Origin of the sequence: Aminipila terrae (genome assembly GCF_010120715.1) — a bacterium.
In the GTDB taxonomy this organism is placed as follows: domain Bacteria; phylum Bacillota; class Clostridia; order Peptostreptococcales; family Anaerovoracaceae; genus Aminipila; species Aminipila terrae.
On sequence record NZ_CP047591.1, the window covers coordinates 2,363,247 to 2,478,589 of the forward strand.

Consider the following 115,343-nt stretch of genomic DNA (forward strand, 5'->3'; position numbering starts at 1 on the left):
TAAATATACTATTTATGAATATTGGAATGATACAGTTTGCCAGGCATTCCGCAAAAAAACTTCTGATACGGTAGATGAAGGGCTACAGGCCTATTCAATGTTTTATCAGTTCGTGGAAGATACCCAGACGGGTGAAATGGTCAACACATACCAGCATGGCCTTGGTAGAGTACCATTTATTCCATTCTTCAATAACAATGTTGGCACCAGTGATCTGGATAACATCAAGAGCCTGATAGACACATATGACAAAGTATACAGCGGATTTGTAAATGATCTCGAAGACATACAGGAGATTATTTTTATTTTAAGCGGATATGGCGGCACAGACTTGAAAGAATTTATTCAGGACCTAAAAAAGTATAAGGCTATAAAAGTAGATGGAGATGACGGCTCTGGAGTTTCTTCACTAACCATTAATATTCCGGTGGAAGCCAGAGAAAAGCTACTTACAATAACCAGAAAGGCAATTTTTGAACAAGGGCAGGGGGTTGACCCACAGCCGGAGAGTTTTGGTAATGCTTCTGGAGTTGCATTGAAATACTTGTATTCTCTTCTGTCATTAAAAGCTGGGTTAATGGAGACAGAATTTCGGCTTGCATTTGGTGAGTTTGTTAGAGCTATCTGTCAATATATCGGAGTTGAGTGTAAATCTATCATTCAAACATGGACAAGGACAGCAATTACAAATGATACGGAACTTGCGGATATTGCACAAAAGAGCCAGAGTGTTATATCTAAGAAAACCATTGTTAAAAATCATCCTTGGGTTAAAGATCCGGAAAAAGAGATACAACAGATTGAGGAAGAAGATAAGATTCCTGAGAGTGATATGATTAATCAGAATAAAAAGGATATTGAGACAAACCACAATGATAAAAAGCAGGTGATGGATGGTGCAGCAAACAAGTGATTACTGGCAAAAACGCCAGGAGCAAACTTTTCTATCAGGAGAAAAAACTGTTAATGATTACTATCAGAGCCTTAAGAAGTCTTTTGAACAGGCGAATAAGGAAATACAACAGGTGATTTATCTCTTTTATGCCAAGTATGCAGATAACAATGGAGTTTCTTTTACAAAAGCACAAACGCTGCTTGATAAACAGGAAATAGGGGAATTAAAGGACTTTATAGAGCGTGTTAATGAGACTATGGGAGAATATGATCAGGAACTTACAAACATGTCCATAAAAGCCAGAATAACACGTTATGAAGCTCTTAAAAAACAGATTGATGCAACGCTACAAAAACTCTATGCAGTAGATTATGAGCATAATGGGAAAAGTATGCTAAAAGAGCTATATACCAATACCTATTACCAGAATTGGTATAGTACAGATGTGTATACTGGGTTTCATTTTCAGTTCGCACAGGTTGAACCCATATCTGTAGAAACATTAATAAATTACCCATTTAATGGTGCAAACTATTCTGACAGGCTCTGGAAACAGAAAGATTTTTTACAACAGCAGCTTAACGAATCAATAACTACTATGCTTGTACAGGGCAAGAACCCCGCTACATTAAAGGGAGAGTTTGCCAAGAAGTTTCAATCCAGAGAATATGATGCATATAGATTGCTGCACACGGATGGCAGTTTTATAATAGAACAGGGTACCCTAGCAGCATATAAAGAAAGTGGTGTAGAAAAGTATCAAAATCTTGCTACCCTGGACATGAAAACGTCAGACATGTGCAGAGAGATAGACGGCAGTATATATCTGGTAGCTGAAGCAGTAACCGGGATTAACTATCCGCCTTTTCATGCATTTTGTAGAACTACAACAACGCCACGCTATGAGGATGTTGATTATTCAAAAAGTACAAGGGTAGCACGAGACGAAGAAGGAAAGGTTTATAAAGTCCCTGCAGATATGACCTATAAAGAATGGCACGATAAATACATTGGTAGTAATCCGGAAATGCTATCGGCAGAGAAGAAAACCAAAAACTATACCAGCGATAAAAAATTACACTCTAAGTATAAAAGTATTCTTGGCTCAGACGTTCCAAAATCACTTGATGAGTTCCAGAACCTGAAGTATAATAATACTGCGCAATGGGAAGTATTGAAAGACAATTTTGCTAAAACGAACAGATTTAATAAACTGGTTGAAAAATCGGCAAATTTGAAAATTAAAGGTCAAGTTATTAAGGAACTGAACAGAATTGACTTATCCGATTTTGAGTTTTCTGACTTACATATCAATACCGATAGAAAGCATAATGTGACAAAGAAAATGGCGCAATCATATATTGACAATGCGATTGCGGCTTATAGTAGATGGAATGGAAAGGTCCGCGTTTACGTTTCTGAAAATGGCTGCAGCGTAATCAATTTAGAGGATAAAAAAGTAAGTACTGCGTATAAGAGTATTGAATATGATGAAAAGTTTAAAAAGTTATTAGAGGTGATGAGTAATGATAAAATGTCCAATAATTAATAAGGATATAGATATGGGAGAATGTGTTACTATTGTTGACGTGTGTGAAAACGTCATTAAGGATACGGTCCTGCCGAATACTATTAAAAGGGTTGAGAATTGGCAAAAGGTTTGTAGGAATTGTAAATATCACGATAATTAAGTACCGCATAAGCTAAATGCTTAGCGGTATTTTTATATGTAAAATTGAGGAGGGGAGTAATTTGAACATACCAGAAATTGTGCGCATAGGAGGAGTTAAATATGAAGTAAGATACGAAGAAGGTCTAAATAATGGTACTTCATTGGCTTATGGGCATATTGATTACGATAAGACTATGATTAGGCTTGCGCCTGGCTTGCAAAGTAAGCAGGGAGAATGTAAAACACTATTACATGAAATACTTCACGGGGTATCTAAACATTTTGATTTAGAAATTGAAAATGATGAAAATACTATAGATGCACTTGCAAGAGGCTTGTATATGGTAATTGTTGATAATCCTGAAATGTTTGGTGTAGTTCCCCAATTATAGGTTATAATTGGGGAACAATCAAGTTATTTACCGGACTTATTTTTAGTAGGATCTACTAGATTATAAGATTGTCCCGGTTTTTGTGTAGGAGGCGCTGTATGGCCTTTAGGTATAGTTACTTCCTTACCTGTATGACCGCCTCTTGGGCCAACGACTTCGTATTGACCGGATTTAGGTGCTGTTTGGCCTGGCTTTATAGGGACATAAAATCAACTCCTTTCTTACTAAATTTCAACTTAAGTTAATACTAATATAATAGCACTTTTATTAAAGAGAGTAAGAAAGAATTGGTATTTTTTAACATGATAATTTTAAGATCAGTATTCTGGTCTTATTTTATGTCCGAAATGACGTTTAAACTATTAATTCCCTCTTGCAGATAGAGGCTTAAACTCTGCACCACAGCGGAGACACCGCAAATAAAAACAAAGTGGTAGAAAGGATTATATGGAATTTTTAAAAGAAATTTTAGGCGAGAAGTATGCTGAATTTGAAAAGCTTATAAACGACTATAACGTTAAACCAGAGAATAAGGAGAAACAGATTAAGCTTGCAGATCTAGGAACCGGTGAATATGTCGGTAAAGGTAAATATTCTACCATGGAAACAGACAATAACAATCTTAAGGAACAGCTTAAGACAGCCAATGGTACAATTGAAACCTTGAAGAAGAGTAACGGGGATAACGAGACTTTACAGAAAACCATTAAGGAGCATGAAGAAACAATCAAGAACCTTAGAGTAGATTCTGAAAAGAGTAGAAAAGAATATTCCTTGAAAGATAAACTCAGGAGCATAGATGTCACTGATCCGGATTACCTCATTTATAAGCATGGTGGAGTTGATAAGTTTAATTTCGATAAGGACGGAAATCCAATAGGCCTTGAGGAAACCGTCAAGTCGTATAAAGAGTCAATTCCACAGATTTTTAAAACCGGCAAGGCTGACACAAATTATAATCCTGCAGGTGGTGATGGGTATCAGGGTAAAAATCCTTTTGCAAAAGATACCTTTAATCTTACAGAGCAGGGGAAGCTATTAAAATCTAATCCGGCACAGGCCAAGGAATTGGCTGCAGCTGCCGGTATAACAATTTAAAGAAAGGTAAAAGGTGAAATTATATGGCACAAACAAAAATTGCGGACGTGATAGTCCCCGAATTATTTAATCCGTATGTAATTAATCGAACAATGGAACTCTCCGCTTTATTTCAGAGTGGAATCATCACAAACAATGAGGAATTTGATAAGCTGGCAAGCGAGGCAGCAAGAACACATAATATGCCATTCTTCGAGGACCTGAACGGAGAATCAGAGCCAACATTAGAAGATGTTAAGATGACACCGTCTAAGATAGGTTCAAATAAGGATGTGTCCACTACTATCTTAAGACAGAAAATGTGGGGATCATCTAATCTGGCTGCAGCCTTGGCCGGTGCAGATCCAATGAAGGCAATTGGTGATTTAGTTGCAGGATTCTGGGCAAGAGATATGCAAAAAGAATTAATTGCAATTTTAAAAGGTGTATTCGGTACATATACACCAAGTGGTGGCTCCGCCACGACACCTATGTTAAATCATATTTTGGATTTGACAGCTTCTGGCACAGCAGCAGCTAAAATTATAAGTGCGAGTGCGTTTATTGATGGGTGTCAGCTCTTGGGAGATGCACAGTCCCAGTTGACGGGGTTGCAATGCATAGTGCTACTAAAACCTATCTGAAGAAAAAGAACTTAATTGCAACAGAAAGAGATTCTACTGGTGTTGAATTTGAATCATATCAGGACCGTAAAGTTACTGTTGATGATGGATGCCCTGTAGACAGTGACGGAAATTATATTACATATCTCTTTGGAAACGGAGCTGTTGCGCTTGGCAATGGTAGCCCGGTAGGACATGTTGCAACTGAATTTGACCGGGATAAACAGACCGGTGGCGGTATTGATTATTTGATTAACAGAAAGGCGTTTATACTGCATCCAAGAGGAATCGCGTATACCGGCAAGACAAGAACTAAGGTGGAAACTCCTCTTAGAACAGAGCTGGCAATGGCTGAAAACTGGAATCCAGTATATGAGCCAAAGCAGCTTAGAATTGTTGCCATTAAGCATAAGTTGGGATAAATATTTAAGGGTACTGAGTAATCAGCACCCTTTTTTAAGGAGTTGATTAAGTGCATATTGATAAACTTATTTCAAAAGTAAAAACCAATTTAAACATTACGGATGCAAGCAGGGATCTAGCAATAAAAGATATACTACAAAATGTGATGGATTATTGTAATCTTCCTAAAATACCAGTTGAGATTACTGCTGAAAGACAGGGAATAACAGCTGAGGAAGCGTATGCATTAATTGATTTGCCGGTTGAGTTGGAGCCTTTCGTAAGAAAAAAGCTGCAGGGTATTATTAATTATGAGGCTGAGAATGGTACGGATACCGTATTTGATGTAAAGTCCATAAAGGAAGGTGATACAAACATCACCTATAATGTGGACCAGAACTTTTCAAAAGATGCAGTTTACGGCTTATCTGACGTGGATAAAAAAGCACTCCATCGTTTTAGGAGGGTTCAATCATGAGTGTACTTGAAAGGCTATGGAAAGATAAGATGGCTGTTTATCGGTGGGAAGAACAAACAATAAATAATATTACCTCAAGTGATGAAATACTCGTGGCTACTGACGTAAAATGCCAGTACAGCAAAGGTTCATTAAATGACGTTGGAGAAGATGGTGCACCTAATTTGGTTAATTCCTATACTTTATTTTGCGGCATTAATACTGACATAAAAGAAGGCGACAAGGTTATCGTAACGCAAAGAAACGGTAAAAAAATTACTTTGATAGTTGGCGAAGGGTTCCCCTATACAAACCATCAAGAATTTAACGTAAAGCGAAGTGAAAAGGCGTGAGCAGCAACCAAGGGCGAAACCAGGCAGCTATTAATAAGTTCAGATCAGAACTTCAAAGCATGTTTGGGGACATAAGGGAAATTGATGTCAAGGTGCTTGATAAATCAGTTAACGTGGGTGCACGAAACGCCAAGGAAAACACACCTGTTGCAACGAGTTTTATGCAAAAGAGTTGGCGAGCTGTACCGGCAAGGAAGTCCAAACAAGGAGCAGAGAAAGAATTAATTAATACTGCAGATTACTCATCTTATGTAAATGATGGACACCGAATAGTAAATAAGCTTGGGGAAACTATTGGGTTTATTAAAGGTAAATTTATACTTGAAGGGGCAATAAGATTGGTGGAAAAAACTTTAAAAAATGAATTTGAAAAAGAAGTGGAAAGGGTGAATAAGAAGCATGGTAAATAGTATAAAACAGGCCATAGCAGATAAACTGGTGGAACTGTATCCGTTAAGCACGGTTTATGATGAAAATGTACCGCAAAACTTTAAAATGCCTTCCTTTCTAATTTCACTTATCAACCAGGATTATGAAAAGAGAATCAATCAGAAGTATAAAAGCTGCGTATCTTTTAATATTGACTATTTTAGTGGACAGTCTACTGCAAAAATAAACTTAGATTGCCTAAACGTACAATTAGACCTGTTTAGAGCGTTTGATTTAATAGGCAGTTATAGAGTGCTTAATAAGCAGGCCAAAATTACAGACAAGGTATTACATTTTACTTTTGATATTAATTATTCAGAAATGATTCCTGAGACTGGTATAGTAATGAAGTCTCAAACAACAAATACAAAACTATAGAAAGAAGGTTGAAAAATGGCAGGAACATGGACAACGCAAAATAAAATATTACCTGGTGCCTATGTCAACTTCTTAACTAATACGGCTTTATCCATTACTCCGGGTGATCGGGGCGTAGTTGTATTGTTACAGGAAATGAGTGTAGGTGCTGCAGGTAAGATGTATACCATTACATCTGCAGACGCAAGTCAGTGGCCGGAAGGCGCTACGGCAGCGGATAAACTGCTTACGTCGGAAGCCTTAAAGGGTGCTAAGACTGTTATAGTTTATAATTTAGGCACCGCGCATACGGCAGAGGTACTTACTGCAGCGTTAGCTGCATTAAAGACCATTGAATTTAATGTTTTGTGCTATCCTTATGACACAGATGCGAACCAAGCAGCTATTGTTACATGGGTTAAATCCATGAGAGATGATGACGGCGTAAAATTACAGGCAGTGCTTACGGATCACACAGCAGACAGTGAGTCAGTAATTAATGTGGTACAAGGAGTTAAACTCTCCAATGGCATGGCGCTCACTGCAGCACAAGTAACAGCATGGGTGGCAGGTATTACAGCAGGGGCAAATATAAATAAATCGAACACAGGCCAGTCTTATCCCGGAGCAATCGACGCAGTACCGAGGATGACTAAAACAGAAATGGAAACAGCTATTACAGCAGGGAAGTTTATTTTAAAAGTAGATTCTGCTCAAAATGTTAGTGTGGTTTATGATATTAATTCACTTACCACATACTCTACGGGAAAAAGCAAATTATTCCGGAAGAACAGGCTGATTCGTACTATTGATAATATAAATAATGACATAGTGCAGATTTTTGAAAGCAGCTACATTGGAAAGATAAATAACAATGCTGACGGTAGATCATTATTAAGAGCAACTTTGATTGAATATTTCAATACCCTTCAAAGTTTGTCGGCAATTCAGAATTTTACTGCTGATGATGTAACTGTTTCCGCAGGTGCTGATTCTGATGCGGTATTGATTAATTGTCATATCCAGCCTGTTGACAGCGCAGAAAAAATTTATATTACAGTTAATTTGGCTTAAGAAGGGAGGTCTATAAATGTCTGATACTTATACAAAATTAGCTGATACTTTATCTTCCCATGAAGGTAAAGCGTATATCACAATTAACGGAAAAAACAGAGAACTCTTTGAGCTGTCATCCATTACTGCACAAATTGAATTGACAGTAACCTCAAAACGGATGTTGGGTACCAGGATGACTCAGCACAAAGTTACAGGTGCAGAAGGCACAGGAAGCATGACGATGTATTTTGCTAATAGCGAAATGCTAAAACAGACTTTAACGTATCTAAAAAATGGCACCTACCCACCTATAACCATTCAGACTTACAATGAAGATACGCAGTCTACTGTAGGCAGGCAAGAGGTTGTACTTGGGAATGTTATTCTTAATTCCATTCCTGCTGCATCGATTGATGATGGTTCAGATGATCCAATTACCTTTGATACAGATATTACGTTTGATACAATTGAATGTTTGCGGACTTTCGATTTACCAGAAAATTTTAGATAATTTACAGAGGGAGCTGAAAGGCTCCCTTTTAAGATGAAAGAGAGGTATATATGAGTTCTTTAAACGCATTTTTAAATCCTATACAGGTAGAAAATAAAGAGGTTGTTGTTTCTGAAAGGTTCAGAGAAGATGGAAAGGCCGTGCCTTTCATAATCAGACCTATAACTCAGGATGAAAACAATGCACTTATTAAAAAATTCTCTAAAAAAGACAGAAAGGGGAATGAAACTTTCGACAGAACAGAATACGTCCAGGCACTGACTGCTTCTGCTGTTATTTTTCCGGATCTGGCTAATGCAGAATTACAGAAAAGGTATGGGGTACTAGGGGAATCAAACTTACTAAAAAAATGTTATTAGTGGGAGAGTACGCCACCCTGGCACAGGAGGTCCAGGAATTGAGCGGACTGAATGAAGATATTAATGAGGATATTGAAGAAGTAAAAAACGAATAAAGCAAGGTGAGCAGGAATTTAACCTGGCCCACTTTGCTTTACAAAGATTACATATCCTGCCTTCTGTTCTGGCTAATATGAGTCAAAGAGAAAAGGCTTTTGTATACGGAAGTATTTGCACCAGGATGGAGAAAGAAAAAGAGGATGAGAAAAAAATAAAGCGGAAAAGAGGTAAGTGATAATGCCTACATTATCAGCTATGTTTAAGTTATACGATGGCTACTCAAACACCATTTCAAAAATCAGCCAAAAGACAGCTGACGCTACAAATAAAATACTAAGAGCGAGTGGGGCGACTGATCAGTTTAACCAAAAGTTAAAAAATACTAGCGCGAGTGCCAATTCAGCTACAGGTAGTATTGGTAATTATGTAAGGGCAGCTCTTTCAATCGCAAGTGCAGTAAAGGGTATGAGCATTGTTGATACTTATATAAATACTCAGTCCAGGCTTAAACTTATAAATGATGGACTTCAGACCCAATCAGAGCTGCAGGATAAAATCTTCGCTGCAGCAGATCAGTCAAGAGGCGCGTATGCCAGCATGGCCGGCTCTATTGCAAAACTTGGTATGCTTGCGGGGGATGCATTTAGTTCAAACGATGAAACAATAAAGTTTGCCGCGTTAATGCAAAAATCTTTTAAATTGAGTGGAGCTAGCACTGAAGAACAAACGGCGGGTATGTACCAGTTAACACAGGCCATGGCAGCAGGGAAGCTGCAAGGAGATGAATTTAGGTCTATTATGGAAAATGCTCCTATGCTTGCACAAGCCATAGCGACTTATACAGGAAAAACTAAAGGAGATTTAAAGCAAATGTCCGCGGATGGAACAATCACTGCTGACATTATTAAAAACGCCATGTTTGCGGCTGCTGATGAAATAAACGAAAAGTTTAAAAAAATGCCAATGACTTTTGGAGATGTTTGGAATAAATTTAAAAACAGTGCAACAAGGGCATTCAGCGATACATTTAAAACAATTAATAAGCTTATCAACTCCTCCGGATTCCAGTCCATGTTTAACAATGCTGTAGGCGCCGTATATACACTTGGCAGCGCTATAAATTGGATAATCCAGATTACAACAAAATACTGGAGCTTCATTGGTCCCATACTGATTGCACTATCGGCTTCAATATTAGCCGGCATAATAATGAAACTTGGCAGTATAGCTGCTTTATTTGCAAAGCTCAATTTTCCTGTATTTCTGATAGTTGCTGCCATAGGCTTATTAATTGAGGGACTTGATAAGGCTGGGATTTCCATGCAGGAGTTTTTCAATATAGCGAGTCCTCTTTTAATAGCCATAGGTGCTGTACTTCTGGCAAGTATTATTAAAAAACTATTCCTGATGATTCCAGTTTTATGGGCACAGGCTGCAGCCGTCTGGGCACAGGTCGCAGCATGGCTTATACTTCACTGGCAGGTACTCTTAGTTATTGTTGCCATTGCATTAATTGTTATAATTCTGCAGGCATTGGGTGTAAAAGCATCACAAGTGTTTGGCTTTATTGGTGGCTGTATTGGCGTAGTAATCGCTCTACTTCAAAATCTGGGAACTGCAGTTTACAATGCATTCATTTTCGTCCTAAAAAGTGTAGATGAAGTAGTTACAAGCTGCGTCAATGATGCAATAGCAGCAATCAATTTAATTATACGGGCTCTCAATAAAATTCCTGGGGTTAAGATAAATCTTATCGATGGCATAAATGAATCATATGGAGACCTTAAGTACCAGAAATTTGCAAACCTGTCTGAAGCTTACGATGCCGGCTCTAAGATTGGGAAAAAGTTTTATTCTTCGGCCAGTGATAAGCTGGGAAGTATAGGCAGTAAGCTCGGTGGATTTATGAAAGGACCTAATTTGAATGACCTTGCAAGCGGGCTCGGTACCACCGGCAACCCTATGAAGGTTGAAGGGACGGGAAACGACGGTAAAGTGGATGTGAATATGTCAGATGAGGATCTGCAATATTTAAGAGATATTGCAGAGCGTGATTTTGTTAATAAGTTTAGCACGGCCACACTGGCGCCAAACATTCAGGTTACTTTTGGTGACGTTCATGAGACGGCAGATGTGGATAAAATGTATAAGCGTATGGGCAAAATAATGCAACAGCAGCTTGCATCCGTAGGAGAGGGAGATTATTAAAAATGAGTAGTTATGCTATATTTTTCGATTATGAAAATCAAACATATAGGCTTCCTGTAAATCCGGAACAGATAGAAGTAAAAAGTACTATGTCAACGGAAAAATATAAGGTGCTTAAATTGGGTGAGGTAATTGTGCCCACCAGCATGGAGCTCAAAGAATATTCTTTTGAGTGTGAATTACCTCATACGGCCTTGCATTACGTACAGACATCAGAGAAGTTCCAAAATGCGGATTACTATATTAATCTGTTTGAAAAATGGAGAAAGGCTCTTACCCCTGTAAGATTTATCGCCAGCAATGGAATAGGCGATGATATTAATACCTTAGTCCTGATAACAGAGCTCACCATTATAGAAAAGGCAGGGGAAGAGGGAGACAAATATGTGTCTTTTGGTTTAACAGAATATAAGGAGTACGGGAAGAAATCCAATGTAGTTATGGTTTCAAATTTCTCAGCAACAATAGTGTCAAAATCAATAGTTGCCGCATCAGGGTTGAGCGCTAAAAGCAAAGGCACACACACAGTTGTAAAGGGAGAAAATCTCTGGAAGATTGCCAAGACTTATTATGGGAATGGAGCACTTTACACGAAAATATACAATGCCAATAAGGATAAAATTAAAAATCCGTCTCTTATTTATCCAGGGCAGGTTTTAACAATACCGGGTTAGGAGGAATTTGATGGAATTTTTAGTTAGAGTTGACGGTGAGTTCTACGAAATTAGCGAATTGATAACCAAAGTTACTTATACCGATAATTTGAATGACGGATGCAGCAAGTTAGAGTTTTCTTACGTTAATGATGATTTAATTATTACTAATGGGAGTGTTGTAAGGTTTAAATATGGCAATGCAAACATTTTTAATGGAATAGCGTTTAAGGTAACCAGAAGCGATGAAAAAGAGATCACGGTAACAGCGTATGATCAGTTAAGATATTGTAAAACAAAAGATTCAATCGTAATTAACGGCGAAACTGCTACAGATATAATTAAAAGGATGTGTAATTATCTTGGATTACACATAGGGTCATTAACAAATACTGGATACATTTTGCCAGTAAGCGTGCAGGACGACAAAACATGGCTAGATATAATTTACAACGCATTGAGTGATACGCTAGTTGGTACGGGTAAAAAATACGCCCTGAGAGACGAATTTGGTTTGATAACATTTCGGAACTTAGATAGCCTTAAAAGTAATCTTATTTTAGGTGATAAAAGTTTATGCTATGATTTTAATTATGAAAAATCAATAGACGATGACTTCTATAACCAAATTAAATTATACATAAAAGGGGATACCGCGAGTACAAGTCAATTTGTGGGGCCAAAGATGAAAAATCAATAAAGAAGTATGGTATGCTACAGTATTTTGAGACTTTAGATAAAAATTCAAATGCGTCACAAGCCAAATCTAAAGCAAATATGCTTTTAAGTTTATACAATAGAGAGCAGGAAACACTAACGTTAGATTGTATAGGTGATACAAGTATCAGAGCTGGGAGCAGCTTCTATGCTTATATATCTGATATAGGCTTAAATAAACGGCTGATTGTAAAAGAGGCTACTCATACTTTTTTACCTAATCACACTATGAGTCTGGAGGTGTCAATTTGATAAATGAGATTAAAACAATTGTACAAAATTATTTAAATAATGTAAAACTTTGCAGTTTGATTATTGGTACTGTTACAAACACCGGAATAAAAATAAACGATAAAATAACAGTGCCAAATGTTTTAATTAAAGGCAATTTGAAAGACTTTATTAGTGTAGGTGACAGAGTAAGGTTGATAAGAAATCACGGTGGACAGGAGTATTATATTGTGGAGATTATTGGTTTTGTACCAATCGCAAAGAATATGACTGTAAGTATAAATCCAATTACTATTTCAGACGGAATGACTTTATCAAGTATTCAAATTAAAGGGGTGACCAAATCATGACCCCGGAGATAATAAGCAGTGATTTTGAAGTCACAAAGGAAACTGAAACCTCAAAGACGTATAAACTATCAATCGATAAAATACAAGGCTCTGTTGACCAAATAGAGGCATTAGAACAAGCTATATATAAGGTACTTAATACTGAAAAATATGAGTATCCGATATATAGCTTTTCTTATGGGATTGATTTGGATAATTTAACGGGCAAGGATGTTGACTATGTAAAAATTGAACTTAAAAGAAGAATCCAGGAGTGCTTACTGCAGGATAGCAGAATTGAAACTGCAGACAATTTTAATTTTACTGTTAATGGGGATGAAATACTTTGTACTTTTGATGTATCCAGTATTTACGGAAAAACAACAATCACAAAGGGGGTGAATGTTTAATGTTCGAGAGTATGACTTATGAAGCAATCTTAAATGACATGTTAAGCAAGGTTAAAAACGATGTTGATAAAAAAGAGGGTTCCGTTATCTATGACGCTCTTGCTCCTTGTGCATACCAATTAGCACAGACCTATTTTAATTTAGATAATTTTATCAATTTAGTTTCCGGTGACACGGCAGTAGGGGAATACCTGGACCGGGTTGTGGCTGATTACGGCTTGACTAGAAAAGCGGCCACTTATGCTGTTAGAAAGGTTACTACTACGGGAGAGATAATGCTGGGTACCAGATGGGGACTGAATGATACAACCTACACTATTACCAGTTTAATTTCAGCAAATGTTTATAGCGCTGTGTGTCAACAAATAGGAACAATCGGTAATACGTATTCCGGAGAACTTGAAAATATTGATAATGTATCAGGCATAACTGCCACCTTAACCGATATAATAACTTCCGGAACTGATGAAGAAACAGACGATAATCTTAGGTCAAGGTTCTATGCAAAGGTTCAGGCCCCTTCAACTTCTGGAAACGCAGACAATTATAAGGAGTGGGCTCTAAAAGTATTGGGGGTAGGAAATGCTAAAGTGTTCCCATTGTGGAATGGTGCGGGGACTGTAAGAGTCTTAGTAGTGGATAGTAATATGTCTATTGACAATACTTTACCGGGTAAAGTATCGAGTTATATAGAAACTGTTAGACCAATAGGCGCTAATGTAACGGTAGCAAGCCCAACAAGTCAGACTATAAATATATCTGCTAAAATAATGTTAGATGGGTCAAAATTGCTTGCTGATGTGCAGAATGCTTTTATTTCTACAATTACAACTTACTTAAAAGATACGGTATTTGAAACGTATAGTATCAGTTATGCTCAAATAGGGAGTTTGCTTTTAGCTACTGATGGAGTTAAGGACTATAATACTTTACTTGTAAATAACGGAACTGCAAATATATCGCTTACAGATGAGCAAATGCCTATTACGGGTACTATTACCCTGACGGAGGTTTAGTATGGATAATTTAATGGAGCTGCTTCCCCCAATATATGAAAACAATACCACAATGGAGGAGTTACAAAGCATACTGGGTACCAAAATAAATAACCTGGCAGAATCCTTTAATGAAACCATAGACGAATGCTTTGTTAATACTGCATCAAGTCTTTTAGGCAGATATGAAAAGGTTTATGGATTAAAGGTAGATGTTTCAAAAAGTGATTCCTTCAGGAGAGAAAGAATCAAAGCTAAAATCGTTGGTGTGGGAACCGTAACCAAGCAAATGATTATAGACACGGCTGCATCATATTCAAATGGCCAAGTTGAGGTGATAGAGAATCCTGCTAATTATAGCTTTAAGATTAAGTTTGTCGGTACATTGGGAATGCCTCCAAATATGGCGGACCTTACGCTGACCATAGAAGAAATTAAGCCAGCACACCTATCATATACTTTTGAATATGTTTACAATACCAACAACGTATTGGCCAAACATACACACGCCCAATTATCGGCTTATACACACTATAAACTAAGAAATGAGGTGGTTAACTAATGGCTACAACGACAACTAACTATGGATTAACAAAACCAGCAGCTACAGAGTATTACGATATTGAAATCCAAAATTCAAACATGGATAAAATTGATACCCAAATGAAGCAGAATGCCGATAATATGCTAAAAAAAGACGGCAGCGTGCAGATGACAGGAGTATTAAAGACTGTTGGCGGTGGCACTGTAGGACTACCCGCTAATCAAATAGTAATGGGGCAAAATATTATTATGATTAGGGATGGCAATGTGATGTATTTTGCCGTAAATTGCTATCATGATGGAGTTAATTGGAAATACAAAGAGAATGGAAAAGCCAGTCTATTGATAATAAACGTAGACATGGAATATCCCATACTCAACACTGCAATTAGTGGTACGAAGGATGCAGTTATATCTTGGATTACTAATAATGTGCTTACCCACTTAACAGGCCTGCCGTTAACTGGTGGAACATTGAGTGGATATTTGGAAGTTAAGAGTCCTTCAAATACCAATGTTGTACTAACCAACACAACAAGACAAAGGGGCTCTTTAGTGCGTATGGCAGATGATGATACACTTTTATTTGCAAATTATAGTTTAATAGGTGTAGCAGGAAGATGCATGACATTAGGGAATGAAAATACTGAAATAAGTTCTTTACTAAAATTAAGTATCTATGGTTCAGGTACAGCTTGGAAGGTTTACGGCGAACATAACATCACATGCTCAACTTCCGCTCCAAGTTCTGCTCTTACTGAAGGTGCACAGCACCAAGTATATTGAGGTGATTAACTATGACAATATATAGAGGTGTAGGCGGTGTAAACCGTGAGATTAAACAGCAATTTAGAGGTGTTGGTGGTGTAAACAGAGAAATAAAGGAACAGTATAGGGGCGTTGGTGGATTAAATAGAAAAGTGTTTAGTAATTGGAATGGAATACTCTACAATGCAGGTAATGAGTATTCTTATATAACTGGTGGATGGATAAAATTTTACCCAGTCCCAGAGGGTAGTTCTGGTAATGTAAGTAATAATGGAACTCAATTAGTATGTACTGCAAATACTGTGTCTGATGTGGGAATGATAACAAATAATAAAATTGATTTATCAAAGTATAATTACTTATATGCACAGGTTGATTATTATTTAGGTGGTGAAAGAGCTTGGATACTAGCACAAAATTCAAATGTAAGTGGTAATGGTTTTAATTTTACAGCATCAATTTCTTTTACAGGAGCGGGTAAAATTGCATTGCCTATATCTAGCATTTCCACAAGTCATTATATTTATATCGGTGCGGCTAAGAATGGTGCAATCAAAGTAAGTAAAATATGGTTAGAATAGAAAGAGGTGTTTATATGAAGATTAAATTAAATGATAATACAGAGTTAAATGTTATATGTATAAATGGGAAGTCTACATATTTTCAAGGGGCAAACAGGGACAGCCTGGAGTTCGTTTTCAAGAAGGGTGATTATCCTTTTGATCAGTTAGATAAATTGTTCGCAGATGCAACTAAAACAAAGAAGATTTCGGTTATAGATACAGTAACCACTACAGATAAAGACGGCAAGACCGTAGAAACCCCAACAGAGCATGTCTATGACAACTACTCCCTGAGAGTTAGTATGAAAATGGAACCCGTGATAATTACTCCAGCAACTTCAACAGAGCCAGAAGTAACAGAAGAGAGAGTAATGGTTACAATGGGGCAGCTTACGTTGATTGAAAAGAAGCTGTCTGAATTAGGATTGTTATAAATAATATTTGTTTAAGACACGCAATAACGCGTGTTTTTTAATACATTTTTTAGCCAGGAATGGCAGAAAGAACAAAGATATGTTAAATAAAGAATTTGAAAAGAAGTATGATGGAGTAATCAGGAGTATCGCTATTGCAGAGGGTGGGAAGGATATGAGCGTCGGATCAGACATGCTTAAGTATGAAATCCGTGTCCATGCTGGAAGAGTAACAAGGCAGGATACATACCAGGGAATCCCAGAGGATTTTGACTGGCAGCAGGCCACGGAAGATTTAGACAGTATTACAGATTAACAACATAGGAGCCTTCGGGCTCCTTATTTCATTAAAAGGGATAAAGCAGTACCTTCTAACCACATTGAAATATCAATGTTTATTAAGTTAAATAATTGTGGCCAAGACGGTACCTTGAAAGAAGGGATATACTTGAAACCAATAAGTTATTTACAAACAGATCCTAAATGGGCAAATATAGATTACTCAGCTAAAGGAGAAAAAACCACAGTCGGCGCATCGGGATGTGGACCGTCTTGCATGGCCATGGTTATTGCAACACTTAAAAATAAAAACGTAACTCCAAAGGACACATGTGCATGGGCCTTGTCACATAGATTTAAGGCACCTAACCAGGGGACTTATTATAGTTATTTTGCTCCACAGGGTAAAGCTTATGATATATCAGTAGCACAGTTAAATGGCAGCAGCCTTTATGGTAAAGCAAACCAGTGGGCGAACGATTATCACGCAAAGGCCCTGGCGGAAGTTGAAAAAGGCAATATGGTTATATGTTGCATGGGTAAGGGCAACTGGACCAGAAGCGGACACTTTATTTTATGGTATGGTTTAGATGCAAAGAGCAGAGCACTTATAAATGATCCAAACAGCACAAAAGCAGAAAGAACATGCGCAGACTTGTCTTTGCTGCAGAGCCAGGTTAAATATTATTTTGTGGTAGATGTAGCCGGCTGCCAGAGCCATTCAGACAATTATAACAGCGTAAAAGAAAAATATGAATTTGATGATGCCACAATGGCGTATCTGGAAGCTTATAAATATGCTGACAGCCTATTTGCATTAATGCTGCAGGACAATAAAAATATGCAGAAATACCAGCTAAACACGATACTCTATATACTTGGGTATCAGTATGGCAAGCAGGTATTTGAAAAATTAAACAAGTAGGAGGGTACGGATGAACTGGATTGCACAATACTGGATTGAGGCAGGCTTTGGAGTACTCTTTACAACAATTATACTTGGGGCCAAAAGAATCTTTAATAAGTTTAAAACCATAAAAGCAGAGCAGGAGGCACAAAGCAGAGGTATACAAGCATTGCTCAGAGACCGCATTGTGCAAGCCTATTATCATTATTGCGAAGATAAAGTAATTACATTACACGGACTTGAAAATGTTAATGCAATGTATGCTGAGTATCATAGCCTTGGAGGCAACGGTACCATAACTAAATTAGTAGAAGAAATGAGAAAATATGAAGTTGTTGACAGGAGGGACAAATATGAAAATTAACTGGAAATTAAGATTTAAAAATCCGTATTTTTACATAGGCCTTTTAGGCGTAATTTTGACGGCCATGGGGGTATCTCCGGAAACTGTAACTAGCTGGGAAATTGTAAAGCAGCATGTAATTGAACTATTGAGCAATCCTTATATGCTTGGTAGCGTCATGATAGCAGTTATAGGAGTTATACATGACCCTACAACAAAAGGGCCAGCGATAGCGATAGGGCCCTTACATATAATAAGCCGAGATAAAATACACGCGAATTAGAAAAGCACGCGTAATGCGTGCTTTTTAAATTTATTCCGCTGGTACAAAAACAAAATCTGGTGGTATTAAATTAACTGGTGGAGCTTGATTATTAGCATTCCATTCATCTAATGCTTTTGATAATGACTGGACGAATGAAGGTGAAGCTAAATACTGGCCATTATAATAAACCACGTCACCGCTCATAATATTGGACCACAGTGTTTTTAAATTAGAAGTGCTGTATGGCACCCAATTCGAATAGTCCTTATTTTTTGTAGTAATAACTACAGTCTTTGTTTGATTATCCCATTCTACTTTAGCCCCAAGAGACTCCGCAATAAATCGCGGCGGAACGTAAGTGTTTCCATTAATGATTTCAGGACACGCGGATAGCTTTACATTAGAGCCACTTACTTGCGCTGTATTGGAACCAATCGTTAAAATGATTGTTGTACTATTAAGGTTAGCCTTTACCTGCTTAGATTCAGGAACCCACTCAACTTTTGCACCTAATGCCTCAAATATCTGCCTCATAGGAACAAGGGTTGTCCCATTCTTAATTATCGGATCTGATAAAAAATTCACTTTAGAGTTATCTACAAGAACGTTAATGTTTCCCGCAAAAGAGGTAATCGGGACTAAAACTAACAATAATACGAAAATTAATAAACGTTTTTTCATTAAATTCACACCCCCATAAATTTATTATATCAATACAACCAAATATTTACAATGGATAATTATTTCTAATTAAAATGTCGAAAAATGTAGAAAAACCACAGAACCTAGATATTGGAAAGATATTAGAGAAGGAATATACTAAAATATATGATTAACTTATAAACCAAAACGGGGCACTTGAAAAAGGTTCAAAATGAAGAAGATAATACTAATAATTTTATTAATAAATATATTTTCCTTATATGGATGCAATAGCCCGCCCAGTGAATCAGATTATTATGAAACCACTGAAGAGGTGAATGAAAATACTTATGAAGAAACGGGCGAATATACTTATGATGATATATATGAAGCTTATTGTGACGGATGGAATGAAGCTTGTGAAGAAGTATTTTGCGATTATGATGAGCTATACTATGATGACTATATGTACTGTTTAGAAGATTATTATGATTTTGCAGATGGTGAGCCTTGGTTAGATGAAAGTTATTCAGATACCGAATTTCCATATATTGAAGCTGACTATGAAGAAGCTTACTCACAAGGCAGAGAAAGTGCATTGGACACAATTTTTGTGATACTGATGTTTTGTGTTGGGGTGAAGATAGGTACTATCGAGATGAATTTTAAAATGATTTATTAAAGTATCTTAAGCATAATGGAGGACAAATAAATGAAAAGATTCTTAAAGTTAAATTTGACAATAATTGTAGTAATAGCCCTTTTGTTTTCATCGACGGCGTATGCAGATGTTTATGTTAAAGGCTATTTTAAATCTAACGGTACATATGTGGCCCCGTATTTTAGGACATCCCCAAATAACACTATTAATGACAATTACTCTACATACCCTAATATTAATCCGTACACAGGTAAGCAAGGTACAATAATGCCAAGCTATTATTCAAACCAGACTTATTCAAATTTTTATAATAGCTACTATGTAGATAATTCCATAATAAGATTTTCTAAAACAATTCTTGAAAGACCGTCATTTCCTGTATATATAAATGATTATAATGTAAACAATACTGCTTCAAAATATTATCCAACAATTTTAAATGGGGTAGTTTTTATTCCACTTACTGCAGAAATGATAAGCGTAATGAAGCTGAGTGGTGGATGGGATAGCACTAATGGTATGGTTTTAAAGACATCAGATATTTATCCTTCTTCTAATTTCAGCACCGCATCTACAAATATAACAACAGCAAAAAATATTGTTAAACCAACTTATCCTGTAATTGTTAATGATGTTAATTTAAATGTAGTTGACTCAGAATATTATCCAGTTGTAATAAATGATGTTGTTTACATTCCACTCTCTTCAGAATTTCATTCTAAAATAAGATTAAGTGGGGGATGGTATGAATCATTCATGGCGCTTTATTCGTATTAAGATTATGATATAACCAAATTATTACAGAAACTATACAATTTATTACATTACTAATAATAGTCCTTGTATAATGTGTGAAATTAAATTAATATGAAAGTACAAATGGTGCAATTCATCATGCACTAAACTTTCTTAATACCGAGTGTTATACTCGGTATTTTGTCGTAAAAGTTGTCGTAAAACTATAATATACGCGAATCTTATCTAGTATAATTTAATCTTAAAAGAACGGCTCAGAGTACTGAAATTAGTATAACTGAGCCGTTTTTAATATATTGTATCATTATTAATAATTCGAGTTCGACTCTCCTCATCTCCACCACAAAAAATAGAAAACAGGGTTTAACCCTGTTTTTTTTATTTTTTGTTAAATAAAGACAACTGAACTCAGGTAACCTGATGTTGCTTATGATTTACATTAATAACAGTTTTATCTAAATTAAGCAGGTCTATGGGATTCCAGAGTAATATCTAAGAAGACTGGTGAAAACAAAAGAATAGGCGTTGAGATATTGTTAGAAAAGTCAGAAAATTGTTGAAAAAAATCTCTTAAAGATATACAATTATGGTAATTATAGCATAAAACCCATCATTGTAGTGGTAACTATCAGTATTGGTAAATGAGCATTTATTTGACGGATATTAAACAGGCACGATTATTTTATATTATTTAGTGTAAAAGTTTTGAACAAATTTATTAGGAGGGAAGATAACAATGAGAATAAAAGCTAAGATAACGTCTTTTATGCTGACTTTAGTGTTGGCTATTTCGCTGTTTGTGCCAATGCCCATTTATGCGGCAGACTTTACGGATACCATAACCACAAGCAGTCAATGGACAAAAGCTGTAACCGAAATATTTGCTGATTGTGCAAGTAATATAAGTGGATATGACAATATTTATTGTTCAAATTTAGTGGCTACAAATGGAGGAAATGCCAGTAATGCACATGTGTATATAAGTGGTGGAGGCGCAAATTATAATAATATGCAAATGGGGTTTAATGGTAACGCCGATGCCACTGCCTATGACGGTAATGAAACAATTAAGTTCACTGCATCTACGCCAGGGATATATTCTTTTGACATATATGGTACTGATACAAATGTAACAAAACATATTACAATAACCGTTACAGGCGGTACTTGCAGTATGACTTTTGACTCGAAGGGAGGGAGCACTGTCTCTCCAGCAACTGTTAGCAGTGGAAGTACAGTAGCAGCCCCAACAGCCCCAAACCGAACGGGTTACACCTTTAGCGGCTGGTATGACGGGGATAATGGAACCGGTACTGAAGTCACGTTCCCATACACCCTGACAGCAGATAAAACCGTGTATGCAAAGTGGACAGCCCATCCATATACGGTAACCTATGACCCAGAGGGAGGAAGCGTAACCCCGACCAGTCAGACGAAACTGTTTGGTGCAGCTTACAATAAGGGTTCTGATGGAACAACAGATGAGGCTATGCCGACACCAACGCTTGCAGGATATACCTTTGGAGGCTGGTATGATGGAGATAATGGGACAGGAAATCAAATAACAAGCACCACAGCAGTGACAACAGCATCAAACCATACATTATATGCAAAATGGACGGTGGAGCAGCATAAGATGACCTTTGATTCAGAAGGTGGTACTACAGTCAGTGCCATAACGCAGAACTACAATACGCAGGTAGCAGCCCCAACAGCCCCAAACCGAACGGGTTACACCTTTAGTGGCTGGTATGACGGGGATAATGGAACCGGTACTGAAGTCACGTTCCCATACACCCTGACCGCAGATAAAACCGTGTATGCAAAGTGGACAGCCCATCCATATACGGTAACCTATGACCCAGAGGGAGGAAGCGTAACCCCGACCAGCCAGACAAAGCTATTTGGTGCAACTTACGGGAAGGGTTCTGATGGAACAACAGATGAGGCTATGCCGACACCAACGCTTGCAGGATATACCTTTGGAGGCTGGTATGATGGAGATAACGGAACAGGAAATCAAATAACAAGCGCCACAGCAGTGACAACAGCATCAAACCATAAGTTATATGCAAAATGGACGGTGGAGCAGCATAAGATGACCTTTGATTCAGAAGGTGGTACTACAGTCAGTGCCATAACGCAGAACTACAATACGCAGGTAGCAGTACCAACAGCCCCGACCCGAACGGGATACACCTTTGAGGGCTGGTATGACGGTGATAATGGAACCGGTACTGAAGTCACGTTCCCATACACCCTGACAGCAGATAAAACCGTGTATGCAAAGTGGACAGCCCATCCATATACGGTAACCTATGACCCAGAGGGAGGAAGCGTAACCCCGACCAGTCAGACGAAACTGTTTGGTGCAACTTACAATAAGGGTTCTGATGGAACAACAGATGAGGCTATGCCAACACCAACGCTTGCAGGATATACCTTTGGAGGCTGGTATGATGGAGATAACGGAACAGGAAATCAAATAACAAGCGCCACAGCGGTGACAACAGCATCAAACCATACGTTATATGCAAAATGGACGGTGGAGCAGCATAAGATGACCTTCGATTCAGAAGGCGGTACTACAGTCAGTGCCATAACACAGAACTACAATACCCAGGTAGCAGTACCAACAGCCCCGACCCGAACGGGATACACCTTTGAGGGCTGGTATGACGGTGATAATGGAACCGGTACTGAAGTCACGTTCCCATACACCCTGACCGCAGATAAAACCGTGTATGCAAAGTGGACAGCCCATCCATATACGGTAACCTATGACCCAGAGGGAGGAAGCGTAACCCCGACCAGTCAGACGAAACTGTTTGGTGCAACTTACAATAAGGGTTCTGATGGAACAACAGATGAGGCTATGCCAACACCAACGCTTGCAGGATATACCTTTGGAGGCTGGTATGATGGAGATAACGGAACAGGAAATCAAATAACAAGCGCCACAGCGGTGACAACAGCATCAAACCATACGTTATATGCAAAATGGACGGTGGAGCAGCATAAGATGACCTTCGATTCAGAAGGCGGTACTACAGTCAGTGCCATAACACAGAACTACAATACCCAGGTAGCAGTACCAACAGCTCCAACTCGAACGGGATACACCTTTGAGGGCTGGTATGACGGGGATAATGGAACCGGCACTGAAGTCACGTTCCCATACACCCTGACCGCAGATAAAACCGTGTATGCAAAGTGGACAGCCCATCCATATACGGTAACCTATGACCCAGAGGGAGGAAGCGTATCCCCGACCAGCCAGACAAAGCTATTTGGTGCAACTTACGGGAAGAGTTCTGATGGAACAACAGATGAGGCTATGCCGACACCAACGCTTGCAGGATATACCTTCGGAGGCTGGTATGATGGAGATAACGGAACAGGAAATCAAATAACAAGCGCCACAGCAGTGACAACAGCATCAAACCATACATTATATGCAAAATGGACGGTGGAGCAGCATAAGATGACCTTCGATTCAGAAGGTGGTACTACAGTCAGTGCCATAACGCAGAACTACAATACGCAGGTAGCAGCCCCAACAGTTCCAACCCGAACGGGTTATACCTTTGAGGGCTGGTATGACGGGGATAATGGAACCGGTAATGAAGTCACATTCCCATACACCCTGACAGCAGATAAAACCGTGTATGCAAAGTGGGGTATAAAGTCATATACCGTAACTTATAAAAACAATTACAGTAACACCGATGCAACAGATTATAATACGATGACAACGATATACGGCAGTAAAATATCAGTACCAGTACAGCCTGTAAGAAGTGGATACACCTTTGGAGGTTGGTATACTGAGAATAACTGCACTAATGCATGGAATTTCAAAAATGATGCAATAACAGCAAACACTATTCTTTATGCAAAGTGGACACAAAATCCGCAGCCAACGTATAGGGTAACATATAATGCTAACGGGGCAACTTCAGGAAGTGTACCTGTAGATAACAGTGCATATATTCCTGGCAGCAATGTAAAAGTGAAAGGTAATGTAGGAAGTCTTGCAAAAGCAGGATATAACTTTGGAGGTTGGAGCTTAAACGAAAACAATTATAGTGCAGGACAAAGCCTCAACTTGTCAGGTGATGTTAGTTTAAGCGCGGTTTGGATACCAGTACCCACAACTTACACGGTTAATTATCTGGATAATCATGATGGCGGCGGAAATTATATGACGCAAAGTAATATTACGGCAGGGGCAATTTTAATCAGGCCTACTGATCCTAATTGGGGTAGTCATCAGTTTATTGGGTGGTATAAAGAGTCTTCCTGTGTTAACTTATGGAAGTTTGATACGGACACTGTAACAGCTAACACAATGTTATATGCAAAGTGGGTGGAAAATACTTATAGTGTCAGTGGAAAAGTAGTGGACGATCAGACTTCTCCGGCAGCAATAGGAGGAGTGGTAGTAAAAGTTATACAGGGCAATATAGAATTTGGAAATGCTACAACGGACAGCAACGGAAACTTTAGCATTAGCGGCGTACCAAACGGTACATATAATTTAGTTGCCACCAAAGGAGATCAGGTAGTAATTGTTTGTATTACGGTAAGCGGAAGCAATATGACGTACAACGGAAATATTACATTACCAAGTGGAAGTAAAAACTCCAGACTGGATGTCATCGGAGCTGATACACCAAATGTAGTAGTGGACCATTTGAATACGGTGTTTACATCAACAGACAATCAAGCTGTTGCCAGCGGCAGTGCAGTCGAAATCAAGCTGACCGTACAAAAAAATGAGAATTCGTCAAACAAAGCCACGGTAGAAGCCGCCATGAGCTCTGGAGGATACTCTTCAGGAACAATTCTTGATGTAGACATAACTAAGACAACAACCTACAGTAATGGTGCAGTAACGGAGTCAGCAGTTACAGCAATCAATACACCGATTAAGCTCATTATTCCACTTCCAGCAGCCCTTCAAGGTAAAGCCACTTATGTACTTTATCGTGCTCATGATTATGGAAGTGGAGTAGTTGCAGATGCAATCACAGCCACAGCAAACGGAAACGGTGAGTATATTGAAATTAGCAGTGATAAAACTTATATAACCGCATATCTGAAATATTTCAGTACTTATGCAATAGCTTATGCAAGCAGCAGCAATAACTCTGGTTCCGGTTCGTCTTCCCATTCCAAATCCAGTTCCAGTTCACCTACTAGCACCCCTGGTACTGTAACAAATAAGGGGTTGCCATATTATGTAGATGCAAAGGGAAATAAAGTATTTATTGGATTTGCTAAAGATGTGAATGGGACGATGAAGTACATCGCACCAAATGGAAAGACGGTACTATTTGCAAACAATGAGAAAAGCTTTACCGATATTTCTTCACACTGGGCCAAGAGCTATATTGGTTTTGTCACAGAAAGAGAACTATTCATGGGTACTGCAAATAATGTATTCTCACCGAATAAAGGAATGACCAGAGCTATGTTTGCAACAGTGCTTGGAAGATTATATGAACGTTCATATGGGGTATAGATGATTCAGGCAAGAACAATTTTAGTGATGTGAATAGCACGTCTTACTATGCAGGTTATGTAGATTGGGCAGCAAAGAACAACATAATCAGTGGTGTTGGAAATGGAAAATTTGAACCAGACAGGAAAATAAGCCGTGAAGAAATGGCTGCAATGCTTTATCGCTTTGCAAGCTTTATGGATTCTTCTTTAAGTAAGACTACAAATTCACAGGTGAACTATAAGGATGCTTCTGATCTTTCAAAATGGGCAGTGGATGCGGCAGCATATTGTGAACAGACAGGTGTTATTACAGGGCGTGAAGGAGGAACGTTTGCACCAAAAGAAACGGCCACACGAGCAGAAGTCACCGCTATCTTAGAACGATTTATTGAAAATACGGTAAAATAATATATGAGCAAGAGCGCCAGTCCTATCAACATAAGACTGGCGCTCTTTTGGGCACGGTAGAGGTTTACTATAGCTAGATGTTGAAGTTGTCTCACCCCAAGAAAATCTATGTGTCTGGGCATAAGCCTCAATTTTGGGTTTTTGTATTCTTGGTTAGTATTTTTTATGATATACTTATGTCATATTATTTATTGAGCATGCAATTAAACGGAATTTTAAGGGGGTAACTGTTTGCAATGTAAATTCGGAAAAATTAAACCAACTATGCAATACCGTTCAATTCTTTTTACTGTAACAATTGGTATAATTTTAGGACTAGTTGCCAAGCTTGTGGACGTACCTCAAATAACAGGGACTCTGCCCATATTGGATGACATATTTGGACGATTTGGTGTATGGATTTTTATAGCAACACTATTATCTGTTTTTTCAAATACACCTGTATATGCAGCGATAAGAGTATTTAGCTTTTTTATCTCAATGCTCTTAACATATTATGCATATACAATTTTATTTCTTGGATTCTTTCCCAAATCACAAATAATTTTATGGAGCTTTATATCGATATTTTCACCTATATGCGCCGCAGCCATGTGGTATGCAAAGGGAAATAAAGGTATTGCAAATATCCTGGCAGCTGCACCGATCGTAGCATTGTGTACGGAATGGTATATAACAGGAAGGGAGAATATATTACTGCTCACATTCTATATATGTATGATAGTGTGCCTGTTAATTTGTGTTATTAAAAAGGCAAAGCGATGCCTGCCTGTTCTTCTAATTGCAGCAGTGATTACCCTATTATTGATAAGAGTAGGGTGGATGGATTTAATATATGGAGGATTATTAAATATATAAGAACTGCGCAAATATTGCACAAAAAAACAAGGGGTGCCCTTGCTTTTTTTATATTTACTAGAAAGGAAGATTTCTTCATTGGCAAACAAGGGCCGTACCTATTATATTAAATAAAAAGGAATGGAATAGGCTTCTTCTGCTTCCAGGACAAGGGCCCTCATTAAATCTTTTACTTTAACAATCTTATGGATTCGGTGTGCATTTGACCCGGAAAAAACCAGTCCTTCGTCGATGTTTCCGTTTACAGCATTAATCAGAGCTTGTGAAATACAATAAGCAGCCTGTTGAGCCTGACAAGCCTTCATACAGCCCGAACAGTTTTCTATGTTTAAAGGGGTGGACTCTAACTGCGCGATGAATTTGTTTTTTAATGCTCTTCCTGGCATTCCTACGGGACTTTTTATCAGCTTTATATCTCCATCCTTAGCATTTAGAATGGCATTTTTGAAGTTAATATGTGCATCACATTCCTCTGTTGCAATGAATCTTGTTGCAATTTGAACTGCTGAAGCTCCAAGTCTTAAGTATTTGGCTATATCTTGCCCGGTGAAAATACCTCCTGCCGCTACGACAGGAATTTTTTTGCCATATTTTTTTTCGTATGGTTGAATTACTTCGAAGACCTCTTTAATCATTTGCTCCAGGTTTGGCTTTACTTCTAATGTTAATTCTTCCATGCTATAACCTAAATGTCCTCCAGCATCAGGACCTTCTACAACAATAAAATCGGGAATCCGATTATATTTTCTATCCCACAATTTACAGATGACAGAGGCCGTTCTGCCAGAAGACGCCATAGGCGCAATTTTGGTTTTAGAGCCCTGTACGATTTCCGGAAGTCTGGTGGGAAGTCCAGCACCGGATATGATGATATCAATTCCTTCTTCCACTGCTGTTTTTGCAAGTTGCTCATAGTTATTCATGGCCACCAGAAAATTAACACCGAGTATCCCTTGAGGACTTAATTTCCTTGCAAGTCTTATTTCTCGTCTAAGTGCTCTGGTATTTGCTTCTAAAGTATTCGTTTCAAAATCTGGCTCTGAGAATCCAATTTGTACGCCGGAAATAATTCCGATACCTCCCTCATTTGCAACTGCTGCTGCTAAATTGGCCCGGGAAATTCCGATACCCATGCCACCTTGTATAATTGGAATACGAGCAGTTAAATCGCCTATCACTAAAGATGTTAATTTCATATGATCCTCCGTTCAATAGTCTGCTATAAGTTAGCGAAGATGATTTTATTTTTAAAACCACTTAATGTGGTTATTAATATTATATTATGAAATGATATAATTATATCATATGGTTCACATACGTCAATAAGCAGAGGGTAAAAAAATTAAATTTTTAATGCCAAAACACAATTCTTTTGCTGCTGGAAACACTTAAAAACCCTTTTGGATTGTCCAGGACGGTGTTTGTATTATTATGGGCTTATAAGCCTGTTGAGTACATATTTGGACTATGATTATTGCTCGTAAACTAGAGTTTGGACTACTTGAAATAGCAATTCTATTTTATTTTGGTACTTTTTATAAAAATGCATATGAAATATAATAAATAAAAATAATTAATGGAATAATGAGAGGTGAATTAAAATGGAATCTACTTCAAAACTTAGAAAGCACATATTTGTGCTAATAGTAATAACCATTGCAGGTGCAATGATATATGGACTTCCTTATTTTAGATCATATTTTTATGATTCTTATCTCAGCACGTATCATTTGACAAATACTCAAATGGGAGCTTTTGGATCAATGTTCGGCGTTTTTGGAATGATATCATACCTGTTTGGAGGCGTAGTTGCAGACATGGTATCTCCCAGAAAGTTGATGTCAGCTTCCCTGATACTGACTGGAGTTGGAGGTTTTCTACATCTGATGCATCCGAGTTATGTAATGCTGCTGGCCATATATGCCATGTGGGGATTTACTTCTTTATTTGCTTTCTGGCCATCACTGCTGAAAAGCCTGAGAGAAATTGCAAACGATGATGAACAAAGTAAAGCATATGGCTTTATGGATGGAGGAAGAGGCATAGTTTATGCCATAGATGGTGCCTGCATAGTAACCATATTTGGCTATTTCAGTAAAGTAAGCAATGACGCAGCAGGACTTAATGGAGTAATCACATACTATTCGATTATAGCCGTTGTTTTGGGAATTCTGGTATTTATTCTGCTAAAAGATTCAAAGCCTTCAAATTCAGCAGAAAAAGCAGGTAAGCCTGAGCAAAGCGATAAAATTTCAGTATCACAGGTTATTGAAGTAATCAAGATGCCAGCAGTATGGATACTTTCCGCAATCTTGTGCTGTACATATGTAATGAACATAGCTTTCTATTACTTCACTCCGTATGCAACCTCCAGATTTGGCATGGCGGCAACGGCAGGGGCTTTCATAACGATTGCTGCACAGTATGTAAGGCCAGTAGCTTCCTTCGGTGGAGGAATATTTGGGGACAAAATAGGAAGATCAAAAGTTATGTATGTAACATTCTCAATGATGGCAATCGGAACCTTGTTGATGGTAGTTATGGGCAATATGAGCTCTACTTTGTTTATTGTTTTATGTATCCTCATTTATGCAGGCATGTATGGTGGATATAGTCTGGTATTTTCCATGATGGAAGAAGGCGGGATTCCTATAAGAGTGGCAGGCACTGCCATTGGATTGGTATGTACATTGGGATACCTTCCGGAGGTAGTAGTACCGTTTGCTTCGGGTAAGCTTCTGGATACATTTGGAGAAAGTGCTTACCGTTATATGTTTATCGGTATCACAATTATCATGGTCATAGGCATTGTAATGTTGACTGTATGGGACAGATATGTAAAAAAAATCAAAAAGAACAGTGAATTGGCTGCAGCTGATGAAAATGCTATTAATGCATAAAAATATGATTGAATAATTAATTGCTTTCTAATACTATATTTATATTATGAATATTAAAATCAATAGAAACTGCGAAATGCCCTATTACATGCAGATAGTTGGGGCCATAAAAAGCATGATTGGACGTCAGGAACTGATTCACGGTTATAAAATGCCTTCTGAAAGAAGACTGGCAAAGGAACTTGACGTTCATAGAAATACAGTTATTAAGGCATACAGCGTATTGGTATCTGAGGGATTTATGACTGTATCACGAAGTGCGCCAAAGGGGTATTTCATTGATATACCTGCTGAAGATGATAACTTTACTAACAGGTTTTTCCCTTTAGAGAAGATGATATTGTACGATTATGATCGTCATACTAAAAAGTTTATGGACATATTTGCTGATACATTTAGTGACAAATATATTTCATTTGCGGGAATTAACATGAGCAAAGAATGTTTACCGGTTAATGGTATGGAGGATATCATCAAAAAACTGTTGGAGAAAGCTTCAGATGGAAACATTCTATTAGCAAAACTCAATGAAACAGAGCGTACCAAGCAAAACATTTGCAACATGCTGGTAGACGAGAATGTATATGTAAAACCACAAAATATACAGTTGATTTCTGAAACAACCAAGGCATTTAATCTCATTACTACCTTATATATGAGAGAAGGAGATTGTATCATTGTGGAAGAACCTGTCATGCCAGATGCTGTTTCCATTGTTCGGAACAAAGGCATAGAGGTTATAACTGTACCAATGGACAACGATGGAATGGACATGGACCTTCTGGAAAATAGGATTGTTCGGCATAAACCAAAATTTATTTACACTATGCCCACATTCCATAATCCAAGTGGTATAGTAATGTCTTTAGAAAAAAGGATAAAACTTCTTGAACTCACACATAAATATGGGGTTCCAATTATCGAAGAAGATTCGCAGCGTGACTTCCGATACACAGAAGAACGTATCCCAAGTTTATATTCATTAGACAGGTACAAATCGGTGGTATATATTGACTCTTTTACCATGTTGTTTCCTTATGGGATTAAAACTGGATACGTAATAGGGCCTACGGATCTTGTGAAAATGCTAGGTGTTCTTGTGTCTTTAGATGAAATTTTTATCGATAATATTGGTGATTTTTTGCTGAATGAATATATAGAACGTGGGCTCATGAAAGAGCATGCAATTGAGTTGGCCACCCATTATAAAAGGAAAAGAGACTTAATGTGCTGTTGTCTGGATGCCATATCGGACAAAGGAATCACATATGATAAACCTCGAGGTGGTGTGTTACTATGGTGTTCCCTTAGTAATGACATCAGCGAGAAAAGGGTATATGAGGAAGCAGAAAAAAGAGGAGTACTGGTAATGCCAGGATTTGTATTTTATCTTGATAAGTACAAAGGGAAAGGGCATTTGCGCCTTTGCTTCTCCAATGTCAGCGATGATGAAATAAAAAGGGGCATAGCATTATTGGGAGAAGCAATTGATGCAAGCAAAAGAAAGGTTTGAAAAATGAATAAGATAGTAGAGTACAGACGGGAATTTCACAAGTATCCCGAATATGGCTGGCATGAGTTCAGAACAAGTGCCAGAGTTGCCGAAATTCTTACTGAACTGGGATATGATGTACTAATGGGGCCTGACGTCGTTAATATTGACAGTATTGGTGAACCGGAACAATTGACACCTGAGCAGACCAATGAAGCTATGGAGAGAGCTGTTAAACAGGGAGCAAATCCATCTTTTGTAGAGAGAACAAAGGGATATCCAGGTGTTCTGGCTGTGTTTGATACGGAGAAACCTGGTCCGGTCACTGCATTTAGATTTGAGATGGATTGTCTTCCATATCAGGAGCCTGAAGAAAAAGGCTACAGACCTTTTGATGACGGATATGTATCAGTTAACAAGGGCAGGGTCCATGCATGTGGTCATGATGGGCACACAGCAATAGGCCTTGGAATTGCAGAAGAACTTATGGGTAAGAAAGAACAACTTTCAGGGAAGATTAAGCTGATATTTCAGCCTGCTGAAGAGACCTTCTATGGAGCGCAAGCGGTTGTAGATAAAGGACACCTAGACGATGTGGACTATTTCTTAGCAATGCATATCGCATTAAGCGGGGAAAACAAACCATTGCCATCAAATACGATTGCATGCGGCTGTAAGGATTTTCTCAGTGACAGACAGTTAGATGTCTATTTTGAGGGAAAAGCTGCACATCCATGCGGAGCTGCTCAGGAAGGAAAAAATGCACTGCTTGCAGCCTGTTCTGCGGCACTTAACATCCATGCTATAGCTCCTCATGAAGGGGGACTGTTCAGAGTAAATGTTGGGGAAATACATGCGGGTGTATGCGCAAATACAATAGCACCTAATGCGTTGATGCGTCTGGAATATAGAGGGCAGACACAAGAAATCAGCCAATATGCGGGCAAACGTGTATTTGACATACTAGATGGTGCCGCCAAATCTTATGATCTGTCATATAAGTATATTGATTACGGAGAGGTACCAGCCGGTGTCAGTGATGATGAAATCATGGAAGTGGTTAAGCGTGCAGCGGGCAAGGTTCCATGGTTTAAAAAAATTTATTTTGAAGGTAACGTAGGTGGTACTGATGATGCTGCAGTAATGATAAATAAGGTCCAGGAAAACGGTGGCAAGGGCACTTATATAGGAATTGGTACAGACACTACTTCACCTTTACATAATGCCAAGTTTGATTTTGACGAAGAGTGTCTGGGTGCAGCAGTAGACATGTGTATGTATGCTCTTAAAGAACTTCATGAGCAGGAATAAATAGTAAAAAGCTTTAAATAGCGAATGGGCTAGTGAATGCTATGGAAATACCAGTATTCATTAGCCCTATTTTAGTGCATGGATTTTTTGTATAACATTTATGTTTCAGTCGTATTACCATTTGGTTATGAAATAGATTTTTGTCGTTTTTTCTGCTATAATTTTCAATAGAAAAAAATGTTCTGTTTTATATAAGAGGAGTTTTCATGACTAAAGAAATAAAATTCATTAACATATTTATTAATATATTTATTTTTATAATATTTTTCTGCGTTATTACGGGAAAACCAGTTGCTGCAGCAACCCACGATGACATTAATCTTGTAATTAATAATAAGCAGGTAGCGGCAGATGTTATGCCCATTATCCAGGATAATCGAACTCTTGTTCCAGCAAGAGCAGTATTTGAGACCCTTGGAGGAAATGTTGAATGGGATCAGGGTAATTATAAGGTTACCGTTAAATATGACAGTGTTGTTGTCATTCTTAAAATTAATAATAAGGTTGCTACTGTAAACGGTGAAGGAAAAACGCTGGATGTTCCAGCCACAATAATAAACGGGAGGACCATGATTCCTGTCAGGTTTGTGGCAGAGGAACTGGGCTTTCAGGTTGGATGGATTGATTCCACAAGGACAGTAACAATCACTTCTCCTCAAAAGCCTGAAGAACCCCCTGTAATCATAGGACACTTGACAGAGGTTCAAGCAGAAAAAGGAACCTCAAATAATGCGAATACAATAGTAACCATTCAAATGTCAGAACCGCTCAAAGGGTTGGATAGCTATTCCACAAAGGTGTTGACCTCTCCCGACAGATTTGTTCTGGATGTGAAGGATTTTCTAGTAGATTCAAAGATATCAGATTTAACTTATAACCAGAAGGATTCACCCTTAGCGGCTGTAAGAATTTCTGATTATGATAAAAATACCGCTAGGATTGTATGTGATCTGAAGGAAGCCACAACTCCAATTGTGGATTTATCTAAAGATGGGAAAACCTTAACCATTTCCTTCAGAACTTTGACTACATATTTTAATCCTATGGAAGATGGAAAACTGGTGGTGGTATTAGATCCAGGTCATGGCGAAGCTACGGCAGGGAAACGAAGTCCGGACGGTTCGTTGAGAGAATATGAATTTAATCGGGCTGTGGCAAATAAAATGAAGAACGTTTTAGAGGCTCAGGGAATAGAAGTAATTCTTACAGTAAATAATGATTCTGATCCAAGCCTTTCGGAAAGATGTGAAAAGGCAAACAATTCCGATGCTGATATTTTTGTCAGTATACATGCAAATGCTTTTGGCAACGGAAGTGAATGGACAAGCCCGAGTGGTTGGGAAATCTATTATTTTGAGGGAAGTGTCCTAGGCAACCAGCTTGCAGAGGACATTGCAGAGTCCAATTTTCCACAAATAGCCATCAATAACCGGGGTATTAAAACAACGTCGAATTTATATGTAATTAAACATACATCTATTCCATCTGTACTGATAGAGCACGGCTTCTATACAAATCTTCAAGAAGTTCAACTATTGAAAAGCGATGAATGGAGAGATAAAGTGGCAAGTTATAATGCAGAAGGCATAATAAAATTTTTCAATTCTTATAAAAAATAACTGAACCTTTCATGGATATATCCGTAAAAATGGTAAATGTATTATATACTGATGATAATGTAATTGTTTGTAAAAGTACCCGTATGGGTACTTTTTTTATGGGTGTGTTTAGGGAAGCTTACCCTATCTAGTCATTTGAGAGGCTGTTCATTAGCTCATGAAGTGTACCCCAAAGCTGAATTGCTTTTTCCCGTTGAATATTTGTGGAGCAAATCATTTGCTCTGGTATACCAGCAGCAGCTTTTTTTAGTGCTCGACCCTGATTAGTGAGCCTTACATAAACATTCCGTTCATCATTACTGCTGCGAATTCTATCAATATAAGATAGACTTTCAAGTTTTTTCAGCAGCGGCGTCAATGTTCCAGAATCCAGAGTCAGGCGTTTTCCCAGTTCCTTGACTGTAACGTCATCTTTTTCCCAAAGGGCCAACATGGTAATATAGCTTGTATAAGTCAGATTAAGAGGTTCCAAAAGAGGTTTATATTTTCGGATGATTTCTTTAGAGCAGACATAAAGTGCAAAACATAACTGATTGTCAAGTTTTAGTGCTTCATCAGGGAGATTCCATCCAATTCGGAAATTTGATTTTGTTTTTTCGCCATATTAAAGCCTTCTTCCTGTTTGATTTATACAATTTAATTGTAATAAATTTATTTTCTAAAGTCAATCAAAAGGAATTGACAAACCAATGTAGATTGAGTACAATTGAATTGTAAACTATCAATATGGATTAGAAAGGATGATAATCATGGAAATCAAAGCGGTAAAACTATATGAAGGCGGATTTATGAGTGAATCTTTTGCACTTGGAGGTGAAGATAAAGGACAGACATTGGATGATACCAAGACCTATTCTTCCAGTTTGCAAAATTATTTAATCGATATGGGCAATGAGGTGATTCTAATTGATACGGGTCTTCCGAAAGAGACCCAGGATACGTTACCTAAGGCGGGACAAAAAATCTATCAGGGTAAACGAATCAGGGACTATGTTTCTGCCTTGGAAAATTTAGGATACAGTCCGGATAATGTGAGCAAGATTCTTCTCACTCATAAACATCCAGATCATTCTGGTGAACTGAGAAGCTTCCCAAACGCTAAAATTTATCTTTCAATGGCAGAAGCAGAAGCCATGAACCTGACTGGAGACAATATAATTCCCGTAGAGTATAATGACGGCCCTTATTACAATTTTGAGAAAAGCAAAAAAATAGCTGACGGCGTTTATTTTCTCCCTGCACCGGGGCATACAAAGGGCAATAGCGTTGTAGTGGTGGAAAAAGATGGCCTTTTTTATATGATTCACGGGGATATTACTTATACTGATGAAGCACTGCGTGCAAACAAACTTTCTATGGTATTCGAAGATCTGGATGCGGCCAAACAATCCCTGGAAAAAGTCCGTACATTTATTCAGAAAAATCCTACGGTATATATTTCCACCCATACACCGGAAGGTATTGAAAGTCTTGAGCAGAAAAAGGTTATGAAGCTTTAGGCCAAATCAGTTGCACCAGCCTTACATTTCTAAAAGGGTTATATAAAATGACTTGATTAACAAATTTCCATATGTTACCATATGTATGGAGGTGTGTGAATTAATGAAAAAATTTTTAATTATTTTCCTTTGTCTATTTATAGTATTAACTACTGTTGGATGTGGAGGGGAGAAACCTGAACAGGCGGTTAAAAGTATGTTAGATGCTGTTAAAGCTGCAAATCAAGAAGCTGCGGAAAAGTATATAGATTATGATAAACTGACAGATCAGGAAGAGGATGGAAGCTTCGCTTCAAAGAATGAGGAAATCTATAAATTAATTCTTAAAAATTTAAACTATAAGATATTATCTTCCAGTGAAGATGGAGATAAAGCTACAGTTAAAGCAGAAATAACAAATATTGACATGAAACCTATTATGGATAAAATGTTTTCAGATGCAATTGCACTGGCTTTTTCAGGGTTAAGTGATGAACAGCTGGAACAAAAGTTCAATAAAAATTTTGAAAAACTGATAAATAACAAAGATAACAAAACTATTACTAATACCGTAACAATAACATTGAATAAAAAAGATAACCACTGGAAAATTGATGTAAGCGATGAACTAGCAAATGCCATATCAGGAAATTTAATTACCGTACAGAAAGAAATGAAGGATTCTTTTGGTGGGAGTGATACATCTGATAAACTAGATGAAATTGATAGCTGGCTTACAGAGGACATTTGGAATAAAGGTTTTTGTGATATAAACTGGTATACCTATGATGGTACTGATTCTTCTGGTGATACTATAGATATAGAATTTACCTTACAACAATTGGATTCATCCATTAAGGTTAAGGCAGAGTATGACAAATATATGGGACAGCTAAAAGGGGAAGAATATAACGAATTGAAGGGTATTTGGGGAAAACTTTCAGCTGAAATTGATTCTTTATCTTCACAAATAAAAAATAATCCACCAAAAGCAAGTGATGAGAGTACGGGAGTTGATACTGGAAAGTTTGAACAATATAGTGATGCTTTTTCAGATGCAATAAATAAGTTAGAATAGTTATGACAACTGTGTTACTTAATTAAAAATAAGAAAATACTTAAACACCGTTTTGGATTGTCCGAGACGGTGTTTGTATTTTACGAACAAACTAACAGCTGTGGAATTTTACATAGTACTGATATGAGCCAGTTTAAGTTTCTCATTTATTTGATTTGCGGCTTCTCTGATACAGTTTTCTATGGAATCCATTCCCTTTATTTTCATTCGGCTTAAAGGTCCTGAAACACTAATTGCACCAATGATTTTGTCCTCACAACTGTATAAGGGTGCGGCGATACAGCCTAGACCATATTCATATTCTTCATTATCATAAGAAACTCCGCTACTTACAATTTTATCTTTTTCCTGAATGAATTCATTGTAAGTTGCTATTGTATATTGAGTTCTCTTCTGAAAGTGTTTTCTAAAATATTCTTTGATTTCTTCCTCAGTCTGGCTGCTGAGGAATATCTTCCCCATTGAAGAGCAATGGAGTGGACAAACAGGGATTAATCTTGAAACCAGAGCTGAACGTTCTCCATTAACATTTAAAATGGTAACAACAGTATCTTCACATAATATTCCAAGATTAATGAATTCACCAGTTCGTTCTGCTGCTTCTGTCATAAAAGGTTTAGCTATCGTATTTAAGGAAATCTCAGATTTTACTTTCTCGCTATATTCAATAAATAATAATCCTAAGCTATATTTATCATCATCATTTTTTCTATTACATTTCTATTATGAAGAGTCTTTAAAATGCGATAAACAGTGGCTTTAGGGAGACCTAAACCGTTAGAAAGCTCTGATACCCCTACGGGAACATCGGATTCGTATATTTCTTTTAGAATTCTGATGGCTCTGTCCACCATTGGAATACTATCAGTATCTTGTAGTACATCAACCAATTTACTAATCCTCCTTTTAATCTTATATAAACATAATAACCTTGTTTCAAATAAACGTCAATTTATAATGAACATCAATTGCAGACTATTTCAAATAATTTTTTAAATTATATTGCATTGGTATCTAAAGGTTGTTATAATAACTAAAGAAACAGCGTTTCAAAAATATGTAAGATTAAATATATTTAAGATAAGTTATGGAGGGATTTCCAATAAATTTCTCTGGAAACAGTTGTTTATTATTTTTTTTTTAATTCATATTGAAACGATGTTTCATATATCTATATTAAATAACAAAATTGATTAATAATCTAAAATTTAATCATATATACTTGATGCCAGATATTCTAGCTAAATTTTTTTAAGCAACAAATGAAACAGCGTTTCAATATACTGCTGAGTATTATTAGAGATGAACGTGTTTAAGTAATTCAATAAATAATCACAAAATAAGAGAAATCAAAGGCGGTTTTTCTAAGTGGTTAAAATATGAAAACAAAATTGAATTAAATGAATGAGGAGGTGTTAACTTTTAATTCGGAGTTCCTTTTTTTATTTTAAACTTTTACTATTTAAATTTGAAGGGAGACAGATATATGTTAAACACAATTGATTACACAATTATTATTCTCTATTTTATTGCTATGATAGCAATCGGTTTTTTCTCAGTAAAGTTTGCCAAGACAGAAGAGGATTTTCTGGTGGCTGGAAGACGACTAAATTTTCCTATGTTTTTTGGCTGTATGGCAGCAATGGCTGTAGGGGGAGGGTCTACCATAGGAAGTACAAAGCTTGCATATAAGTTTGGTGTATCTGGTATTTGGTATGATGGAAGCCTTGGAATTGGACTTATATTATTAGGCGTTCTAATATCGTCGAAACTTTCAAAGCTGAAGGCATTGAGTATAAATGAGGTAATTGGTGACAATTACGGTAAAGCAGCCAGAGCATATGGTGCTGTGTTAACGTTTATTTATACCATGATGCTGAGTGTTGTGCAGGTTATATCCATGGGAGTCATATTAAGTGGTGTTCTGGGATGGAGTACCAACTTCTCCATGTTGTTCGGCGGAGGGATTGTTATAATATATACCTTTGTTGGAGGTATGTGGTCAGTATCCCTCACTGACATCGTTCAGTTTGTTATTAAAACTCTGGGGGTTTTGCTGTTAGCACCTATATTTGCATTGCATTCAGTAGGAGGCTGGGGAAATGTTGTGGCAAAAATACCTTCAACCCATTTTAGTATAACGGGCATCGGATGGGACGGAATTATAATGTATTTACTTATGTTTATACCGGGGTTAGTAATAGGGCAGGATATCTGGCAGCGTGTATTTACAGCAAGGAGTGATAAAATCGCCAGAGTTGGATCGATTTCTGCAGGAGTTTACAGCATATTGTTTGGTGCAGCCACAATTGTGCTGGGACTGTGTGTACTGGTCATGTTCCCAGGATTAAAAGATCCTCAGGATGCATTTGTAACTGGAGTGACAAATTTCCTGCCAGTAGGTACCAGGGATTTGTTCTTGCAGCAGCCATGGCAGCAACCATGTCCGTGGCAAGTGGAACAATATTAGCCTGCTCAACTATAGTTTATAACGATTTGTATATTGGTTTTATGAAGAGGGAAAAAGACGACAAGTCTGTTTGGATTAACAGAGTAATTGCTTTGATTATAGGTATAGTAATCATGCTATTTGCATTCCTGATTAAAGATGTATTAAATGCATTGGATATTGCTTATGCGTATTTATCTGGCTGCGTATTTGTTCCTGTTTTTGCAGCTTTTGTGTTAAAGAGATTCAGTTACAAAGCGGGACTAATATCCCTTGCTTCAAGTTCAATCGTTCTTACTGGAATGTTCTTTGTTTACGGAATCTCATCCAATTATCCTATTATTTTTGGAATAATTGTGGGCTGGTATCTTATTTAGTAACAAATTTACTAGACAAAAATAAAGTTTGCTCAAGTGTGAACGTAAAAGACAACTCCAATCTGACTGCATAGTATGGAATGGCACATCTTTTATAAAAAGGAAAGGAGAGAGTAGGGATGAAACATCGATTTATATCAAAAAGATATTGGAATAATATTTCCACTGCAATGGGGATAGTGGGAGCCTGTTGCACAAATATGACGACATTATAAATTTCAGTTTGGGTGATCCAGATGTAACAACGGACATGACCATAATTGAAAAGACTTTTGAAGATGTGAAAAATGGTCATACACACTATACAGATTTTTATGGAGATAAGGAACTCAGACAAGAGATCTGTAAGTACTATGAGAAACAGTACAGTTACAGTGTAGCAGTGGATGAGTGTATGGTCACCACAAGCGGATGTCACGCTATGTGGCTGGTATTGGAAAGCATATTGGATGATGGGGATGAAGTAATAATCCATGAACCGTATTTTACACCCTACCCACAGCAAATTGAACTGACAAGAGGTGTGCCAGTTACTCTTGAAACATACGAGGAAGAGGAATTTCAAGTAAATACTGAAAGAATGGAGAAACTGATTACAAACAGAACCAAGGCAGTGATAATAAATACACCCAATAACCCTACAGGCACTTGCTTTAGTAAAAAAACACTTGAAGCCATTGCAACGTTAGCTAAAAAATACGATTTGCTGGTTATAGCGGATGATATATATACACTATTCAGTTATTCAGAGCCTTTCCTTCCTATTACAGTACTTGAAAATATGAGGGAACGAACCATAACCATAGGAAGCTTTTCCAAAGATTATGCTATGACTGGCTGGAGGATTGGATATGTAATTGCACCAGATTATATAATAAAGACAATGAAAGATGTAAATGAGAATAACGTTTTTACCGCTCCATCCATTTCACAGCGGGCAGCATTACATGCTCTTAGAAATAGAGAAAAAATACAGCCCAAAATATTGAAGGAATATAAGAAAAGGGTCATGTATGCTTATGAAAGAATTAATAAAATAAAAAATATGTCTGTTATGACTCCCAGAGGAAGTATATATTTATTTGTAAATATTAAGAATACCGGTATGACATGCCAGGAAGTGACAAATCTGATATTTGAAGAAGCTCATGTCCTTGTTTTACCGGGAAATGCTTTTGGTACTTGCGGAGAAGGATACATAAGACTGGCCATGACAGTTGGAATTGAAAAAATGGAAGAAGCATTTAACAGAATAGAACGGATGAATATATTCAGCTGATTTAATTATTTAGATTAACCGTTATAAAAAGGAAACTCTATTGAAAAGGAATACTATAGGTTTCCTTTTCTTTTTATTTCCCTTATGGTAAACTATTGTAAATTATTTTATATTTGTATCCGTGATTGTAAGGCGGAAAGGGAGCTTTATGCTAAAAACAAAAAAGTATAATACAAAAAGTCTATATTTCTCAGAACGGATAACTAAAGCTCTGGAAGGAATTCTGGAATATCCCCTTACTATAGTTGAAGCTCCAATGGGTTATGGGAAAACAACTGCAGTTAGAGAGTTTTTAAAGAATAGTGAAGTCAATACTCTTTGGCTGCGGATTGATGACAGCGATCAAACAGCTTATTGGAAAGGCTTATGTCATTTGATTGGCCAATTAAATCAGGATTGTGCTGAAAGCCTTTTTCAATTAGGGATTCCTACAGACAGTGTTTCTAAACAAGAGGCTCTCCGGCTGATGAAGGAAATTGACCTGTCTCAAAGAATGGTACTGGTGATGGACGATTATCATCTGGTACATCATTCAGAAATAGATACTTTCATTAAGTTCCTGGTAACAGAAGAAATAGAATATTTACATATTGTTTTAATTACACGTTTCATTAGCAATATGGAAGAACTAAGGATAAAAGGTCATTTGTACTACATATCAAAGGACAAATTTACCTTGAATTCAGGTGAAATCAAAAAATACTACAAGATGTGTGGAATCACTCTGAATGAGCTGGAAGTAAAAAAACTCAATGCTTACACAGAGGGCTGGATTGGAGCTTTATACCTGCTTATGATGAATTATCATAGGGAGGGCAGCTTTAAAACGGCTGAGAACATTTACAAACTTCTTGAAGAGGCTATATATAAGCCTTTCTCTGAGGAAATTAAACAATTCTTGTTAGGGATATCTATGTTTGACAGTTTTACCCTAGACCAAGCCAGATATATGTGGCCTAAAGACAATGTGAAAGAAATATTAGCGGAAATTGTTAATAAAAACGCTTTGGTGAAATATGATTTGCAGTCTAAAACTTATCAGTTTCACAACATATTTACTAAATTCCTAAGAGATGAATTTGAAAACAATAGCTATGAATATAAGCAGCAGGTTTTGGTGCAAACAGCAGATTGGTATTTAAAAGAAGGAGACTATCTGGCTGCAATGAATGGTTATTTTATTGCAAAGGATTTTCATGGTTTACTATTTACTATAGAGACAGATAAAGGGCACAGCATTCATAATGAACAGAAAGAGGACTTTATCAACTACTTTGAGAGTTGCCCCCAGACCATTAAAAACAGTCACCCAATTGCTCTTCTCGTTTATGGACTCTGCTTATTCTCCTTTAATGAAGTGGATAGGTTTGAAAAGGTTTGTGCTGAGTTTATAGCTGCTATGGCGAGCAATACAGAGCTTGAGCAGGAAAATATAAATGAACTCATGGGTGAGTTTGAACTACTTTTGAATTTTACTTGCTATAATAATATCTCTAAGATGAGTCAACATATTAAAAAGGCAGATACACTTTTGCAACATGCTGCAAAATTTATAGATACCCAGGGGGATTCACCTTTGGATCTCCATCAATATTGTATATGTTTTACAGAGAAGCAGGCACCTTGACAAAAGAAGTGGAAGTTCTAAAGGAAGCATTGCCTTTTTACGGCAGAATTACAAATGGCCACGGAACTGGCGGAGACTTTGTTATGGAGGCCGAATGGCATTATAATTACGGAGACATGGAAAGTGCAGAAATCATATCCCATAAGGCCTTATATCTGGCTAATAAATACAGACAGGGAGAAATCATGATTTGTGCGGCCTTTCTTCAATTAAGAATTGCTCTTTATAAAGGGGACTATTCTTATATTTTGTATACCCTTAACCGGCTAAGGCAAGAAATGAAACAGCAGAAATGGTATAATCTGATTCATACAATTGATTTGTGTGAAACGTTTATTTATTGCGCTTTAAGAAGACGGGACAGGGTTCCTGAATGGATTGGAAATGGGGATTTTGATTCCAGCAGACTATACTTTCCAGCAATGGCCTTTTTTAATATTGTTTATGGAAGAGCGATGCTGATTAATAAAGAGTATTACAAATTGCTGGGACTTGAAGAATATTTAATGGATATGGCTTGTGCCTTTCCAAATCTGCTGGCACAAATTTATTCCAATATTCATATTGCAGCTGCCAATCAGCGTGTATACAGAAAGGAAGATGCTGAAAGAGCCTTAAAAAAAGCGCTGAATCTTGCTATGGCAGACAAAGTTTATATGCCTTTTGTAGAAAACTGTGATTATATCGAACCTGTTTTGCAGGAACTGCAATTACAATATGACTATCGTGAACATGTTTTAAAGATATTGGAGTTAAACAGTACATATCAAAGTTCCTTAGAAAAAATTACAAAATCATATTTTACAGAAAAAAGGCCTGAGCTTGCTGAAAGGGAAATGGAGATAGCCAAGCTTGCTGCTGAGGGCTTTTCAAATAAAGAAATAGCAGAGCGGCTATATATTACTCAAAATACAGTAAAGACACTTCTTAAAAGGGTCTTTGAAAAACTAGAAATTAACTCTAGAACATTATTAAAGCAGTATTTAGAAGATAAAGTCTAAAATTTAATATAAAACGTCACTCTTCGGGTGACAGATATAAAATAAAACCCACAGTACAATAATGTATAGTGGGTTTTTTATGTTAAGGGGGAATATAGTGAGCCAAATCGTGAAAGTGGTTCCCAGGGATGATTACTGTCTGGAGGTTTATCTGGATAATGGGAGCGGTATTAATTTGAATTTTAGGAGCAGACTTCAAACATTGAGATTTGGAATATTGTCAGACAAAGGTCTATTTTATGGTGCCGTCACGGATGGAGACTATATACGTTGGGGCAACGAGTTAGAAATATCCATAAATGAGGTTTTTCAGTTAGCACAGAGATGAGGGAATCCAATAATGATTGTCAGTATGATTGTAAGTATGTTTGTAGGCACACAAATTTCTTGGGCTACTTCTCAGCAGAAAGCCACTTTGAAAATATAGTTTTATATTTAATAAAACTATATAGATTCTGAATCAATGATAGCCTAATATTTGTTTAATATGAAGGTGGAAATAATTTGATGAATATTCAAATAATTAGTGGAAGGTGTAACAAAATTATGTTATATTGTATAAAAAAATTAAGAATCTAGATTAGTTATATCTGGGATTAAAGAACAGGATGTAATAGTTTATTTTTCTTAAATAAAGTTATTTAGTTATCATTGGAAGGAATATAAGATGTTGCAAAATTGTACAAAAGAATGGAGGAAAAATATATGGTTTTCAATAAGAACATATGGAAAATATTTTTTATCATAGCTACCGTAATAATCGCTTCAGTATGTATTCCGCGCTACGGGGAGATCACTGCTTATGCATCAGATGATATAACTCTGTCGGTAGCCAATACAAATGTATCAGGTGGATTTGGTCCAGGCTATGGTACAGAATTGGTTAGTGGAGAGGCTGGAAGTACTTCAAATAATCCAGGAATTGAAGTATATTTCAGGGATAAACAAACAGAAAAAAAGGCTGGGGTGGTTAATACCATAGATTTAGGTTCAATGACAGCAAATGCAAGTATTGGATATGGTTTCTTTCATGCTCGACCTGGAGAAATAACAACCAACTATGCAGATTTTTCAACGATATTTACCAAGGATTTGATTATTCACAAAACGGATGATAGTAACTTTAGTCTGAAAGAAATAAAATTCTTTCAAGAAGGTGGTCCAATGGATCTGGTAGTGGAGGGATACTTAAACGGAATAAAACAAGGTGAAAAAGTATATTCGGTGGATATAGCCGCAAATGCTTATGTTCAGCATCCTTTAGCAGAAAATCCAACTGCATTTAGCAATATTGATGAGGTACGGGTTACAGGAAAGAACTATAATGGAACTTCAGATTACGATCATATTTTGGACAGTGGTTTTTTGTTATTTAACAGCATAACAGTGGCAGATCCTATATTGCCGAAGACAACCCACAGTGCAATTTTTTGTGTTGGGGATGCAGACAGTCATAATGTATTAGGAGGCGCCACAGTAACCATAGGAAGTCAGTCTCAGATAACCAGTAATACAGATGGGACAGCCACTTTGCCTGGACTTAGTGATGGAACGTATTCGTATACTATAACCAAGAGTGGATATGAGACCTACACAGGAAGTATAACCATAACAGGGGCAAATGCAACAGTATATCCAAATCTAACCCAGACTGCAGCAGCAACTTATACAGCAAACTTCCATATTGTAAATGCAGGGGGATCACCTTTACAGGGAGCCACAGTAACCCTGAACGGATATACCCAGGTAACGACGGATGCAAACGGAGATGCAGCTATAACGGGAGTATCATCAGGAACAGGTATAGCCTATACAGCCAAAGCAGCAGGCTATGCAGACAAAACAGGAACCATTGATGTGAGTACAGGCAACGTAAATACAACGGTGCAATTTATGGCTCCGGCAACTTATACAGCGAACTTCCATATTGTAAATGTAGGGGGATATCCTATACAGGGAGCCACAGTAACTCTGAATGGATATACTCAGGCAACGACGGATGCAAACGGAGATGCAGCTATAACGGGAGTATCATCAGGAACAGGTATAGCCTATACAGCCAAAGCAGCAGGCTATGCAGACAAAACAGGAACCATTGATGTGAGTACAGGCAACGTAAATACCACGGTGCAATTTATCACTGCGGCAACCTATACAGCGAACTTCCATATCGTAAATGAAGGGGGATATCCTATACAGGGAGCCACAGTAACCCTGAACGGATATACCCAGGTAACGACGGATGCAAACGGAGATGCAGCTATAAACGGAGTATCAGCAGGAACAGGTATAGCCTATACAGCCAAAGCAGCAGGCTATGCAGACAAAACAGGAACCATCGATGTGAGTACAGGCAATGTAAACACCACGGTGCAATTTATCACTCCGGCAACTTATACAGCGAATTTCCATATCGTAAATGCAGGGGGATTCCCTATACAGGGAGCCACAGTAACTCTGAATGGATATACCCAGGTGACAACGGATGCAAACGGAGATGCAGCCATAATGGGAGTATCAGCAGGAACAGGTATAGCCTATACAGCCAAAGCAGCAGGCTATGCAGACAAAACAGGAACCATTGATGTGGGCACAGGCAATGTAAATACCACGGTGCAATTTATCACTGCGGCAACCTATACAGCGAACTTCCATATTGTAAATGAAGGGGGATATCCTATACAGGGAGCCACAGTAACCCTGAACGGATATACCCAGGTAACGACGGATGCAAACGGAGATGCAGCTATAACGGGAGTATCAGCAGGAACAGGTATAGCCTATACAGCCAAAGCAGCAGGCTATGCAGACAAAACAGGAACCATTGATGTGAGTACAGGCAACGTAAATACCACGGTGCAATTTACCACTGCGGCAACCTATACAGCAAACTTCCATATTGTAAATGTAGGGGGATCACCTATACAGGGAGCCACAGTAACCCTGAACGGATATACCCAGGTAACAACGGATGCAAACGGGGATGCAGCCATAACGGGAGTATCATCAGGAACAGGTATAGCCTATACAGCCAAAGCAGCAGGCTATGCGGACAAAACAGGAACCATCGATGTGAGCACAGGCAATGTAAACACAACGGTGCAATTTATCACTGCGGCAACCTATACAGCGAACTTCCATATCGTAAATGAAGGAGGATATCCTATACAGGGAGCCACAGTAACTCTGAATGGATATACTCAGGTGACAACGGATGCAAACGGAGATGCAGCTATAACGGGAGTATCAGTAGGAACAGGTATAGCCTATACAGCCAAAGCAGCAGGATATGCGGACAAAACAGGAACCATCGATGTGAGTACAGGCAACGTAAATACAACGGTGCAATTTATCACTGCGGTTTATACCGTAACCTACATGAATAATTACAAGGATACAGATACATCAGTCAATACCACTCAGGCTGCCATTGGCACGAGTAAGATAGCTGCGCCTGTCCCGCCTGTAAGAAGCGGATATACTTTTGGAGGCTGGTATACTGAAAAGACCTGCACTACCGGGTGGAACTTTAAGAATAATACAGTCATAGGTAATATGACCCTTTTTGCAAAATGGTCGACAAATCCATTGCCTACATACACGGTAAGTTATAACAGTAATGGAGCAACATCAGGAAGTGTGCCAGCTGATAACAATAACTATACTTCTGGCAGCAGCATACAGGTGAAAGGAAACGTGGGAAGCCTTGCAAAGGCAGGATATACTTTTGGAGGCTGGGAATTAAACGGAAAAACTTATAACCCAGGACAGAGCTTTAATATGTCAGGTGATATTACTTTAAGTGCAGTTTGGACTCCAGTTCCAATTACATACACCGTTACTTATAAGGACAATCATGATGGGGCGGAAATTATATGACCATAAGTAATATCACAGCAGGGAGAATTTTGACCAGGCCTTCCAATCCTGGGTGGGGCAGCTATCAGTTTGTTGGTTGGTATAAAGAGTCTTTCTGTGTAAACTTATGGAATTTTGATTCAGATACGGTAGCAGCTAATACAACTCTATATGCCAAATGGGTAGCAAGTACGTATAGTGTCAGTGGTAAGGTAGTAGATGATCAAGCTTCGCCGGCACCTATAGATGGAGCATCCGTAAAGGTTATGCAGGGTAATATAGAATTCGGCAGTGTCACCACAGACAGCAATGGAAACTTTAGCGTAGGGGGTATTTCAAATGGTATATATAATTTAGTTGTGACTAAGGGGGAACAGAAAATAACTGAATGCATTACAGTAAATGGAAGTAATGTTATTTATAATGAAAATATTATATTTCCAAGCGGCAGTAAAAACGCTAAATTGGATGTAATTGGAGCAGATACACCAAATGTAGTAGTAGATCACTTAAATGCCATTTTTACTCCAGCAGATAATGAAGCTATTGCCAGTGGCAGTGCAGTTGAAATTAAGTTAACTGTACAAAAAAACGAGAATTCAGCAAGTAAGGTGACTGTAGAAGCTGCCATGAGTTCTGGAGGATATTCAAAGGGAACAATCCTTGATGTAGATATAATTAAGACCATAACTTACAGCAATGGTGCGGCAGCGGAGTCGGTTGTGACAGCAATTAATACGCCAATTAAGCTCATTATTCCCCTTCCCACAGAACTACAGGGTAAAACAGATTATGTACTATATCGGGCCCATGACTATGGAAGCGGAGTTGTAGCAGATGCAATCACTACCACTGCCAACGGAAATGGCGAGTCTATCCAGATCAGCAGCGATAAAACTTATATGACGGCATATTTGAAGTATTTCAGTACCTATGCCATAGCGTATACAAGCAGCAATAATTCTGACTCTGGTTCATCATCGCATTCCAAATCAGGCTCTGCTTCTTCAACAAGTAAGCCTGAGGTAATAACAAATACCGGCTTGCCATACTATGTAGATGACAAAGGAAATAAAATCTTTATTGGTTTTGCAAAGGATGTAAATGGGAAAGTTAAGTATATTGCACCAACGGGAAAGACGGTACTATTTGCGGACAATGACAAATCTTTTACAGATATATCGTCACACTGGGCAAAAGGTGATATTAATTTTGTCACAGAAAGAGAATTATTTCTCGGTACTTCAAATAAAGTATTCTCACCAGATAAGGGAATGACAAGAGCAATGTTTGCAACTGTTTTAGGAAGATTGTATGAACGTTCATACGGAGCAGTAGCTGTTACGAGCAGGAGCAGCTTTAGTGATGTAGAGAGCACATCTTACTATTCAGGATATGTGGAATGGGCAGCTGAGAATAACATAATCAGCGGACTTGGAAATGGTAAATATGAGCCAAACCGCCAGATTACCAGAGAAGAAATGGCAGCAATGCTTTATCGTTTTGCAGGCTTCATGGATTCATCCTCAAAGTCTTCCGGTTTACAATTAAGTTATATGGATTCTGCTGCTATTTCCAAGTGGGCAGCAGATGCGGCAGCTTATTGTGAACAGACAGGAATTATTACAGGGCGTGAGGGAAGAAAGTTTGCACCAAAAGGAACTGCAACGAGAGCAGAAGTAGCAGCCATTCTGGAGCGATTCATAGAAAATACAATAAAATAAAGAAATAATCAAGTACGCCAGCCTTATGAACCTAAGGCTGGCGCAGCTTTTATATAAGATAAATATTAGCATTGCAATTCTTTCCAGATTGCTTCTGTTTCATGTAGCAGATTCTCCAGTGTATTAAGACGCATGTTCTTACCGCAGCCACAATCATTGGAGCTCTCTGTTTCAACAGCTTCATTTAACAGCTTAAGCTTTTTTATGTACTCTGATTCTTTTGGTAAACCTTGCTGACCATCATAAAAAATTTTTGATAAATGTTCATTTCCCATGATACTTTCCATGAGCAAATCTCTTCTCACTTTTACTTCATTTAGGGTCATTTTTTAGTTCCTCCTTAATTTTTATTATTTTTTTATACATTAGGTGAAAATCTGAAAAATTAATTTCCATTATAATCAACCCTGTAACCATTAAAGCAGCACCTAAATAAGATTTAGGAGAGAGAATATCTCCTGCAAAAAAATAGGCTACAATTCCGGCAAACACAGGCTCCAGAGAATTGATAACTCCTACATGGGTTGCACTGGTATATTGTTGTGCAATTGCCTGGACTATAAAAGCTACACCTGTACAGAAAATAGCAAGGAATAGTACAGCAACCCAGATTTTAGGCGTGGGAGGAAGATGGGGGCTTTCTAACAAAAATGCAAGAATAAGACTGATTCCCCCAGTAATACCTAATTGTAAAACACCTAATTGAAAGGCATTAACCTCCTGGTATGATACTGCTTTCTCTGTAATGATAAGGTCTATAGCATAAAAAAGACCACATAAAATACAGAGTAAATCTCCCTTTAAATTTTCCTGGTTGATTTGAAAGCCATTAGTTAATGTGAGTAGTGCAATACCTAGCACGCACATACCTGCTACCAGCATCAGTTTTTTCTCAGGTGGTTTTCGATAAATAAAACAGGAAAGAAGGGGTGTAAAAATAACGGTAAGGCCACAAAGAAATCCAGAATTAGATAAAACCGTATTTTTGATTCCGAAGGTCATAGTTGCATACATGATTGAAAGAATGAGCCCCAGTAATAAACTGTAACTCAATGTCTGAACTGATATACTACGAAGCTTTGGAAATGCTAAAAGAACCGCAACGGCAAAAGCGATGATAAATCGAAAGGCATTTAAGGTAAAGGTATCTAATGTGGCACAACTTATATCAGTAAGGTAAAAAGAAAACCCCCAACAGGATACTACTAGAAGAAGCATCAAATCTGCTTTTAACTGCGATGTCATAAATGGAACCTCCTTTACTTTGTTTTTCGTATTTGATACAATTAGCTTACCTTAAGTCTGAGAACTTAACAAGAACGCAGAATTTATTGAGTAAGTAAGGAGAATCTGACCATGTTTAAATCTGGAAATCAGTGTCCCTGTGTAGACCCATGTCCTATATCTTCCGCATTAAGGCTGATAGGAGGAAAGTGGAAAATCCGTATTATCTGTTCATTGAATACAGATGGAACGACAAGATACAATGAATTAAAAAGAAAAATTAATGACATTTCTAACACAATGCTGGCAACAACATTAAAGGAGCTAGAGGAAGATGGTTTGATTGTCAGGACCCAGTTTATGGAGATTCCTCCCCATGTAGAATACAGTATAACTGACGCATGTGCAGAACTGATTCCAATTATAGATAGTCTGGGAGCCTGGGTGTATCACTTAAATGAGAATAAGAAAAAGGACTAAGCCAGTATGAGGTGACTCCATAAAGTTTAACTTTAAGGGGTCACCTCATTTAATATAGGCTACAGTCCTTTTTATTTATAATTCACGCATATAAAAGAATGTCTGTAATAAGTTTAATGTTCCAAAGCCCCATTGAGGATTTGGATATTGCATTACATCAGTGCGGCTACAGCCTCTTATTAAATATGCTCTAATCAGAGGGGTACTGAAACCAAGGTCATTACCTTCTACAATTCCCCATTGAAGCATTAATGCACAGGCCCCAGAAGTAATTGCTGTTGCTACACTTGTACCGTCCATGGTACCGTATCCGGAAGGATAGTATCCTCCCACCTGATAACCGGGAGCTACTAAATCGGGTAAATCTAATGGTAACCTGGTGGAGCCCCAGGAAGAGTTTGGATAAAGGCTGTTCCGGATGCTGTTGTAAGCACCACAGTGCACGCCACCGGGAGCATTTCCGGGAGAGGTTATAGTATTATACGGTGTTGATGATAAAAATTCAACAGTTGGAGATACAAAACCAGTTAATGGAAGCCAGGCATTGATAGTACCATCTACCACGATGTCCCCATAAGCGGTTATGGTCCAAATGCCTGGAGTAGCATCCAGAATCCGGACTATTGTTATCTGATCCCCGCTGCCTTCCAGTGGATAATAGTAAGTTACAGTAATTTGGGAACGTTCCAGCACAAGCTGGGAACTGAAAGTAAATCCGGATCTAGGAGTCACTCGGCTCACCAGTTCACCTGTAGGTGAACGCACAGAAACTGAAATTCGGTCACTGATTGTATTTGCCACAAGAACAAATATATCACCGGCATTGTCACCTACCATTATATCAATGGTTTCTGGAGTCCCTGCTAAAGAAAACTGCTGGAAATAATGATGTCTTGCCTGAGTTTCATTTCCCACTGCAACACAAAGGCATACTCCAGGATTATTGGAAATATTATATAGATATTCTGAGAAGATTCCATAGCCATCATGGCTGTCGTAGTTGGAACCAAGTCCGACACATATAACCACTGGACGGTTAAGTTCTTCTGCTTTCTGCAAAATGTATTGTACTCCCAGCATAACCGAAGTAGCTGAAAAAGCATTTTCCTGTTCCACTGGAACACAGAAACGGTCAAGATAAAAAGGGTATGTTTTCTTTAATTTAACCATGATGATTTCTGAGTCAGGTGCAGCCCCTATAAAATTATCAACAGGACGGCCTGCCGCTATAGAAGCTAAAAATGTACCATGGCCATCTACATCTATATGAGGAACTATTTCATAGGGTGTATCAGAAGCTAAAGCGCTGTTAATCTGCTCATTTGTGTATTCTGTCCCCAGAGGAAAGTCAGCAGGAGGAGTTCCTGGGATACTCTGGTCATATATGAATTTTATTTTACTGGTTCCATCTTCATTTCGAAAAACATCTAAAGTATAGTCGATTCCTGTATCTACAAATCCTATTAACACGTTTGCACCATTGAGGTTCAGGTATGGCTGCTGTTGGACCTGTATAATGCCAGAAGACTCCAGGCTTTCACGATCAAGGAGCCCCATTACAGTTGGTACGGTATTAATAAAATCATTACCCATAAAGGTGACTATTTCCAGATAATCTTTTTGTTTTGCATAACAAACATAATATATGCCCACAGAGTGAACCGCAATAAGCCCTGGGTGTTCTAATATACGGGGTGTATACAAAGCACTTTTTCTTATCATAAAATCTACAACATCCGGGGAATAAAGGATATCATCATCCAAGTGAATTCACCTCCTGTTTAAGGGATATAATAATCTTATCCATAGTATTACGCTTATAATTGTCGCATGACAATAAAGGACTGCATTAAGTCCAGAGTGCCATATCCCCATTGCACGTTAGGATATTTTATTAAGTCGCTTCGACGGCATCCACGAATCAGATAGGTTCTTATAATAGGCGTGCTGAATCCTAAATCGTTACCTTCTACAATTCCCCATTGAAGCATTAATGCACAGGCTCCAGAGGTAATAGCAGCGGCCACGCTGGTACCGTCCATGGTACCATACCCCGTAGGGTAGTAACCGCCAACTTGATAGCCCGGTGCAACAAAATCTGGTACATTGGGTGAGTGCCTGGTGGGTCCCCAGGAGGACTTTGGGTAAAGGCTGTTATTATAACTGTTATATGCACCGCAACGTATAGGTCCTAAATTAATGGCAGGAGATGTAATGGTGGTATAAGGAGTAAAAGATAGAAATCCTACGGTGGGTGAAACAAAGCCTGTTAACGGTAACCAGGCATTAATCTTACCATCGATGACAATATCGCCATAAACAACAATGGTCCATATGCCTGGAGTAGCATTTCGTATTTTAATTATAGTAGCCTGATTTCCACTGCCTCCCACTGGGAAATAATAAGAAACGCTGATTTTGGAGGGCTCCAATACTAACTGCGTGGTATATGTGCGTCCTGCCTTGGCTGGAATACGGCTGATGATTTCTCCTGTGGGTGAACGTGCAGAAACTGAAATCCGGTCACTGTATTTGTTGGTAATTATAACAAATATATCTCCCGCATTTTCACCCGTTTTGATGTCGATATTTACGGGAACATCATTTTGGGTAATTTGCTGAAAAAAATGATGCCTTGCCTGGCTTTCATTACCAACTGAGATACACGTACAAACTCCTGGAAGGCTGCATGTGTTAAATAAATAATCTTCCAGGAGGGATTCTCCGTCATGGCTGTCATAGTTGGAGCCCAGCCCGATACATATGACTACCGGCCTGTTAAGTTCAGCGGCTTTCTGTAAAATGTACTCAACACCCAGCATAACAGACGTGGATGAAAATGCATTTTCCTGTTTTGCAGGAACTAAATAATTATCAAGATAAAATGGATATGACTTTTTTAGTTTTACCATAATGATTTCAGAATCAGGAGCTGCGCCAATATAATCGTCAGCAGCACGGCCTGCGGCTATAGATGCCAAAAATGTACCATGGCCTGCGGTGTCTCTGTGAGGGACTATTTCATAAGGAGCATCAGAAAGCAAGGCCGCATTAATCTGCTCATTTGTATATTCTGTTCCCAGAGGAAAGCCAGCTGGCGGTGTGCCAGGAATCGTCTGATCATAAATAAATTTTATTTTACTGCTGCCATCTTCATATTGAAAGACCTTCTGGGTATAATCAATACCTGTGTCGACAAATCCAATTAACACGTTGTTTCCCTTCAGGTTAAGATAAGGCTGGTCCTGCACCTGTATGATGCCAGAATCCTCCAAAGCAGCCCGGTCTGTGAGTCCAAAAACATTTGAAATACTATTTATAAAATCTGAGCCCATATAGTCCATCATTTCTGTAAAGTTGTTTACGTTAACATAGCATATGACATAGGTATCTGCAACTGTATGGCTGGTAATCAGATTTGGATTGTTAAGTATAAGTGGTGCGTAATAAGCATTTTTTCTTATAGTGAAGTCAACAATATCTGGTGAATATAAAACATCATCTGGTATAAGAATGCACCTCCCTTTGATTAGTTTCACTGCCAGTAGCTGAGAATTCAATATATTAAAAATGGATTTTATAAATACATTTTAAGACTAATATGCAGAAGACATAGCAGTTTAAGCCCATAGCAAGATAATATATTTCAAATATATGTTTTTTCTCTATTCAGAATGACTTTTATTCAAGAAAAGACATTAATCTTTTAAGTATTTTAATGTTATCGTACTTCTCAATAGGATAATCCACATGCCTATAGCAATCACAGAAGAGGAAACCATAATAATTCCCAGACCATGAATCATGTTACCCCAGGCTAAAGAACCCAGTGACATGCCAATACTTCCTAATATAGTATGAACTGCATTAATTAGTGAAGATGCAGAGCCAATGTCATCACTTTGCTGATCCAGTAGAATATTGGTACTGAAAGGACGGATTGCACTTTCAACTAAGGTAAATGGAAGATATGAAAGAAGAAAGATCCATGGGGAATAATCTCCGAGGGTTAATACACAGATTCCACTGGCTAAGGATATGACAAAACAGGCCCAGGAGAAGGTATAAGCAGATATTTTCCCTATAGAACGTATATAAATGACCGGCCCTAATATAGCTAATGCAGAGTTAAACGCAAAGAAGTAGCTGTATGTTTGTGCATTTAGACAAAAATAATTCTGATATATGTAAGAGGATACCGTCACATAAGCCATATATGGAGCTGCCAACACTGCACAAATAAAAAGGAACGTGCTGAATCCCACATTCTTTCCAACTGTCAGCAGGCGCGTCAGAGAGCTGACCGGATTTCCATCATAGCGTTTTGACTTTGGTAATGTTTCCTCATAAAGTATTCCTGTTATTAATGTAAGGACTCCTATTAATGCCAGAATCCAGAAGGTTTCTCTCCATTCTGCTATACGTAAAATAGCAGCTCCTGCAATAGGTGCAATCATTGGTGCTAGTACCCCATGGCTTGTACAATAGCAAGGACCTTACTTTTCAACTTCCCAGAGAAACAATCTTTTATCATGGCTGTTGAAATAGCCATAATCCCTCCAGCTCCTAATGATTGAAATACTCGGAAGAGGATTAACTGTAGTATGGAGGCGGACAAAGCAGAAGCTATACTTCCGGCAGTGTAGAAAATGAGACATAAAATAAGGATTGCTTTTCGACCATACTTATCACTAAAAGGTCCAAATATGATTACTCCAATTGCAAAAAAGAAATAAAAGGCAATAAGCGTCAGATTGACCATTGTAGCTGTTGTGTCAAAATAATCCGTCATGGCAGGCATGGCGGGAAGATACAAATCAATGGAGAGTGGTATGAACATCCCCATTAAAGAAATAAATAGTATAAGGCCTTTTGAGCCCAGATATTTTTGTGGTACCAATAATATGGTTTCCTTGTCTGGGTGTATTTTGTGATTTTTCATTATTTAAGACTCCTAACATATGTGTTTTAACTGGAAGGCATTTTATGGGGAAAACAAAAAAGGATAAGTAATCAACAATATTTGTTGATAACTTATCCAGCACTTTGCACGCACCCTCCGTTACCCGTTTATCATAGCTGAAGAATTCAATACTGTCAATGATTTATATTTCAGAAATGCTTTAGTTTTTTTAAAAGTTGCCGATATTACAAATATTGGAACTTATTTCGGAAATACTAAAAAAGGGGAATGTGTTTAGATGAATATTTCAAAAATAGACAGTAAATACGCTCAGTGGTTAAATAGTGTGCCCACTGCAAAAAATAATGCAAAAGAATATGCTGAGACGTTAAATCATAGGAATGCAGTCAGTGTAGAAACTGAAAAGGACAATGCCTCCCAAGATGTAAATCTGATACTCTATTCAGGCGAAGTAACAAAATCCAATATGAAAAATTATTCTGGTACACCCATAACAGAATGTGAAATTGTTCCTTCCTCAGAGCGGGACTATACCTTTGAGGATGCCCTAAACTATCAGTATAATAAACAGTTTACAATTAAACTTGATGACATAATAAACGGTAATGTGCAGAACATAAAGCTGCGTGAACCTAATTCTCCCGTGCCGAAGGAGTTTATTGACAGCTTGAAACAGAGCGACAGTGCTAAAGTTTATGACAGTGCAAAATCCCAATTTTATATAATGGGTCTCAATGAAGATACGTCAGGGTTGGAACACAGCATAGACTATCTGGCCTCAGGATATGTGGTGTCTAAAAAGCATTTAGAAGATACTTATTCGGGATCAGAAAGAGAAAATCTTTTAAGCAAATTGGAATCTGATTTTGATTCTGCTGTTAAAATCATTGCAGAGAATACCGCAAAAGAAGTTGGAGGATTTTTTGGCCAAAATGAGGTAAGAGGGGAAACACAAAAAATTCAGGACAGTGTTATAAAGGCCTACCAAGATTTGGTAAATAAATATTCCGAGTACATAAGCAAAGAAAAAGATTATGCAAAACTGGATGGTACAGACAACCAGTGGCTGAAAAATGATGATTCCTACATGGCTTGCCAGCTGAGAAAAGTGGCCAAAGCTGATAAAATTTCGGAGACAGCAGGGGAAGGAAAGGAATATTATTCTTTGGAAGAACTTCAAAAAACAAAGGATATGGTATCTGAAATAAAAAGCTATAGCAGTAATGGAAAAAGAGAGATAAGCTGTTATCAAAGCGAAGAGGAAATTGGTCTTAAAATGGCTGAGCTGGACTTAAAAGGTGAAGTCTTTAATAAGTACAGTGATGTATCTGACAGTTTGAAAAAAGCAGTTTCACAGTCGATACAAAATTTTATCAGTACGCTTCCTGACAGATTAAACAAACAGCTGGCAGAAGAAAGAAAAAAGGTTGCTGAACCTGGAAGAATGGCAGATCTGGATGAAAAGCAGATCTTTTCTGTGTACCACAAGGTAATGAGTATTTATCAGGCAACAAAAGATATGCTGACAGCCTTAAAGGAAGGGGCGGCATATGGAAAAAATCAACATATGAACAGGACAAAAGATTCTCAGTATTCCTTCCTTAACCGTTATGGGAACAATGGGTCCATATTTTGGAATAATTTCTTTAAAAACACGTTGAAATATCGTGAAGATGCAATTACCCCTGATCTTTCAAACAACGGGTATATTGATAAAAAATCTGGAATAGAGACCCTGTCAGAGAATTGGAACAGTTTTGTTTCAAAGTATACTGATGATAAAAATATCCAGTTAAGTACAAGCGGTTTCCTGGGCTATGCCTGAAGAGTATCACCATCTTCTTTATGGATTTTATTACTCATAATTTCCTGGTAAAGTAAACTGCCAATAACCAGAATTCCTCCTAAGATACCAACACTACTCATTTTTTCATTGAGAAGTAATATGGATAAGAAAGCTCCTGAGGTAGGTTCTATAGCAAATATGATCCCCACCCGGTTAGAAGGTACATATTTCTGACAGATGGTTTGAAGCAGAAAAGCTATGCAGGTACAAAACAGACCGATAAATATTAAAATATACAGATTAATTCTTGAAGGCATAACCGTAAAATCATGATGGAACCACGCCACTGAAGTGCTCCAAAGACAGGTAAAGAACATCATAAAGGTGGAAAGAAGTATTGGATTACTGTTCTCACCCTTTTGGCTGATTCTGTCAAGATAAATAATATAAAGAGAGCCCAGAACAGAACCTCCTATGCAGATAATATCACCAAGTGCCAGTTTAAATCCCATGTCAGGAGAGTAAGATAAAAAAATAATACCTGTCAGGCAGATAGAAACACTGATAGTGGTTATTTTGGTGAATTTTTGTTTATATATGATTAAATTTAAGATAGGTATTATAAGAAAACCCAGGCAGCTAAAGAACGATGCTTTTGCAGAGGAGGTATACTTTATTCCAATTGTATCAAAGATGTATAAAGAAAAATTTAACAGAGAAAGAATCAGTGCGTTTTTTATCAGAATTTTACTGGTAAATTTTAATTGTTTAAAAAACAGGATGCCAAGTACCATTGCTGCAACAGCAAACCGCACAGCTATCATGTAGAATGTGGGTAATGTTGCGACAGCTTTCATTGCAGGAAACCCAATACCCCATAACGAAGCACAAACAATAAGTCCAAAGACTGACATTATTTCTTTGTTATATTTCATAGATGTTTTCATCCCCTTGCTGTAACAATAATTAAGACATGAAACCTCAGGAGGTCTCATGTCTTATTTTTAAATATAAATGAAAAGAAGATATATAAGCAAAAAAATAAATCCACCAATAAATATAAGCGGGAAGGTTATAGAACGGCCTTCTTTTTTATTCAGGGAAATTTGTACTAATGCGGCAATAATAAAAAGCAGCACTGTTGAAACAGTGGTTACAAGACTAAAATATATTCCATAATAAGTGTGTTGTGTATAAAACAGAAAAAGAGGTAAAAGAGCTACCATTACACCTAAAACTATAAATAAATTTCTTATTCTTTTCATATAAAATCCTTTCTTTTTCAATAACTTCCGTAAAATAATGCTGAAAATAAAAATGTTAACGGTACTGACTGGGGCTTTGCTATCCCATATCAAGTAATAATAAATATATATTATTACTATTTGTCTGTCAATTCAATAACAAGTTAATTAATTTTTTGAACAATCAAATTATTGAATAAAGGGGCAATTACTAATATTATAGTAACAAATCGGTGTAGAAAATATGAATTGGAGGAGAAAAAATGTTAAATGAAAGACTTCAGAGGATGAGAGAAAAGTATTTTGACACCATTCCTGTCATTACATCCGAAAGGCTGGTTCTTGCTACTTTGGCACATCAGAAATTTGCAGGAGAGGCTATTCCAATTTTCAGAGCTAAAATAGTCAGGTACGTGCTGGAGAATATGACCACTCTTATTATGGATGATGAGCTTATTGTGGGTACACCAACAAATGAATACCGGGGGGCGAATTTATTCCCTGAGTATACTTCAAGTAAATGGCTTACTGAGGATATTGACGAGTTTCCAATAAGAAAGACAGATCCATATAGAATTAAGAAGGAAGACAGAGAAATTATATTAGAAGCCCTTAAATATTGGGAAGGTAAGTCTATGGAAGATTTATCTCTTGAAATTCTTCCAGCATACATTGAGAATGCCAGACAACAAGATCTTATTTCAGTGGGATGCAGAAATGGAGTTTCAGGTGAGACCACGCCCAATCATAAAAAATTTTTAGAAATAGGGTTAAAAGGTTATATGAAAGAATGCGCTGCAAATATTGAAAGAGTAAAAGGCGGAACCAAGGAAAAACAGGAAAAAGTGGATTTTTGGAAAGCCTGTATCATAATATGTGAAGGCCTGATTTCTTACGCACACAGAATGGCTGAAGAGGCAGAAAGGCAGGCCGGAGAGTGCAAGGATGAAAAAAGAAAGAGAGAATTGATGCAGATTGCAGAAAACTGCAGGATAGTTCCTGAGAATCCCCCTGAAACCTTTCATCAGGCATTACAAATGATTTGGTTCATCCAGGTGGTATTTCATATTGAAGCTCCAACCACTGCGTGTGGGTTTGGAAGGTTTGACCAGTATATGTATCCAGCTTTTAAGACGGACTATGAGAAAGGGAGGATGAAGCAGGAGGAAGCTTTGGAGTTACTGGAATGCTTTTACCTAAAATGCTGTGAAGTATATGAGGTAAGAGACCGATGGTATGCCAAGTCTTTTGCGGGATATCCCATGTGGGAAATTCTCATGGTGGGAGGTCAGACCCCGGAAGGTCATGACGCCACAAATGAATTATCCTATTTATGCCTGGATGCAGCGGCAGATTTACAGACAACACAGCCGGTACTTGCGGTACGTGTTTTCAAAGATACACCAGGAGAACTTATACGAAAAGGTGCCAGGATGATACAGGCAGGAATGGCGAACCCCGGTTTTTTTAATGATAATGCTGCTATCCCAATGACCATGGGGAAAGGCTGCACCATTGAAGAGGCAAGAGACTGGACCATTGTAGGATGTATTCAGCCGGCACCAGGGGGAGGAACTACCGATGGCTCACCAGACGCAGGCTATGTAAATGCTCCCAAAGTTTTAGAATTAGTATTACATAATGGCAAAGATCCTAAAACAGGAGAACAGCTGGGACTTGAGACTGGTAATCCGGAAGAATTTAAATCCATGGAGGAATTAAAAAATGCAGTAAAAGAACAACTTAAGTACTTTTATCAAATGATTAAGGAAGGATATGACCTGATGGTACCCCAGCATATGCTAAGGCTTCCTGTAATATTTGCTTCCATGGCAATGGAAGGCTGCGTTCAGTCTGGGAAATCTGTTCAGGAAGGGGGAGCCAAGTATACTACAGCAGGTATGTTTATAACAGGAGCTGCAAATCTGGCAGATTCATTAGTTGCTATTGAAGAGGTTGTATTTAAAGATAGAGATATTGGTATAGGAGAATTAATTACGGCACTGGATGAAAACTTTGAGGGAAATGAAAGGCTGAGACAGCTGTTAATTAACAAACCTGCTAAATACGGAAATGACAATGAGTATGTTGATGGAATTGCAAGAGAAATTTTAGGTTTCTGTGCTGACACGGTTCAATCCTGGGAAGATTCCAGACACGGACACTATTCTTTCTGTAATCTGTCCCAGACAGTAAATATTTCACATGGGGAAGCATGCGGTGCAACACCTGACGGCAGAAGAGCAGGAGAACCATATTGTGACAATGCATCTCCAACCATGGGAAGGGATTTGTCCGGACCTACTGCTACAGTAAAATCAGTGGCGGCTATAGATCAGAAAAAGTTCCATGATGGTGCGTTGTTTAACCTAAGATTTGATCCAAAAGGCATTGAAGGAGAAAAGGGCCTGCAAATTCTTGAAGGTGTCATAAAAACATATTTTGATAATGGGGGAGAACATATACAGATAAATGTGGTAGACGATAAAACTTTAAAAGCAGCTCAGAATGAGCCTGAAAAGTACAAAGGTCTTATGGTCAGAGTAGCAGGATATATGGCGTATTTTACAGAACTGGATAAGGCTGCACAGGATACGATTATTTACAGAACAGCTCATTTAAAATAGTTGGGTGATATTTATGAAAAAACAGTGTCAAAAGGCATTAGTAGGTGCAATTCAGAAATTTTCAACAGAAGATGGTCCAGGAATAAGAACCACAGTATTTTTAAAAGGCTGCCCCTTAGCGTGTAAATGGTGTCATAATCCGGAACTAATTGAATTTGAACAACAGGTCATAGAGATGCCCAATAATTGCATCCAGTGTGGCTATTGTATTAAAGAATGTACCCAGCATGCCATTTATGCAGATGCAGACAAAAAAATTAAAATTAATCGGGAGTTATGTATCCGATGCATGAAGTGTACGGAAATCTGCTATGCCAAAGGGCTTTTGCCAGTTGCCAAATTTATGACAGCAGAAGAAGTTATATATCAGGTTGTCCAGGATAAACAGTTTTATTCCTATACAAACGGTGGAATGACCATAAGTGGGGGAGAAATGCTGTCACAGCCTGCTTTTACAGAAGAATTAATTGATATGGCAGAAAAAGAGAAAATCAATGTCTGCCTTGATACTTCAGGTTTTGGTGATGGAGATGTACTGGAAAAACTGGTCAGAAAGAAAAATGTAGGCCACCTGTTATATGATATGAAATGTATCGACAGTGAAGTTCATAAAAAATATACGGGAAAAGGGAATGGGGTTATTCTGGAAAACCTGTCCAGGATAGCATCCTTTCCTGAATTAAACGAAAAGCTGGTTATGAGAATGCCTTTAATAAAAGACATAAATGATACAGAAGAAATCATCGGGTTAACGGCAGAATTCTACGAAAAAAATAACATAAAAAAAATAACTTTATTACCCTATCACAATTTAGGCATCAGCAAGAAAAAAAATATTGGGGGCATGCAGGAAATTTTCCAGCCTCCAGATGATGAAAAAGTGGAAAAAATCAAAGAATATTTTATTAAGGAATTAGGAGCTGAAGTAGAAGTTTTGGGAAAGCTTTAACTTCACCCTAATCAAAGGGTTCAATAACTACTACCTGAATGCCGGCTCCGGTAAAGGAAAAGCTGATATTTAATGTATCAGTAACCGATTCAACCTGAATATCTATATCAGGTGTGGTGTACTCTTTATGGTCCAGGTTAAGAGCAGATTTAAACCCATTGGTAAAACCAAGTTTGGAAACCAGATTAAAAATATTATTCTGTGTGGTAAAGGTATATTTTGTGATAATATGCTTTCCGGTTATGCCCAATAAGTTAATGTTAATGTTCAGTTCATCTAAGAATGCATTAATGGTAGACTGCGTTTCCAGAAAGGAAGTTCTCCGGGTACATAAACGGTTCATACTATCATTATAATTATAAATAAATATTCCATAGCATGTCTTCTCACGGTCCAGCCTTACTATGGAGCAGTTATCACACAGATAAATTAAATCACCGAAAAGTCTTGTCATGAAAAAACAGGCATAGTAGGAGGGTTTGGGCATTCCACCAGAAGTGAGTAATGCAGGATAGCCAGTGAGACTTGTTTTTGAATCCGGATCCATCAAACGTAATCTTATGGGTTTGTTAGACATCATATTATTATTCAACAAATATATCATAAAGGCGATAGAGTCAAAACCATAAGAGGTTAAGGAGGATAAGGCAGAAGTACTTTTAATTGAAGCATTGCAATGATGTTTAATCAGGTCTGTTTGAAATAGTTCTGATAATTCAGCATCTGCAGGATTAGTCGTTTCAATAATGACATCAAAGCAGTTCAGCTTTTTAAGTATGTGAAAAATTTCAGAACCTAAAGTATTATAGTCCTGCAGAGAAATAATCAGTTGTACCTTTGGAGCATAATAAGAAATCCTTTGAGCATGAGAAGCAATAGTAATATCCTGTTTTATATACTGAACATGCAAATCACTGGTTTCCTGAGAAGTAACAGCAGATAAGCCCTCAGTAACAGCAGATATAATTTCGCTTATGGATACTGGAGCAGCCGTTTCTGTCTTAGAAGAACTCAGAATAAGAGGAGCACAGAGCTCTCTATGCTCTAAAGGAGAACGGCCAAACCATTTTTTAAAATACTTTTCATAATAGGAAGTGGTTGAAAAACCCACTTCTTTAGCAATAGAACTGATTTTTTTATTTGTAGCCAGAAGTGGTATTTCTGATGATTCAACTCTTGCAAAGCATAGAAATTCCCTGAAATTCATGCCTAAAGATGCTTTTATCATGTGAGAAATATAGTAAGTACTTAAGTGCTCCATTTTAGAGAGGTCGTCTAGAGTGATATTGTTGGAATGTTCGGCGTAGATATAATTAATTATCTTGCTCATTCTTTCAATTAATAATCTGTTATCAATATTGCTGCTGAAGTCAACTACCGTTTTTTATCAAAGGAAAACAAATTAAAGTTAAGATTAAGGTAATGAATCAGCTGGATCGTGTAATCAATGCATTTACTTTTGTAGTTACTGCCTCTTTTTAAATATTCCCAGATAATAAGTAGTAACTTTTGTCTGAGTACATCAAAACGGGAATCTGTTTCCTCTGAGGTATAAGTACGGTAGCAGCTTTTAGGAAGATTAGGGAAATATTGTGTAAAAAAAAGATTACTGATCTGAATGATGGCAACTATGTTATCGCTATTTTCACAGTGAAATCCATGCACTTCATGTCCATTGCTTGTGAAAACACTACCCTCAGGCAGTTCGTAGGTGCAACAGCCGTTTTTTAATGATATATTCCCTTTTAATACAAAAATAAATTCAATATCCTTATGAAAATGAAAAGGATATTCTGTAATATTTGCCAATTTTATATTAATTGGCAAGTCATTGGCATATATGATTTTTTCTAAAAGCATAGAAACCTCCAGGGAAATTTTGTTGAACGGCAGTATTCCTTTATATTTATTATATATAAAAATATAAATTTTTCATTAAAAAGTATTTGTTTCTTTGTAATTTTTGAAATATAAGTCATTATGATTTTTGCTGTCAGATATGCAGCAGAGTGGAGGAAATGATGAAAAAAGTTTTATTACCAGATGGTTCTTCAATGCCACAGCTGGGTCAGGGGACATGGCTCATGGGAGAAGAGGATAACAACTTTGAAAAAGAAGTAAAAAGTCTTAAATATGGTATTGAATTAGGATTAAATCTCATTGATACTGCAGAAATGTATGGTGATGGGAAAGCGGAAAACATTACTGGGAACGCAATAAAAACATTCAGGAGACAAGATGTTTATCTGGTAAGTAAGGTCATGCCTGAAAATGCAAATAGAAAACAGATATATAAAAGCATCGAAAAAAGTCTTAAAATGCTGGGCACAGACTACATTGATATGTATCTGCTCCATTGGAGGGAAAATGCAGATCTTGCTGAAGTGGTTTATTGTATGGAAGATTTAATAGAAAAGAGAAAAATAAAAAGATGGGGGGTTTCTAATTTTGATGTGGAAGACATGGAAGATTTATGGAAAGTCTCAGATGGAAAGAGGTGCAGTATTAATCAAATATTATATAACCTGGGGACAAGAGGAATAGAATATGATTTAATGGAGTGGCAGCGTGAAAGAAAAATTCCTTTTATGGCTTATAGTCCGGTGGGACAGGCGGGAGCATTAATCACCCAGGATGGTATGTCAAAAGCAATGCTGATGAAAGATAAAAATGTGAAAGAAGTAGCAGCAAAGTATGGGATATCTGTTGTACAGCTGTTATTGGCATTTGTCCTGAGATTCGATGATATGGTTGCAATCCCCAAAGCTGTTAAGTCAGAACATATTGAAGAAAATGAAATAGCAGGAAGAATCGTTTTATCTGAACAGGATGTGGAACAACTTTCAAGATCTTTTCCTGCTCCACAGAAAAAAGTAACCATGGAAAAATATTAGGATTTTTTCATGGTTACTTGAAATTATTTTTGGATTTCCAGTTCTGGATTTACCATGGAATTTGTGCTTCGATATTGTTTTGGAGTAACTCCTTTGGCCTTTTTAAAAACTTTGGTAAAATAGCTTTGATCATCGAATCCTGCGGATAATGATATATCAATAATGCTTAAATTGGTGGTTGATAAAAGTTCACTGGCCCGTTCAATCTTTAATGCATTTAAGTAGTCCGTGAATGTAACCCCCATTTCATGTTTAAATAAAGTTGAAAAGTAAGAGGCATTTACATGCAGATTCTGCTCAATATCTTTTAAAGTAATTTTTTCACTGTAATGTTTATTGATGAATTGCAGTGCTTTTGCAATTATCTGAGAGTGTCCGTTATAAATAGATGTCAGCATATTTTTAGTAATAAGCTCTATGATGGTTTCTGAAATGGTCAAAAGCTCAGGAAAGGTTGCAGCTTCACTTAGTTTATTAATAACATCCAGATCGGTGTCTAATATTTTATTGATATTTTTTTCATTCTCATTTGCAATTCGGATGATAATAGCAAACAGCCACAGAGATTTAGCCTTAATACCTTCCAGATCGCCCACTTCAAGGATTGAAAATTTATTTAACAGCTCTTTGACATTTTCCTTAGCTGCATTAATCTGACCTCCGGTTACGTTATTTATCAGTACGTTTTCCAAATCATAGGGATATTCCATAGGATTCAGTGTTTTCTTATATTTTTGGATATCCGCACTAATCTGATTCTGCTGGCTGTACTGGTTCCTGAGGGCACTATAATCATTACTGTCAGAAACAGCTGTAATAATACAATTATAAAGCAGAAGTGCAATTTGAGAAACCTGATTGGGATGATATACTTTCATTTTATTGGCAAACATTTTTGCCATAGAAAGAGAGGTGTCATTAAGGCTGTTGAGAGTGGAAAAATTATTGGCTGTGCTGCTTCTTAGCTCTCCCATGACAATAGGACCAGCGATAAAATATCCCACAAAGACTTCATCGATAATCAGGGAAGTGGCAATGTTTGTAAGACCTGATTTACAAAGGAATATATAGGGCTCGCCCAGTCTTGATGCAAACTGACCTGAGGATGCCAGGTTTCGCCTGCAAGGTCCAGAGCATTCTTTATAAACTTCAAAAAAATTGCAGATTTTATCATCAGCTTTGAATTCTTTTACGATTTCGTTGTTATTATTAAAATAAGTGACGGCAATCCCGGTAATATCTGAGAAAGCCTCAATAGAGCTGCTCAGGTACTCTGAAAGAGTTTCTCCGTTGGGTTTATCTAAATTAGGAATAACAAAATTCTTCATTCTTATCTCCAATAAAAAGTTCTAAATATATAAAAATAATTCTAAATTTTATAAAAATTTTCACTTGAATTGTAGCATAAACAATAGGAAAATACAATATATAAAGATTTAAGTAAAAATCAGAGGCAGAAAAGTTATCCTCACAGGGACAGTGCATAGCACAAACTCCTGTTTTTTGAGGGTTTACAAAAATATCACTAAAATTACTAAAATGCTTTATATATCCTACCTGTTGATAACTAGTAAAATAAAATTACAGGTATAGTTTATTTGAATTTGCTTTTAATTTTAATTGGAGGTAACAAAAATGAGTAAAGAAGCAATTATGGAAGCTGCGAAACAGTCGATTGTTGAAGCAGACGAAGATATGGCCATGGAAGCATTAGCAAATGCTGAAGCAGAAGGGGTTGATCTTGTTGAATTGTTAAGCCACGGATACAGTGCAGGAATGAAAGAGCTGGGAGATCTTTTCGGAATGGGAGAGATATTTCTACCAGAGTTAATTTTTGCAACAGAAGTTATGAAGACCGTAAGTGCTGAAATAGAAAGCAAGATGGATATGTCAGAAATAAAGTCCAATGGAACATTAGTTATTGGAACTGTAGAAGGTGATGTCCATGATATCGGTAAAGGAATCGTTGCTTCTCTGGTTAAAACTAATGGCGTTGAAGTATATGATCTGGGAAGAGAAGTTCCGGCTCAGAAGTTTGTAGATGCTGCAATTGAACACAATGCACAATTTGTAGGAAGCAGCGCCCTGCTTACTACTACCATGACTGTTCAGAAAGACATTGAAGATGCACTGAAAGCTGCCGGAATCAGAGACAAGGTTAAGACCATGGTAGGAGGAGCTCCGGTAACAAACAGATGGGCAGAAAAGATTGGTGCGGATGCTTACTGTGAAGATGCTTCTGATACTGTTAACTTTATCTTAAAATGGATTGAAGAACTGCAATAATAACTCAACTGTTATAGAGGAGGTTACATAATGGCTAAATTTACCCACGAGACTGACATATATGGGTATTGCGTTCTGAGAAATGAAGACTTGGATGCAATTCATGAAGCCACTCTGGATCTGATGGAAACTTACGGACTTCAGATTCATGGAAAAGAAGCCTTGAACATTTACGCTGGTGCAGGATGTGAAGTAGACTATGAGAACGACAGAGTTAAATTTCCAAGAAACTTAGTTATTGATTCAATCGAAGCATGCCCCGCAGAGTTTACCCTTTGCGGCAGAGATCCTAAAAATGACACTCTCGTTGGTGGCAAGAGAGTTGCTTATAAGAACTTTGGTACGGGCGTATTTATTATTGATCCATATACCCACAAAATTAGAGAAACGACCAAGCAGGATTTGTGTGATGTAGCCAGATTCTGTGATGCAATGGAGGCCTGTGATGTTTTTTCCATTGCAGTAACAGCAGGAGATGTGAATCAGAAAGTAAGATCCCTTCATGAAGCAGAGGCAGTTCTTAACAACCTGACGAAGAATTTTGCTCATGATCTGGAAGGCATAAAGAACACAAAGAGATTTATAGACATGGCAGCTGCCATTCAGGGCGGATACGACAAACTAAGAGAAAGACCAATCATCACTATGGGAGCATGTCCAAACAGCCCGCTGGAAATTAATGAAAACGAAACAAGCATTATCAAATTGTCAGCAGAATACGGTCTGCCTATTGATATTTTATCAATGGGGCTTTGCGGAGGAACTACTCCTGCAACTCTGGCCGGAACACTGGTATGTACAAATGCTGAAATTCTGGGAGGAATTGTTCTGGCTCAGATTATTAATAAAGGAAATCCTATTCTATACGGAACTTCCACTACTATTATGGATATGAAGACTGCTCAGTCTCCTGTGGGTGCTCCCGAGCACGCCATGTGCGGAGCCGCAGTGGGTCAGATTGGCCATTACTATGGCATTCCTACTAATGTAGGGGGCACTTAGGGGGACAGTAAGTGCCTGGATGAACAGTTAGGTCATGAAAAAACGCTGACCAATCTGTTGCCGGCAGTTACTGGCAGTAATGTAATCTATGGAATGGGAATGCTGGAAATGGGTATGACTATGAGCTATGAGCAACTGCTTATTGACCAGGAAATCGTGAAGATGACCAGAAGAATTCTTCAGGGTATCCCGGTAAATAAGGACACACTTGCTCTGGATGTAATTAAAGCAGTAGGACCTGCTGGAAATTATCTGGCCCAGAAGCATACAAGAAAATATATGAGGCAGGAACTTTCCACTACCAACCTGATTAATCGCAGAATGCGGGAAAATTGGGAAGCCAACGGTTCCAAATCAATGGATCAGGTGGCAAATGAACAGGCTAGGAATATCCTGGAGAATTACAAAGTTACTCCGCTTCCAGATGATGTTAAGAAGAGGATTCATGATATCGTATTGGAAGGTGAAGAGGAAGCTGAAGAATTAGCTAAGTTCAAAGCAAAGAAGCAAATATAATATTAATCTATATGAAAGGATGAAAGATATGAGTGAACAAAAAAAATTCTTCACACGTATGGGCGATGGTTCCATTGTTTATATGACTGAAGAAGAAATCAGGGCTGACATCAAAGAAGGTATCGAAGATGCAGTTCGCAGAGGAAAAATTGATCCACTTACAGATGCTGAAACAGAACACCTTTACGAAATCGTGACTATGCCAGGAAATATTGTAGGCGTTACTCCAGGAATGGAAGTTGTTTCTTCAAATGATTCAGGATCAGATAAAATCAACACGAAATGCGGTATCCCTACATCAAGAGATACAAACTCTATGATTCATGAGAGAGTTTTAGGTGCTGATTCTGTAGACATTGGATATAGTGACTATAACTATAAAACAGTTAAAGGCGTTGCAAAGAGAGAGGCAACAATCCTGAAGCAGGCATTAGGAAGATGTACCATGCCGCTTTTCTACGGAGCTATGCCTAATCTGGGATTCTATACTAAGCCAGATGGTCCTGTTGACAACTGGGCAGTATTACTTCCTGAAGGAAAAATACAGGAAGCCATGGCTGCACAGGAAGAGGCCGTGGATCACGCAGTAAGAGACATTGTTTATGTTGCAGAGCAGATGAATGATGTGGGAGCTGATGGCTTCATGCTGGATACATCCGGAGCTGCAGGAGATGCTGACTTCTTAGTATCATTAAAAGCAACTGAAATAATCAGAGAAAAATTCCCTGAAATGCCAGTAGAAATTGGTATGGCAGGTGAGTTCGTTCTGGGAATGCATGGTAAGTTAAAATATAACGGGCAGAGACTGGCAGGATTATATCCTCATAAGCAGGTTAAGCTTGTTGAAGAAGCTGGAGCAAGTATCTTCGGTGTAGTAGTAAATACCAACTGTAACAAATCATTCCCTTGGAACATTGCAAGAGTATGTACTTTCGTTAAAGCTTGTACAGATGTTGCAAATATCCCGGTTCATGCAAATGCAGGAATGGGTGTATGTGGTATCCCAATGTGTGAAAATCTTCCGGCAGATGTCGTATCAAGAGCAGATAAGGCATTAATTGAGATCGGCAAGATTGACGGATTGTAGATAGGCGTAGGCGATCCTTTAGGTGCTGAAGCTGCACACGCTCTAGCCGCTTGTATGGGTGGTACACGCACTGCCGGAGATCTGGTAATGCGTTTACAACTAGCTAAGAAGATGAAAATCAACGAGGCGAAAGCATACGTGGCAGAGAAGCTTGGAGTATCTTTAGAAGAATTATGCGACGTTGTTACAATGTCAGAAAAGAGAGAGGAACTGGGACTGGGATTAGCTCACGTGGAACCATGTGCAAAAGCAAATGCAGGAATGGAAGCAAAATTCAGAATCCAGGAACTTCTTGGAATCCAGGTAAACTCTGTAGAGAGATTTAAGGAAAGAGCTGGATTGAAATAATCTGCAAGGAGTAGATTTATTTCACGGCTTACACTTAATGAATTTACAGAAAAGATATAAGTATTGAATGACATGCAGGATAGGTTTGCAAGGAGTAAAACTATCCTGCATATTAAAAGTTAATAATAGTCAGAATGCTCAAAAAATATGCGCAATTCAAATATCCTGTCTCTGAAATAGATAATACTTATAGCAAACTTCTGAAAACTATGGTAAAATATTTAGGCATGAAATAGATAGTTATTTTACCATTAACGGCTAACAATGATTTTAGGAGGCGCAAATTTGGAAAAGCAGGAATTGTTAAATAAAGCAAAAGAGGCAATTGTGGATGCAGATGAAGAAAAGGCATTTAGTATCATTTCTGAAGCAAAAAAACAGAATGTTAATCTTTTGGATTTACTGCTGGCTGGATTTGGTGCAGGAAATCAGGAAATTGGAGAGCGATTCGACAGAGGGAGTCTGTCACTTCCAGAATTAATTTATGCAGCTGAAGTTATGAAAAACGTTACGAATACCATTTTGGAGTTGCTGGATTCTGATGAAGGTTCCAATTCTCCTTTCGTAACAAAAGGTACTGTATTACTTGCCACTGTAGCGGGAGATGTCCATGATATCGGAAAGGGCATCGTTGCTTCAACTTTGAGGACTGCAGGATTTGATGTAATAGACTTAGGCTGTGAGGTTCCAGTGGAAACCATACTGGAAGAAGCCAAAAAGAGAAATGTAGACATAATTGGAACAAGCGCTTTACTTACATCTACTATGGTTGAACAGAAGAAGCTGGAAAAACTTTTAGCAGAAACTGGAGAAAAGAAGAATTTTATGACCATGGTAGGAGGGGCACCTTGTACACCGAGATGGGCAAAGAAAATTGGTGCTGACGGTTATAGTGAAGATGCAGTGGATGCTGTCAAGGTGGCTGTTAAGCTGATGGAAGAAAAAAGAATGAAATTTGATTTATAGCGGAGGAATAAAATGGGAAAACAACTTATATTTCAGACACTTAAACATGAACAGACAAATGAGATTCCATGGGTGCCATTTGCTGGCGTACACGTTGGAAAACTCAAAGGCTATTCGGCAGAAGAAATACTAAAAGATGAAGATAAATTAGTTGAATGCTTATTAGAAGCAAAAAAATTATATACTCCTGACGGACTTCCGATTATATTTGACCTTCAGGTTGAAGCGGAAATCCTGGGATGTGATTTGATGTGGGCAAAAAATAACCCCCCTTCAGTAAAATCTCACCCATTGGCAGGAGAAAAAACCATTCCATGCAGCTGCAAGATTCCTACTCCTGAATCAGGAAGGCTTCCAATGATACTCTCATCAATGAGAAGAGTTAAAGAAGCCATAGGAGATGAAGTTGCACTATATGGACTTATCTGCGGACCATTTACTTTAGCTTCTCATCTGAGAGGAACAGATATTTTTATGGATATGGTGGCAGATTCAGCTTATGTAAAAGATTTGGTAAATTACTGTGCACAGGTATCAATCGCCATGGCACAGATGTATATAGATGCGGGCATGGATGTAATTGCAGTAGTAGATCCGCTGGTATCACAGGTATCTCCAAAGCATATTGAAAAGATGCTGTCTGAAGGCTTTACTGCAGTCTTTGATTTTATACGGTCAAAGGGAGCATTTTCTTCATTCTTTGTATGCGGTAATGCTACAAAACAGATTGAAGTAATGTGCAAAATGAATCCAGATGGAATATCTGTAGATGAAAATGTTAATCTGGCCAATGCCAAGAAAGTTACGGACCAGTACAATGTGACAATTGGAGGAAACATTCCTCTTACAACTACAATGTTATATGGCACTCAGGAAGATAATATGAAAGGTGTTATTGATTTGATTGATTCTTTAGATCATTTTAATCTTATTGTAAGCCCTGGATGTGATATGCCATATGATACTCCTATTGAAAACACTATTGCATGTGCTCAGGCTGTTAAGCATCCTGACAGCACCAGAAAGCTCATAGAAAACTATGAAGTAGTAGTGGACGATTCAGATGTTGAAATCCCTGATTATAAAAATCTTGATAAAGTATTAATTGAATTATTCCTGCTGGACCCTGAACAGTGTGCAGCCTGCACATATATGCTTGCTGCGGTAGAAGATATCTATCATGAGATAAACGACATTGCAGATTATAAAGTCTATAAATATTTTATTAAAGAAGACATTGCAAGAACCAGAAAGATGGGAATCCAGAATCTACCAACCATGTGCATCAATGGAGAACAAAAATTCATTTCCATCATACCTTCCCGGGAAGAACTGATAGAAGAAATTAAAAAACATATGAAATAAAGTTTAGTGGTAAGGTGGTAGGCCGGAAGGTTTATCACCTTATTTTTCAAAAGGAGCGCTATGAAAAATCAAGTAATACTAATTGATGAGAAAACAGCATACCCCTTAGCAGAAAAACGCTTCATTAAAACATGCGGGTTTGACCTTAGTACTTCTAAACATCAAAGAATGATGAAAATGGGACAAAAGGTAAGGGAAGATGGAATTGAAGGAATCCAGATTCGGGCCTTAGTTTCCTATTATGAGCCAGAAGTTTTTCTAGATGGGAAAATCATAGTTGGAGATACGGAAATCAGCTGTAACTTTTTCAAGCAGATTCCGGACTGTGCTGTATCAGGCATTTACTTTTATATGCTGACTGTAGGCGAATGCTATTTTTCCAGTGAAGAGAATATTATGGATTTCCTTTACGCAGATATCTGGGGAACCAATTATGTAGACGCCGGCATTGAGATATTAAAAGAAAAGCTGGAAGCAGATATAAAGAATAAAGCTGGAAATGAAAATCGTGCCTTTCTTTCTGAAGAATTTGGTCCAGGATATTTTGGGATGCCAGTAATTGAATCAAGAAAGTTCTTCCAGGTTTTGAATGGAGAAGAAATCGGAGTAAGGGTTAAGGAAAATGGACTTATGATACCCCAGAAAACATGTACAGGACTTTACTTTATATTAAATAATCCGGATATTAAAGCAGAACCGGAATGCTTGAGATGCAATGGTAATTCGTCAGGCTGCAATTTTTGTAAGGTGAAGGCGAGGATAGAAGAGGTGCAAAAATGAAAATAACTTTTTTACCACAGAATATAACATGGGAAGCAACAGCCGGTGAGACCATACTGCAGGCGGCAGTAAAAGCCGGAGTTAATATAGATGGAAACTGTGCAGGACTGGGAACCTGCGGAAAATGTAAAGTTAAAATAATATCTGGAAACAAAGAAATATGCAATAATCATCATAATAAATTATCAGTTAATGAAATAGAAGCAGGTTACAGACTAGCCTGCTGTCATCCTGTATCAGAAGGTATGATAATAGAAATGCCTGAATCAGAGACCACTGCCTCAAGGAAGAAGAAGTTAATCCAACTGCCAGGAAATTTTACAAGTAAGGAATCGGTCATAAAAAAGCTTGTTACTGTACCTAAAGCATCGTTGGCAAATCAGCAAAGCGATGAAGAGCTTATTTGGCGGGAACTAGATGTGGAAGGATTGAAAATTGACTATCAAGTGCTTCTTGATATTCCCAAAATTTTAAAAGACAGCAGGGACGTAACTTTTACCATAAGTGACAATGTAGTAATCCACGTGGAAGCTGGAGACACAACCAAGGAGAATTATGGTGTAGCAGTAGATATTGGAACAACAACGGTGGTAATCATGCTCTGGAATCTGGCAACTGCTGAAATGGTTCAGGTTGATGCGAAGACTAATCCCCAGGGGCTTATGGTGCCGATGTAATTTCAAGAATTACCTATGTCATGGAACAGGAAGAAAACCTGGCAGAAATTCATGACGTAATTATTCAATGTATCAATAAGGCAGTAGATGAATTTGTGCAAGTGGAGGGAATTAATCCAGAACATATATATCAGTATACTGTGGTGGGTAATACCACGATGAGCCATATCTTCTTAGGAGTTAATCCTTCCCAGCTGGCTGTTTCCCCTTTTTCACCGGTCTTTACAAAAGGAATTAATCTGAGTGCAAAGGAACTGGGACTTAAAGGAAACAGCAATGCAAACCTGTACTTGGCGTCAAATATTGCAGGCCATGTTGGATCTGATATTACCGCGGGCATTATTACTACAGATTTAATGAAATGTGATAATGGTCGTCTTTTCATAGATATAGGAACAAATGGAGAAATTGTACTTACAGGGAATGGCAGGGCTGTTGCCTGTTCCACTGCTGCGGGACCTGCATTTGAAGGAAGTTCCATAAAGCAGGGAATGAGAGCAGCCAGAGGGGCCATAGAAAGAGTGGATATTCTGGAAGAGGAAGTCCGCATTTCTGTAATAGGAGATGATATTCCCATAGGAATATGTGGTTCAGGAATCATTGATGCTGTGGGAGAGATGATTCGTGTAGGCATTGTAGATAAATCCGGCAGATTGCTTGGACGGGAAAAACTGATTAAAAAGGGAATTAGTGAAAATATATTAAAACATGTACGACAGAATGAAAAAACTAATGATTTTGTACTGTTTTTCAGCCAGGATGGAAAGAAAGATGTGGTTATATCCCAAAAGGATGTAAGGGAAGTTCAGCTGGCAAAGGCTGCTATTTCAGCTGGTGTGAGCATACTAATGAAAGAAATTGGAATTACTTCTGACAATCTCAAGAGTATAAGCATTGCAGGAGCATTTGGCAGTTATATACGAAATAGCAGTGCAATTAACGTGGGGCTTTTACCTGAAATCCAGAAAGATAAGATTTTATCTCTGGGCAATTCTGCAGGTATTGGGGCATCTATGTTACTATTATCTAAAGACTGCAGAGAAGAGTCCGAAAAGGTTGCCAAAAGAATAGAACACATAGAACTTGCTGCAAGAAGTGATTTTCAGGACCAGTATATGATGGCCATGATGTTTTAGTAGGAGGAAAATATGTTGGATTTAAGTAAGGGGAAATTTACAAAAGAAGAACTGATAAATATACTAGACATAAATGAACCTGAAGAACTACAGATTTTGTTTGATACTGCCCAAAGTATTCGAAGGAATATGCAGGGCAATAAAATATTTGCTTATGGATTTGTATACTTTACTACTTTTTGCAGAAACAATTGTAATTTCTGTTATTACAGAAAATCGAATGATATAAAAAGATATAGAAAGACTGTTGAGGAAATTCTTGAGACTTCCAAAACATTGATAGATTCAGGTGTAAACCTGATAGATCTGACCATGGGAGAAGACCCTGAATATCACAGGGAAGAGTTTGATACAGTGGTAGCCATTATCAAAACCATTAAGAATCAGTATGAAACGCCAGTAATGATTTCTCCTGGAGTTGTTGACAACAAGATAGTAGATAAACTGGCTGAAGCTGGGGCGGACTGGTATGCTTTATATCAGGAAACTCATAACCGGGAGCTCTTTAAGAAATTAAGGCACGGACAGGATTATGACCAACGAATGAATGCAAAGTTATATGCAAAGCAAAGGGGCATGCTTATCGAGGAAGGTTTACTGGCAGGTGTTGGTGAAAGCAATGAGGATATTGCGGACTCTCTTATGACCATGGGTGAAATTGGCGCCAGTCAGGTCAGAGTAATGAGTTTTGTACCTCAGGAGGGAAGTCCCATGGAAAAATGCAAAACCCCTGACAGACTTGAAGAAATGAAAATAATAGCGTTGATGAGAATTATGTATCCCCATGCATTGATTCCTGCCTCCCTTGATGTGGATGGTATCAGTGGATTAAAAGACAGAATAAATGCGGGAGCCAATCTGATTACTTCCATCATCCCACCAAAATCAGGATTTATGGGAGTGGCCCAGAACACTATGGACGTAGATGAGGGAGGAAGAACGGTGGAGGAGGCAAAAATCATTCTGGCAGAGATGGGCCTCCGGATAGCTTCCAGAGATGAGTATAAAGCATATATCAGTGAGGATTTAAAATGAAAGTAGCCATAATAGGAGGAAAACTTCAGGGAACAGAAGCAGCATACCTTGCAAGACTTGCGGGAATGCAAAGCATTTTAATAGACAATAATGAGAAAGTTCCGGCTTCTGGAATATGTGACAGGTTCGTTTGTGGGGATATAGTGGCGAAAGAACGAAATGTCATTGAAGCAATGAAAGAAGCGGATTTTATATTGCCTGCCAACGAAAATGATAGGGTGTTAACAGCTATAAAAGAAATTTGTGAGAAAGAGGGATTAAAGCTTGCTTTTGACTTTGATGCCTATAATATAACTTCTTCTAAGATTAAATCGGATCAGTTGTTTCACCAGAATCATATCCCAGCGCCTCTTTACTACCCGGAAGGACAGGGTCCGTACATCTTAAAACCTTCTGGGGAAAGCGGCTCTGCAGGTGTAACTTTACTCAAGACACAGGAGCAAGTGGAAGAATTTCTAAAAAAGCAGACAGACAGGGAAAACTGGATTGCAGAAGAATTTCTGGAAGGGTCTTCTTATTCCATAGAAGTAATTGGAAACCAGAATGGGTACAGGACGTACACTGTAACTCAGATCCACATGGATGATGTTTATGATTGCTGTAAAGTAACAGCACCATGCCCAGAACTTACGGAGAGACAAAAAGAACAATTTTCGCAGTTAGGCGTTACCCTTGCCAGGCTGGTTAACCTGAAAGGTATAATGGATGTGGAAGTAATTCACCATCAGGGACAGCTGAAGGTTTTGGAGATAGATGCCAGAATCCCCAGTCAGACACCAATTGCAGTTTATTATTCATCAGGAGTAAATTTGCTTTCAGAGCTGGCTGATATCGTATTGTCTGATCAGTTCTGCCATGAGAAAACTGATTATAGAAGGTATTGCGCATATGAGCATTATAAATTGGAAAATTCCCAGATAATTCAGGAGGGAGAACATATGATGAGCCATGCGAGACCTTTAAATATTATGAATGATGCCTTTAAATCAGATGTGGTCATCTCAGATTATTTTCATGGATGCAGTGATTTTAAAGGAATCTTTGTCAATAGTGCATCTGATTCAGGACAGTTAGAAGAAAAGAGGGAACAGGTAAAATCTAATCTAAAATTGTTACCATAAAAGCAAATAATATTATTAAAAAAATACTATTGGATGTGATACAATACTTTCAAAGAGATACTGATTGCAGAAAGAAGGCCTTTATCAATGGAAAAATTCACTATTACACAAAAAGAAAGAATAGGTGAACTTAACGGGACTACAGAAATGATGGAAATGGAATTTGAAACCATCGAGAATAGAGACAGTAGTTTCAGAGAAATGGAAAAATCTATGGTAAAGGAAAGCAGAACTAAAATCAAAGAACTGCTTCATGAAAAATACATGACAAAAACGGTAGAAGTAGGCAGGAATCTGGAACAATGGCTGATGGGCGAGGGATTTACCAAAGTAGTAACTCCTACCATCATAACGAAACAGATGCTTGCCCAGATGACCATTGATGAATATCATAAATTATCCGAACAGGTTTTCTGGCTGGATAATAAAAAATGCCTCAGACCCATGCTGGCACCTAATCTTTATGTGGTGATGAGAGAATTAAAGAGAATTACAAATGAACCAGTGAAGATATTTGAACTCGGCTCCTGTTTCAGGAAGGAATCCCAGGGTGCTCAGCATATGAATGAATTTACCATGCTTAACTGTGTAGAACTAGCGTATGTAAAAGATGGCCAGCAGCTGGATGAATTGAAAAGACTTGCTCATGCAGCAATGAAAAGACTCGGAGTCCCTGAAGAGGAATATGAACTGGTGGTTGAAGAGTCTACTGTGTATGGTAGTACCGTTGATATTGAGATTAACGGAATGGAAGTTGCTTCAGGTTCATATGGCCCCATTTTCTTGATAGTCAGTGGGGAGTGTTTGATACCTGGGTAGGTATTGGATTTGGCATAGAGAGACTTACCATGGCACTGTCTAAAAGCAAAACTATTAAGCGTTATGGACGAAGTATTTCTTTTATAGACGGACAACCATTGAATATTTAATGAGCAAATTTTGGTGAGGTAGGAAAATGACCAGATTGAGGACAGAATGGATTGAATATATGCTGGATGGCATGGAAGAATACAATAAACAGCTGAAAATCAAAACAGGTATGGATTTAGCTGATTTCATCAAAGACACATTTAATATGCAGGAAGCAGTTTTCCAACAGGCAAGAGATACTAAAAAGATTGCAGTGGTTCCCATTACCCAGGGTGAAGGCATTATAAGCTCTTTCAGTGAATCCGTAGCCGCTATCATTAAATCCATAGGATTTAATGCTTTAGTAACAGAACATACAGATATAGATGGCATCTATGAAGGTACTGAAAAAGGTTGTGACATATTCTTTTTTGCGGATGATGCAAGATATCTGGCTTTAAATATAAAAAGTGGAAATGTTTGTGATAATAACTATGCTACAGCATTAGGATTTATCAAGGTACTTAAGGCTTTAATGAATAAAAATGGGAAAAACATCCGTGAAGAAAAAATTCTTCAGATTGGTTATGGAATTGTAGGCAGAGAATCAGAGAAAATCTTGTTACAAGACAAAATAAACTTTGATATTTTCGATAAAAACTTGGATGTAATTAAAGAATTACCATATGAAAAATTAACAGAGAAAGATCAGATCAGGAATTACAATTATATAGTAGACTTTACCAATGAAGGGGGCTGGCTGAAAAAAGAGTGTCTCAGCCCAGATCTTTTGTATGTAAGTCCAGGGGTACCATATTCCATGGATAGTGAAGCTGAAGCGTATTTTGAGAACAGAGCGGTTCACGACAATCTTGAAATAGGAACTGCCATTATGTTGGGAAGGGTTATTGCTGATTAAATTCAGCTTTTTACATGGGGTGCGGATCGTATGGATCACATGGACTCTAAATCCATGAAGCCGGGTGAGACTCCCGGGCACCTCGCCATTATTAAACCAATCTCAGATTATGGGCAGGAGGTTGCAATATGATTCAAATGGTACTTTTGACTGGGTTTCTGGGTGCAGGCAAAACAACTTTGATGCAAAGATTACTTGATACTTACAGGGAACACAAAATCGGTGTGATTGTCAATGAGTTTGGACAGATAAATATTGATGCCAAACTGGTAAGTCGTGACGGTATCCTTATGAAAGAATTGTCAAATGGTTCGATTTTCTGCGCCTGTATAAAAGATAAATTTGTGGATGGTCTCATAGATATGTCTAAGAGGGATATAGAGTATCTGTTTATTGAAGCATCTGGACTGGCAGACCCGTCAAATATGGGCAATATCATTGAGGGAATCCGTAAGGCTACAAATAACAATTATATTTTGAAAGGCACTATCTGTATTGCAGATGGCCTGAACTTTGCGGATATGGTTGAAGTCCTCCCAGCCTTAGAACGACAGGTGAGGCATGCCAATGCAGTGCTTGTAAATAAAATGGATCTCATTGATGAAAATAAATTTAAAGAAATATCGGATAAAATAGGGGAGATAAATCCAAGTGTAAAAATTTACGCTGCCACTCATTGCGATGTAGATATTAAAATGATTGTGGAAAATTTTGCAGTAAATACTGCAGTAAGCGAGGATACTACCAATACTTATGAATCAAGGCCAAATACATTTATAGTAAAAGCAGATGAGCCTATTGAAGAAAGCAAGCTTATCCAGTTTATTGATCAAATTGCTGAAAGCAGTTACAGGATTAAAGGATTTGCTAATACTGAACAGGGAACGGTAGAAATCAGTGCAGTAATAAATCATATTATTGTTACCCCCTGGCACAAGGTGGAAAGAACAGAGATAGTTGTAATTTCTTCGGTGGGGATTAAGATGCTAAGTATGATTACTAAAGCATCAAATGATATTTTAGAAGGAAGGCTTTATATTTAAAATGGCTGATAATAAGAAAAGATATTATAGAAAAAACATTGAATTGTTTGTTCTGCTAAATAAAATGAAGTTATGGCCGTCCAGAAATGGTGTGCTTCACGGAATCAAAGAAATTGAACTTCAGGGGAAATATGCAACCATCACAACACATTGTGGCAAAACGTTTCAGACTAATAACTCCAGGAATTCAAGAGCAGCAAGGTGGCTTAGAAATAAGTGGGCAGTAAAACCTTGTAAGGACTGCTGTGTACCGGAATGGAAGTTAGAGAAATATTCTAAGACATTTTTTGATTCCCATTATGGTAGTGACTTGATTCACAAATAATTGCTGGGGGTATATAGATGTTCATTGATATGAATTGCCCTTGTCAGGGAAAAAATTTGGATAAAATGCTTCAGCCGCTGATTTTGTGCATTCTTGCTGAAGGCGGTGATATGCATGGTTTTGCCCTATTAAGAGAAATAGGCAAAATGGAAAGATTTGCGGACAGTAAGCCGGATGCAACAGGAGTCTACAGGTATTTAAAAAAGATGGAAAGCTCCGGACTTCTTACGTCAAAGTGGGATATGGAGGATGATGGCAGCGGTAATCCCAAAAGGATTTTCAGTATTACAACTCAGGGAAAGGCCTGCCTGGCCAACTGGTCTGTAGCACTATATGATTACAATCAGTATATCGATAGCCTGATTGATATGATTAACAAGGCTGTCAGTAAATAATCCCAAAGTTTATTTAGGCAGTCACAGATAATATCAGGACGCTATTAACATTTATTTTTTAAAGAACAGAGTATGTGTAAACATACTCTTTTGTTTTTTGTGATTAATATTTCCTTGATTGTTGCATATTAATATGGTAGACTGGTACAAGTGACAAGACACATATATATATTAGTGGTAATATATATGTATACTTATAAAAGGAGAAGATTTTATGGAACATATTGCAAAAAGAATTGACAGGTTACCTACAACACCTATGTTGAAAAAAATTTTATTCCTGACAGGGATTGGGTGGATGTTTGATGCGATGGATCAGGGAATGGTATCTGGTGTTATGGCAGCTATTGGTACGGACTGGGGATTAAGCACTGGACAGATTGGATTATTGGGGAGCTCAGGCATGCTGGGGATGATAATAGGAGCCGCTTTATCGGGTATGGCCGCTGATAGATGGGGCAGACGGAATATTGTCATGTGTACGCTGATTATTTATGGTATCGCCAGTGGTTTATCAGGATTTGCAGTAAATTATCCCATGCTTCTTGTACTGCGATTTTGTACAGGTTTTGGATTAGGTGGGGAATTACCTGCTGCTTCCACATTGATTAGTGAATATTCCCCTAAGAAAGTTCGTGGGCGCAATGTTATTATTTTAGAAAGCTTTTGGGCCTGGGGATGGATTTTAGCAGCGTTGGTTGCGTATCTGCTTATTCCCGTTTATGGCTGGAGGATAGCATTCTTTGTGGGAGCCGTACCTGCATTATTTGCAGCTTATTTGAGAAGAGCTGTGCCGGAATCTCCACGATACCTGGAAACCATGGGAAAACATGCAGAGGCAGATCAGCTGGTGCGAATGATGGAAATGCAGGCCAATGTTGAAAATCTGCCATATCAGGCAGAAGAACAGCACCAGAGAAGGAATGAAAAATCTCGCTTAACATTGGGAGAGTTATGGTCTAAAAAGTATGCCAGAACTACACTGGTGCTCTGGATTATATGGATTGGAATAAATTTCGGGTATTACGGTTTTGTTTTGTGGACCCCTTCTTTATTAATGGCACAGGGGTTTGCATTAGTAAAAAGCTTTGAATTCACATTAATTATGTGTCTCGCACAGCTACCTGGCTATTTTAGTGCAGCACATCTGGTGGAAAGAATTGGACGAAAAAAGGTACTGACTGTTTATTTTGCCGGAACAGCTTTAGCTGCATGGCTGTTTGGGCACGCAGGTTCTACAATGCAGGTTCTGCTGTATGGCTGTCTGCTTTACTTTTTCAGCCTGGGGCATGGGGATGTGTTTATACTTATACACCAGAAGTATATCCTACTGTTGCCAGAGCCAGCGGTGCAGGCTGGGCCGCTGCTTTTGGCAGGATTGGTGCATTTATCGCCCCACTTATTGTACCCGTAATATATAGTACTTATGGCAACAGAACAGGGTATGGATATATCTTCGCCTTACTTACGGGAGTATTTGCCATTGTTGCTATTGTAGTTGCTATTTTTGGCAAAGAAACTATGGGAAAATCACTGGAAGAAATTAGTCAGTAGTAGTAATAAATATGGGATAAATATAAACAGGAGATTAACTCCTGTTTTATTTTTGCTATTTATTAAAATATTTTTAACAAATTATTACAATTAATGTAGAAATTTGACGAAAAAAGAGGATTTTTGTTGTAATTTTTACTGCTTATGGTACAATTATGACGTCAGCAGTCAGTTGGATTGCTAAAAATATTTGAGGAGAAGGAATAAAGTATATGCTGAAAAACATGAAAATTGGGAAAAAATTAATTATTACTTTTGTTTTGGTTGCAATTATATCCAGTATAGGTGGGGTAGTTGGTCTTTATGTGATGACTCACATGAATACAGACTATGGAAAAGCACTTGTTAATTATGGATTTGCACAGGGTAACATTGGACGTTTTAATGCAGAATTAAATAACACTCGTGTTCTTTTAAGAAATATAATTATTGATACTGATGTTCAGCAGATGAAGAATGATCGGGAGGCAATAACAAAATCCTTTGACAAAATGAATACATATTTAGCAATGGTTGAAAAAAGCATAGATTCTGACAAAGAGAAAAAGGAATATCAGAATATTAAGGATAATATAGAAAAGATTAATTCCATTGCTGACCAGGAGATTAATCTGGCTATGCAGAATAAAAATGCTGAGGCATTTTCCTTTTTAATGGAAAAGGGTACCCCTGTTGTGAGTAACATTTCAGCCTCTGTGGAAACTTTAATGAATGAAAAAACTACAACAGGGAATCAATTGGCCGATGAATTGTCTGCACAGGGGAAAATGGCAACGATATTTATTCTGGTAGTAATTTTCATTTCTTTAGCAGTTTCCTTCATCATAGCTCTGATTATTTCAAGGGGCATCAGCAAACCTGTAACCGAAATGGCTTATGCAGCTGAACGAATGGCAGAAGGTGACCTGAGCATGCAGATTAACATTGACTCTGAAGATGAAATTGGTCAGTTAGGTGCTGCATTCATTAAATCGAACCAGATGATTAGTGCCTATATAAATGACATAAAAGCAAACCTTGGAAAAATGGCTCAGGGAGATTTAAATATTAAAATGCAGCAGGATTTTAAAGGCGATTTTATTGAACTTAAAAATTCAATGCATAGCATTGCTATCTCCCTTAATGATGCACTGACTAAAATCAATCAGGCAGCAGAGCAGGTTGCAACAGGTTCTGATCAGGTGTCTGATGGCTCTCAGGCTTTGGCACAGGGAGCAACAGAACAGGCCAGCACAGTGGAAGAGTTATCTGCATCTATTGAGGAAATATCAGATCATATAAAGAAAAATGCAGAGCATGCTGCAGGAGCCAGTGAAAATGTGAACCTGGTCAGTGAAGAAATAGAAGTAAGCAATAACCATATGACTGAAATGGTTTCTGCTATGGCTCAGATTAATGACTCTTCCAGCCAGATAGGAAAAATTATTAAAACAATTGAAGACATTGCTTTTCAGACTAATATCCTTGCCCTTAATGCTGCTGTTGAAGCTGCAAGAGCAGGCACCGCAGGGAAAGGATTTGCTGTTGTGGCAGATGAAGTAAGAAATCTGGCTACTAAGAGTGCAGAGGCAGCAAAAGATACCACCACTTTAATTGAAAATTCAATGAAACAGGTAGAGAATGGAACAAAAATTGCTGATGAAACGGCAGAGTCCCTTCGTAAGGTTGTGGAGAGAGCAAAAGCCGTTGCCAATATTGTTGAAAATATTTCTCAGGTTTCAAACCGACAGTCAAATGCCATAAATGAAGTTACACTGGGAGTTGAACAAATTTCAAGTGTTGTACAGACTAATGCTGCTACAGCTGAAGAAAGTGCTGCAGCCAGTGAAGAACTTTCCGGACAGGCCCAGACTATGAAGGAGCTTGTAGAAAGATTTAAATTAAGAAATGAGACTGTTTAAGAATTTAAAACTAATAATGAAAAGTAATTTATAAGTTTATATAATAATGATAAACACCGGGGAATATTCCCCGGTGTTTTATTGATTATGAAAGAATTCTTATATTATTATGTATCAAATTTAATATGCGTAAATCAGGTGACCAATTTGCAAAGAAACTGGTTTAGATAAAATCCAGGTATTGGTGGTGGTATCATCATAGTAGAATTGTGCCCCACTGGTAGGGTCCTCACCCTTCATAGCCGCTTTTGCAGCTTCAATGGATTCAGGTTCAGCTGGCTTATTGATCCATCCATTTATAACGGGGGTAAATTGATAGTATCCGTTAATGCTCTGGTATATAACGCCTTTTATGGAATTAGCCCAAACACCGCTCTGAACTCTGTTTATAACAACGGCACCAACAGCCACTTTTGCTTCGTAAGGTTCACCCTGTGCTTCTGCTGTAATGAGCCTTGCAAGCAAGTCCAGGTCATCCTCATATTGTGAATCAGCTTTTGGCGGCGCGCTTGAAGTGACTTTAGTTTCAGCATTAGATAAACTTTTTGTTGATACAGTTGGTTCAGGAACTACAGTCTTAGATGGTTGTGAATCAGCAGTTTTTCTTTTTTGTGAATTTGGCAGGCTACCATCTGGTGTTTTATTTTGCGTTTGGTTTACTTTATGATAGGCATCTCTTTTAATGATACCTCTTGATATGACAGAGCTATCTTCATTATCAGGTTTGCTAAAAGAGTTCCTTTGTAAGTCTGGACTAATATCTGAAGGGATAGCGGATGGCTTTGCAGTGCTTTGGGGTTGATTTTCCGGAATGCTTTTCAATTCATTAGTTTTGACCGGTTTGGTTAATGAATTAAAATTGGAATAACCATCCGTCAGAGTAATTGTGGTTAAAGTAGAAATTAAAAATAAAGTGATAGCGAATAATAGGGATGTAATAAAATGTTTTAATCTGATTTTCTTTAGTTTTTTCATGCTTTCCTCCTTATGCCTTCCAGATTAGTTGACAGATCATGGTTTCAGTTCCCAATTGTGCCTGCTAAGATATTTCACTATACTATTATTTTAATATGATATGAGCTAACAATCTAATGGAAAACTTATGAAATTGGTGGAAACGTTTTCCTTATATGATTTTGATAGGGCGGAAAAATGTACAGGAATTGTAAAAAACTATAATTTGTTATATTATAGTTTTAATACGCAATAATAAATGATAATTCAAGGAAGAAATGGGGTGGCTCTTTGAACAGATTATATTTACCAGTATTTACCCAAGAAGAAGGGGTGACTGCTTTTTTTTCTACCAAAGAAGGAGCAAGTACTGAAAGTCCGTACTATAATAAAGAGGTATTAGAAGAATTAAATCTGGAAAAATGCAGGCTGGTATGGCCTGAGCAAGTACATAAGTCACATGTGGAAGTAATAAAAGCTTCTGCAGACAATAGTGAACCCATACGAATCTTGCAAACTGATGGAGTTGTTACTAATAATCCGGGTGTTTTACTGACTACCGTTCATGCAGACTGCCTGGCAGTATTTTTTTATGATAAGAAAAACAAAGCTATAGGATTAGTACATGCAGGGTGGAGAGGCACTGTCAGGGGGATTGCAGTAAATGCAGTAAACATAATGGAAAAGGAATATGGAAGCAAACAGGAAGACTTAATGGCTTTTATCAGTCCGGGAATCAGTAAGTGCTGTTTTGAAACGGGTTTTGAAGTATATGAAGACTTTCAGAAACAATGGGAGTGGATCGATGAATATGCAGAAAAAAAAGGAGAAAAGTACTATATTGATTTAAAAGAGATTAATAAAAGGCAGCTTTTGGAGGCAGGAGTAAAAAATATTGAAATAAGTCATTACTGTACCTGCTGCAATCCAAAGGTATTCTGCTCTTATAGGGGAGAGCCGGGAATAAAACAACGAATGGGCGCAGGAATTTGTCTTTCAAATTACTGATGAGTCAGGACTGAATCTTGTATTGTAACAGGATTCAGTCCTTTTAGTTAACTAGGTAAAACAAAACTTTACTAAAGTAATGTGAAAATCTGGGTATTTATGATATAATAAACAAAAAATATAAGAAAGTTTAGTTGATGAATGTAAGCAATTGCGGTATCATAATTTTTAGTGAAAATTAAACGCAAGGTTTATGATATATTATAAAATGCCAATACATCAAGACGGGTAAACCATGACTGGAGGGGATTATGAGAAATGACAATTTTGTAGATTTTGGAGAAGAGGTAAGCAAGACCATTAGAAAGGTATTAAACAATCAGGATTTTTATGACTTGAAAAGCACTATTAACCGCACGATGAACAATGTGCCTGGAATGGGAAGACAACCATATTATCAGCAGCCTTTTAATCCGCATCTGTCGAAGACTTATGACCAGCAGACTCCTGGAAATTTTGGGAACCCAGGAGTAAGGGAAGTTAAAATTCAGAAAGGCAGCGACTCTGTTGCCAGTATCCTGTTATTAGTTTTTGGATTTATAGGAGCTGTTTGTATGGGTGTTATTACCCTGCTTGGCCTTGCAGTATCTATTTACCAAAAAGATGTTCTGGAGGCAATCATCGTAGCTTTGGTATTTGGAGTACCTTTTGCCATTTCCGTATTTATGATTCTAACAGGATCAAAATTAAAGAAAAGAAGTCAACGATTCAGACTTTACCAGAATGTACTGAATGGACGTACGTTTTGTGCAATACAAGAACTGTCAACGGCTGCAAGGCAGGATAACAAGTACACTACAGATGATCTTCGCAAGATGATTAAGGCGGGGCTTTTTAAAGAAGGATACCTGGATGAGCAGGAAACATGCCTGATCACAGATTACAAAACATATGTGCAATATCTGGAAACCATGAAAAATGCAAGAGAAAAGCAACAACCAGAAAAAGCAGAACCACAGGTGAAAAAGGAAGAGACTCCTTTAGAACAAACAATAGCTGAGGGAAAAAGCTATATTCAGACCATTAAAGCAGCAAATGATGCATTACCGGAAGAAGAAATATCCGAAAAACTGGATCAGCTGGAAAACGTCACAACGAAGATTTTTGATTATGTTGAGCAGCATCCAGAGAAACTACCGGAGATACGAAAATTCATGTGCTATTATATGCCCATTACCCTAAAGCTGGTTAAGGCTTATCAGCAATTTGACGAGCATGGATTTAATGAAGGTGAGATTGCAGATACAAAAAGAGAAATCAAAGGAACTCTGGATACCATTAATATGGCTTATCAGAATTTATTAAAGAAATTAATGCAGACAGATATACTGGATGTTTCATCTGATATCTCTGCATTAGAAACGATACTGGCGCAAGAAGGACTTACTGATGACGATTTTATAACAAACAAAGGACTAAATTAGTAGCTATTAATGAATATGCCTGATGACAGCTTGATGAGAAAGCTGAGAAGGGGATTTGAGGAGGAAGAAATGAGTGAAGTGATAAAAGAAGCAGAAACACCAACTTTAACATTTGAGCCTTTTGGGGCAGAACCGGTTCAACCGGTTGCACCTGAACCAGTTGTGGTTTCAAAAGAGCAGCAGCCAGCTGTACAGGAAGTACCTCTGACTGAAGAAGAAAAGAAAATGATAGACGATTTTGCGTCTAAGATAGAATTGGGTAATTCAAATCTGATTTTGCAGTACGGATCTGGTGCACAGAAAAAGATTGCAGATTTTTCAGAATCAGCATTGAACAACGTTAGAACAAAAGATCTGGGAGAAATCGGCGGTGTCCTTTCTGACGTAGTAACAGAATTAAGAAATTTTGAAGCGGATGATGATGAAAAGGGATTTCTGGGAATTTTTAAACGTACTTCAAATAAAATTGCAAATATGAAAACAAAATATAATAAGGCAGAAGTCAATGTTACCAAGATATGTTCCATATTGGAAAATCATCAGATACAGTTATTAAAAGATGTAGCCATGCTGGATAAAATGTATGATATGAATAAGGTATATTTTAAAGAATTATCCATGTACATTTTAGCAGGAAAGAAAAAATTAAATCAAGTACAGACCGTTGACTTACCTGCATTACAGGAACAGGCTAAGAATAGTGGACTGCCAGAAGATGCTCAGGCAGTTAATGATTTGTCTTCTTTATGCAGCCGCTTTGAGAAAAAACTCCACGATCTGGAGCTTACCAGAATGATTTCAATTCAGATGGCTCCACAGATTCGTCTTGTGCAAAACAATGACACTTTAATGTCGGATAAAATTCAGTCTACATTAGTAAATACCATTCCTCTTTGGAAAAGCCAGATGGTTTTGGCCTTGGGAATTGCAAATTCCCAGCAGGCAGCTCAGGCCCAGCGAAAGGTAACAGATATGACAAATGAACTTTTACGAAAGAATGCTGATACTCTGAAAATGGCTTCCATTGATACAGCAAAAGAATCTGAACGGGGTATTGTAGATATAGAGACTTTAATGAACACCAATCAAAGCCTGATTTCCACATTGGAAGAGGTAACGAAGATTCAGGAAGAAGGCAGACAGAAACGTGCCCTGGCGGAGACAGAGTTAAGCCGTATGGAAGGCGAACTGAAGCAGAAACTGCTTGAAATCCGCAATTAAAGCAAAGTGACTTACAAAGTAGTAAGTTATAGTTCTACATACTTAAATTACATGATTGCCGTCTTTATTTATGGATAAAGATATGAAAGCGGTTGAATTTTACTTTGTTAGAGCCAATTTCTTGGAGGAGTAAAATTTAGCCGCTTTATTTTTTTAATATTATGATGTTTCAGATAAAAAAGATATTTCATGTAAATATTGAAATAATAAACAAGTTTGGGTTATTATGATAAATAGGCGTATTTATATACATAAAATCCATCCAAAAGGAGATAGAAAATGATTAGATACTACTTTCCAGTAATGCTCATAGTAGGCGCCAATTTAATTTATCAGAATTCAGCAAAAGCTATGCCCGGTCAGGTGAATACCTTCTTTGGACTGACATTTACGTACATAATTGCAGCGGTTCTATCTGCGACGATTTTTTTTGTTGGCGGACATTCGGATCCCATTCAGGTTCAGATGAGGTATCTGAACTGGGCACCTTTTGCATTGGGGGTTTCCATTGTACTTCTGGAATTTGGCTTTGTCATGTTATACCGGGTTGGCTGGAATATCAGTGTAGGCCCATTAGTCTGTAACATTATTCTCGCTATCATCCTCCTAATCATAGGTTATTTGTTTTATAAGGATATAATCACCCTTACTAAAATCGCAGGAATGGGATTATGTATGATAGGATTAATATTATTAACCAGGAAATGATAATTTATGAGAATGCCAATCATTGTGCCTGAAGACAAAGAAGCTTATGCATAGTGACTATTTGTATGTCATAAGACATTCATGTATAATATACATTATATTCCAAACATTTAATGAAAGGGGGTGAATGATTTGACCGAAAAGGCTGTGGAACTTAGCAGGGACTCTCTGGAGATAATAAACAAATTTTCTCTATTTCCAATGATCCTATATAATGACTGGGAGATTTTATTCTCTAATGAGAAATTTAATAAAATATTGTCATTTGAACAATTTTATAAGTTAAAAGAAAAAATTAAGTTTGATATAGATAAAATCGAAAAACACAATCAGGAATTTTGCATTACGGATAATGAGAAAAATAATAGATGGTATGAACTAATCTATCAATTTGTAGTGTATAATGGAAAATTTTGTATTTTAGCATATCTTGTAGATATAACAGTAAAAAAGGAAACGGAAAACAGAATTAAAAAATTATCTGATTTAAGGGCCTTAATGCTTGAAGTAACACAGAAGGTCTCACAACAAAACGATTTAGATAAAATTTATCAATTTATTTTGAATAATTCATTAAAGGCTATAGATAATGCCTGTTTTGGCAGTATTTTAATAAAAGAAGATGAATTTTTAAAAGTAGTATCCTATGTAGGCTTTGAGAAATGCATTCTTGATTTACGTATACCATTAAAAGAAGCGTTTTTATATAAGCAAACCAATGGACAGATGGACGAAATTATAAATATAAATGATTTAGAAAAATTTGGAGGAAGCGTTTTAATAAACAACTTTCTTGAGAAGGAAGCCTACATTAAATCAACGCTATCCGCTCCAATTTATATCAACAATGTTTTTTTTGGCATGATTAATATTGACTCCATTAAAGTCAATGCTTTCAGCGAGGAAGATGTCAGCTCTATGGAATTTTTAAAACCAAATATAGAAATGGCACTGACCAATCACTTTTTATATAAGGAAAAAGTTCATTTGGCATGGTATGATACGCTGACTCAGATTTATAACCGGGGATATTTTGAAGAGCATTTTCCTTTGATTTTAGAAAGAGCAAGACGGTATCATGAAATGTTTTGCTTTGTAGTTTTTGATATAAATAAATTAAAAGAAATTAATGATATATATGGGCACTTAGCCGGTGATCAGGTTATAAAGCAAGTAGCCGGAGTTTTGGAACAAAATACAAGGAAAAGCGATTTGTTTGCAAGATTCGGAGGAGATGAATTTGTTGGAATATATCTGCATTCCAATAAAAGTTTATTATCGGAAAAATTAGAATCCATTATTAAAGAAATGAAAAAAAATCCCATTGAATTGGAATCCCAACAGATAACTTGCACATTCAGCTTCGGAATAGCTGTATTTCCTGAAGATGGAGAGACAATGGAACATTTATTTAAAGAGGCTGATTACAGGATGTATTTTTATAAAAGACAACAAATCAATTAGTATATTTTAAACCAATCATAGGGATAATCGCAAATATACAATAATAATTATCAAATAGAAGGGACAGGGAAAATGAGAGCAAAGATTTTGAGCTTACTGCTTTGTATCACAATGGTATTGACCATTTCACAGGGGAGTATGGTAACTGCATGGGCAGATACGACTAAAGTGGATACAGCAAAAACAGAGGAAAAAGAGCCAATCCTGGCATATGTACCACTGGATAACAGACCAGTCAATGTTGACAGAGTAATATATGAAGCTGAGTCAGCAGGATTTAAGGTTATGATGCCAGATGCGGATTTATATGCTACCCGCCTGGACGGGCAGCCGCTTAACTCCAATGGAACAGCATATGGAGACAGCGAAAAACTGATGGAATGGATTACGGAGATGGATAAAAAAACGGATTACTTTGTAATCTCTCTTGATCAGCTTCTTTCAGGGGGATTAGTTAATTCCCGTACTCTTTATGGCAACAAATATTATGACGAATTTAAGCTGATTGATAAGCTTGTTGAGCTTTCACAGAATAACCATGTATACATAGTTGATACGGTTGCCCGTCTGGCAACCTGTACGGTGGGCTATCAGGGTGCCAGCCTGGAAACTTATAACTATCTGCGTCAATATAATCTTACACCCAGATATATACTGAATAATAGAGACCTGTCTGTGCGAAATATTGTTTCAGATTACACCAGAGATGATCAGGGAAGAAAGATTACAATTGATCCCAAATACTCAACAGAAGTAAATAATTCATTGAAAACCCGGGAAAGAAAATTAAGCATTATAGATTATATTCTGTCCATGGATTCATCGGGAAAAATGAAATATTTTATTGGTATTGATGATTCTAATCCCCAGAATACTATTCAGACAAACGAAGTAAAATTTATACAGAAGAAACTGGGTGACAAAGGACTTATTTATTCAGGTGCAGATGAGCTGGGTATGATGGCTGTGCTGAATCTGATGATTGATTATTATGGGTACAATGTAAATGCTTCAGCTGTATATTTTGGTAATACGGAAAGTTCAGGTTCAGGCTCCGTATATGATATGGAAACCGTAAAGGAAAATGTGGAAAAACACCTGAAAAGCATTGGCGTAAATCTGGTAGATAAAGATAAAGCTGACATGGAAATCGTTGTACTGACTTCACCATCTACTCCTATCCTCAATTCAAAATATATCAGCAAAATGATTGATTATATAAATAACAATATCTCTAAGGGGATTCCTACCATAGTTATTAATTCGGCTCCTGCCGCCTATGGTGGAAATCTTGAATACAGAATGACCAGAGAATGTGAAATGAGCATGCTGCTGGCTTACAGCAGCTGGGGCACCGTAGGCAATTCTATCGGTATATCTTTATGCAATGGGATTTCACGTTATCTGTATTTACATAGCAGAGACAATAGCAGTGATAAAGCCGATATCGCATTTTTAAAGGGACTGATTTTTTCTTATGAAAAGGATATAAGCTATATCAGAGGTGGTGGAAAAACCCTGTTTAATGATTATCTGACTTCTAAGGGATGGTCTGTCAATAACTTTTATCAGAGCAATGAACAGGTAAAAACCATCAATACAGATTTGGAGAATATGCTGAAAACCTCCGACTATAATGTTACTGTAAATGATATTATTGACAATCTCACTGACTGCAGATATTTTAAAGGGCTTGGAGGAGAATGCGGCATCATAGGAAAAATTAATCTGAGTAATTATTCGGCTCCATTTTTCAGGACCTATGAAATCCATTTTGACATTGGTGTAAAATTAAGTGATATCACCTTAAAAGGATTTAGAGATTCCATGACTGTCAATATGCCATATACTCCTGCAAAGGGACAGATGGCTTATTCGGTCAACCTGTATTATCTGGATCAGGCAGGTAAACTTCAGAAAATGCCTTGTACCTACGATAAAAATACAGGAACAGTAAAATTTGCAACAAATATAATGCCAAATTTCTTTACAGACACCCAGAGCATGGAGGCCGATAAGGCAAAGTCCCTGTTTGTTGACGTTCCTGTATCTGCTTGGTATTTTGATTATGTAATGTATGCCTATGAGAAAGGAATGATGAAGGGCACCAGTAGTAACACTTTCCAGCCTCAGGCACCTATGACACGAGCCATGATGGTCTATACACTTTATAAAATGGCAGGAGCTCCAGCAGTGGAAGAAAATTATGAACTACCTGGAGATGTAGGCAACGGCTGGTATAATACAGCTGTAAAATGGGCATTTGTCAATGGAATTGTTTCGGAAAACTGGGATAAGAAGTTTGGAACCAATAATCCTGTAACCAGGGAACAGCTTGCGGATATGCTGTGGAAATATGCGAAATACAAAAAAATGGATACTACAACAGGAAAAAATCCTGGGGTATATAGCTATGCGGATGTTTTTGCTGTTTCACCAGAATTACGGGGAGGGTTTGACTGGGCCTGCAGCAACGGTATCATAACAGGCACCGGTGATGGGACCAGGCTTGCCCCTGGAAAGGCGGCTTCCCGTGCAGAAGTAGCGGCAGTTTTAAAGCGGTTTGAAGAGACAGAATAACATCATTTATTACAATTGAAAACTTAAAAACCACAAAGGTAAATTTTAATTTACTTTTGTGGTTTTTTTATGCTTATCTTAAGAAAATTTTGTAAAAAAGAATAAATAATATTTGACTTTTTCCATAAATTGTTTTAGTATTGATAAGAACAGTTCGCATACGAACTAAAAACAGCTAAAAGGAAAGGTGCAGGTATGAAAATAGTAAATAAAAAAACTTTAATCATTATATTTTCGTTTATCATTATTATTCTGATATTTATTGGAGTTAATGCAGGAAAGACAAATTCCTCTCTGAATAATCAGGAAGTTTATGCAAATCAGAAACCAGATGAACTTTCATTTATTATGGCAGGGAAGGTTGACGCTATTGAAAGTGCGGATATCTCTTCCAAAACTTCCGGAAAAATAGCAGAGCTGAATGTAGATGTAGGATCTGTAGTAAGGAAAGGAGATGTACTGGCCCGAATCGATATGAAGGAGGTTCCGGCACAGGTAAATCAGGCACAGTCTACTATTGATATAGCCAATGTAAATTTAAACAATGCTCAGAACAGTTATAACAGGGCCCTGGAATTATACCAGGCAGGGCAGTGGCAAAAGAAGCCCTGGAAAGTGCAGAGAAACAGCTGAATACTGCTCAGGCGCAGGTAAATCAGGCACAATCAGGGTTAGATATAATCAATGCCAATTCATCTAATGGAGTGATTGTAGCACCTGTTTCAGGAACAGTTACATCAAAGAACATAAATGTGGGAGAAATGGCTGTTGCAGGTGCTAACTTAATGAGTATTGTTAATTCTGATAAGACTTATATTAACGCTTATTTGCCTGCAAGACTTTCAAATGAAATTAAACAGGGGCAAAAAGTAGCTATACGGATTTCTGAGATTCCAGACAAACTTTTTGATGGTAAGGTTTCACTGGTTGATACAGTCGTAGACGCTCAAAATAAAAATATTCTTGTTAAAGTAAGCATGTTAGAAAATGATCCGGCTGTTAAGGTTGGCATGTTTGCAGAAATTGCACTAAAGAAATAAGGCTGGTGATTAATATATGGAATCAAAAAGAAAAGTATTAATGTTATCTGTTGTTGCTGTAATGCTGCTGGTTCTGGGAACTATCGGGGCCTATTACTGGTACGAGGGAAATTATTTTGTAAAAACTGAAGATGCAAAAGTTGCAGGAGATATTGTTAAGGTTTCTCCTCAGATGACCGGAAAGCTGTTGGAATTAAATGTAGAAGAAGGTCAAAGTCTGGAAAAAGATCAGATCATAGGCAGGCAGGAAATGGGCACTTTATCCGATACCAATTTAGAGCAGTCGGTTATCCGGTCTCCCATTTCTGGATTTGTTCTGAAAAAACAGGCTACCCCAGGGGAACTTGTGTCAACGGGACAGACTATAATTATGATGGTAGACCCCACCAATTTATACATAAATGCTAATATAGAAGAGACGGATATGGCAAAACTAAAAATTGGGCAAAGGGTTGAGATTACAGTAGATGAATATAAAGGGCAGAAAATCTCTGGAAGAGTTGAGTCTATTGGGAAAGCCGCAAACTCTGCCTTTTCTCTTTTATCTGGCTCAACAAGCGGAACTTTTACAAAAGTAGTACAGAGGGTACCCGTTAAAATCGTATTTGACGATAAAAAGAATGATAATGGCCTTTTACTTGGAACAAATGCTGTAGTAAAAATCCGCATTCGATAAGAGGTGGTTTCAAGTGAAAAATCATGATGACGTTTATAAATGGCTTGCGCTGTTTGTAGTTTTAATCGGAACTTTTATGAGCGTTTTAAGCAGTAGCCTGATTAATCTCGCCCTGCCTAAAATGATGTCTGTTTTTGGTGTGACTTTATCGGATATCACATGGGTAGTAACGGCTTATTCCCTTGCTATGGGAGCTGTAGTACCTCTGACCGGATTTTTAAGCGATACAATAGGAATAAAGAAGCTGTATGTCATAGCCCTCTCTATGTTTACTCTGGGTTCTGCCCTGTCCGGGATGGCATGGAACAATAGTGCCATGATTGTTTTCCGTGTAATACAGGCAATCGGAGGGGGACTTATGAGCCCTGTAGGAATGTCCATTGTATATGCTATTTTCCCTGTAGAAGAAAGAGGAAAAGCTTTGGGAATCTGGGGTGTTGCAGCCATGGCTGCTCCCGCACTGGGACCTACATTAGGAGGGTATATCCTTTCTAATCTGGATTGGAGGCTTTTGTTTTACATCAACGTGCCTATAGGTATATTCGGAATTATTTTTGCTATCTTTTTACTCAGGGAGACGGAGAAAAAACCTTACGAGGGTAATTTTGATATAATTGGTTTTATTACTTCTGTTGTGGGTATTGTATGTACTTTGTATGTAGTTGGAAAGTGGTCTTCTATAAGCTGGAAAGAAATCCATTATCCTGTTTTACTTACTATTGGTATCTTCAGTTTAGTTTTATTTGTTATAAATGAACTTACACACACAAATCCACTGTTGGATTTAAGGATTTTAAAGCTCTATGATTACGGCTTAAGCCAGATTATCAGTTGTGTACTGGTAATGGCACTAATGGGGGGAGCTATATACTTCCATTATATCTTCAAAATGTGAAAGGCTTATCTGCTATGCAGAGCGGTATTGTCATGCTGCCATCTGCCATTGCAGCAGCTATAACAATGCCTATAAGTGGAGCCATATTTGACCGGTTTGGGGCAAAAATAGTAGCTATACCAGGCCTTTTCATATTACTATGGGGTCTTATCATCTTACTTATCTGAGCGCAGATACCTCCAATCTGACAATTATGACCATTTCCTTTATAAGAGGAATTGGACTGGGGCTTGCCATGATGCCAATCAGCACTGTAGGTATGAATGCTGTACCACTGAAATTAACTGGCAGGGCTTCCGCACTTACCAATACACTTAGAAATATATTTAGTTCTATTAGCGTGACCATTGTAGCTACACTGATGACTACCAAGACTACCAATAACTATGCACGATTAGCAGAGAATGTGACCTTGTCAAATCAGGCAGTTACTGATACAATAAAACAAATACAAGGGCTTTACATGACATCCGGAGTATCATCCACAGAAGCTCAGGCCTCTGCTATAACTGCCATTGCAGGAGTGGTACAGAAGCAGGCATATCTGGATGCCATTAATTATACGATTGCATTTACAACGATAACTGTCTTTGCTGCTATTATACTGGTATTTTTGATGAAAGCTCAAAAACAAAAAGAAATTTATAAATGTTAGGTGCTAGGAGAATATGGTGGAAACAAATAAGAACTCAGAACAATCAATGATTGACTATGCGGAAAAAATTGTCAGACTTTTAAAGACTACTAGAAAAGAGCTGAATGACTATTCCTTTGAAAAATCAAAACAATATGGGTTTACTGGGCCACAGCTGTTTTTAGTTTTTGTATTATATAAATATCCGGGACTCAGTCTTCAGGAGGTAAGCGAAAAAATAGGCTTATCTAAGAGTACGGTTTCAGGTATAGTGGATCGCTTAGTCTGTCAGGGTGATGTTGTTCGGGAAATCCCTTCAGAAGACCGCAGGAGTGTGAAGCTGTTTTTATCTTCCGACTTTTCTAAAAAACATAATCTTATGGAAATAAAGAGGCAGTTCCTTACCGATTTAATTAGTGATGCATCAACTGAAGATTTAAATACTGTTATTAACGGGCTTGAAAAAATATATGAAATAATTCAAAATAAGAAATTAAAGAATACTGAAAAATAAACAATTCCCCTTAGATAAAATCCTGCTGTCCATTGGAAAGTTGATTGCATCTAAGGGGATTTTGTTATTCATTGGTCCGATTTAGTATTTCTATGACTTTTTCCTCCTGGTCAAATAAAGCACATCCTCCAGCATGTTCACTGCCCACTAAGTTGTTATCCTGAAGACGCCTGAAAAACGGAGAATCAAGTGCTTCTAACAGGGTGTGGTTTCGCAGCCTGTAATCTGAATAAGGGGAGAAGGGACAAGCTTCTGCCTCACCCTGATAGTTAATATGAAAAAAGCCACGTCCGGCAGCAAGGCAACCTCCCATTTTATTTTCATCACCAGGAAAGGATAAAAATAAGATGGAAGGGTATTTATTCCGTAGTTCTTCCTGTGATTGCTGCAGTTGCTCACGCTCTTTCTGTGAGAATGCAAGATTTCGTGTATCTGAATCTACAGGCACGTACTCGATAAATAAAACTGTCCTGCAACCAAGCTGCCGCAGGCCATCTATAAATTCAACATTTACTATTTCACTTAGATTCTTTGTTGTCGCCGTAATAGAAACCCCAAACAGGATTTTTTCACCATTCAGTTGGACCATTTTTTCCTGTATTGTTTTATATATACCTTTTCCCCGGCGGAGGTCAGTGGATTCCTGTGAACCCTCCAAGCTGATTATGGGGATAAGATTTCTGCTTTGCTTAAATAACTTTATGTATTTCGTATCAATCAGGGTTCCGTTTGTGAAAATAGGAAAAATTATTTCAGGAGTCTGTGATGCAGCCTGGATTACATCATACCGCATAAGAGGTTCACCTCCGGCCAGAAGATTAAACAAAATACCTAAATCTTTTGCCTGTTTAAATATAGCTGCCCATTCCTGGGAGGACAGCATGGGGGAATTATTATCCTCATGACAACTCTTATTTTTTCTCGCATAACAGCCCGTACAAAACAGGTTACAGGTGTGGGTTATGCTGGATATTAAGAACGCAGGAATATGCTTGCCCCGGCTTTCATAATTGTTTCGATACTTTGTTGCTGTTTTACTGTAAGCTAGCGTTTTCAGCAGAAAGGCCGTTTCTTTTGGGTTAGAAAAGGTACCGGCCACTACATCAGAGATGATTTTATGTATAGAATGACTAAAATAGTCATTTAACTGATTGTTATTCATTTTGTATTTCCTCCTTATGAGTGACAACCCATACTCTATGAGACATGTTTTTAATTTATCTTAAATCCCTGTTCATGTCAATAAGAGCATTGTTATCAGCATTGTCTGTGATTATGCGTTATGTTATAATATTAAGTTAGAGCATAGAACACTATGGAAAAAACAACATTATGGGAGATTAAGAAATATGAGTAACTCAATTATAGATATAGTAAAGCAGGCCGAAACCTTATTAGGTACATCTGAAATATGCAAAGAAGAACAGTCCAGGGTTAAGGAACTTCACCACAGGCTGGAGTCACAGGACATAACGGTTTCTGTAATAGGCCAGTTTAAGAGAGGAAAAAGCACTCTGGTAAATGCAATTTTAGAAGAAAAAATCCTGCCCGTGGGAATTGTTCCTGTAACTTCAGTGGTAACCAGGATTCAATATGGAGAAAAGTCAGCAGCTGTACATTTTGACAATGGTATAATCAAACCCATTAAGATTGAAGAACTATCTGAATATATAAATGAACAGGAAAATCCGGGAAATAAGCTTTGTGTTTCATCTGTGACACTGCACACCACCTCCCCCTTTCTAAAAGAAGGATTGACTTTTGTGGACACTCCGGGGGTAGGCTCTGCTCATAAACATAATTCGGATGCTGCATACGCATTTGTAAAAGAAAGTGATGCGGTGATCTTTATGCTTTCAGTAGATAGCCCTATTAATGAAATAGAAATTGATTTTCTCAGAAACGCAAAAGAGTATGCCGCTAAATTTTATTTTGCTGTAAATAAAATTGATAATGTGGAAGAAGATGAGTTGCCAGCCTATATGGAATATTGCAGAAAACTTCTCTGCAGTCTGATGGAAGTGGACAGCATCATGCTATTCCCTGTAAGTGCCAAATATGGCAACGGACTGGAAGCATTAAAAAGCAAAATCCAGGAGGATTGCAAAACATCTGTAAAAGAAATTCTTGAAGAATCAGTGGAACGAAAGCTCAAAGATATACTCAGTTCCGCCAGGGTAAGACTGGATTTGTACTGGAATGCATTAAAAATGCCTGCGGGCAGACTGGATAGCAGTTTTAATCAAATGAAAACATGCCTGGCTGAGTTAGAAAGTAAAAGCCAGGAAATTGCTTCTGAACTTAATATGGAAACAAGCAATGATAAATATGTTGAGATATCCAATAGGTTAGAAATAGAATTAAATCAGATGAGAAAAGTATTATCCTCTTCGGTATCGCAACTTTTTGGAATAGAATATCATTACGAGCTTACAGAACTGAATATCACTGAAAACTATAAATTTGATCATTCAGAGGATAATATAGAAAGCCTTAAAAATAGATTTTTAAGCCAGACAAAACAGCTTTGTGATGAACTGGATAGTACGTTGAATTTAATTCTCATGTACAGAGAGAAAAATACCATTACAGTAGCACGAAGAATCGAGGATTTAAATATCCTGAACAGGCAGTTAAGAAAGCTAAAATCGTTATTGCATTAAAAATATGTTAATAAGGATGATAGGAAAATGAGAAATTCCTTTGTAAAAAAAACTATAATAACCGTTTTAATCATAAGCATTATACCTTTTGCTATTTTTACAGCCATTCTAATCAATACAGTACAGTCTTTTGAAGAAGAAAGAATTGAAGACAGTCTGAATATGATTATTTCAGAAAAAGTGCAGACAATGAAAAAAGATTTGCAGAAGGTGGAAAGTGAAGTGAATAATCTTGCCCAGTGGGCTCAAGCTGCAGAAGATTATAAAGTAGACACAACCAGACTTTCCCAAGATTATAAAAGAAACGAAAATCAGGTTCTTGAGGCACCAGGAAAAGAAACAAGCACGTATCTGCCAAGTAACATCAGTCTGGACCGTGATATTGCAGCAGAGATTATGCAGACAGAATCCATCGTTCCAGCCATGAAAAATATGGTGCAAAACAATAAAGAGCTGGCTTATGTATATATTGTTACTGGCAGAGGCTTTATGAGAGTGTACCCTTATCTGGATAACTCTATTTTTGCTCCTGACCATGATCAGAGGGTAGACCCATTTTATACTATTGCCAATGAAAAGAATCATTTAAATAGCACAAACTGGACAAAAACCTATTATGACTACGGGGGAATGGTTGGATTATTACCTGTTCCAAATCCTATTATAAAAAAGACGGAACACCAGGAGGAGTTGTTTGCGCAGATGTGATTCTTAATAAACTGGTACAGTCAATTGTTGATTTTCGCATAGGTAATAGTGGATTTGCATTTGTTATAGATGAAAACGGTGGCGTGATTTATCACCCGGACATGCTGGATATAAAAGGGAAAATGGGAGACACCTTCCAGACAAAATATACAGAGAATTACAAGGGAAGTTCCATAAGAAAACAGATTTTAAAAGAAATGCAGCAAAAGGATTCAGGACTGGTAAGCTTTAATGAAGATGGAAAGAAAAAAGCTATTGTATTTGAAAAACTGGATACAATCGACTGGATTATCGGTATAGAAATAGACAAGGAGGAATACTCCGTAGGGAAAGAGTATCTAACTATTGGTGTATGGGCCTCCATAATTATCCTGTTACTTCTGATGATATTTCTTGGATCAGTGCTATCAAAGAGAATCAGTGCACCCATACTGCAGCTGACAGAAGATGTAAAGAAAATGGATGAAGGTAATCTGATTCCACTGTCTGTAAAATCCCAGGATGAAATAGGTATGCTGGCAAAAGCTTTCAATAATATGAGTGAAAAAATCAGTGAGTATACAGGAGAACTGATTTACAGCAAAAATCAATTAGAATCTGTCTTTAACAGTATTGATGATACCATGATGATTCTGGATATGGATTATCAGATTAAAAAAAGTAATAAAATCATAATAGGACAATCTGAAAAAGAGCCATGTTATAAAGCTGTCAGGAGGCAGGATACCCCTTGTAAAAACTGTCCTGTACGAGAAACAATAAAACACCTGTATCAGCATAAATCGGAAGTGGCATGCAATGAGGATATCTTTCAGGTGGCCAGCTATCCTGTGTTTGATGAATCCAATCAACTAAAAGAAATTGTAGTATTTGAAAAAAGTGTTACAAATCAGAAAATAATGGAGAAAGAGTTGTTTCAGACAGAGAAAATGGCTGTAATCGGGCAAATGGTTGCGGGAGTAACTCACGAACTGAAAAGTCCTCTGTCTGTGATAAAAGGGGCTTCTTTTTTACTGAAAAATGGGGTAGAAGGAGAGGAACAGGAAGAAGTAATTGATGAAATAGACGCAAACATTACAAGAGCAGAAAAGATTGTATATAATATGCTGGACTTTTCAAAATCCTCCTGGGGTGAAGATAAAGTTCACGACAGCAGAAAATTAATTGATCAGATTTATATGCTGGTAAGGCAGGAGTGTGTGAGAAAAGGAATAAATGTATATATAAAGACAGAAGATGAACCTGTTACAATTTTTGGTAACAGTGATTCTTTTAAAAATATGTTCCTGAATATTATTACAAACGCCATGGAGGCTATGGACAAAGGTGGCAGTCTGAATATAACTGCCAGTTATATAGACGAGAACCGAACTTGTTTGAATTTTAAAAACACCGGAGAGAGAATACTGGAAGAGAACCTTGGAAAGATATTTGAACCTTTTTTTACAACAAAAGAAAGAGGAACAGGACTGGGGCTCTGGTTGGTCTATAAAGAAGTCATAAGAAATAAAGGAAGTATAAAGGTGAAAAATATGGCAGATGGAGTTGATGTGGAACTCATTTTGCCTTCTAAGCCTTTGGAAGATTAAGGGGATAAAGAGGTTAATATGTATAGAATATTAATGATAGACGATGATAAAAGTTTTTTGAAAATATATTCAAAGATTATTGCCAGCAACGGATATTATGTTCAGGCTAAGTCAGATATATGGGAAGCCATGGCTTTATTGGAAAAAGAAAGTTTTAATATTGTCATTCTGGATGTGGTCATGCCTCAAATGAATGGGGTAGATCTGCTGAAAAAAATAAAGGAGAAAAACTCTGAACAGCTGGTCATGATGCTCACTGGAGAAGGGTCTATTGCCGGAGCGGTAGAATCTATGGAGAATGGTGCCTATACTTATATGATAAAACCATTTGAAATAGACCAGCTGATTTTAAATATAAAAAAGGCAGAAGAGTTTTTAAAACTGAATGATGAGAACGTAAAGTTAAGAACACAGCTGAATGATATGACACGGAATATTGCAGTAGTAGGAAACTATGAAGCCATGGATTCTTTAAAAAAACAAATAAAGCAGATTGCACCTACAAATTCTAGTGTACTTATCACTGGAGAGAGTGGTACGGGAAAAGAAATTATTGCAAATCTGCTGCATTATAACAGTGATCGGCGAGAGGGTCCGCTAATTAAAGTAAATTGCTCAGCATTAGCAGAAAACATATTGGAGAGTGAATTATTCGGCCATGAGAAAGGTGCTTTTACAGGGGCCATAGCCACCAAAAAGGGACGCTTTGAAATGGCTACAGGAGGAACCTTATTTCTGGATGAAATCGGGGATATGCCCTATGCCCTTCAAAGTAAACTTTTGCGTGTATTGCAGGAAAAAGAAATCGAACGAGTGGGAGGAACCAAAACAATAAAGGTGGATTTCAGATTAATTTGTGCCACCAATAAAAATTTAGAGGAAGAGATAACAAAGAATCGTTTTAGGGAAGACCTTTATTTCAGAATCAATGTGGTTCCTCTGACCACGACTCCACTAAGGGAAAGAAAGGATGACATTCTTCCCATCATGGAATATTATCTGGATTACTATGCGGATGAAATGAGCAAGAGCAAGGTGAAAATCAGTGACCAGGCAAAACGGGTCCTTACGGGCTATTCCTGGCGGGGAAACGTAAGAGAACTGAAAAATATGGCAGAAAGATTAATTGTATTTTCCAGTGGGGAGGATATTCAGGAATATATGCTTCCCAAAGAGGTAAGGCAACCAGTAAAAGTGCTGCAGGAAGAAGAAAATAGTTCTGAAAGTATAAATTTAAGAACTGCACGAAATCAATTTGAAAAACAGTTTATTACAGAAATGCTTATTAAGAATAATGGAAATATAACGGCTACTGCTGAACAGATTGGTATAGCCAGAAAAAATCTTCAGGCCAAAATAAAACTGCTGAAGGTAGACAAAGCAGAATTGAAAAATGAAGTGTAACAACAATCATGCATGGCTGCTACAAAAAAGTAGCCGTCGGGTATGAAAAGGTAGCACTTTTCTCTGGTTTATTTTTGTGTAGTTGAACAGGTCCAGTGGACTCATTAAATTTGAACATGGAGATTCCTTTAAATAAGTGCACATGAAAATTTTTTTGTATAAATAATTAAAACGAATGAAAGATGGCATCGATATTGCTTTTTATAAATTATATAAAAAGCTTTTTTATTATTTTTATTTCGTTTTTATGAAGAAAGGAGAATTTTCATGAGTGAGCAGACAAAGAATACAAATTCTGATCAACATTTGAAACGTGTGCTTAAACTTAAAGACTTAGCCATTTATGGAATCGCTTTTATGACTCCTATTGCACCGGCATATATTTATGGCAGTGCTTCAGTGACTACAGGGGGACTCTGGCAATGGCTTATCTGGTTGCCATGGTTGCCATGCTTTTTACGGCTACAAGTTATGGCAGAATGGCAGGAGCTTTTCCTGTGGCTGGCTCCACCTATTCTTATACTCAGAAGGGCATTAATCACCACTTAGGGTTCTTTGCAGGATGGGCAATCTATCTGGATTATGTACTGGTACCCCTCATTGTATTTATTACAGGGGCTCTTTATGCCAATGCTGCTGTACCGGAGGTACCGTATTTTGTATGGGTATTAATCATAGCCGGTGTAGTAACTGTAGTTAACTGTATTGGTGTTCAGATGGCTGCCAAGACAAACCTGGTTCTTGTGGCAGTTATGGGGCTATTGTGCTGATGTTTATCATAGTGTGCGCCAAGGCTGTTCTTGGAGGTGCTGGTGAAGGAACACTGATTTCATCAAGACCGTTTTTTAATCCAGGAGTAACAAATGTTAATGTACTTGTGGCCGGGGGCGCTTTAGCTTGTTTTTCTTTCCTTGGTTTTGATTCCATTACTACTATGGCAGAAGAAGCAATAGAACCTAAAAAGGATATTGGCAGGGCAGCAATTATTGCCTGCGTTGCAGGAGGACTTATATTCATAGTACAGGCTTATGTAGCCCAGCTGGCATGGCCAGATTATACAACTTTTAAAAGTGCAGATACCGCTTTGTTTGAGGTTGCACAAATGGCAGGTGGAACTATTATGTCAGGACTTTATACTTTTGCAGTAATTCTGTCAACCTTTACAGCAGGTATTGCAGGTCAGTCCAGTGCAGCCAGACTGATGTATGGGATGGGACGTGATGAAGTACTTCCTAAAAAATTCTTTACCTATCTTCATCCTAAATTTCAGACCCCTGTATTAAATATAATGATTATGTGTATTATCGGGGTTGTTGGTTCTTTACTTTTGAACCTGACCTTGGTTTGTGAATTAATGAACTTCGGAGGGTTATTTGGGTTTATGTGTGTAAACCTGTCCGTAATCGTTTATTTCTTCTTCCGTAAAAGAGAGAGAAATGTTATAAAATACTTTATTTTGCCTGCGTTGGGCTTTATTATCTGCTGTTATTTATGGCTACACCTTTCAAAATTATCATTTATTGTAGGCTTTAGCTGGCTTCTGATAGGTCTGATCTTTGCCGCAATTTCAACTAAAGGATTTAAGATTAAACCTAAAATTTATGAAGAGTAAATAAATCAAAAAATAAAAATTATTGTATATAAAGTCGTAGGACTAAAGGAGGATAAAATGAAACCTAATCCAAAATACATATCATACTATTATGAAACCATGACGGAATGGCCCGATATTATTGTGGATCCGAAAAAAACAGCGCTTTTAATTGTTGATATGCAGAAAGAATTTGTATCAAGAGAAATAGGGGAGTCTGTTACTTTCAGGGAAATGGGGGAATGGGAAAGATGGTTGCCTTTCCATGACAGACTGGATGAAACAGTGATTCCCAATAATGTAAAACTACTGGAATATTTCAGAGAGAAGGATATGACAGTTACCTTCGGCCGTATTGCCTGCTTAAGACCTGATGGGGAAGACCGTACCCCTGTGCAGAAAACAGAAGGCTGGAATGGTATTTTTCTTTATGTAAACACGGAAGAGGCAGAAATGATAGATGAATTAAAACCTCTTCCAAGTGAAATAGTAGTAAACAAAACTACTGACAGTGTGGTATCAGGAACAAACTATTCCAGATTAATAAGAAATATAGGTATTGATACTGTAGTAGTGACAGGTATTGTTACAGACCAGTGTGTAGCAGGCACAGTAAGAGGCCTTGCCGACGATGGATTCAAGGTAATATGCGTGGAGGACGCCTGCGCAGCATCCTGTATGGAACTTCATGATGCAGAGCTGAAAATCATGAATAACTTATATTGCAATGTATTAAGCACAGAAGAAACCATAGGTGTTTTAGAAGGAAAATTAAAATAAAGAAACCACATAAGAATGCAAAGGTTCTTATGAAAAATCTGTCTGATCATTCATCGGACAGATTTTTTTTGTAGAATTTTAAATTATATGATAAAATTAAGGAAATCTTAAGGTTTGGTAAATATTAGCGTAAGATTTGACCTCTATATTAATAATTAAAATTACAAAAATAATGGTGAATAGAGATTTTAAGGGGGAAAACAACGAAAATGAATATACTTGAGAAAGTAAGACATTATGCATGTATACAGCCTCTTGCAAAAGCAATGGTATCCGATGAAGAGGAGATAACTTACCAGCAGCTGGATCTGCTGTCTGATTATCTTGCCACCTATCTGGAGCAGATTTGCGGTGAAAATAGAGAGCCCATAGCAGTCTATGGACATAAATCGGTATATATGCTTATTTGTATGTTAGCCTGTGTAAAGTCAGGCCGGGCTTATTGCCCAATAGATGTTTCTGTCCCTGATATGCGTACACAGCTGATTTTAAATAAAATGGAGTCTCCAGTAGTGCTGGCTACAGAGGATTTGAACTGCGAATCTCACAGAATCATTGATAAAGAAGAGATAAAGCGGATTATTGAGCTACAGACAAAGGGGATTTCTTCTGATAAATGGGTAAAAGCTGATGAAACATTTTATATTATATTTACCTCAGGAAGCACAGGAGAGCCAAAGGGAGTACAGATTACCTCCAATTGTTTAAATAACTATCTGGACTGGTCTGTTATGCTTGGAAGTACCTGGAAGGATAAGATTGGAAATGTCTTTTTAAATCAGGCACCTTTTTCCTTTGATTTATCTGTTATGGATTTATATACCTGTTTAGCCAGCGGAGGTACTTTATGGGCACTGACTAAATCTGTACAAAGCGATTTTAAGTTGTTGATGGAATCCTTAGGCAATTCCCATGCGGGGATTTGGGTTTCTACTCCTTCTTTTGCAGAGATTTGCCTTGCTGACAAGCAGTTCAATGAGGCTTTGATGCCGGACCTTCAGATTTTTTTGTTCTGCGGGGAAACCTTAACAAAGGATACAGCAGCAAAGCTGCTGGAACGATTTCCTCGTGCCAGTGTTATCAATACCTATGGCCCGACAGAATCAACGGTAGCAGTTACAGATGTTACCATTACCAGGGAAATCTGTGCAGCCCACAGTTCACTTCCTGTTGGAAAATCAAAGCCGGGGACGATTATAGAAATTAGAAATGATACAGGACAAGTAGTTAAAGACGGAGAAAAAGGCGAAATCGTTATTATTGGAAATACGGTAAGCAGTGGGTATTATAAGTCGCCAGAGTTAAGCCAGAAAGCTTTTTTTGAAGAAGAAAAAGGAAGTCATATATTAAGGGGATATCATACTGGAGATGAAGGGTATCAAAAGGATGGAATGCTTTACTATTGTGGGAGAATGGATTTACAAGTAAAACTGCATGGCTATCGTATTGAAATTGAAGATATTGAGAATAATCTTTTAAAGCTGGGAGAAATACAAAGAGCAGTGGTTATACCTAATATCAGCAGGGAAGGTAAAACAAAGAGTTTATCAGCTTATGTAATATATAAGGGTATGATTAGTGAACCTTTCAATACAGCACTAGAATTAAAAGAGAAATTGAAAGAGTTTCTTCCGGATTATATGATACCTAAAAAGTTTGTCTTTTTAGATGAGTTCCCAATTACCAATAATGGTAAAATCGATAGAAAGCTTTTAGGGGGGCTGTCAAAGTGACACTGTACGGAGGATATTTATTTTATACATGTTTGATATTGGCTCTTATTCCGGCAATATTACTTGGAGTTATGCAAAAACCTCTCAGACTTTATACCTTAGGAATATCTATAGTATTTATCTGTCTGGTTTTGGCAGGGGATATAAAGCAGTTATTGTGTTTCAGCGGTTTCTTTTTAGCAGAGCTTGCCATAGTGAAAGGATATCTGCTTTTAAGAATTAAATATGGGCGTAATGAAAAATTATATTATATTACAGTATTTCTCAGCATTTTACCGCTTATTTTAAATAAATGCTCACCGATTTTTAACTTGAATGTTTTTGGAATAATAGGCATTTCCTATTTAACTTTCAGGACTGTGCAAATGGTCATTGAGATTTATGATGGTATCATCACGGAAGTACCTGCCTTCGAATATGCTGGCTTTATATTATTTTTCCCGGCGTTGAGCTGCGGGCCTATAGACCGAAGCAGGAGATTTCATGAAGACTGGGTAAAAGTCTATAAACGTGAAGAATATTTAGAATTAGTGGGCACAGGCTTATTTAAGATACTGCTTGGTCTAATTTATAAACTGATACTGGCAGTACAATTCTATAAATGGATGGGATTTTTTGACGGAAATCAATGGTACTGTGGTATAGGGTATGCATACCTGTATGGGTTTTATCTGTTCTTTGATTTTGCAGGATATAGCATGATGGCTGTGGGAACCAGCTATATATTAGGAATCCAGACACCTGATAACTTCAGAAGACCTTTTATTGCGAAAGATATGAGGGATTTCTGGGATCGTTGGCACATAAGTTTATCTTACTGGTTCAGAGATTTTATCTTTTCACGTTTTATAATGAAGTGTGTAAAGAAAAAATGGTTTGATACCAGGTTGCAAAGAGCTTCAGCAGGGTTTATAGTAAATATGTTTATAATGGGTATGTGGCATGGATTGACGATCTCCTACCTGTTATATGGATTGTATCATGGGGTGTTGTTAGCACTGACTGAGATATATCAAAAAAAATCACAGTTTTATAAGAAGAATAAGGACCAGAAAGCTTACAGGTTTATGTCATGGTTTGTTACATTACAGCTTGTAATGTTTGGATTCTTAATCTTCTCAGGGAAATTTGTGGAAATATTAAATTTAGGGGGAAACTAAAATGAAAGAAAAAATTTTGGATATGTTAGCAGAAATATGTGAGGATGATATTGTAAAAGAAAATCTGGATATTGATTTACTGAAAACAGATTTGTTAGATTCTCTTGGATTTGCAGAAATGCTTGCTCTGATAGAAGAAGATTTTGGCATAGTGCTGTCTCCATCCGAGTTTCAACGGGAGGATTTAAGCACACCTGCAAAAATTATAGAGATTATAGAATCAAGAGGGTAAGACGGTGAAGAAGGTAAAGGCATTTATTATTGCATTGATGTTATTTTGCTTTACAGTATATGGGTTACATATATATAGTATTCAAGCTATAGCATTAGATAACAATGCTTTTAGTACGTGGCCCAATAAGGCTAAATTTAACTCTCCAGATGCAATCAGAGCCAATTTAAATTCAAATTCCATCGTAGTATTTGGCTCTTCTGAATTTGAACATGGACAGAGAACTATATATCATCCAAAAGCAATGTTTAAGGATTTTCAATTTAACCCCATGCTGATTGGAGCAGGGTATTATCAATGTCTCGAACATGCGATTACCCTTGGGGCCGTAGGCAATGATATTCCCACGAAAAAAGTTGTATTATTATTATCCCCTTCCTGGTTTAGAAAGGGAGGTGTTGTTAATACTGCTTTTGCTTCTCGGTTCTCAGAGGGAAGTTACATTGAGATGCTAAAAAATGATAAGATATCTCCTGAAACCAAGGAGTACATTAAAAACAGGACAGAAAAGCTGCTTCAGGTGGATCAGTCTACATTAAAACGTATTAATGTCTATAACCGTGTACTGATGGGTGATAACGCATCTGTTATGGACGATCTGAGTTATCATGTGTACGAAAATTACTTACTGGAGAAAGACCGCCAGGGGGTTATTATCCAGGCAAAACTTTTTAATCTGAAGTCTGATCAGAATAAAGATAATCATGACCGACAGATTGACTGGGGGGCCTATATGGATAAAGCACAGGCACAGGGGGAAAAATATAATAACAATCCTTTTTATATGACCCCAAGAGGATTTATGAGAGCACAATACAAATTAAGCGGAAGAATAAGTCCTAACAAGAAACGTGTGGAAAATTGCTACGTAAAATCTGCTGAATACGATGATTTTAAGTGCTTTTTGGATTTATGCAAACAACTGAATGTGGAACCTTTAATTGTAGCACTTCCTGTGAATGGATACTACTATGATTATTCAGGATTCCCTGCAAAGACAAGAACGCAATACTATGAAAAAATTAAAGCGATTACTAAAGAGTATGGAGTTCAGATGGTAGATTTGTCAAATGAAGAATTTACTAAATACTTTTTTGAGGACGGCATACATCTTGGAGGAAAAGGATGGGTTACAGTCAATGAAGTACTTTACAACTTTTATAACAAAAATGAAGAGCAGCCAGAAGTTTAAAATGCTTGGCTGGGTAGTTGTTTTCTATGGTTTAATGATGATTATATACCTGTATCTGATGAATGCCAATTTATCAACGGCACCAGTATATGTGTATTCTCAATTTTAAAGAAATAAAAAAGCCGGATATTATAAACGGCTTTTTTTTATGCCTTTTTATTGTTCTGTAACAGCTGAAGGTTTATTAAAGAAACATGCACACAATATAGCGGTGATGGGGATGATTAAAATACAGCCTATGCCGCTTAGTGTAATAGATATAAACTCCTGACAGAATTGCTTGGAATTTATCATCTGTGCAAAAGAGAAATCATTGATAAACTGGATAAACAGAGTGAGATATTCTGCGATGTAAATAAAAAATAAAGTATTGATTGTGGAACTTAATATATCCCTGCCAATGTTTATGCCAGATTGGAACAATCTTTCTTTTGATAAATCCGGATTATTCAGGTGAACTTCATAGAGAGCTGAGGTGACTGCAAGGGCTGTATCAATGATAGCCCCTATAAAAACCATTAGAATAACAGATATCTGGATATACATCATATTTCTGCTGATATTTCTTGAATAACCATTTGAATCCTGGATAGAAAGCTGATCCACAGGAAATCCCTGAATGTTTGATGTAGATACAATCCTGAAGATGAACAGAAAAAGGATTGCAATCACAATCAATACGGATATAAAAGACAGCTTTGTTTTTATATTGATTTCATTCTGATAAAAAAGAGTAACCAGGCTTATGGCGATACAGGATATTATTGTTGATACCAGAGGATTTAATCCGATGTTAATAACAAAAATAGTGCATAAAAGAATAGCACCATTAAAGGCTAAGGTAATCAGTGATTTTGCAGTTCGGTCGCCTCCAACTAAAAGAATTAAACCGATAAGGATGATAGTTAATACAATCAGCATTTTCCAATTCTCCTTCCATGTAATAAATAAACAGCTAAAATTGAAAAAGGTATAGCCGCCACTATTCCGATACTACCCGTTAAAAATCTGGCTACTTCGAAGAATACATTGTACCGGATAACGGTCATAAATTTTATCTGATTCTGCATAGATAAAATAAACAGTGGTATACAAGCAGATACATTGGTAAAAAAGATCATGTTGATCATGGTACCAGTAATATCTTCACTCAGTTCCCTGCAGGATGAGAGTAACGCTTTTCTTGATATGCAGCTGTTCTTCCTTAAAAGTTCTGAAGCACAGGAAGTGATGGTTACAGCGATATCTATAATTGCACCCACGCAGCCCATTAGAATTTCTGAAAGAAAAAGTAAATCTGCGTCGGAACGTTCATAAGGATGAATCAGATATTCTAGAAATTCATAGTCAATATCCGGGGTAAACCGCATAACAAAATAAGCCAGTACTGTAACAAAAGCAATAGAGGCCAGTGTAGCACAGAGGGCAATAAAAGTGTTTGTGCTTCTTCCATGTATAAGAAATAAGATTATAGATGAAAAAAGCACGGACATTACCATGGAGAGCAGCAGAATATTCATCCCCTTATAATTTAAAAGAAGCATCCCATAGAACAAGATAATATTTATAACAAGGCACAAAAGAGTAAAAAAGCCCTGAGTACCGCCCACAATAATAAGAAGGTCTATTAGTGTAAGGACTACGGCTGCAACGTGATAATCCCGTTTGACCCCTGAAATATTAGCCGTAAAACCATGATCGCCTTTCGTAAGGTTTTCAACAAAAAGGGAGGTTCCAGCAGAATATTTATCATCATATACGAGAGATTCCGCATAGGTATTTTGCAGAGTTACCAGTTGTCCTTTATAAGGACCATTTTTTATGACCGCCTTGATATGCTGCTTGTAATAATTCTCTGTGTTACCTGAAACTGAGCTTTTATTTTCTAAATATGTGTCATGTACAACAGTGGCTTTTACAATAGTGGAATCGTATAAGCTATAATCATTACATACCAAGAAAAAAAGCAATAAACTGGTCAGGATTATTGCAGAAACTTTAATTATAGTAAATTTTTTAATTTGAAATCTATTATGCATTTTGTTAAACATCCTTAATATCTAAAAATATATACAGATTATATATCCAGAAGGGCAGGATGTCAAAAATCCTTTAGTAGTTTTGGTGTTTTTATTGAAATTAAATCTTATTTGAGGTAAAATGCATTGGTGAGTTTTATAAAAGTGTTTTAGAAAAGTAGGGAGGAACTATGGAAAACAGAATGTTATTAAAAGGTAAAAACCGTAATGATATATACAAATTGATTTATGAATCTAAAGGCATATCAAAGCAGGATATTGCCAGAGTTTTAAATCTCAGTCTGCCAACTGTGAGCCAGAATTTAGCGGAGTTAAAAGACCGGGGGCTTATTGTAGAAGATGGGACCTTTGAATCTACAGGAGGAAGAAAAGCCAGGGTCATATGCAGCGTGGATGATTTTAAAGTTGCTTTGGGGCTGGATATTACACGAAATCATGTGAGTCTGGTGCTGGTAGACTTAAAAGGTTCTGTACTGCACAGCCGCCGTATTCGATATGAATTCAGAGATGAAGAAGAGTTTTACAAAGGATTAGCAGATCTTATTGACGATTTTGTGGCACAAGGAAATATAAATCCGGAAAAGATACTGGGATTAGGGGTATCTTTACCTGCCATAATAGGTGAAGATGGCAGGAGTATAACTTATTTAACGGTATTGCCAGCTCCTGATGATTTATACGACAGAATGTCAAAATATATCAGATATAAGCTGGAATTCTTCAATGATGCCAATTCCGGTGGATTTGCAGAGTTCTGGCGTAGGGCTTCACAGGACCCCATTGTGTATATTTCTTTAAGTAACAGTGTAGGTGGTGCTATCATGTACTCCCAAAGTTCCTATACCGGAATCAATCAGCGAAGTGGGGAATTTGGTCACATAACTCTGGTTCCAGAAGGGAAGAAATGCTATTGCGGACAAAAAGGATGCGCCGATGCATATTGCAATGCTAAACTTCTTTCGGATTTGACCGAGGGTAACCTGTCGGAATTCTTTAAACGACTTGATGAAAAGAATCCGGAATGTTTAAAAGCTTTTGATGAATACTTGTATTATCTATCACAACTGGTATGCAATCTGAGGATGACCTTTGACTGTGATGTGGTGCTGGGAGGATATGTAGGCAGCCACATGGAAAATCATATAGGAAGACTTACTGAACTGGTTAATAAACGAAATCCTTTTGAAAAAGGTGGCAATTATGTAAAGGTATGCAACTATAAGTTTGAGGCTTCTGCAGTAGGAGCGGCATTGCATTATCTGGACAATTACATTATGAATGTGTAGAAAAGTTTTATAATATTTTAAAATTTAAATGAAAAGATTGACATGAAAATCAGTAAAGTGTATACTTTTTATAAACTTATGTAAAGTAGATATACAAAAGTATTTGACATATCGGTCGAAATTTGGTCAAATTTTGGAAGGAAAGGGGACTTTACCATGAGCGAGGAAATAAAATTAAGAGTTTCTCAAATAGAAAAATCTTTTCCAGGAGTTAAAGCTCTTGATAAAATTGACTTTTCAGTTCGCAAAGGTACGGTTCATGCTCTTTGCGGAGAGAATGGAGCCGGAAAATCAACCCTGATGAAGATTATAAATGGTATTTACAAGCCGGAGGCAGGGCAGATTTATATTGATGAACAGCCGGTGCAGGTTAAAGACCCAATACAGGCACGGAATCTGGGCATTGCCATGATTGCTCAGGAGCTTAATTATGTTCCGGAAATGTCGGTAGAAGAAAACTTATTTCTGGGAAGGCTTCCAGTAAATAATTTTGGAAAAGTTAAATGGAGAGAGGTTCGACAGAATACTTTAAAATTCCTGAAGGATGAAGGACTGCATTATAAACCGGATCAGAAACTGAAAACTTTAACTGTTTCAGATATACAAATGCTGGAAATCATTAAAGCTATTTCTAATGATGCACAGGTAATTGTAATGGATGAACCAACGTCAGCCATTACCCAGAAAGAAGTAGATTTACTGTTTAAAAAGATAGCCCTTTTAAAGGAAAAAGGGGTAAGTATTATTTACATATCCCATAAATTAGATGAGGTTTTCCAAATTGCAGATGACATCACGGTATTCAGAGACGGAACCGTTGTAAAGAGTATGAGAGCAGATGAAACGGATATCAATGAAGTCATCGCCATGATGGTAGGACGCAAGATGGAAAATATATATCCTAAAGAAAAACTGCAAACTGGTGAAACTCTTTTAGAGGTTAAAGATTTATGCAGTGATAACCTATATGAAAATGTTTCATTCCATTTAGACAGAGGTGAAATCATAGGATTTGCCGGATTAGTGGGAGCCGGGAGGACAGAGGTAATGAGATCTTTGTTCGGATTGGATAGTATATCTTCCGGAGAAGTTTATATTTCAGGAAAAAAGACTTCCATCAGAAATGTAGCAGGAAGTATCAGA

At 37.5% G+C, this 115,343-nt stretch carries 110 protein-coding genes and 4 pseudogenes (2 of these 114 cut by a window edge); 94 read left to right on the top strand and 20 right to left on the bottom strand.

Annotated features, from left to right (window positions below; translation table 11 throughout):
* The 27 genes and pseudogenes from Ami3637_RS11205 to Ami3637_RS11330 all read left to right on the top strand — a co-directional run.
* A protein-coding gene (locus Ami3637_RS11205) for a phage portal protein (protein WP_162362658.1) crosses the window boundary here: on the top strand, positions 1 to 913 show its 3' portion. 506 nt of this gene lie to the left of the window's left edge; 913 of the gene's 1,419 nt are visible here — the last part of the coding sequence; its start codon lies beyond the left edge, outside the window; the stop codon is at positions 911 to 913.
* Complete coding sequence (locus Ami3637_RS11210) at positions 894 to 2,444, top strand: minor capsid protein (protein WP_162362659.1); 1,551 nt, start codon at positions 894 to 896, stop codon at positions 2,442 to 2,444. The genes Ami3637_RS11205 and Ami3637_RS11210 overlap by 20 nt, the downstream gene beginning before the upstream one ends.
* 203 nt (positions 2,445 to 2,647) lie before the next feature.
* Positions 2,648 to 2,959 (top strand): hypothetical protein, encoded by a 312-nt coding sequence (locus Ami3637_RS11215; RefSeq protein ID WP_162362660.1) that lies wholly within the window; start codon positions 2,648 to 2,650, stop codon positions 2,957 to 2,959.
* Positions 2,960 to 3,406: 447 nt separating this feature from the next.
* Complete coding sequence (locus Ami3637_RS11220) at positions 3,407 to 4,057, top strand: phage scaffolding protein (RefSeq protein ID WP_162362661.1); 651 nt, start codon at positions 3,407 to 3,409, stop codon at positions 4,055 to 4,057.
* Between the two features lie 47 nt (positions 4,058 to 4,104).
* A complete protein-coding gene (locus Ami3637_RS18650) occupies positions 4,105 to 4,680 on the top strand; it encodes a hypothetical protein (protein ID WP_330586618.1) in 576 nt (191 codons plus the stop codon).
* Positions 4,653 to 5,081 (top strand): hypothetical protein, encoded by a 429-nt coding sequence (locus tag Ami3637_RS18655; protein ID WP_330586619.1) that lies wholly within the window; start codon positions 4,653 to 4,655, stop codon positions 5,079 to 5,081. The genes Ami3637_RS18650 and Ami3637_RS18655 overlap by 28 nt, the downstream gene beginning before the upstream one ends.
* Positions 5,082 to 5,131: 50 nt before the next feature.
* The gene (locus tag Ami3637_RS11230) at positions 5,132 to 5,539 is read left to right on the top strand and encodes a head-tail connector protein (RefSeq protein WP_162362662.1); all 408 of its coding nucleotides are present in this window, start codon (positions 5,132 to 5,134) and stop codon (positions 5,537 to 5,539) included.
* The gene (locus Ami3637_RS11235; RefSeq protein ID WP_162362663.1) at positions 5,536 to 5,871 is read left to right on the top strand and encodes a hypothetical protein; all 336 of its coding nucleotides are present in this window, start codon (positions 5,536 to 5,538) and stop codon (positions 5,869 to 5,871) included. The genes Ami3637_RS11230 and Ami3637_RS11235 overlap by 4 nt, the downstream gene beginning before the upstream one ends.
* Entirely contained in the window at positions 5,868 to 6,281 is a 414-nt protein-coding gene (locus Ami3637_RS11240; RefSeq protein WP_162362664.1) for an HK97 gp10 family phage protein, read from the top strand. Before Ami3637_RS11235 ends, Ami3637_RS11240 begins: the two co-directional genes overlap by 4 nt.
* Positions 6,271 to 6,678, top strand: a complete 408-nt coding sequence (locus Ami3637_RS11245) for a phage tail terminator family protein (RefSeq protein ID WP_162362665.1) — start codon at positions 6,271 to 6,273, stop codon at positions 6,676 to 6,678. Before Ami3637_RS11240 ends, Ami3637_RS11245 begins: the two co-directional genes overlap by 11 nt.
* 15 nt (positions 6,679 to 6,693) lie before the next feature.
* Positions 6,694 to 7,731 (top strand): phage tail sheath C-terminal domain-containing protein, encoded by a 1,038-nt coding sequence (locus Ami3637_RS11250; protein ID WP_162362666.1) that lies wholly within the window; start codon positions 6,694 to 6,696, stop codon positions 7,729 to 7,731.
* Positions 7,732 to 7,747: 16 nt separating this feature from the next.
* On the top strand, positions 7,748 to 8,224 hold the full coding sequence (locus tag Ami3637_RS11255) for a phage tail tube protein (protein ID WP_162362667.1): 477 nt from the start codon (positions 7,748 to 7,750) through the stop codon (positions 8,222 to 8,224).
* Between the two features lie 50 nt (positions 8,225 to 8,274).
* Positions 8,275 to 8,678: pseudogene (locus Ami3637_RS11260) on the top strand (phage tail assembly chaperone).
* Positions 8,679 to 8,859: 181 nt separating this feature from the next.
* Positions 8,860 to 10,830, top strand: coding sequence for a tape measure protein (locus Ami3637_RS11265; protein WP_162362668.1), 1,971 nt, complete (start codon positions 8,860 to 8,862; stop codon positions 10,828 to 10,830).
* A gap of 2 nt (positions 10,831 to 10,832) precedes the next feature.
* Positions 10,833 to 11,504, top strand: a complete 672-nt coding sequence (locus Ami3637_RS11270; protein WP_162362669.1) for a LysM peptidoglycan-binding domain-containing protein — start codon at positions 10,833 to 10,835, stop codon at positions 11,502 to 11,504.
* A gap of 10 nt (positions 11,505 to 11,514) precedes the next feature.
* Positions 11,515 to 12,452: pseudogene (locus tag Ami3637_RS11275) on the top strand (XkdQ/YqbQ family protein).
* Positions 12,449 to 12,781: a DNA helicase gene (locus tag Ami3637_RS11280; protein WP_202931046.1), complete on the top strand. Its 333-nt coding sequence runs from the start codon at positions 12,449 to 12,451 to the stop codon at positions 12,779 to 12,781. Before Ami3637_RS11275 ends, Ami3637_RS11280 begins: the two are co-directional and overlap by 4 nt.
* Entirely contained in the window at positions 12,778 to 13,170 is a 393-nt protein-coding gene (locus tag Ami3637_RS11285) for a DUF2634 domain-containing protein (protein ID WP_162362670.1), read from the top strand. The genes Ami3637_RS11280 and Ami3637_RS11285 overlap by 4 nt, the downstream gene beginning before the upstream one ends.
* Positions 13,170 to 14,186 carry a baseplate J/gp47 family protein gene (locus Ami3637_RS11290; protein ID WP_243157994.1) on the top strand — a complete coding sequence of 339 codons (1,017 nt, stop codon included), beginning with the start codon at positions 13,170 to 13,172 and terminating at the stop codon, positions 14,184 to 14,186. The genes Ami3637_RS11285 and Ami3637_RS11290 overlap by 1 nt, the downstream gene beginning before the upstream one ends.
* A 1-nt stretch (position 14,187) precedes the next feature.
* Positions 14,188 to 14,727: a putative phage tail protein gene (locus Ami3637_RS11295; protein ID WP_162362671.1), complete on the top strand. Its 540-nt coding sequence runs from the start codon at positions 14,188 to 14,190 to the stop codon at positions 14,725 to 14,727.
* The gene (locus tag Ami3637_RS11300) at positions 14,727 to 15,494 is read left to right on the top strand and encodes a hypothetical protein (RefSeq protein WP_162362672.1); all 768 of its coding nucleotides are present in this window, start codon (positions 14,727 to 14,729) and stop codon (positions 15,492 to 15,494) included. Before Ami3637_RS11295 ends, Ami3637_RS11300 begins: the two co-directional genes overlap by 1 nt.
* A gap of 11 nt (positions 15,495 to 15,505) precedes the next feature.
* Positions 15,506 to 16,057, top strand: a complete 552-nt coding sequence (locus tag Ami3637_RS11305) for a hypothetical protein (protein ID WP_162362673.1) — start codon at positions 15,506 to 15,508, stop codon at positions 16,055 to 16,057.
* Positions 16,058 to 16,071: 14 nt separating this feature from the next.
* Positions 16,072 to 16,473, top strand: coding sequence for a hypothetical protein (locus Ami3637_RS11310; protein ID WP_162362674.1), 402 nt, complete (start codon positions 16,072 to 16,074; stop codon positions 16,471 to 16,473).
* Positions 16,474 to 16,552: 79 nt separating this feature from the next.
* A complete protein-coding gene (locus tag Ami3637_RS11315) occupies positions 16,553 to 16,768 on the top strand; it encodes a hypothetical protein (protein WP_162362675.1) in 216 nt (71 codons plus the stop codon).
* Between the two features lie 75 nt (positions 16,769 to 16,843).
* Positions 16,844 to 17,656, top strand: a complete 813-nt coding sequence (locus Ami3637_RS11320) for a C39 family peptidase (protein WP_162362676.1) — start codon at positions 16,844 to 16,846, stop codon at positions 17,654 to 17,656.
* A 10-nt stretch (positions 17,657 to 17,666) separates the two neighbouring features.
* Positions 17,667 to 18,002, top strand: a complete 336-nt coding sequence (locus Ami3637_RS11325; protein ID WP_162362677.1) for a hypothetical protein — start codon at positions 17,667 to 17,669, stop codon at positions 18,000 to 18,002.
* The gene (locus tag Ami3637_RS11330; protein ID WP_162362678.1) at positions 17,992 to 18,264 is read left to right on the top strand and encodes a phage holin; all 273 of its coding nucleotides are present in this window, start codon (positions 17,992 to 17,994) and stop codon (positions 18,262 to 18,264) included. The genes Ami3637_RS11325 and Ami3637_RS11330 overlap by 11 nt, the downstream gene beginning before the upstream one ends.
* A 30-nt stretch (positions 18,265 to 18,294) precedes the next feature.
* Here Ami3637_RS11330 and Ami3637_RS11335 read toward each other — a convergent pair whose 3' ends face one another.
* Positions 18,295 to 18,927, bottom strand: a complete 633-nt coding sequence (locus Ami3637_RS11335; RefSeq protein WP_162362679.1) for a copper amine oxidase N-terminal domain-containing protein — start codon at positions 18,925 to 18,927, stop codon at positions 18,295 to 18,297.
* A 193-nt stretch (positions 18,928 to 19,120) separates the two neighbouring features.
* On the opposite strand from Ami3637_RS11335, the gene Ami3637_RS11340 reads away from it, so the two are divergent.
* From Ami3637_RS11340 to Ami3637_RS11360, 5 genes are all read left to right on the top strand, one after another.
* The gene (locus Ami3637_RS11340; RefSeq protein WP_162362680.1) at positions 19,121 to 19,570 is read left to right on the top strand and encodes a hypothetical protein; all 450 of its coding nucleotides are present in this window, start codon (positions 19,121 to 19,123) and stop codon (positions 19,568 to 19,570) included.
* Positions 19,571 to 19,600: 30 nt separating this feature from the next.
* The gene (locus Ami3637_RS11345; RefSeq protein WP_162362681.1) at positions 19,601 to 20,326 is read left to right on the top strand and encodes a hypothetical protein; all 726 of its coding nucleotides are present in this window, start codon (positions 19,601 to 19,603) and stop codon (positions 20,324 to 20,326) included.
* Between the two features lie 715 nt (positions 20,327 to 21,041).
* Complete coding sequence (locus tag Ami3637_RS11350; protein ID WP_162362682.1) at positions 21,042 to 25,832, top strand: InlB B-repeat-containing protein; 4,791 nt, start codon at positions 21,042 to 21,044, stop codon at positions 25,830 to 25,832.
* A gap of 29 nt (positions 25,833 to 25,861) precedes the next feature.
* Complete coding sequence (locus Ami3637_RS11355) at positions 25,862 to 26,221, top strand: S-layer homology domain-containing protein (protein ID WP_162362683.1); 360 nt, start codon at positions 25,862 to 25,864, stop codon at positions 26,219 to 26,221.
* Between the two features lie 231 nt (positions 26,222 to 26,452).
* Positions 26,453 to 27,079, top strand: a complete 627-nt coding sequence (locus Ami3637_RS11360) for a hypothetical protein (RefSeq protein WP_162362684.1) — start codon at positions 26,453 to 26,455, stop codon at positions 27,077 to 27,079.
* Between the two features lie 101 nt (positions 27,080 to 27,180).
* Here Ami3637_RS11360 and Ami3637_RS11365 read toward each other — a convergent pair whose 3' ends face one another.
* A complete protein-coding gene (locus Ami3637_RS11365) occupies positions 27,181 to 28,275 on the bottom strand; it encodes an NAD(P)H-dependent flavin oxidoreductase (RefSeq protein WP_162362685.1) in 1,095 nt (364 codons plus the stop codon).
* A gap of 405 nt (positions 28,276 to 28,680) precedes the next feature.
* On the opposite strand from Ami3637_RS11365, the gene Ami3637_RS11370 reads away from it, so the two are divergent.
* The 4 genes from Ami3637_RS11370 to Ami3637_RS11385 all read left to right on the top strand — a co-directional run bounded on the left by Ami3637_RS11370 (position 28,681) and on the right by Ami3637_RS11385 (position 34,401).
* Positions 28,681 to 29,979: an MFS transporter gene (locus Ami3637_RS11370; RefSeq protein ID WP_162362686.1), complete on the top strand. Its 1,299-nt coding sequence runs from the start codon at positions 28,681 to 28,683 to the stop codon at positions 29,977 to 29,979.
* A gap of 88 nt (positions 29,980 to 30,067) precedes the next feature.
* The gene (locus tag Ami3637_RS11375; RefSeq protein ID WP_243157995.1) at positions 30,068 to 31,492 is read left to right on the top strand and encodes an aminotransferase-like domain-containing protein; all 1,425 of its coding nucleotides are present in this window, start codon (positions 30,068 to 30,070) and stop codon (positions 31,490 to 31,492) included.
* Between the two features lie 3 nt (positions 31,493 to 31,495).
* Positions 31,496 to 32,782, top strand: coding sequence for an amidohydrolase (locus tag Ami3637_RS11380; protein ID WP_162362688.1), 1,287 nt, complete (start codon positions 31,496 to 31,498; stop codon positions 32,780 to 32,782).
* A 206-nt stretch (positions 32,783 to 32,988) separates the two neighbouring features.
* On the top strand, positions 32,989 to 34,401 hold the full coding sequence (locus Ami3637_RS11385; protein ID WP_162362689.1) for an N-acetylmuramoyl-L-alanine amidase family protein: 1,413 nt from the start codon (positions 32,989 to 32,991) through the stop codon (positions 34,399 to 34,401).
* A gap of 127 nt (positions 34,402 to 34,528) precedes the next feature.
* On the opposite strand, the gene Ami3637_RS11390 is transcribed toward Ami3637_RS11385, so the two are convergent.
* On the bottom strand, positions 34,529 to 34,975 hold the full coding sequence (locus Ami3637_RS11390; protein ID WP_162363744.1) for a MarR family winged helix-turn-helix transcriptional regulator: 447 nt from the start codon (positions 34,973 to 34,975) through the stop codon (positions 34,529 to 34,531).
* A gap of 175 nt (positions 34,976 to 35,150) precedes the next feature.
* Here Ami3637_RS11390 and Ami3637_RS11395 point away from each other — a divergent pair, with 175 nt between their 5' ends.
* Both Ami3637_RS11395 and Ami3637_RS11400 read left to right on the top strand, forming a co-directional pair.
* The gene (locus tag Ami3637_RS11395; RefSeq protein ID WP_162362690.1) at positions 35,151 to 35,900 is read left to right on the top strand and encodes an MBL fold metallo-hydrolase; all 750 of its coding nucleotides are present in this window, start codon (positions 35,151 to 35,153) and stop codon (positions 35,898 to 35,900) included.
* A 103-nt stretch (positions 35,901 to 36,003) separates the two neighbouring features.
* Positions 36,004 to 36,957 carry a DUF5105 domain-containing protein gene (locus Ami3637_RS11400; RefSeq protein WP_162362691.1) on the top strand — a complete coding sequence of 318 codons (954 nt, stop codon included), beginning with the start codon at positions 36,004 to 36,006 and terminating at the stop codon, positions 36,955 to 36,957.
* Positions 36,958 to 37,065: 108 nt separating this feature from the next.
* Here the strand turns inward: Ami3637_RS11400 and Ami3637_RS11405 are convergent, their stop codons facing one another.
* A complete protein-coding gene (locus Ami3637_RS11405; RefSeq protein ID WP_456298130.1) occupies positions 37,066 to 37,626 on the bottom strand; it encodes an IclR family transcriptional regulator in 561 nt (186 codons plus the stop codon).
* Between the two features lie 11 nt (positions 37,627 to 37,637).
* Positions 37,638 to 37,847 (bottom strand): helix-turn-helix domain-containing protein, encoded by a 210-nt coding sequence (locus Ami3637_RS11410; protein WP_162362693.1) that lies wholly within the window; start codon positions 37,845 to 37,847, stop codon positions 37,638 to 37,640.
* A gap of 596 nt (positions 37,848 to 38,443) precedes the next feature.
* On the opposite strand from Ami3637_RS11410, the gene Ami3637_RS17945 reads away from it, so the two are divergent.
* From Ami3637_RS17945 to Ami3637_RS11440, 8 genes are all read left to right on the top strand, one after another.
* Positions 38,444 to 39,427, top strand: coding sequence for a sodium:solute symporter family transporter (locus Ami3637_RS17945; protein WP_202931047.1), 984 nt, complete (start codon positions 38,444 to 38,446; stop codon positions 39,425 to 39,427).
* Positions 39,406 to 39,783 (top strand): sodium:solute symporter family transporter, encoded by a 378-nt coding sequence (locus tag Ami3637_RS17950; RefSeq protein ID WP_279286667.1) that lies wholly within the window; start codon positions 39,406 to 39,408, stop codon positions 39,781 to 39,783. Before Ami3637_RS17945 ends, Ami3637_RS17950 begins: the two co-directional genes overlap by 22 nt.
* 223 nt (positions 39,784 to 40,006) lie before the next feature.
* Positions 40,007 to 41,062 (top strand): pyridoxal phosphate-dependent aminotransferase, encoded by a 1,056-nt coding sequence (locus Ami3637_RS11420; RefSeq protein ID WP_334297036.1) that lies wholly within the window; start codon positions 40,007 to 40,009, stop codon positions 41,060 to 41,062.
* Between the two features lie 148 nt (positions 41,063 to 41,210).
* Positions 41,211 to 42,689, top strand: a complete 1,479-nt coding sequence (locus Ami3637_RS17535; protein ID WP_243157996.1) for a MalT transcriptional regulator family protein — start codon at positions 41,211 to 41,213, stop codon at positions 42,687 to 42,689.
* Positions 42,686 to 43,690, top strand: coding sequence for a helix-turn-helix domain-containing protein (locus Ami3637_RS17540; RefSeq protein WP_243157997.1), 1,005 nt, complete (start codon positions 42,686 to 42,688; stop codon positions 43,688 to 43,690). The genes Ami3637_RS17535 and Ami3637_RS17540 overlap by 4 nt, the downstream gene beginning before the upstream one ends.
* A 97-nt stretch (positions 43,691 to 43,787) precedes the next feature.
* On the top strand, positions 43,788 to 44,018 hold the full coding sequence (locus Ami3637_RS11430; RefSeq protein WP_162362694.1) for a DUF2442 domain-containing protein: 231 nt from the start codon (positions 43,788 to 43,790) through the stop codon (positions 44,016 to 44,018).
* Positions 44,019 to 44,395: 377 nt separating this feature from the next.
* Positions 44,396 to 47,569, top strand: a complete 3,174-nt coding sequence (locus Ami3637_RS11435) for a beta strand repeat-containing protein (RefSeq protein WP_162362695.1) — start codon at positions 44,396 to 44,398, stop codon at positions 47,567 to 47,569.
* On the top strand, positions 47,566 to 49,272 hold the full coding sequence (locus tag Ami3637_RS11440) for an S-layer homology domain-containing protein (protein WP_162362696.1): 1,707 nt from the start codon (positions 47,566 to 47,568) through the stop codon (positions 49,270 to 49,272). The genes Ami3637_RS11435 and Ami3637_RS11440 overlap by 4 nt, the downstream gene beginning before the upstream one ends.
* A gap of 65 nt (positions 49,273 to 49,337) precedes the next feature.
* Here Ami3637_RS11440 and Ami3637_RS11445 read toward each other — a convergent pair whose 3' ends face one another.
* Entirely contained in the window at positions 49,338 to 49,598 is a 261-nt protein-coding gene (locus Ami3637_RS11445; RefSeq protein ID WP_162362697.1) for a hypothetical protein, read from the bottom strand.
* Positions 49,585 to 50,517: a DMT family transporter gene (locus Ami3637_RS11450; RefSeq protein WP_162362698.1), complete on the bottom strand. Its 933-nt coding sequence runs from the start codon at positions 50,515 to 50,517 to the stop codon at positions 49,585 to 49,587. Before Ami3637_RS11450 ends, Ami3637_RS11445 begins: the two co-directional genes overlap by 14 nt.
* A 111-nt stretch (positions 50,518 to 50,628) precedes the next feature.
* Here Ami3637_RS11450 and Ami3637_RS11455 point away from each other — a divergent pair, with 111 nt between their 5' ends.
* Positions 50,629 to 50,976 carry a winged helix-turn-helix transcriptional regulator gene (locus Ami3637_RS11455; RefSeq protein ID WP_162362699.1) on the top strand — a complete coding sequence of 116 codons (348 nt, stop codon included), beginning with the start codon at positions 50,629 to 50,631 and terminating at the stop codon, positions 50,974 to 50,976.
* A gap of 75 nt (positions 50,977 to 51,051) precedes the next feature.
* Here the strand turns inward: Ami3637_RS11455 and Ami3637_RS11460 are convergent, their stop codons facing one another.
* From Ami3637_RS11460 to Ami3637_RS17550, 4 genes are all read right to left on the bottom strand, one after another.
* On the bottom strand, positions 51,052 to 52,740 hold the full coding sequence (locus Ami3637_RS11460) for a S8 family peptidase (protein ID WP_243157998.1): 1,689 nt from the start codon (positions 52,738 to 52,740) through the stop codon (positions 51,052 to 51,054).
* A gap of 53 nt (positions 52,741 to 52,793) precedes the next feature.
* Positions 52,794 to 54,536, bottom strand: a complete 1,743-nt coding sequence (locus Ami3637_RS11465) for a S8 family peptidase (RefSeq protein ID WP_243157999.1) — start codon at positions 54,534 to 54,536, stop codon at positions 52,794 to 52,796.
* Positions 54,537 to 54,674: 138 nt separating this feature from the next.
* Positions 54,675 to 55,433 carry an MFS transporter gene (locus tag Ami3637_RS17545; RefSeq protein ID WP_243158000.1) on the bottom strand — a complete coding sequence of 253 codons (759 nt, stop codon included), beginning with the start codon at positions 55,431 to 55,433 and terminating at the stop codon, positions 54,675 to 54,677.
* Between the two features lie 5 nt (positions 55,434 to 55,438).
* Positions 55,439 to 55,918 (bottom strand): MFS transporter, encoded by a 480-nt coding sequence (locus Ami3637_RS17550; RefSeq protein ID WP_243158001.1) that lies wholly within the window; start codon positions 55,916 to 55,918, stop codon positions 55,439 to 55,441.
* Positions 55,919 to 56,177: 259 nt separating this feature from the next.
* Here Ami3637_RS17550 and Ami3637_RS11475 point away from each other — a divergent pair, with 259 nt between their 5' ends.
* Positions 56,178 to 57,725 (top strand): hypothetical protein, encoded by a 1,548-nt coding sequence (locus Ami3637_RS11475; RefSeq protein ID WP_162362700.1) that lies wholly within the window; start codon positions 56,178 to 56,180, stop codon positions 57,723 to 57,725.
* On the opposite strand, the gene Ami3637_RS11480 is transcribed toward Ami3637_RS11475, so the two are convergent.
* Both Ami3637_RS11480 and Ami3637_RS11485 read right to left on the bottom strand, forming a co-directional pair.
* Positions 57,716 to 58,621: a DMT family transporter gene (locus tag Ami3637_RS11480; protein ID WP_162362701.1), complete on the bottom strand. Its 906-nt coding sequence runs from the start codon at positions 58,619 to 58,621 to the stop codon at positions 57,716 to 57,718. The two genes, Ami3637_RS11475 and Ami3637_RS11480, sit on opposite strands and share 10 nt — an antisense overlap.
* Before the next feature lie 69 nt (positions 58,622 to 58,690).
* Positions 58,691 to 58,951, bottom strand: a complete 261-nt coding sequence (locus Ami3637_RS11485; RefSeq protein WP_162362702.1) for a hypothetical protein — start codon at positions 58,949 to 58,951, stop codon at positions 58,691 to 58,693.
* A gap of 242 nt (positions 58,952 to 59,193) precedes the next feature.
* On the opposite strand from Ami3637_RS11485, the gene Ami3637_RS11490 reads away from it, so the two are divergent.
* Both Ami3637_RS11490 and Ami3637_RS11495 read left to right on the top strand, forming a co-directional pair.
* Positions 59,194 to 61,557: a glycyl radical protein gene (locus Ami3637_RS11490; RefSeq protein ID WP_162362703.1), complete on the top strand. Its 2,364-nt coding sequence runs from the start codon at positions 59,194 to 59,196 to the stop codon at positions 61,555 to 61,557.
* A gap of 13 nt (positions 61,558 to 61,570) precedes the next feature.
* The gene (locus tag Ami3637_RS11495; RefSeq protein WP_162362704.1) at positions 61,571 to 62,506 is read left to right on the top strand and encodes a glycyl-radical enzyme activating protein; all 936 of its coding nucleotides are present in this window, start codon (positions 61,571 to 61,573) and stop codon (positions 62,504 to 62,506) included.
* Positions 62,507 to 62,513: 7 nt separating this feature from the next.
* Here the strand turns inward: Ami3637_RS11495 and Ami3637_RS11500 are convergent, their stop codons facing one another.
* Both Ami3637_RS11500 and Ami3637_RS11505 read right to left on the bottom strand, forming a co-directional pair.
* Entirely contained in the window at positions 62,514 to 63,836 is a 1,323-nt protein-coding gene (locus Ami3637_RS11500; RefSeq protein ID WP_162362705.1) for a helix-turn-helix domain-containing protein, read from the bottom strand.
* 44 nt (positions 63,837 to 63,880) lie between these two features.
* Positions 63,881 to 64,366: a cupin domain-containing protein gene (locus Ami3637_RS11505; RefSeq protein ID WP_162362706.1), complete on the bottom strand. Its 486-nt coding sequence runs from the start codon at positions 64,364 to 64,366 to the stop codon at positions 63,881 to 63,883.
* Positions 64,367 to 64,524: 158 nt separating this feature from the next.
* Here Ami3637_RS11505 and Ami3637_RS11510 point away from each other — a divergent pair, with 158 nt between their 5' ends.
* On the top strand, positions 64,525 to 65,400 hold the full coding sequence (locus tag Ami3637_RS11510) for an aldo/keto reductase (protein WP_162362707.1): 876 nt from the start codon (positions 64,525 to 64,527) through the stop codon (positions 65,398 to 65,400).
* Between the two features lie 23 nt (positions 65,401 to 65,423).
* Here Ami3637_RS11510 and Ami3637_RS11515 read toward each other — a convergent pair whose 3' ends face one another.
* Positions 65,424 to 66,728, bottom strand: a complete 1,305-nt coding sequence (locus Ami3637_RS11515) for an AraC family transcriptional regulator (RefSeq protein WP_162362708.1) — start codon at positions 66,726 to 66,728, stop codon at positions 65,424 to 65,426.
* Between the two features lie 307 nt (positions 66,729 to 67,035).
* On the opposite strand from Ami3637_RS11515, the gene Ami3637_RS11520 reads away from it, so the two are divergent.
* From Ami3637_RS11520 to Ami3637_RS11610, 17 genes and pseudogenes are all read left to right on the top strand, one after another.
* Complete coding sequence (locus Ami3637_RS11520) at positions 67,036 to 67,686, top strand: cobalamin B12-binding domain-containing protein (RefSeq protein ID WP_162362709.1); 651 nt, start codon at positions 67,036 to 67,038, stop codon at positions 67,684 to 67,686.
* Positions 67,687 to 67,716: 30 nt separating this feature from the next.
* Positions 67,717 to 69,204: pseudogene (gene mttB / locus Ami3637_RS17555) on the top strand ([trimethylamine--corrinoid protein] Co-methyltransferase).
* Positions 69,205 to 69,232: 28 nt separating this feature from the next.
* A pseudogene (gene mtbB / locus Ami3637_RS11535) lies at positions 69,233 to 70,639 on the top strand ([dimethylamine--corrinoid protein] Co-methyltransferase).
* 285 nt (positions 70,640 to 70,924) lie between these two features.
* Positions 70,925 to 71,605, top strand: coding sequence for a cobalamin B12-binding domain-containing protein (locus tag Ami3637_RS11545; RefSeq protein WP_162362712.1), 681 nt, complete (start codon positions 70,925 to 70,927; stop codon positions 71,603 to 71,605).
* 12 nt (positions 71,606 to 71,617) lie between these two features.
* Complete coding sequence (locus tag Ami3637_RS11550) at positions 71,618 to 72,970, top strand: uroporphyrinogen decarboxylase family protein (protein ID WP_162362713.1); 1,353 nt, start codon at positions 71,618 to 71,620, stop codon at positions 72,968 to 72,970.
* Between the two features lie 60 nt (positions 72,971 to 73,030).
* A complete protein-coding gene (locus Ami3637_RS11555; RefSeq protein WP_162362714.1) occupies positions 73,031 to 73,750 on the top strand; it encodes a hypothetical protein in 720 nt (239 codons plus the stop codon).
* Positions 73,747 to 74,427 carry a 2Fe-2S iron-sulfur cluster-binding protein gene (locus tag Ami3637_RS11560; protein WP_162362715.1) on the top strand — a complete coding sequence of 227 codons (681 nt, stop codon included), beginning with the start codon at positions 73,747 to 73,749 and terminating at the stop codon, positions 74,425 to 74,427. The genes Ami3637_RS11555 and Ami3637_RS11560 overlap by 4 nt, the downstream gene beginning before the upstream one ends.
* Before the next feature lie 20 nt (positions 74,428 to 74,447).
* Complete coding sequence (locus tag Ami3637_RS11565) at positions 74,448 to 75,563, top strand: ASKHA domain-containing protein (RefSeq protein WP_162362716.1); 1,116 nt, start codon at positions 74,448 to 74,450, stop codon at positions 75,561 to 75,563.
* A 12-nt stretch (positions 75,564 to 75,575) separates the two neighbouring features.
* Positions 75,576 to 76,598: a methylornithine synthase PylB gene (gene pylB / locus Ami3637_RS11570; RefSeq protein ID WP_162362717.1), complete on the top strand. Its 1,023-nt coding sequence runs from the start codon at positions 75,576 to 75,578 to the stop codon at positions 76,596 to 76,598.
* Complete coding sequence (pylC, locus tag Ami3637_RS11575) at positions 76,595 to 77,719, top strand: 3-methylornithine--L-lysine ligase PylC (protein WP_162362718.1); 1,125 nt, start codon at positions 76,595 to 76,597, stop codon at positions 77,717 to 77,719. Before pylB ends, pylC begins: the two co-directional genes overlap by 4 nt.
* 87 nt (positions 77,720 to 77,806) lie before the next feature.
* Complete coding sequence (gene pylSc / locus Ami3637_RS11580) at positions 77,807 to 78,538, top strand: pyrrolysine--tRNA(Pyl) ligase large subunit (RefSeq protein ID WP_162362719.1); 732 nt, start codon at positions 77,807 to 77,809, stop codon at positions 78,536 to 78,538.
* A gap of 136 nt (positions 78,539 to 78,674) precedes the next feature.
* On the top strand, positions 78,675 to 79,487 hold the full coding sequence (gene pylD / locus Ami3637_RS11585) for a 3-methylornithyl-N6-L-lysine dehydrogenase PylD (protein ID WP_162362720.1): 813 nt from the start codon (positions 78,675 to 78,677) through the stop codon (positions 79,485 to 79,487).
* A 128-nt stretch (positions 79,488 to 79,615) separates the two neighbouring features.
* Positions 79,616 to 80,530: a CobW family GTP-binding protein gene (locus Ami3637_RS11590; RefSeq protein ID WP_162362721.1), complete on the top strand. Its 915-nt coding sequence runs from the start codon at positions 79,616 to 79,618 to the stop codon at positions 80,528 to 80,530.
* A 1-nt stretch (position 80,531) separates the two neighbouring features.
* Positions 80,532 to 80,855 carry a pyrrolysine--tRNA(Pyl) ligase small subunit gene (gene pylSn, locus Ami3637_RS11595; protein ID WP_162362722.1) on the top strand — a complete coding sequence of 108 codons (324 nt, stop codon included), beginning with the start codon at positions 80,532 to 80,534 and terminating at the stop codon, positions 80,853 to 80,855.
* 17 nt (positions 80,856 to 80,872) lie between these two features.
* Positions 80,873 to 81,250 (top strand): PadR family transcriptional regulator, encoded by a 378-nt coding sequence (locus tag Ami3637_RS11600; RefSeq protein ID WP_162362723.1) that lies wholly within the window; start codon positions 80,873 to 80,875, stop codon positions 81,248 to 81,250.
* A 214-nt stretch (positions 81,251 to 81,464) separates the two neighbouring features.
* Positions 81,465 to 82,664 carry an MFS transporter gene (locus Ami3637_RS11605; protein WP_330586621.1) on the top strand — a complete coding sequence of 400 codons (1,200 nt, stop codon included), beginning with the start codon at positions 81,465 to 81,467 and terminating at the stop codon, positions 82,662 to 82,664.
* Positions 82,665 to 83,028: 364 nt separating this feature from the next.
* Entirely contained in the window at positions 83,029 to 84,705 is a 1,677-nt protein-coding gene (locus Ami3637_RS11610; RefSeq protein ID WP_162362724.1) for a methyl-accepting chemotaxis protein, read from the top strand.
* A 120-nt stretch (positions 84,706 to 84,825) separates the two neighbouring features.
* Here Ami3637_RS11610 and Ami3637_RS11615 read toward each other — a convergent pair whose 3' ends face one another.
* Complete coding sequence (locus Ami3637_RS11615) at positions 84,826 to 85,680, bottom strand: cell wall hydrolase (protein ID WP_162362725.1); 855 nt, start codon at positions 85,678 to 85,680, stop codon at positions 84,826 to 84,828.
* Positions 85,681 to 85,950: 270 nt separating this feature from the next.
* Here Ami3637_RS11615 and pgeF point away from each other — a divergent pair, with 270 nt between their 5' ends.
* From pgeF to Ami3637_RS11670, 13 genes are all read left to right on the top strand, one after another.
* A complete protein-coding gene (gene pgeF / locus Ami3637_RS11620) occupies positions 85,951 to 86,667 on the top strand; it encodes a peptidoglycan editing factor PgeF (RefSeq protein WP_162362726.1) in 717 nt (238 codons plus the stop codon).
* A gap of 251 nt (positions 86,668 to 86,918) precedes the next feature.
* Complete coding sequence (locus Ami3637_RS11625) at positions 86,919 to 88,091, top strand: 5-bromo-4-chloroindolyl phosphate hydrolysis family protein (protein WP_162362727.1); 1,173 nt, start codon at positions 86,919 to 86,921, stop codon at positions 88,089 to 88,091.
* Between the two features lie 69 nt (positions 88,092 to 88,160).
* Positions 88,161 to 89,312, top strand: a complete 1,152-nt coding sequence (locus tag Ami3637_RS11630) for a toxic anion resistance protein (RefSeq protein ID WP_162362728.1) — start codon at positions 88,161 to 88,163, stop codon at positions 89,310 to 89,312.
* 279 nt (positions 89,313 to 89,591) lie between these two features.
* Complete coding sequence (locus Ami3637_RS11635; RefSeq protein ID WP_162362729.1) at positions 89,592 to 90,020, top strand: hypothetical protein; 429 nt, start codon at positions 89,592 to 89,594, stop codon at positions 90,018 to 90,020.
* 132 nt (positions 90,021 to 90,152) lie between these two features.
* Entirely contained in the window at positions 90,153 to 91,484 is a 1,332-nt protein-coding gene (locus tag Ami3637_RS11640; protein ID WP_162362730.1) for a sensor domain-containing diguanylate cyclase, read from the top strand.
* Positions 91,485 to 91,556: 72 nt separating this feature from the next.
* Positions 91,557 to 94,064, top strand: coding sequence for a DUF4127 family protein (locus Ami3637_RS11645; RefSeq protein ID WP_162362731.1), 2,508 nt, complete (start codon positions 91,557 to 91,559; stop codon positions 94,062 to 94,064).
* 195 nt (positions 94,065 to 94,259) lie between these two features.
* Entirely contained in the window at positions 94,260 to 94,697 is a 438-nt protein-coding gene (locus Ami3637_RS11650) for an efflux RND transporter periplasmic adaptor subunit (protein WP_162362732.1), read from the top strand.
* Positions 94,658 to 95,104 (top strand): efflux RND transporter periplasmic adaptor subunit, encoded by a 447-nt coding sequence (locus Ami3637_RS11655; RefSeq protein ID WP_162362733.1) that lies wholly within the window; start codon positions 94,658 to 94,660, stop codon positions 95,102 to 95,104. Before Ami3637_RS11650 ends, Ami3637_RS11655 begins: the two co-directional genes overlap by 40 nt.
* Before the next feature lie 16 nt (positions 95,105 to 95,120).
* Positions 95,121 to 95,780, top strand: a complete 660-nt coding sequence (locus Ami3637_RS11660) for an HlyD family efflux transporter periplasmic adaptor subunit (protein ID WP_162362734.1) — start codon at positions 95,121 to 95,123, stop codon at positions 95,778 to 95,780.
* 13 nt (positions 95,781 to 95,793) lie between these two features.
* Positions 95,794 to 96,675 carry a DHA2 family efflux MFS transporter permease subunit gene (locus Ami3637_RS11665; protein ID WP_279286668.1) on the top strand — a complete coding sequence of 294 codons (882 nt, stop codon included), beginning with the start codon at positions 95,794 to 95,796 and terminating at the stop codon, positions 96,673 to 96,675.
* Positions 96,672 to 96,842, top strand: coding sequence for a hypothetical protein (locus Ami3637_RS17955; protein WP_279286669.1), 171 nt, complete (start codon positions 96,672 to 96,674; stop codon positions 96,840 to 96,842). The genes Ami3637_RS11665 and Ami3637_RS17955 overlap by 4 nt, the downstream gene beginning before the upstream one ends.
* Positions 96,815 to 97,330 carry an MFS transporter gene (locus Ami3637_RS17560; RefSeq protein WP_243158002.1) on the top strand — a complete coding sequence of 172 codons (516 nt, stop codon included), beginning with the start codon at positions 96,815 to 96,817 and terminating at the stop codon, positions 97,328 to 97,330. The genes Ami3637_RS17955 and Ami3637_RS17560 overlap by 28 nt, the downstream gene beginning before the upstream one ends.
* Positions 97,331 to 97,343: 13 nt before the next feature.
* Entirely contained in the window at positions 97,344 to 97,823 is a 480-nt protein-coding gene (locus tag Ami3637_RS11670; RefSeq protein ID WP_243158003.1) for a MarR family winged helix-turn-helix transcriptional regulator, read from the top strand.
* A gap of 64 nt (positions 97,824 to 97,887) precedes the next feature.
* Here the strand turns inward: Ami3637_RS11670 and Ami3637_RS11675 are convergent, their stop codons facing one another.
* The gene (locus Ami3637_RS11675; RefSeq protein ID WP_162362735.1) at positions 97,888 to 98,985 is read right to left on the bottom strand and encodes a radical SAM protein; all 1,098 of its coding nucleotides are present in this window, start codon (positions 98,983 to 98,985) and stop codon (positions 97,888 to 97,890) included.
* A gap of 187 nt (positions 98,986 to 99,172) precedes the next feature.
* On the opposite strand from Ami3637_RS11675, the gene Ami3637_RS11680 reads away from it, so the two are divergent.
* The 11 genes from Ami3637_RS11680 to dltD all read left to right on the top strand — a co-directional run bounded on the left by Ami3637_RS11680 (position 99,173) and on the right by dltD (position 110,875).
* Positions 99,173 to 100,486 carry a dynamin family protein gene (locus Ami3637_RS11680; RefSeq protein WP_162362736.1) on the top strand — a complete coding sequence of 438 codons (1,314 nt, stop codon included), beginning with the start codon at positions 99,173 to 99,175 and terminating at the stop codon, positions 100,484 to 100,486.
* Between the two features lie 27 nt (positions 100,487 to 100,513).
* A complete protein-coding gene (locus Ami3637_RS11685; RefSeq protein WP_162362737.1) occupies positions 100,514 to 101,194 on the top strand; it encodes a hypothetical protein in 681 nt (226 codons plus the stop codon).
* Positions 101,128 to 102,783, top strand: a complete 1,656-nt coding sequence (locus Ami3637_RS11690) for a sensor histidine kinase (protein ID WP_243158177.1) — start codon at positions 101,128 to 101,130, stop codon at positions 102,781 to 102,783. Before Ami3637_RS11685 ends, Ami3637_RS11690 begins: the two co-directional genes overlap by 67 nt.
* 18 nt (positions 102,784 to 102,801) lie before the next feature.
* Positions 102,802 to 104,187, top strand: coding sequence for a sigma-54-dependent transcriptional regulator (locus tag Ami3637_RS11695; RefSeq protein ID WP_162362739.1), 1,386 nt, complete (start codon positions 102,802 to 102,804; stop codon positions 104,185 to 104,187).
* Between the two features lie 422 nt (positions 104,188 to 104,609).
* Positions 104,610 to 104,957, top strand: a complete 348-nt coding sequence (locus tag Ami3637_RS17960) for an amino acid permease (protein ID WP_162362740.1) — start codon at positions 104,610 to 104,612, stop codon at positions 104,955 to 104,957.
* Positions 104,957 to 105,799 carry an APC family permease gene (locus Ami3637_RS11705; protein ID WP_162362741.1) on the top strand — a complete coding sequence of 281 codons (843 nt, stop codon included), beginning with the start codon at positions 104,957 to 104,959 and terminating at the stop codon, positions 105,797 to 105,799. Before Ami3637_RS17960 ends, Ami3637_RS11705 begins: the two co-directional genes overlap by 1 nt.
* Before the next feature lie 57 nt (positions 105,800 to 105,856).
* Complete coding sequence (locus tag Ami3637_RS11710) at positions 105,857 to 106,558, top strand: cysteine hydrolase family protein (RefSeq protein ID WP_162362742.1); 702 nt, start codon at positions 105,857 to 105,859, stop codon at positions 106,556 to 106,558.
* A 209-nt stretch (positions 106,559 to 106,767) separates the two neighbouring features.
* A complete protein-coding gene (dltA, locus tag Ami3637_RS11715) occupies positions 106,768 to 108,291 on the top strand; it encodes a D-alanine--poly(phosphoribitol) ligase subunit DltA (protein ID WP_162362743.1) in 1,524 nt (507 codons plus the stop codon).
* Positions 108,288 to 109,451, top strand: coding sequence for a D-alanyl-lipoteichoic acid biosynthesis protein DltB (gene dltB, locus Ami3637_RS11720; protein ID WP_162362744.1), 1,164 nt, complete (start codon positions 108,288 to 108,290; stop codon positions 109,449 to 109,451). Before dltA ends, dltB begins: the two co-directional genes overlap by 4 nt.
* Position 109,452: 1 nt before the next feature.
* Positions 109,453 to 109,683, top strand: a complete 231-nt coding sequence (dltC, locus tag Ami3637_RS11725) for a D-alanine--poly(phosphoribitol) ligase subunit 2 (protein WP_162362745.1) — start codon at positions 109,453 to 109,455, stop codon at positions 109,681 to 109,683.
* A 4-nt stretch (positions 109,684 to 109,687) separates the two neighbouring features.
* The gene (dltD, locus tag Ami3637_RS11730; RefSeq protein ID WP_162362746.1) at positions 109,688 to 110,875 is read left to right on the top strand and encodes a D-alanyl-lipoteichoic acid biosynthesis protein DltD; all 1,188 of its coding nucleotides are present in this window, start codon (positions 109,688 to 109,690) and stop codon (positions 110,873 to 110,875) included.
* 156 nt (positions 110,876 to 111,031) lie between these two features.
* On the opposite strand, the gene Ami3637_RS11735 is transcribed toward dltD, so the two are convergent.
* Positions 111,032 to 111,796, bottom strand: coding sequence for a YibE/F family protein (locus Ami3637_RS11735; protein ID WP_162362747.1), 765 nt, complete (start codon positions 111,794 to 111,796; stop codon positions 111,032 to 111,034).
* Positions 111,790 to 112,914 carry a YibE/F family protein gene (locus Ami3637_RS11740; RefSeq protein ID WP_162362748.1) on the bottom strand — a complete coding sequence of 375 codons (1,125 nt, stop codon included), beginning with the start codon at positions 112,912 to 112,914 and terminating at the stop codon, positions 111,790 to 111,792. The genes Ami3637_RS11735 and Ami3637_RS11740 overlap by 7 nt, the downstream gene beginning before the upstream one ends.
* A 170-nt stretch (positions 112,915 to 113,084) precedes the next feature.
* Here Ami3637_RS11740 and Ami3637_RS11745 point away from each other — a divergent pair, with 170 nt between their 5' ends.
* Complete coding sequence (locus Ami3637_RS11745) at positions 113,085 to 114,200, top strand: ROK family transcriptional regulator (protein ID WP_162362749.1); 1,116 nt, start codon at positions 113,085 to 113,087, stop codon at positions 114,198 to 114,200.
* A gap of 156 nt (positions 114,201 to 114,356) precedes the next feature.
* A protein-coding gene (locus Ami3637_RS11750; protein ID WP_162362750.1) for a sugar ABC transporter ATP-binding protein crosses the window boundary here: on the top strand, positions 114,357 to 115,343 show its 5' portion. Its footprint extends 507 nt past the window's final position; 987 of the gene's 1,494 nt are visible here — the first part of the coding sequence; the start codon lies at positions 114,357 to 114,359; its stop codon lies beyond the right edge, outside the window.

What these genes read in the sequence shown, in the direction of transcription:
- Ami3637_RS11210 (WP_162362659.1), top strand. Translation starts at nt 894, where the DNA reads ATGGTGCAGCAAACAAGTGATTACTGGCAAAAACGCCAGGAGCAAACT.
- Ami3637_RS11220 (WP_162362661.1), top strand. Translation starts at nt 3,407, where the DNA reads ATGGAATTTTTAAAAGAAATTTTAGGCGAGAAGTATGCTGAATTTGAA.
- Ami3637_RS18655 (WP_330586619.1), top strand. Translation starts at nt 4,653, where the DNA reads ATGCATAGTGCTACTAAAACCTATCTGAAGAAAAAGAACTTAATTGCA.
- Ami3637_RS11235 (WP_162362663.1), top strand. Translation starts at nt 5,536, where the DNA reads ATGAGTGTACTTGAAAGGCTATGGAAAGATAAGATGGCTGTTTATCGG.
- Ami3637_RS11245 (WP_162362665.1), top strand. Translation starts at nt 6,271, where the DNA reads ATGGTAAATAGTATAAAACAGGCCATAGCAGATAAACTGGTGGAACTG.
- Ami3637_RS11250 (WP_162362666.1), top strand. Translation starts at nt 6,694, where the DNA reads ATGGCAGGAACATGGACAACGCAAAATAAAATATTACCTGGTGCCTAT.
- Ami3637_RS11255 (WP_162362667.1), top strand. Translation starts at nt 7,748, where the DNA reads ATGTCTGATACTTATACAAAATTAGCTGATACTTTATCTTCCCATGAA.
- Ami3637_RS11265 (WP_162362668.1), top strand. Translation starts at nt 8,860, where the DNA reads ATGCCTACATTATCAGCTATGTTTAAGTTATACGATGGCTACTCAAAC.
- Ami3637_RS11270 (WP_162362669.1), top strand. Translation starts at nt 10,833, where the DNA reads ATGAGTAGTTATGCTATATTTTTCGATTATGAAAATCAAACATATAGG.
- Ami3637_RS11285 (WP_162362670.1), top strand. Translation starts at nt 12,778, where the DNA reads ATGACCCCGGAGATAATAAGCAGTGATTTTGAAGTCACAAAGGAAACT.
- Ami3637_RS11290 (WP_243157994.1), top strand. Translation starts at nt 13,170, where the DNA reads ATGTTCGAGAGTATGACTTATGAAGCAATCTTAAATGACATGTTAAGC.
- Ami3637_RS11295 (WP_162362671.1), top strand. Translation starts at nt 14,188, where the DNA reads ATGGATAATTTAATGGAGCTGCTTCCCCCAATATATGAAAACAATACC.
- Ami3637_RS11300 (WP_162362672.1), top strand. Translation starts at nt 14,727, where the DNA reads ATGGCTACAACGACAACTAACTATGGATTAACAAAACCAGCAGCTACA.
- Ami3637_RS11305 (WP_162362673.1), top strand. Translation starts at nt 15,506, where the DNA reads ATGACAATATATAGAGGTGTAGGCGGTGTAAACCGTGAGATTAAACAG.
- Ami3637_RS11310 (WP_162362674.1), top strand. Translation starts at nt 16,072, where the DNA reads ATGAAGATTAAATTAAATGATAATACAGAGTTAAATGTTATATGTATA.
- Ami3637_RS11315 (WP_162362675.1), top strand. Translation starts at nt 16,553, where the DNA reads ATGTTAAATAAAGAATTTGAAAAGAAGTATGATGGAGTAATCAGGAGT.
- Ami3637_RS11320 (WP_162362676.1), top strand. Translation starts at nt 16,844, where the DNA reads ATGTTTATTAAGTTAAATAATTGTGGCCAAGACGGTACCTTGAAAGAA.
- Ami3637_RS11325 (WP_162362677.1), top strand. Translation starts at nt 17,667, where the DNA reads ATGAACTGGATTGCACAATACTGGATTGAGGCAGGCTTTGGAGTACTC.
- Ami3637_RS11330 (WP_162362678.1), top strand. Translation starts at nt 17,992, where the DNA reads ATGAAAATTAACTGGAAATTAAGATTTAAAAATCCGTATTTTTACATA.
- Ami3637_RS11335 (WP_162362679.1), bottom strand. Translation starts at nt 18,927, where the DNA reads ATGAAAAAACGTTTATTAATTTTCGTATTATTGTTAGTTTTAGTCCCG.
- Ami3637_RS11340 (WP_162362680.1), top strand. Translation starts at nt 19,121, where the DNA reads ATGAAGAAGATAATACTAATAATTTTATTAATAAATATATTTTCCTTA.
- Ami3637_RS11345 (WP_162362681.1), top strand. Translation starts at nt 19,601, where the DNA reads ATGAAAAGATTCTTAAAGTTAAATTTGACAATAATTGTAGTAATAGCC.
- Ami3637_RS11350 (WP_162362682.1), top strand. Translation starts at nt 21,042, where the DNA reads ATGAGAATAAAAGCTAAGATAACGTCTTTTATGCTGACTTTAGTGTTG.
- Ami3637_RS11365 (WP_162362685.1), bottom strand. Translation starts at nt 28,275, where the DNA reads ATGAAATTAACATCTTTAGTGATAGGCGATTTAACTGCTCGTATTCCA.
- Ami3637_RS11370 (WP_162362686.1), top strand. Translation starts at nt 28,681, where the DNA reads ATGGAATCTACTTCAAAACTTAGAAAGCACATATTTGTGCTAATAGTA.
- Ami3637_RS11375 (WP_243157995.1), top strand. Translation starts at nt 30,068, where the DNA reads ATGCAGATAGTTGGGGCCATAAAAAGCATGATTGGACGTCAGGAACTG.
- Ami3637_RS11380 (WP_162362688.1), top strand. Translation starts at nt 31,496, where the DNA reads ATGAATAAGATAGTAGAGTACAGACGGGAATTTCACAAGTATCCCGAA.
- Ami3637_RS11385 (WP_162362689.1), top strand. Translation starts at nt 32,989, where the DNA reads ATGACTAAAGAAATAAAATTCATTAACATATTTATTAATATATTTATT.
- Ami3637_RS11395 (WP_162362690.1), top strand. Translation starts at nt 35,151, where the DNA reads ATGGAAATCAAAGCGGTAAAACTATATGAAGGCGGATTTATGAGTGAA.
- Ami3637_RS11400 (WP_162362691.1), top strand. Translation starts at nt 36,004, where the DNA reads ATGAAAAAATTTTTAATTATTTTCCTTTGTCTATTTATAGTATTAACT.
- Ami3637_RS17945 (WP_202931047.1), top strand. Translation starts at nt 38,444, where the DNA reads ATGTTAAACACAATTGATTACACAATTATTATTCTCTATTTTATTGCT.
- Ami3637_RS17535 (WP_243157996.1), top strand. Translation starts at nt 41,211, where the DNA reads ATGCTAAAAACAAAAAAGTATAATACAAAAAGTCTATATTTCTCAGAA.
- Ami3637_RS11435 (WP_162362695.1), top strand. Translation starts at nt 44,396, where the DNA reads ATGGTTTTCAATAAGAACATATGGAAAATATTTTTTATCATAGCTACC.
- Ami3637_RS11440 (WP_162362696.1), top strand. Translation starts at nt 47,566, where the DNA reads ATGACCATAAGTAATATCACAGCAGGGAGAATTTTGACCAGGCCTTCC.
- Ami3637_RS11445 (WP_162362697.1), bottom strand. Translation starts at nt 49,598, where the DNA reads ATGACCCTAAATGAAGTAAAAGTGAGAAGAGATTTGCTCATGGAAAGT.
- Ami3637_RS11450 (WP_162362698.1), bottom strand. Translation starts at nt 50,517, where the DNA reads ATGACATCGCAGTTAAAAGCAGATTTGATGCTTCTTCTAGTAGTATCC.
- Ami3637_RS11455 (WP_162362699.1), top strand. Translation starts at nt 50,629, where the DNA reads ATGTTTAAATCTGGAAATCAGTGTCCCTGTGTAGACCCATGTCCTATA.
- Ami3637_RS17545 (WP_243158000.1), bottom strand. Translation starts at nt 55,433, where the DNA reads ATGATTGCACCTATTGCAGGAGCTGCTATTTTACGTATAGCAGAATGG.
- Ami3637_RS17550 (WP_243158001.1), bottom strand. Translation starts at nt 55,918, where the DNA reads ATGAAAAATCACAAAATACACCCAGACAAGGAAACCATATTATTGGTA.
- Ami3637_RS11475 (WP_162362700.1), top strand. Translation starts at nt 56,178, where the DNA reads ATGAATATTTCAAAAATAGACAGTAAATACGCTCAGTGGTTAAATAGT.
- Ami3637_RS11480 (WP_162362701.1), bottom strand. Translation starts at nt 58,621, where the DNA reads ATGAAATATAACAAAGAAATAATGTCAGTCTTTGGACTTATTGTTTGT.
- Ami3637_RS11485 (WP_162362702.1), bottom strand. Translation starts at nt 58,951, where the DNA reads ATGAAAAGAATAAGAAATTTATTTATAGTTTTAGGTGTAATGGTAGCT.
- Ami3637_RS11490 (WP_162362703.1), top strand. Translation starts at nt 59,194, where the DNA reads ATGTTAAATGAAAGACTTCAGAGGATGAGAGAAAAGTATTTTGACACC.
- Ami3637_RS11495 (WP_162362704.1), top strand. Translation starts at nt 61,571, where the DNA reads ATGAAAAAACAGTGTCAAAAGGCATTAGTAGGTGCAATTCAGAAATTT.
- Ami3637_RS11500 (WP_162362705.1), bottom strand. Translation starts at nt 63,836, where the DNA reads ATGAGCAAGATAATTAATTATATCTACGCCGAACATTCCAACAATATC.
- Ami3637_RS11505 (WP_162362706.1), bottom strand. Translation starts at nt 64,366, where the DNA reads ATGCTTTTAGAAAAAATCATATATGCCAATGACTTGCCAATTAATATA.
- Ami3637_RS11510 (WP_162362707.1), top strand. Translation starts at nt 64,525, where the DNA reads ATGATGAAAAAAGTTTTATTACCAGATGGTTCTTCAATGCCACAGCTG.
- Ami3637_RS11515 (WP_162362708.1), bottom strand. Translation starts at nt 66,728, where the DNA reads ATGAAGAATTTTGTTATTCCTAATTTAGATAAACCCAACGGAGAAACT.
- Ami3637_RS11520 (WP_162362709.1), top strand. Translation starts at nt 67,036, where the DNA reads ATGAGTAAAGAAGCAATTATGGAAGCTGCGAAACAGTCGATTGTTGAA.
- Ami3637_RS11550 (WP_162362713.1), top strand. Translation starts at nt 71,618, where the DNA reads ATGGGAAAACAACTTATATTTCAGACACTTAAACATGAACAGACAAAT.
- Ami3637_RS11555 (WP_162362714.1), top strand. Translation starts at nt 73,031, where the DNA reads ATGAAAAATCAAGTAATACTAATTGATGAGAAAACAGCATACCCCTTA.
- Ami3637_RS11560 (WP_162362715.1), top strand. Translation starts at nt 73,747, where the DNA reads ATGAAAATAACTTTTTTACCACAGAATATAACATGGGAAGCAACAGCC.
- Ami3637_RS11565 (WP_162362716.1), top strand. Translation starts at nt 74,448, where the DNA reads ATGGAACAGGAAGAAAACCTGGCAGAAATTCATGACGTAATTATTCAA.
- pylB (WP_162362717.1), top strand. Translation starts at nt 75,576, where the DNA reads ATGTTGGATTTAAGTAAGGGGAAATTTACAAAAGAAGAACTGATAAAT.
- pylC (WP_162362718.1), top strand. Translation starts at nt 76,595, where the DNA reads ATGAAAGTAGCCATAATAGGAGGAAAACTTCAGGGAACAGAAGCAGCA.
- pylSc (WP_162362719.1), top strand. Translation starts at nt 77,807, where the DNA reads ATGGAAAAATTCACTATTACACAAAAAGAAAGAATAGGTGAACTTAAC.
- pylD (WP_162362720.1), top strand. Translation starts at nt 78,675, where the DNA reads ATGACCAGATTGAGGACAGAATGGATTGAATATATGCTGGATGGCATG.
- Ami3637_RS11590 (WP_162362721.1), top strand. Translation starts at nt 79,616, where the DNA reads ATGATTCAAATGGTACTTTTGACTGGGTTTCTGGGTGCAGGCAAAACA.
- pylSn (WP_162362722.1), top strand. Translation starts at nt 80,532, where the DNA reads ATGGCTGATAATAAGAAAAGATATTATAGAAAAAACATTGAATTGTTT.
- Ami3637_RS11600 (WP_162362723.1), top strand. Translation starts at nt 80,873, where the DNA reads ATGTTCATTGATATGAATTGCCCTTGTCAGGGAAAAAATTTGGATAAA.
- Ami3637_RS11605 (WP_330586621.1), top strand. Translation starts at nt 81,465, where the DNA reads ATGGAACATATTGCAAAAAGAATTGACAGGTTACCTACAACACCTATG.
- Ami3637_RS11610 (WP_162362724.1), top strand. Translation starts at nt 83,029, where the DNA reads ATGAAAATTGGGAAAAAATTAATTATTACTTTTGTTTTGGTTGCAATT.
- Ami3637_RS11615 (WP_162362725.1), bottom strand. Translation starts at nt 85,680, where the DNA reads ATGAAAAAACTAAAGAAAATCAGATTAAAACATTTTATTACATCCCTA.
- Ami3637_RS11625 (WP_162362727.1), top strand. Translation starts at nt 86,919, where the DNA reads ATGAGAAATGACAATTTTGTAGATTTTGGAGAAGAGGTAAGCAAGACC.
- Ami3637_RS11630 (WP_162362728.1), top strand. Translation starts at nt 88,161, where the DNA reads ATGAGTGAAGTGATAAAAGAAGCAGAAACACCAACTTTAACATTTGAG.
- Ami3637_RS11635 (WP_162362729.1), top strand. Translation starts at nt 89,592, where the DNA reads ATGATTAGATACTACTTTCCAGTAATGCTCATAGTAGGCGCCAATTTA.
- Ami3637_RS11645 (WP_162362731.1), top strand. Translation starts at nt 91,557, where the DNA reads ATGAGAGCAAAGATTTTGAGCTTACTGCTTTGTATCACAATGGTATTG.
- Ami3637_RS11650 (WP_162362732.1), top strand. Translation starts at nt 94,260, where the DNA reads ATGAAAATAGTAAATAAAAAAACTTTAATCATTATATTTTCGTTTATC.
- Ami3637_RS11660 (WP_162362734.1), top strand. Translation starts at nt 95,121, where the DNA reads ATGGAATCAAAAAGAAAAGTATTAATGTTATCTGTTGTTGCTGTAATG.
- Ami3637_RS17560 (WP_243158002.1), top strand. Translation starts at nt 96,815, where the DNA reads ATGGGGTCTTATCATCTTACTTATCTGAGCGCAGATACCTCCAATCTG.
- Ami3637_RS11670 (WP_243158003.1), top strand. Translation starts at nt 97,344, where the DNA reads ATGGTGGAAACAAATAAGAACTCAGAACAATCAATGATTGACTATGCG.
- Ami3637_RS11675 (WP_162362735.1), bottom strand. Translation starts at nt 98,985, where the DNA reads ATGAATAACAATCAGTTAAATGACTATTTTAGTCATTCTATACATAAA.
- Ami3637_RS11680 (WP_162362736.1), top strand. Translation starts at nt 99,173, where the DNA reads ATGAGTAACTCAATTATAGATATAGTAAAGCAGGCCGAAACCTTATTA.
- Ami3637_RS11685 (WP_162362737.1), top strand. Translation starts at nt 100,514, where the DNA reads ATGAGAAATTCCTTTGTAAAAAAAACTATAATAACCGTTTTAATCATA.
- Ami3637_RS11695 (WP_162362739.1), top strand. Translation starts at nt 102,802, where the DNA reads ATGTATAGAATATTAATGATAGACGATGATAAAAGTTTTTTGAAAATA.
- Ami3637_RS17960 (WP_162362740.1), top strand. Translation starts at nt 104,610, where the DNA reads ATGGCTTATCTGGTTGCCATGGTTGCCATGCTTTTTACGGCTACAAGT.
- Ami3637_RS11705 (WP_162362741.1), top strand. Translation starts at nt 104,957, where the DNA reads ATGTTTATCATAGTGTGCGCCAAGGCTGTTCTTGGAGGTGCTGGTGAA.
- Ami3637_RS11710 (WP_162362742.1), top strand. Translation starts at nt 105,857, where the DNA reads ATGAAACCTAATCCAAAATACATATCATACTATTATGAAACCATGACG.
- dltA (WP_162362743.1), top strand. Translation starts at nt 106,768, where the DNA reads ATGAATATACTTGAGAAAGTAAGACATTATGCATGTATACAGCCTCTT.
- dltC (WP_162362745.1), top strand. Translation starts at nt 109,453, where the DNA reads ATGAAAGAAAAAATTTTGGATATGTTAGCAGAAATATGTGAGGATGAT.
- Ami3637_RS11735 (WP_162362747.1), bottom strand. Translation starts at nt 111,796, where the DNA reads ATGCTGATTGTATTAACTATCATCCTTATCGGTTTAATTCTTTTAGTT.
- Ami3637_RS11740 (WP_162362748.1), bottom strand. Translation starts at nt 112,914, where the DNA reads ATGCATAATAGATTTCAAATTAAAAAATTTACTATAATTAAAGTTTCT.
- Ami3637_RS11745 (WP_162362749.1), top strand. Translation starts at nt 113,085, where the DNA reads ATGGAAAACAGAATGTTATTAAAAGGTAAAAACCGTAATGATATATAC.